This is a genomic window from Citrobacter sp. ABFQG (assembly GCF_004322975.1).
In the GTDB taxonomy this organism is placed as follows: Bacteria; Pseudomonadota; Gammaproteobacteria; order Enterobacterales; family Enterobacteriaceae; genus Citrobacter; species Citrobacter freundii.
The window spans coordinates 1,552,944-1,668,286 of the sequence record NZ_CP036435.1 but is presented as its reverse complement, the minus strand read 5'-3'; the positions used below and the strand labels follow the sequence as shown (position 1 = coordinate 1,668,286).

Below are 115,343 nucleotides of genomic sequence, written 5' to 3'. Positions count from 1 at the left end.
ACCGCGATAGAACACAAAATCGAGAGGGCGACCAAACGCACGGCGGCGCTGATCGTCAGTAAAGCGAACCTGGCGCAGCGACATTTCACGCGCAAAGCGGTACAGCGCATTCATCCGTCGACGGCTCCAGGCATTAAAATCGCCGGCCATGATCACCGGACCGCTGTGATGAGCAATCTGATCGCCAATGGGAAGTAACTGCTTACTATAGACATCAACGCCAAGGCTAAAGTTAACCGCGTGGATATTCACCACCATTAACAGCCGAGTGTCAGGCAACGGGTACACCGTCACCAGCGCCGATTTCGCCAGCCGTAAAATAGGCTCACGCTCGCGCAATGGACAGCAGTAAACAGGATGAGCAGCAGAGAGCGTCATGACGCCAGAGGGATGCTGAGGCAGCACAAAGGCCGGAACCTGATCGGCAGCAAGATAGTTAGCGGTCGCAAACTGCACCAGTTCTGGCGTGGTTTGTGCTTCCTGCAATAACACCAGATGCGCATCTTTGCCAAAATTCTTCAGCACCGACTGCCATTCTGCGCGCTGCTGTTTAAAAATATTCCATACCAGCACACGAATGCGATCTTCACTGCTTAACGGAACGCCTGCGGGTAATGCCTGGCCAATATGCGCAAACGACCCCGGCGGTAAAATCCGCTCGGCGGGTTGTCCGGCAACATAACGCATGGCATAGGTGTTTTTTCGCACTTTAGACTTTCAAACCTCTGTAACGTCAACCAGTCCGCAGCCGGACTGGTTCTTCTGTTATAGGGATTTTAGCACTCACTTTCAACGAACAATTGCAGTTTGTTTTGTAAGTGGGCGCTTACATCAATGATTTACCCCAAAGCAACGCGCGCGGGCTTATCAAGACGACCGCTGAGTCCCATCAGCAGGAACGCAACCAGGACAATAAGTGCGCCAATCCACGGCGTCTGCGCCAGACCATAATGCTCGACCGTTTGTCCACCAATCACTGAACCCAGTGCAATGCCAATGTTAAACGCCGCAATATTCAACCCTGACGCCACATCTACAGCATTAGGCGTAAATTGTTCCGCTTTCTGTACCACGTAGACCTGCAACCCCGGTACGTTACCAAAGGCAAAGATCCCCATTACCAGGATGGTAGCCAGCGCGGCATACTGCGTAGAAGCCGTCAGTTGGAAAACCATCAACAGAACAAACAACGCGGCGAAAATGAATTTCAGCGCAGGAACAGCACCATGCTTATCCGCCAGCTTACCACCCCAGATATTACCGATAGCCACTGAAACACCGTAACCCAGTAAGATCCAGCTTACTGCTGCCGGAGAGAATCCCGCCAGATCCTGCATCATCGGTGCCAGGAAGGTGAATGCCGTGAATACACCGCCGTAGCCCAGTGCCGTAACGGCATAAATCAGCAACAGACGGGGATGAGTCAGCACCTTCACCTGGTCGCGAATGCTGGCGGCTGCACGACCGGGAATGTTGGCGGGGATCAACAACTGGCTACTGATCAGTGCAATCACGCCTAACATTGATACCGCAAGGAAAGTCTCGCGCCAGCCAAAGTGTTGACCAATAAACGTTCCCAGCGGCACGCCGGTTACCAGCGCCACCGTTAAGCCACCAAACATAATGGCGATGGCGGAGGCCGCTTTCTCTTTCGGCACCAGACTTGTCGCGATGGTAGAACCAATCGAGAAGAATACACCGTGTGCCAGCCCAGTCAGCAGACGAGCGACAATGAGTGTCATATACCCGGGAGCCTGCCATGCCAGCAAATTCCCCGCCGTAAACAGAACCATCAGCGCAACCAGTAACTGCTTACGTGGCAGGCGTCCGGTCAAAGCGGTCAGTACCGGTGCGCCAATCGCCACACCCAGCGCATAGATGGAAACCAGCATCCCGGCGGAAGGTAACGAGATCGCCAGTTGTTGAGCGATAGTCGGCACCAGACCAACAATCACAAACTCAGTAGTGCCTATAGCGAAGGCACTAATTGTTAGTGCAAATAAAGCGAGAGGCATAAATAACTCCGTAACATCAGTAATCAGATGACACGCAGTATGCCTGGATGTTTTAATGACAAAAATATTCAAAATCTCAATATAATTTTGCGTCAGGTGCAAAAATGAAAGCAACCTCTGAAGAACTTGCGATTTTTGTAGCGGTAGTGGAAAGCGGCAGCTTTAGCCGGGCGGCAGAACAGCTTGGACAAGCCAATTCCGCGGTCAGTCGGGCAGTAAAAAAGCTGGAGATGAAACTGGGCGTCAGTTTGCTTAATCGAACGACCCGACAGCTAAGTCTCACTGAGGAAGGAGAGCGCTATTTCAGGCGGGTGCAGCAGATACTGCAAGAGATGGCTGCAGCAGAAACGGAAATCATGGAGTCGCGTAATACTCCGCGCGGCCTGCTGCGCATCGACGCAGCAACACCGGTGATGTTGCATTTCCTGATGCCGCTAATCAAACCGTTCCGGGAGCGGTATCCCGAGATGACGTTGTCTCTCGTCTCCTCGGAAACATTCATCAATCTTATTGAACGAAAAGTGGATGTTGCTATACGAGCGGGCACACTGACTGACTCGAGTCTACGTGCGCGTCCGTTATTTACCAGCTATCGCAAGATTATTGCCTCACCGGAGTACATTGCCCGTTTTGGTAGACCAGAGACCGTCAAGGAGTTAAAACAGCATCTGTGTCTGGGGTTTTCCGAACCGGTTTCGCTCAATACCTGGCCGATTGCCTGTAGCGACGGACAGCTGCATGAGGTCGAGTGTGGCATTTCTTCCAACAGTGGGGAAACGCTAAAACAGCTTTGCCTGAACGGCAACGGCATCGCCTGTCTTTCAGATTATATGATAGATAAAGAGATCGCGCGGGGAGAGCTAGTGGAACTGCTGGCCGATAAACGTCTGCCGGTAAAAATGCCTTTCAGCGCCGTTTACTACAGCGATCGTGCGGTCAGTACACGTATTCGTGCATTTATAGACTTTTTAAGTGAATATATAAGAACAGCTCCCGAAGGAGCTGTAAAAGAGGGGTAAGGGATACACAGGATCGGGCAATTAATCCCAGGCAGGAGCCAGACCTTCCGGGCTGACCAGACGATCGTTGCAGTCCAGTGCCGCGATCATTTTTTTATCTTCGGCATCCAGATGCAGTTCCAGCGCCAGCAGGTTGCTTGCCAGGTTTTCACGTTTGGTAGAAGAAGGAATTACGGAGTAACCTTCCCCCATTGCCCATGCCAGAATAACCTGCGCCGGGGTCGCGTTATGTTTAGCGGCAATGTGCGCAATCACTTCATCTTTCAGCGCGTTACCGTAAGCCAGCGTCATGTAAGAGGTGATGTGGATACCGTGTGCTTTCGCCCAGTCAACCACCTTACGGCTCTGAAGATACGGAGAAAGCTCAATCTGGTTGGTCGCAATATTGTCTGCGCCTACTGCGGCAATGGCTTTTTCCATCAGCGCAATAGTGAAGTTTGAGATACCAATTTCACGAGTCAGTCCCTGCTGTTTTGCTTCGAGCAGCGCCAGCATGAATTCCTCAACAGATACAGCATCTCCTGGAGATGGCCAGTGGATCAGCGCCAAATCAACATAATCTGTACGCAGTTTCTTCAGGCTTTCTTTCAGACTTGGGAGCAGTTTTTCTTTGCTGAGATTTTCAATCCAGATCTTGGTGGTGATGTACAGTTCGTTACGCGGTACGCCGCTTTCGACAATCGCCTGACCAACAGCCGCTTCATTATCATAGATTTGCGCAGTGTCGACAGCACGGTAGCCCAGCTCAAGCGCCGTTTTAACAGAAGCGATAACCACGTCGTCTTTCAGGCGGAAAGTACCCAAACCGAATGCAGGGATAGCCATAGAATTCCTCTTTTTAATCACTATGTTCGTTAACTAAGAGGATTATGACTTCCAGCTCTTTATAGAAAAAGAGTGATAAATGCAGAGGATTTTTGCGGATGTAGCAATAATTAAATTGCAGGCAAAGAAAAAGCCCTGAGCTAATGCTCAGGGCTCTTAATAAGTGGCGGAACGGACGGGACTCGAACCCGCGACCCCCTGCGTGACAGGCAGGTATTCTAACCAACTGAACTACCGCTCCACCGAATTTCTTTGTCACTACCCGGATTCTTCATCCCGGTTTACTGCAATTTAATGCCTGGCAGTTCCCTACTCTCGCATGGGGAGACCCCACACTACCATCGGCGCTACGGCGTTTCACTTCTGAGTTCGGCATGGGGTCAGGTGGGACCACCGCGCTACAGCCGCCAGGCAAATTCTGTTTATCAACACGCTTTGGCATGTCGATGTAATCTGTATCAAGCTGAATGTCGTCTCTTCGCCAAAACATCTTCGGCGTTGTAAGGTTAAGCCTCACGGTTCATTAGTATCGGTTAGCTCAATGTATCGCTACACTTACACACCCGACCTATCAACGTCATCGTCTTTAACGTTCCTTCAGGAGACTTATAGTCTCAGGGAGAACTCATCTCGGGGCAAGTTTCGTGCTTAGATGCTTTCAGCACTTATCTCTTCCGCATTTAGCTACCGGGCAATGCCATTGGCATGACAACCCGAACACCAGTGATGCGTCCACTCCGGTCCTCTCGTACTAGGAGCAGCCCCCCTCAATTCTCCAGCGCCCACGGCAGATAGGGACCGAACTGTCTCACGACGTTCTAAACCCAGCTCGCGTACCACTTTAAATGGCGAACAGCCATACCCTTGGGACCTACTTCAGCCCCAGGATGTGATGAGCCGACATCGAGGTGCCAAACACCGCCGTCGATATGAACTCTTGGGCGGTATCAGCCTGTTATCCCCGGAGTACCTTTTATCCGTTGAGCGATGGCCCTTCCATTCAGAACCACCGGATCACTAAGACCTGCTTTCGCACCTGCTCGAGCCGTCACTCTCGCAGTCAAGCTAGCTTATGCCTTTGCACTAACCTCCTGATGTCCGACCAGGATTAGCTAACCTTCGTGCTCCTCCGTTACTCTTTAGGAGGAGACCGCCCCAGTCAAACTACCCACCAGACACTGTCCGCAACCCGGATTACGGGTCCACGTTAGAACACCAGCCATTAAAGGGTGGTATTTCAAGGATGGCTCCATGCAGACTGGCGTCCACACTTCAAAGCCTCCCACCTATCCTACACATCAAGGACCAGTGTTCAGTGTCAAGCTATAGTAAAGGTTCACGGGGTCTTTCCGTCTTGCCGCGGGTACACTGCATCTTCACAGCGAGTTCAATTTCACTGAGTCTCGGGTGGAGACAGCCTGGCCATCATTACGCCATTCGTGCAGGTCGGAACTTACCCGACAAGGAATTTCGCTACCTTAGGACCGTTATAGTTACGGCCGCCGTTTACCGGGGCTTCGATCAAGAGCTTCTCCTTACGGATAACCCCATCAATTAACCTTCCGGCACCGGGCAGGCGTCACACCGTATACGTCCACTTTCGTGTTTGCACAGTGCTGTGTTTTTAATAAACAGTTGCAGCCAGCTGGTATCTTCGACTGATTTCAGCTCCATGAGTAAATCACTTCACCTACATATCAGCGTGCCTTCTCCCGAAGTTACGGCACCATTTTGCCTAGTTCCTTCACCCGAGTTCTCTCAAGCGCCTTGGTATTCTCTACCTGACCACCTGTGTCGGTTTGGGGTACGATTTCGTGTTACCTGATGCTTAGAGGCTTTTCCTGGAAGCAGGGCATTTGTTACTTCAGCACCGTAGTGCCTCGTCATCACACCTCAGCGTTAAAAAGGTACCGGATTTACCTGGAACCTCCGCCTACATGCTTAAACCGGGACAACCGTCGCCCGGCTAACATAGCCTTCTCCGTCCCCCCTTCGCAGTAACACCAAGTACAGGAATATTAACCTGTTTCCCATCGACTACGCCTTTCGGCCTCGCCTTAGGGGTCGACTCACCCTGCCCCGATTAACGTTGGACAGGAACCCTTGGTCTTCCGGCGTGCGGGTTTTTCACCCGCATTATCGTTACTTATGTCAGCATTCGCACTTCTGATACCTCCAGCATGCCTCACAGCACACCTTCAACGGCTTACAGAACGCTCCCCTACCCAACAACACATAGTGTCGCTGCCGCAGCTTCGGTGCATGGTTTAGCCCCGTTACATCTTCCGCGCAGGCCGACTCGACCAGTGAGCTATTACGCTTTCTTTAAATGATGGCTGCTTCTAAGCCAACATCCTGGCTGTCTGTGCCTTCCCACATCGTTTCCCACTTAACCATGACTTTGGGACCTTAGCTGGCGGTCTGGGTTGTTTCCCTCTTCACGACGGACGTTAGCACCCGCCGTGTGTCTCCCGTGATAACATTCTTCGGTATTCGCAGTTTGCATCGGGTTGGTAAGTCGGGATGACCCCCTAGCCGAAACAGTGCTCTACCCCCGAAGATGAATTCACGAGGCGCTACCTAAATAGCTTTCGGGGAGAACCAGCTATCTCCCGGTTTGATTGGCCTTTCACCCCCAGCCACAAGTCATCCGCTAATTTTTCAACATTAGTCGGTTCGGTCCTCCAGTTAGTGTTACCCAACCTTCAACCTGCCCATGGCTAGATCACCGGGTTTCGGGTCTATACCCTGCAACTTAACGCCCAGTTAAGACTCGGTTTCCCTTCGGCTCCCCTATACGGTTAACCTTGCTACAGAATATAAGTCGCTGACCCATTATACAAAAGGTACGCAGTCACACCCAAAAGGATGCTCCCACTGCTTGTACGTACACGGTTTCAGGTTCTTTTTCACTCCCCTCGCCGGGGTTCTTTTCGCCTTTCCCTCACGGTACTGGTTCACTATCGGTCAGTCAGGAGTATTTAGCCTTGGAGGATGGTCCCCCCATATTCAGACAGGATACCACGTGTCCCGCCCTACTCTTCGAGTTCACAACCTGTGCATTTTGGTGTACGGGACTATCACCCTGTACCGTCGGACTTTCCAGACCGTTCCACTAACACACAAGCTGATTCAGACTCTGGGCTGCTCCCCGTTCGCTCGCCGCTACTGGGGGAATCTCGGTTGATTTCTTTTCCTCGGGGTACTTAGATGTTTCAGTTCCCCCGGTTCGCTTCATTACGCTATGTATTCACGTAATGATAGTGTGACGAATCACACTGGGTTTCCCCATTCGGAAATCGCCGGTTATAACGGTTCATATCACCTTACCGACGCTTATCGCAGATTAGCACGTCCTTCATCGCCTCTGACTGCCAGGGCATCCACCGTGTACGCTTAGTCGCTTAACCTCACAACCCGAAGATGTTTCTTTCGATTCATCATCGTGTTGCGAAAATTTGAGAGACTCGAACACACCATTTTTCATTTCTTATTACGGAGAAATGAAACAGTGTGTCGTTTCAATTTTCAGCTTGATCCAGATTTTTAAAGAGCAAATATCTCAAACGTCACCCGAAGGTAAGTTTTGAGATATTGAGGTCGGCGACTTTCACTCACACATACCAGCAAGTGGCGTCCCCTAGGGGATTCGAACCCCTGTTACCGCCGTGAAAGGGCGGTGTCCTGGGCCTCTAGACGAAGGGGACACTGAAGTCTCAATCGCAAGACGCCTTGCTATTTACTTTTCATCAGACAATCTGTGTGAGCACTACAAAGGCAGGTTCTTTAAGGTAAGGAGGTGATCCAACCGCAGGTTCCCCTACGGTTACCTTGTTACGACTTCACCCCAGTCATGAATCACAAAGTGGTAAGCGCCCTCCCGAAGGTTAAGCTACCTACTTCTTTTGCAACCCACTCCCATGGTGTGACGGGCGGTGTGTACAAGGCCCGGGAACGTATTCACCGTGGCATTCTGATCCACGATTACTAGCGATTCCGACTTCATGGAGTCGAGTTGCAGACTCCAATCCGGACTACGACATACTTTATGAGGTCCGCTTGCTCTCGCGAGGTCGCTTCTCTTTGTATATGCCATTGTAGCACGTGTGTAGCCCTACTCGTAAGGGCCATGATGACTTGACGTCATCCCCACCTTCCTCCAGTTTATCACTGGCAGTCTCCTTTGAGTTCCCGGCCGGACCGCTGGCAACAAAGGATAAGGGTTGCGCTCGTTGCGGGACTTAACCCAACATTTCACAACACGAGCTGACGACAGCCATGCAGCACCTGTCTCAGAGTTCCCGAAGGCACCAAAGCATCTCTGCTAAGTTCTCTGGATGTCAAGAGTAGGTAAGGTTCTTCGCGTTGCATCGAATTAAACCACATGCTCCACCGCTTGTGCGGGCCCCCGTCAATTCATTTGAGTTTTAACCTTGCGGCCGTACTCCCCAGGCGGTCGACTTAACGCGTTAGCTCCGGAAGCCACGCCTCAAGGGCACAACCTCCAAGTCGACATCGTTTACGGCGTGGACTACCAGGGTATCTAATCCTGTTTGCTCCCCACGCTTTCGCACCTGAGCGTCAGTCTTTGTCCAGGGGGCCGCCTTCGCCACCGGTATTCCTCCAGATCTCTACGCATTTCACCGCTACACCTGGAATTCTACCCCCCTCTACAAGACTCTAGCCTGCCAGTTTCGGATGCAGTTCCCAGGTTGAGCCCGGGGATTTCACATCCGACTTGACAGACCGCCTGCGTGCGCTTTACGCCCAGTAATTCCGATTAACGCTTGCACCCTCCGTATTACCGCGGCTGCTGGCACGGAGTTAGCCGGTGCTTCTTCTGCGAGTAACGTCAATCGCTGCGGTTATTAACCACAACGCCTTCCTCCTCGCTGAAAGTACTTTACAACCCGAAGGCCTTCTTCATACACGCGGCATGGCTGCATCAGGCTTGCGCCCATTGTGCAATATTCCCCACTGCTGCCTCCCGTAGGAGTCTGGACCGTGTCTCAGTTCCAGTGTGGCTGGTCATCCTCTCAGACCAGCTAGGGATCGTCGCCTAGGTGAGCCGTTACCCCACCTACTAGCTAATCCCATCTGGGCACATCCGATGGCAAGAGGCCCGAAGGTCCCCCTCTTTGGTCTTGCGACGTTATGCGGTATTAGCTACCGTTTCCAGTAGTTATCCCCCTCCATCGGGCAGTTTCCCAGACATTACTCACCCGTCCGCCACTCGTCACCCAAGGAGCAAGCTCCTCTGTGCTACCGTTCGACTTGCATGTGTTAGGCCTGCCGCCAGCGTTCAATCTGAGCCATGATCAAACTCTTCAATTTAAGTTTGATGCTCGTGAATTAAACTTCGTAATGAATTACGTATGTTCACTCAGAGACTTGGTATTCATTTTTCGTCTTGCGACGTTAAGAATCCGTATCTTCGAGTGCCCACACAGATTGTCTGATAAATTGTTAAAGAGCAGTTGCGACGCGCTTTAGCGCTCTGTCGCGAGGTGGCGTATATTACGCTTTCCTCTTTCAGAGTCAACCCTCACTTTCAGGTTTTTCTCTTCAACCAAACCGGCTGTTTGCGTGAAGTGATTCACATCCGCCGTGTCGATGGAGGCGCATTATAGGGGGTCGACTCAGGAAGACAAGCGGAAAAATGCATTTTTGTTTCAACCGCTCACCTTTTACCCATAACGCTTACTTTTGCTGCTTTTTTATCGCCATTGGCAGGTCTGCCAGACTATTTATGACCAAATCTGCCGCATTTTCTGCTTCCGGTGTGACGGGTTTGCCTGTGCGCACCAATACCTTCGTGCCAACATTCGCAGCTGCCGCCGCCTGCATATCTTCAATTTTGTCGCCTACCATATAAGAAGCGGCCATATCGATGTGCAAGAAGTCTCGGGCGGAGATAAACATGCCAGGATGCGGTTTACGACAGTCGCAGACCTGACGATACTCTTCCACGGTACCCTGTGGGTGATGCGGGCAGTAGTAGATGCCATCCAGCTCAACATCGCGATCGGCCAGCGACCAGTCCATCCATTCGGTCAACGTTTCAAACTGCGCCTCAGTAAATTTACCACGCGCGATACCAGACTGGTTCGTCACAATAATGAGCGCGTAACCCATCTTTTTAAGTTCACGCATGGCATCAATAACGCCGTCGATAAACTCAAACTCGTCGATCTCATGTACATAACCGTGGTCCACATTAATGGTACCGTCACGGTCGAGAAAAATTGCGGGTACAGACTTTGCCACCTTTTATAGCTCCTGAATAAAGGCATGTGGCTCTAGTATCGCATGTTTCAGCGGGCAAGAAAGTGCTCATCGCGCAAAGCCTGATTGATTTAGACGTCTGGATGCCTTAACATCCATCTTGTTGACGGCTTCGACCGTACCTGACAGACGAAAATGCCACGGCTAACTTAATTACGATAATAAATAACCAATGATTAAACTTTCGAATATCACCAAAGTGTTCCAGCAGGGGACTCGCACCATTCAGGCGTTAAATAACGTCAGCCTGCATGTTCCTGCCGGGCAGATTTATGGCGTTATTGGCGCCTCCGGTGCCGGTAAAAGTACGCTCATCCGCTGCGTTAACTTACTTGAACGCCCAACCGAAGGCAGCGTTCAGGTCGGCGGTCAGGAACTCACGACGCTTTCTGAGTCAGAGCTGACCAAAGCTCGCCGTCAAATCGGCATGATTTTCCAACACTTTAACCTGCTCTCTTCCCGCACCGTGTTTGGCAACGTCGCGCTGCCGCTGGAACTGGATAACACGCCAAAAGAAGAGATCAAACGCCGTGTAACAGAACTGTTGGATTTGGTTGGTCTTGGTGACAAGCACGATAGCTACCCGGCCAATCTTTCCGGTGGACAAAAACAGCGCGTGGCGATCGCCCGTGCGCTGGCAAGCAATCCCAAAGTGCTGCTGTGTGATGAAGCCACCAGCGCACTCGATCCGGCAACGACCCGCTCGATTCTGGAATTATTGAAAGACATTAACCGTCGTCTGGGACTTACCATTCTGCTGATTACCCATGAGATGGACGTTGTAAAACGTATTTGTGACTGCGTGGCAGTCATCAGTAATGGTGAACTGATTGAGCAAGACACCGTCAGCGAAGTGTTCTCACACCCGAAAACGCCGCTGGCACAGAAATTTATTCAGTCCACGCTGCACCTGGATATCCCGGAAGATTATCTGGAACGGTTAAAAGCCGAGCCAGAAGCAGACAGTGTGCCAATGCTGCGCATGGAATTCACCGGTCATTCCGTTGATGCGCCATTGCTCTCTGAGACGGCCCGTCGCTTTAACGTGAATAACAACATTATTAGCGCGCAGATGGATTACGCCGGCGGTGTGAAATTCGGCATCATGCTGACTGAAATGCACGGCACACAGGAAGATACACAAGCAGCCATCAACTGGTTGCAGGAACACCATGTAAAAGTAGAGGTACTGGGTTATGTCTGAGCCGATGATGTGGCTGCTGGTTCGCGGCGTATGGGAAACGCTGGCAATGACCTTTGTGTCCGGTTTTTTTGGTTTTGTGATCGGTCTGCCGGTTGGCGTGTTGCTGTACGTAACGCGTCCGGGGCAAATCATTGAGAACGCGAAGCTCTACCGTACGCTCTCTGCGCTGGTGAACATTTTCCGTTCCATCCCGTTCATCATCTTATTAGTTTGGATGATTCCGTTCACCCGCATGATCGTAGGCACCTCTATCGGACTGCAGGCCGCTATCGTCCCGCTGACCGTCGGCGCCGCACCGTTTATCGCCCGCATGGTGGAAAACGCGCTGCTCGAAATCCCGACCGGGCTAATAGAAGCCTCTCGTGCGATGGGCGCCACGCCGCTGCAAATTGTACGTAAGGTATTACTACCAGAAGCGCTGCCAGGACTGGTCAATGCGGCCACCATCACCCTTATCACGCTGGTTGGTTACTCCGCGATGGGCGGTGCCGTCGGTGCCGGTGGTCTTGGACAGATTGGTTATCAGTACGGCTATATTGGTTACAACGCTACAGTAATGAATACAGTACTGGTATTGCTCGTCGTTCTGGTTTATTTAATTCAGTTATCCGGCGATCGCATCGTCCGGGCTGTCACACACAAATAACGTTGCACACAACACTAAAAACTCATTAAGAAAAGGAAATAAGCATGGCGTTCAAATTCAAAACCTTTGCGGCAGTTGGAGCCCTGATCGGTTCTCTGGCACTTGTGGGTTGCGGTCAGGATGAAAAAGATCCTAATCACATCAAAGTGGGCGTTATTGTTGGCGCAGAGCAGCAGGTTGCAGAAGTCGCGCAGAAAGTAGCTAAAGAAAAATACGGTCTGGACGTTGAGCTGGTCACGTTTAACGATTACGTTCTGCCTAACGAAGCGCTGAGCAAAGGCGATATCGATGCTAACGCCTTCCAGCACAAACCGTACCTGGATCAGCAGATCAAAGATCGCGGTTACAAGCTGGTTGCTGTAGGCAATACTTTTGTTTACCCGATTGCGGGCTATTCCAAAAAAATCAAATCACTGGATGAGCTGCAGGACGGTTCACAGGTCGCGATTCCAAACGACCCGACTAACCTTGGCCGTTCCTTGCTGCTGCTGCAAAAAGTGGGCTTAATCAAGCTGAAAGACGGTGTTGGCCTGCTGCCGACCGCGCTGGACGTGATTGAAAACCCGAAAAACCTGAAGCTGGTTGAACTGGAAGCGCCGCAGCTGCCGCGTTCTCTGGACGATGCTCAAATCGCACTGGCGGTCATCAACACCACCTACGCCAGCCAGATCGGCCTGACGCCGGCAAAAGACGGTATCTTTGTTGAAGATAAAGATTCTCCGTACGTAAACCTGATCGTGACGCGTGAAGACAACAAAGATGCTGAGAACGTGAAGAAATTCGTTCAGGCATATCAGTCTGATGAAGTGTACGAAGCAGCAAACAAAGTCTTCAACGGCGGTGCTGTTAAGGGCTGGTAATTTTAGGCTGTTTACAGAATATGTAATATCATCAGGACGGGCGCTTGCCCGTCTTGTCATTTATGCAAGCACCTGATTCAATATCTGACGTTTAGATCATTCATTGAGGAAATATTATGCGTGCTTTACCGATCTGTTTAGTAGCACTCTTGCTGAGCGGCTGTTCTATGTTAAGCAGATCCCCTGTTGAACCCGTTCAAAGCACCGCAACCCCGCCGAAAACGGAGCCGGAAAAACCGAAAGCACCGCGCGCGACGCCGGTAAGAATCATTACTAACGCTGAAGATTTAGTAGGCAAGCCGTTCCGCGATCTTGGCGAAGTTAGCGGTGAATCCTGCCAGGCATCCAACCAGGATTCCCCTCCGAGCATTCCAACCGCGCGCAAACGCATGCAGATTAACGCATCAAAAATGAAAGCTAATGCGGTATTGCTGCACAGTTGCGAAGTGACCAGCGGAACACCGGGTTGCTATCGTCAGGCGGTTTGCATCGGTTCTGCACTGAACATTTCGGCGAAATGAGCCATTTTCAGTTCGAGCAAATAGGCGTTATCCGCTCACCATATAAAGAAAAGTTCGCCGTTCCACGCCAGCCAGGTCTGGTGAAAAGCGCCTGCGGCGAACTGCATTTGCTCGCACCTTATAACCAGGCCGATGCCGTTCGCGGCCTGGAAGCCTTCAGTCATTTGTGGGTGATTTTTGTTTTTCACCAGACAATGGAAGGTGGATGGCGTCCGACCGTGCGCCCTCCCCGTCTTGGTGGCAACGCCAGAATGGGTGTCTTTGCCACACGTTCAACGTTTCGTCCTAACCCTGTTGGCATGTCGTTGGTAGAGCTGCGGGGCATCCACTGCCATAAAGAGCACGTAATCCTCGAACTCGGTGGACTGGACCTTGTTGACGGAACGCCAGTAGTGGATATTAAGCCGTATCTGCCGTTTGCCGAATCGCTGCCTGATGCTCGCGCCAGCTATGCCCAGGACGCACCTCAGGCCAGCGTCGAGGTGACGTTCAGTGAAGATCTCGCGGAGCAGCTATCAAAGCTCGAACAACGTTACCCGCGTCTTCGTCAGTTTATTACCGAAGTGCTGGCGCAGGATCCGCGTCCTGCCTACCGTAAAAATGAGGAAGAAGGCAAAACCTACGCCGTCTGGCTGCTGGACTTTAACGTCCGCTGGCGCGTCACACCGTCAGGATTTGAGGTCTTTGCTCTGGAAGCCCGCTAATTTGCGTCGCGTACTCTTTTGACATCCCTTTCTCGCTGGTAAACTAAACCACTTTTGTTTTGTGCCAGGCTCGTTTTGAGCCTGTTCGATCGTTCAACTGGAACCGTAACAACATGCGTACTAGCCAATATCTGCTCTCCACTCTGAAGGAGACACCTGCCGACGCCGAAGTCATCAGCCACCAGCTGATGCTGCGCGCCGGGATGATCCGCAAGCTGGCCTCCGGGTTATATACCTGGCTGCCGACCGGCGTGCGCGTCCTGAAAAAAGTCGAAAATATCGTGCGTGAAGAGATGAACAACGCCGGTGCGATAGAGGTGTTGATGCCGGTCGTTCAGCCTTCTGAACTGTGGGAAGAGAGCGGCCGTTGGGAACAATACGGCCCGGAACTGCTGCGTATTGCTGACCGTGGCGATCGTTCGTTCGTCCTCGGCCCAACGCATGAAGAAGTGATCACCGACTTGATCCGTAACGAGCTGAGCTCTTACAAACAGCTGCCGCTGAACTTCTATCAGATCCAGACCAAATTCCGTGACGAAGTCCGTCCGCGTTTCGGCGTGATGCGTTCCCGCGAATTCCTGATGAAAGATGCCTACTCTTTCCACACCTCTCAGGAATCCCTGCAGGAAACCTACGATGCGATGTACGCTGCGTACAGCAAAATCTTCAGCCGTATGGGGCTGGATTTCCGTGCAGTACAAGCGGATACCGGTTCTATTGGCGGCAGCGCCTCTCACGAATTCCAGGTCCTGGCACAGAGCGGCGAAGACGATGTGATCTTCTCCGACTCCTCCGATTATGCGGCGAACATCGAATTCGCCGAAGCCGTTGCGCCGAAAGAGCCGCGCGCAGCAGCAACTCAGGAAATGACGCTGGTTGATACTCCGAACGCCAAAACCATCGCCGAACTGGTTGAGCAGTTCAACCTGCCTATCGAAAAAACCGTGAAAACCCTGCTGGTGAAAGCGGTTGAAGGCAGCAGCTACCCGCTGGTCGCCCTGCTGGTTCGTGGCGATCACGAGCTGAACGAAGTCAAAGCGGAAAAACTGCCGCAGGTTGCCAGCCCGTTGACCTTTGCCACCGAAGAAGAAATTCGTGCGTTGGTAAAAGCAGGTCCAGGCTCACTCGGTCCGGTGAATATGCCGATTCCGGTGGTTATCGACCGTACCGTTGCAGTAATGAGCGATTTCGCTGCCGGTGCCAACATCGACGGTAAACACTATTTCGGTATCAACTGGGATCGCGACGTAGTTACCCCGGAAGTTGCAGACATCCGTAACGTGGTCGCCGGCGACCCGAGCCCGGACGGCAAAGGTACGCTGATGATCAAACGCGGTATCGAAGTCGGCCACATCTTCCAGTTGGGTACCAAGTACTCTGAAGCGATGAAAGCCGCCGTACAGGGCGAAGATGGTCGTAACCAGATCCTGACCATGGGTTGCTACGGTATCGGGGTCACTCGCGTGGTTGCTGCTGCTATCGAACAGAACTATGACGATCGCGGCATCGTATGGCCAGACGCCATTGCTCCGTTCCAGGTCGCGATTCTGCCGATGAACATGCACAAGTCCTACCGCGTGCAGGAACTGGCTGAAAAACTGTACGCTGAGCTGCGCGCTCAGGGCATTGAAGTGCTGATGGACGACCGTAAAGAGCGTCCGGGCGTGATGTTTGCCGATATGGAACTGATCGGTATTCCGCACACTATCGTGCTGGGCGACCGTAACCTCGACAACGACGATATCGAATACAAATACCGTCGTAACGGCGAGAAAGAGCTGATTAAAACCGGCGACATCGTCGACTTCCTGGTCAAAGCCATTAAAGGCTAATACCAACAAAAAGGCCCTGATTATCAGGGCCTTTTTTCTATCGATTAATTACACGCTTTACCGGGGATAAATTTCGCGTCTTTATCCGCCATCAACGTTTTCACTTTCTCACCCGTATCCGGGTTTGACTCCAGCGTGAAATGCGCCTCAAGCGTCAGCAATACGGACTGTCCGTTTTCTGCACGCGCAGCTAAATAGTCACGTTCAAGCTGAGCATTATTCGCCACCGGCATCCGTTTACCCGTTGCGCAGTCGGTAAAGATTGCCGCGTCAGCCATATAGAAATACATGCCTCGCATCGGCATTGGCGTCACCGGTAAGCTGGCGGAAACTGGCTGGAGCGTGTAGTTAAACTGTGACTCAATCGGGTTACCTTCACGATCGAGCATTTCCAGCGCCTCGCCTTTAGCCCGGTAGTACGACTTTTCACCTTTGCTGTCGGTCAGCACCAGCTTGTCGGCAGTGCGCGCCCATGTGCCATAAGAGGCAAACGAAGACGGTTCATCCCGCACGCCCTGATAACGTTCGTTCATCACCCATGTACCGTCTTTTTCCAGAAACAGAGAGGTTTCAATCCCTTCACAGTCCGCGCAAGGTAAGATGCCACGCCAGCTTTGCTGCATCGGTTTTAATTCTGCCGCCCGCGTCGGCTGTAGTACTTCAACTTCAGTATGGTTATTACAGCCGATCAAGGAAAAAAGCGTGCATGCAGCGACTACGGACAATATTGCTGTTTTCACTATCAATTCCTTATAAATTTTTATTCCCGCTCGTCAGTCTTGCGTTCGACGAACTCTCCCACGCAGTGCTTTCACTGTGGATTTTTGCGCCTTCGATGACAACCTGCGCTCTTTCGAGGCGCGTGTAGGGCGAGTTGCCTGTCGGCTTTTTTGCACTGCGGTTAATTCTTTTATCACCGCTACCAGCCGGGAGATTGCCGCTTCCCGATTAAGTTCCTGGCTACGGTATTCCTGCGCCTTAATGATAATAACGCCATCACCGCTAATCAGATGATGGCTGGCGGCAAGCAAACGTTCCTTGTAATACTCTGGCAGGCCAGAGGCCCGAATGTCAAAGCGCAAATGGATAGCCGTCGAGGTCTTGTTAACGTGCTGACCGCCCGCGCCCTGCGCCCGAATCGCCGTGATTTCCAGCTCATTATCAGGGATAGAGACGTTTCGGGAGATAACAATCATGAACGCGGCTGCCACGCGGTCAGATGAATTTCCAGATTGTTCTGAGAGTCAGACAGCCAGATAGCACCGTCCTGGATAGTTGCCTGCAGCGCCATTGTACGACCTGCAAAATCACTCAGTTGCGCCAGTTGTTCATCATCCAGATACCACACGGTCAGATTTTTAAATTGCGCGCACTTGTTCTGATTTTGCTGCCACCAGATCTGAGCCGCACGGCTGTTGTAAGCAAACAGGGCAACCTCTCCAGACTGGGTACAGGCTTTTTTAATACGGCGCTCATCCGGCAGACCCAGCTCAATCCAGAGATCGATACCCAGATGGTCGTTACGCAGCCATGCTTCAGGCTCGTCTTCCGCACTCAGACCACGCGTGAATTGCAGCCGTTCATCGGCATATTTGATCCAGGCCAGCAGGCGCAACATCATGCGCTCCTGGGTTTCAGAGGGGTGACGCGCCAGCGTCAAGGCCGCGTCAAGGAACTGGTTGCGGTCAAGATCCGCTACGTTGACGACGGCTTTATAAATTGTCGCTTTAAGCGCCATGAGAGAACTCCTTTCGAATCAGGCGCACATTGTAGCGAAAACTGCGACAAAAGGCTGCTAACTGCTCCTCTATCAAGGCGCTGATATTGCTTGAATGAGTATGGTATAGTCACCTTGCTAAACAGAGTTTATCTTCGTAGGCTTAGACTTGCATCCACGGTTAAGTCAGAGTGCTGACAGGAGGGCATGTGGAAAAATATTGTGAGTTAATACGCAAGCGGTACGCGGAAATCGCCAGCGGAGACTTAGGGTATATCCCGGATGCGCTGGGTTGCGTATTGAAGGTGCTTAATGAAGTGGCGGCAGACAGCGCCCTTCCAGAGTCGGTCAGGGAAAAAGCGGCGTATGCTGCCGCGAACTTACTGGTGAGCGATTATGTCAATGAATGAAACGTATCAACCCATCAACTGCGATGATTACGACAATCTTGAACTCGCCTGCCAGCACCATTTGTTACTGACGCTGGCGCTAAAAGATGGCGAAGTTTTGCAGGCGAAAGCGAACGACCTGGTTTCACGCAAAAACGTGGAGTATCTGGTCGCAGATGTCGCAGGTGAAACCCGGGAGCTTCGTCTCGACAAAATTGCCAGCTTCAGCCACCCGCAGATCGGTACCGTGGTGGTCAGCGAATCTTAACTTTTTTTCGCCTTATCCGGCCTACTTTCCATGTGAAACGTAGGCCTGATAAGCGCAGCACCATCAGGCATGCCATACCAGCCTCACGCCTTCTTCACCTTCCGCCGTCCCCTCACGCGTCACGAAAACACCCGCAGCAGCAATCAACGTTTCGCCGTAAAACAGCAGCGGTGTGGTATCTCGTCGCCAGGGCGGGATCCCCTGCTCCTGCCAGATTTTTTTTAATTTCCGTCCGCCGTTACGCCCGACAATATGCAATAACCCTGGCGCTTTAAAACGGATACTGACGACTTCATCCGCTTGCGGCAAGCGCAAATCACCCGCAGAGATTAACTGAACCGAACCCAATCCGGCAGGCAGCGTCAACGGTGTTTTCCACTCTAACCACGAGATAACAGTTTCGCTTTGCCCATCGACTGACTTCACCCACCACAGCTGTGACTGATAACGACGGACCTCGTACTCCCCGAGGCGAAAACTTGGTGACGCATCTTCCCGCGCCAGCGCCACTTCCTGCCAGATACGTTCCAGCCCATCACGGGAAGGCATCGGCGCATTTAACCCCGCCAGCCAGCGACGAAGCAGAGCGGCACGACGCACGCCACTCATCATCATTAATGGCGTCAGTAACAGTGTTCCGCGGGATGTGATGCAATCGGCTAAATCGCTGGCCAGCAGTTCATCCAGTAAACTCTCCTGCTCAGCGCACAGCGCAGCGCTGCGGGCAACGGCTTGCGCGAAGTGCGGCCAGCGCTGTTGGAGCAATGGGGTAACGCGCAATCTGAGGAAATTGCGATCGTAGGTATCATCCTGATTGCTTTCATCTTCAATCCAGCATAATTCATGCTGCCGTGCCCATGCTTCAAGCGCCTCTCGCGTTTGCGCCAGCAGCGGTCGAATCAGCTGGGTTCCGGCAAACGGAGAGCTTTCCCCCATAGCGGAAAGTCCGGCAGGACCACTGCCGCGTTTAAGCGCCAGCAGAAAGGTTTCACACTGGTCATCGAGATGCTGTGCGGTCATCAGCACCTCGCCCGGTAGTAAGGTCTGCGCAAACGCCTGATAGCGCGCGCGTCGCGCCTGGGCTTCGATGCCCAGACCATCATCCTCAAGGTGTACCCGCTCAACCACCAGCGACACCTGCCACTGCGCACATACCGACTCACAGTGCTGTACCCAACTGTCTGCGTGTGGGCTTAATCCGTGATGAATGTGGATTGCGCGTAAAGCAACATCAGGATGCAGCGCTCGCCACTGCACCAACTGATGCAGCAATACGGTGGAATCCAGCCCGCCGCTAAAGGCGACCAGAATCGATTGAGAATTCAGCAGCGAAGTGTTCAGCGTGAGTGTCGTCATGATGGTTACTTACAATGGCATTGCCCGGCACGTTACCGGGCTAACGCCACAATGACAAGCCTTACAGCTCGTACAGTTCGAGGGGTAATCCGTCCGGATCGTTAAAAAACGTAAAACGTTTGCCGGTAAACGGATCGATTCGTACCGGCTCGCATTTCACATCATGGCTTTCCAGATGAATTATCGCCTTTTCCACGTCATCTACGCTGAACGCCAGATGACGCAAACCACAGGCTTCCGGTCGGCTCGGACGGCAAGGTGGAAACGGGAAAGAAAAAAGCTCAATCACATACTGGCCGTTCAATGCCAGATCGCCTTTCCACGAGTCTCTCTCTTCCCGATAGGCTTCGCTCATCAGTGTAAAGCCAAGCACATCGCAGTAAAATGCCTTACTCGCCGCGTAGTCTGTCGCAATAATGGCAATATGGTGAACCTGTTTTAATCCCAGCATAGCGTCATCGCCTCTTTCATTTTTCTGTCAGAACGTTACTCGAACGTCTTGGGGTCAGGCAAGTCGTTATGCCATTTTTAAGACTCTCACGCGATACAGGCCATCCTCGCCCAGTTTAGCGCCATGGATATCGGTTTCAAATCCAGGGTAGCGCTGCCCTACCGAGCACAGCATCAGAAGAAAATCGAGGACAGCCCGGCTTTTGGCAGTGATCATTTCCCCGGGCATCAAAAGCGGCACACCGGGAGGATAAGGCAGGATCATATTGGCAGAAACGCGCCCCACCAGTTGATCAAGTGCTACCGTTTCGACCTCACCTTTGATCTGCCGCTGCCAGGCCTGGTGCGGCGTCATTTTCATTTCCGGCAAGGTATCAAATGCCCGCAGCATCAACCCGGAGAGATCATGCTGGCGGATCAACTGATGGATCCCCTGCGCCAGATCCTGAATACGCATATTGCGATAGAAATCGGGATCTTCAGCATATAGATCCGGCAGCATATTTTTCACACGTAAATTCAGATCGTACGAGCGCTTAAATTCCGTCAGGCCACGTAGCAGCCCCATCGCCCGGGTTTTATCAATACCAATGCTGAACAGGAACAACAGGTTATACGGTCCCGTCTTCTCGACTACGACACCGCGTTCATCAAGGAATTTCGCCACCAGCGCCGCGGGGATCCCCTCTTCGCTCATATTTCCCTGTTCATCCATTCCCGGCGTCAAAATCGTGACCTTCACCGGGTCAAGGAACATGTGGTCGGCATCAGCATCAACAAATCCGTGCCAGTCTTCACCTGGCGCTACCGGCCAGCACTCTGCTTCATCTACCTTTTCCGGCTGCCAGATATCAAAGAACCAGCCATCCGACTCTTCACGCAGACGCTGCACTTCTTTACGGAAATGCAGCGCCCGTTCCACCGAACGATTGATTAACCGCTTGCCTGAATTGCCACGCAGCATTGCCGCCGCCGTTTCTATCGACGCCACTATCGGATAGCTCGGAGACGTAGAGGTGTGCATCATAAAGGCTTCGTTGAACGTGTCTTCATCATAGTCGCCCTTAATGTGGATCAGCGAAGCCTGTGACAACGCCGCCAGCATCTTGTGGGTGGACTGGGTTTCAAAAATCACCTTTCCCGGTACCCGTTCGCCGCTCATCCCGCTTTTCCCCTGATAGATCGGATGAAAATGGGTATACGGCACCCAGGCTGAATCAAAATGGATGGAGGGCACATCCAGCGTTTGTTTGATCCAGTTGGTGTTATACAACAGGCCATCATAGGTGGAGTTGGTGATCACCGCGTGGACCGGCCATTGCGCCTGATTGGTTTCCTCAACTTTGCGTTCAATGCTTGCGTGGGTAAATTCCCGACGGGGTATACCGCCGAGGATCCCCAGCGCGTTACGCGTAGGCTTCAGCCAGATTGGCACCACATCACTCATCATCAGCAAATGCGCCAGTGACTTATGGCAGTTGCGGTCAATCAGGAGCGTACTGCCTGCAGGTGCAGCATACATACCGACAATCTTGTTCGATGTCGAGGTGCCGTTGGTCACCATATAGCTCTGCTCGGCACCAAAAGTACGCGCGATATACTCCTCCGCTTCCAGGTGCGGACCGGTATGATCAAGCAATGAGCCCAGTTCGGTTACGGAAATGGACACGTCGGCTTTCAGCGTATTGCCGCCAAAGAAATCATAGAACAGGCAGCCGACCGGACTTTTCTGGTACGCCGTTCCCGCCATGTGCCCAGGCGTGCAGAAGGTATACTTCCCTTCCTTCACATAGGTAAACAGCGCTTTGGTGAAAGGAGGCGTGATGTTATCGAGGTATTCGCTGGTGTACTGGCGGATGCGGGTGGCAATGTCTTCAGACTGACCCAGCGCATACTCAAAAAACCACAGCGCCATGCGCAGGTCGTGCGCACTGACATCCATCGTCGAATGGGTATTAATAAAGGCGTAGAGCGGGAGATACTCGTTGAGCTGGTTGATGTCGCTGCACAGTTCCAGACTGTATTCATCCCAGTCAAAAATGACGCCGCAAATTCGCGGGTTATGTTCGATAAACTTCAGCAGGTCGACGCTATTCTGCGGCCAGATAATCTGAAACCCCTGCTGCTGCAGCGCACGTTCAAGTTCCTTGATGGGCTCATCTTTATAAAAGACGCCATGTGGTCCCATGATGGCAATGATATTCATGCGTTCCTCCTGGAAAAACCTTAGTTAATCATAGCCTGGCCAAACCACAGGTAAAAAAAAGGGCCACAGCATTGTGGCCCTTTTCAGAATTAATGCAGTTTACGCGTAACCGTAGCTCATCAGACGCTGGTAACGACGGTTTTTCAGATCATCTTTGCTTAACACGTCGAGATCGGCGAGATCGGCCAGCAGCTGTGCCTTCAGGGACGCAGCCATCACTTCCGGGTTGCGGTGCGCGCCGCCCAGCGGTTCCGGGATGATAGAGTCAATCAGCTTCAGCTCTTTCAGACGCGGCGCGATAATTCCCATTGCTTCTGCGGCCAGCGGCGCTTTGTCGGCGCTTTTCCACAGAATGGAAGCACAACCTTCCGGGGAGATAACGGAATAGGTGCTGTACTGCAGCATATTAACTTTATCGCCCACGCCGATCGCCAGCGCGCCGCCGGAACCACCTTCACCGATAACGGTGCAGATTACCGGTACGCTCAGACGCGACATTTCACGCAGGTTGCGCGCAATCGCTTCTGACTGACCACGTTCTTCTGCGCCCACGCCCGGGTAAGCCCCTGGGGTGTCGATGAAGGTAATGATCGGCATGTTGAAGCGCTCGGCCATTTCCATCAGGCGCAGCGCTTTGCGATAGCCTTCCGGCGCTGGCATGCCGAAATTACGGCGAATCTTTTCTTTGGTCTCACGGCCTTTCTGATGACCAATGATCATCACCGGACGGCCATCCAGACGCGCGATACCGCCGACAATAGCTTTATCATCCGCATAGGCTCGATCGCCCGCCAGCTCATCAAATTCATCAAACGCCAGGCGGACATAATCCAGGGTGTACGGACGCTGTGGATGGCGCGCCAGTTGGGCTACCTGCCATGCGCCAAGATCGGCGAAGATTTTACGCGTCAGTTCTACGCTTTTTTCACGCAGACGATGCACTTCTTCATCGATGTTAATATCCAGTTTCTCATCCTGACGGCTAACCGCAGTCAAAGAATCGATTTTTGCTTCCAGCTCTGCAATCGGCTGTTCAAAATCAAGGAAATTCAGACTCATAGTATTCCTGTATTAGTCAAACTCCAGTTCCACCTGCTCCGAACCAATAAGGCCACGGAGATCGTTTAGCAAACGATCGCTCGGAGAGACACGCCACGTCGCGCCAAAACGCAACCGCGCACGTGCATCCGCCCTCTGATAGTAGAGATGTACTGGAATTGTCCCCGAGCGGTGGGGTTCCAGAGACTGACGGAGTCGGTTTAAAAGCTGGTCATCAATTTGCCTGTCCGTCAGCGAGATAGCAAGCCCGCGAGCATATTTTTCCCGGGCTTCGTCAATATCCATGACTTCACGGGCCATCATTTTAAGCCCGCCACTGAAGTCATCAAAGCTGACCTGTCCGCTGACGATAAGTATGCGGTCTTTTTCCAGCAATTGCTGGTATTTATCCAGAGCATCGGTAAACAACATAACCTCCAGACGTCCGGAACGGTCATCCAGTGTACAGATGCCGATACGATTGCCGCGCTTGGTGACCATTACCCGCGCAGCAATGACGAGCCCCGCAGCCGTGGTGACTTTACCACGTTCTGTCGGATGCATGTCTTTCAGCCTGTAGCCTCCGACATAGCGCTCAATTTCTTTTAAATACTGGTTGATGGGGTGTCCCGTCAGATAAAGCCCCAACGTTTCACGCTCACCGTCTAATACCACCTGCTCCGGCCACGGTTGGCAGCTGGCATAGGATTGTTCAATTTGCTCCGGTTCTTCCGCCAGCACGCCAAACATATCGGCCTGACCAATAGCTTCGGCTTTTGCATGCTGATCGGCGGCTTTTAGTGCGTCGTTGAGCGAATTCATCAACGCCGCACGATGCGGGCCAAGGCGATCAAACGCCCCGGACATGATTAGCTTTTCCAGCACCCGGCGGTTAAGTTTTTTGATATCCGTGCGCGCGCAGAGATCAAACAGCTCACGGAAGTAGCCGCCTTCGTTACGCGCCTCAATAATAGCTTCAATTGGCCCTTCACCTACGCCTTTTATCGCGCCGATGCCATAAACAATCTCGCCATCATCATTCACGTGAAAATGGTAAAGCCCGGAGTTGATATCCGGCGGCAGGATTTTGAGCCCCATGCGCCAGCATTCATCCACCAGTCCGACGACTTTCTCGGTGTTATCCATATCGGCGGTCATTACCGCCGCCATAAACTCGGCAGGATAATGCGCCTTCAGCCACAGAGTCTGGTAAGAAACCAGCGCATAGGCAGCGGAGTGCGATTTGTTAAATCCGTAACCGGCGAATTTCTCCACCAGGTCAAAGATTTTCATCGCCAGTTCGCCGTCTACGCCGCGCTTTTTCGCCCCTTCTTCAAAGGTGCCGCGCTGCTTGGCCATCTCTTCCGGCTTTTTCTTACCCATCGCACGACGCAGCATATCCGCGCCGCCAAGGGTATACCCGGACAACTCCTGGGCAATCTGCATAACCTGTTCCTGATACAGGATAATGCCGTAGGTCGGCTCCAGTACCGGTTTCAGACACTCATGCTGCCATTGTACATCCGGATAGGAAATCTCTTCGCGACCATGCTTACGGTCGATAAAGTTATCTACCATCCCCGACTGTAGCGGGCCAGGGCGGAACAGAGCCACCAGTGCGATCATATCTTCGAAGCAGTCAGGCTGCAGACGTTTGATCAGGTCTTTCATGCCGCGGGATTCAAGCTGGAAGACCGCCGTGGTCTCCGAGCGTTGCAGCATATCGAAGCTTTTCTTGTCATCCAGCGGGATAGCCGCAATATCCAGCGGTGGCTCACCGTTCTTTTCACGGCGCGCGTTGATCATTTCCAGCGCCCAGTTGATGATGGTGAGCGTACGCAGGCCGAGGAAGTCGAACTTCACAAGACCGGCATATTCCACATCGTTCTTATCAAACTGAGTAACCGGGTGCAGCCCCTGTTCATCGCAGTACAGCGGAGCAAAATCAGTAATTTTGGTCGGTGCGATAACCACACCACCGGCGTGCTTACCGGCGTTACGCGTGACGCCTTCCAGCTTACGCGCCATATCGATCAGCGCTTTAACCTCTTCATCTGCCTCATAGATTTCCGGCAGTTGGGGTTCGGCTTCAAAGGCTTTTGCCAGCGTCATGCCCGGATCGGGCGGCACCAGCTTCGAAATACGGTCAACGAAGCCGTACGGATGCCCCAGTACGCGGCCCACGTCGCGGATAACCGCTTTTGCTGCCATCGTACCGAAGGTAATAATCTGCGAAACCGCATCACGACCGTACATTTCCGCCACGTGCTCGATGACCTGGTCGCGTTTCTCCATACAGAAGTCAACGTCGAAGTCGGGCATTGAGACACGTTCCGGGTTAAGGAAACGTTCGAACAGCAGGTCAAATTCCAGCGGGTCGAGATCGGTAATTTTCAGCGCATAGGCAACAAGTGAGCCAGCGCCGGAACCACGTCCCGGGCCTACCGGTACGCCGTTATCCTTCGACCACTGGATAAATTCCATAACGATCAGGAAGTAGCCCGGGAATCCCATCTGGTTGATAACTTTAAGTTCAACTTCCAGACGTTCATCGTAAGGTGGGCGCTTCTGCGCACGAACTTCAGGGTCAGGGAACAAAAATTCGAGACGTTCTTCCAGCCCTTCGCGTGATTTCGCCACAAGGAAATCTTCGGTGGTCATATCGCCGGTCGGGAACTGCGGCAGGAAATATTCGCCCAGACGCACCGTCACGTTGCAGCGTTTAGCTATCTCGACGGTGTTTTGCAGTGCTTCCGGAATATCGGAGAACAGCTCGCACATCTCATCTTCGCTGCGCATGTACTGCTGCGGCGAATAGTTACGCGGGCGTTTCGGGTCATCAAGGGTAAAGCCGTCGTGGATCGCTACGCGGATTTCATGCGCATCGAAATCTCCGGTTTCAAGGAAGCGGACATCGTTAGTCGCCACCACCGGTAGACCACGCGTTTCGGCCAGTGCTACGGCTGCGTGCAGATAATTTTCTTCATCTTGCCTGCCGGTGCGAATCAGTTCGAGGAAATAGCAATTGGGAAAATGTTCTTCGTAAAACGCCACGCACTCGTCAACCAGTGCGTTATTGCCGCGCAGCAGACTTCGTCCGACATCGCCCATGCGACCGCCGGAGAGCAAAATCAAACCTTCTTTTAACTCGACCAACCAGTCCCGGTCGATAACCGGTCCTTCTGCGCCATAGCCGCGCTGATAGGCTTTCGAAATCAACAACGTCAGGTTCTGATAGCCGGTATTATTTGCGGCCAGCACGGTAAGCTGCGTGAGTTCATCGCCCAACAGCTCACTGCGGACATGAAAATCTGCGCCAACTATCGGCTTGATACCCGCGCCATGGCCCGCTCCGTAAAACTTCACCAGACCACACAGGTTGGTAAAATCGGTGATCGCCAGCGCAGGCATGCCTAACGCGGCCGCCTTTTTTACCAGCGGTCCGGTTTTCGCCAGCCCATCGATCATGGAGTAGTCGCTGTGCACCCGTAGGTGGACGAAACGTGGTTCAGACATCTTCAGATTCCTTCGACACAAGAATCAGGACGAGAGTCCCAGTGCGCGTTTGACGGGGCCAAAGCTGCGGCGATGGTGCTCAGTCGCACCATGCAGTGCCAATTTTTCCAGATGAAATGCGGTTGGATAACCTTTGTGCTGTGCAAAACCATACTGTGGAAAAACCGTATCCAGCGCCGTCATTTCAGCGTCACGGGTCACTTTTGCCAGAATCGATGCAGCGCTGATCTCCGCCACGCGGCTATCACCTTTGACCACCGCCATCGACGGTACCGGTAATGCCGGGCAACGATTGCCGTCAATTAGCACGTATTCAGGCGCAATATGCAGACCCGCAACCGCACGCTGCATGGCCAGCATGGTAGCATGTAAAATGTTCAGTTCGTCGATTTCATGCGGTTCCGCCCGACCCAAGCTCCAGCTTAACGCCTTTTCTTTAATTTCATCAAACAGCGCCAGGCGACGTTTTTCTGACAGTTTTTTTGAGTCGTTAAGACCGATAATAGGGCGAGCCGGATCCAGAATGACGGCAGCAGTGACGACCGCGCCGACCAAAGGGCCGCGTCCGACTTCATCCACACCCGCCACTAAATGCGTATGCGGATACACAAATTCAATCATTGCGCTAACTCCAGGACCGCATCCGCTGCCTGCTCATCAGCATTGCAACGGATCTGCTGGTGCAGTTCACGGAATGTGTCGTGCATCGCATGGCTGGTTTTACCCTTTGCCAGCAACGGCAACAGCGCTTGCGACAGCGCCTGCGGTTCACACTCTTCCTGCAACAGCTCTTTAACCAGTTCTCTTCCCGCCAACAGGTTAGGTAGCGAAACGTAATCAGTCTTCACCAGACGCTTCGCCAGCCAGAAGGTGAAGGGTTTCATACGGTAGCCAACCACCATCGGGCATTTTGCCAGCATACATTCCAGCGCGGCGGTACCTGAAGCCAGCAGTGCGGCGTCGCTGGCCACCATTGCTTCACGTCCCATACCATTGAGCAGATGTACGGAAAGCTCCGGTGCAACTTCCGCTTTAATGCGTTCAAACTGCTCGCGACGTTTGGCATTCACCAACGGCACCACCACTTCGAGATCCGGATAATGCTGGCGTAATAGCTGCGCCGTTTTCAGAAAATCGGCGCTGAGCATCTCCACTTCTGCACCACGGCTTCCTGGCAGTAGCGCCAGGCAGTGGGCGTCATGAGGAATGCCCAGAATATCACGTGCCGCGTTTTTATCCGGGTCCAACGGCATGGCATCCGCCATGGTATGACCGATAAAGCGGCACGGGACGTTAAATTTGTCATAAAACGCTTTTTCGAAAGGCAGAAAGGCCAGAACCATGTTGGTGGATCTGCCTATTTTGAAAACGCGTTTCTGTCGCCACGCCCAGACGGACGGACTGACATAATGAATGGTTTTAATGCCCTGTTTTTTCAAGTTCCCTTCGAGGGTAATGTTGAAATCAGGTGCATCAATGCCAACGAAAACATCCGGCTTTAAGTCGGTGAATCGGCGAGTGAGGTCGGCACGAATATGCAGTAAACGGCGCAGACGTCCGAGCACTTCAACAATGCCCATGACCGCCAGCTCTTCCATTTCGTACCAGGCTTCACAGCCTTCGGCCTGCATCAGCGGACCCGCCACACCAACAAAACGCGCATTGGGAACGCGAGCCTTGAGTGCACGGATTAACCCTGCACCAAGAATATCGCCGGAGGTTTCTCCGGCGACGAGGGCAATCGTTAAAGGACGCTGTTCAGTCATTAACGAATCAGGCCACGCGTTGAGCGCTCAAAGAAGTCGCTGAAAGCCTGAACTTCGGGGTACTGTTTCGCCAGTTCCGCGATTTCTGGTTTCACTTCTTCCAGCGTTTTACCACTACGGTACAACGCTTTGTAGGCGTTACGAATCGCGGTAATCGCTTCGCGGGTGAATCCACGACGCTTCAGACCTTCGATATTGACGCCAAACGGCGTCGCGTGGTTGCCCTGGGCGATAACGTACGGAGGCACGTCCTGGGCTACACCAGAACAGCCACCAACCATCACATGAGCACCGATGATGCAGAACTGATGCACCGCAGTCATGCCGCCGATGATAACAAAATCATCCAGCGAAACATGTCCGGCAAGCGTGGCGTTATTCGCCAGAATACAGCGGTTTCCTACCGTACAATCATGCGCGACGTGCGCATTAATCATCAGTAAGTTATCGCTGCCCACCTTCGTCACTCCACCGCCCTGCACTGTGCCACGATGAATGGTGACGCTTTCGCGGATGCGGTTGCGATCGCCAATTTCCACACGGGTCGGTTCGCCAGCATATTTAAGATCCTGGTTAACTTCACCGATGGAGGCAAACTGATAGATCTCGTTATCGCGACCAATTTTTGTATGGCCATTCACGACAACGTGAGACTTCAGTACGGTACCCTCACCAATTTCAACATGGGGTCCAACAATACAAAATGGGCCAATGTGAGCATTGGCACCAATGCTGGCGCCCTCTTCTACAATGGCGGTCGGGTGAATAAAGGCGGATTTATCAATCACGTATCAGGCCTCCCGGCTACGGGCACACATCATCGTTGCTTCGCACACAACTTTACCGTCGACCAGCGCAACCCCTTTAAAACGGGTCAGGCCACGGCGCGTTTTCTCGAAAGTCACTTCCATGATCATCTGATCGCCAGGCACGACAGGACGCTTAAAGCGTGCTTCGTCAATACCCGCGAAATAATACAGTTCGCCTGGTTCCAGTTTTCCTACGCTTTTAAACGCAAGGATACCGGTAGCCTGTGCCATCGCTTCCAGAATCAATACGCCAGGGAAAATAGGTTTACCCGGGAAGTGGCCCTGAAAGAAAGGCTCGTTAACGGATACATTTTTCACTGCGCGCAGAAAACGACCTTCTTCAAAATCCAGCACGCGATCAACCAGCAGAAACGGAAAACGGTGCGGCAGAAGTTCTAAAATCTCTTCAATATGCAGAGTATGAGTGTTAGTAGTCAAAATACTCTTCCTGTCAAAATATACTAAAAGGCAATAATAACACGGCCTGTCGCAATCGTATGAATGGGACAGGCCGAAAAGTCAGACATGCAAAAACGGTGCTTTAGTCTTGTTGATTAACCTTGCGCTCAATCGCTTTGAGGCGCTTGCTCATATCATCAATATTCATCACCAGTGCAGCTGTTTTACGCCATACCTTATTGGGTTGTAGCGGAATGCCTGAGGAATAGACGCCAGGTTCGGTGATAGGACGCATCACCATACCCATGCCAGTCACCGTGACTTTGTCGCATATTTCCATATGCCCATTGATCACGCTGGCGCCGCCAATCATGCAGTAACGGCCAATCTTCAGGCTTCCCGCCATAATGACGCCACCGGCTACTGCCGTATTGTCGCCAATCACAACGTTATGCGCAATCTGGCACTGGTTATCAATGATAACACCATTACCGATCACAGTATCGTCCAGAGCACCACGGTCAATGGTGGTACAAGCGCCGATCTCGACGCGATCGCCGATAATCACGCGACCAAGCTGCGGGATCTTTACCCAGTTACCGCGATCGTTCGCGTAACCAAATCCATCAGATCCAACGACAGTGCTTGACTGGATCAGGCAATTCTCACCGATCTGAATGTCGTGGTAAATCGTCACATTCGCCCACAAGCGTGAACCTGCACCGATTTTAGTATTTTTTCCGACGAAGCAGCCTGCGCCGATAACGACGTTATCACCCAGTTCTACGCCAGACTCAATGACCGCATTTGCGCCCACAGAGACATTATTACCCAGCTTCGCCGTTGCATCGATCACTGCACTCGGTGCAATGTTCTGTGCAGGCTGAGGCGTGGTATCTAAAATTTGCGCCATACGTGCATAGGTCAGGTAGGGATTCTTCACTACCAACGCGGCACTTTTAGCAAAAGGAAGATCGTCCTGCGTCATTACTACGGCAGAAGCCTGGCATACGCCTAAGTGTTCACGGTACTTAGGATTCACCATGAACGTGATATTGCCAGTTTGCGCAGATTGCATGGACGCTACGCCGGTGATGACGATATCGCCATCACCGTGTAATTCTGCATCCAACTGCTCTGCTAAATCAGCCAGTCGAATTGAAGGCATTACTTATTTAACCTGTTTCAGTACGTCAGCGGTGATGTCTTTTACATCGCTGCTGTTGTATGCAACGGTGTTTGCGTCAACGACCAGATCGATGCTCTGGCTGCTGGCAACAGATTTCACAGCAGTCTGGATACGAGTAACCAGTTTGCCACGTTCTTCGTTGGAGCGACGCGCACGATCCTGCTCAAAAGCCTGAGCTTTCTGAGAGAAAGTCTGGCGCTGAGCCATAACGTCTTTTTCCAGCTTGGTACGATCGCTACCTGCTTTCATTGATTGCAGACGCTGCATCTTAGATTGCAGATCGGATTCCATACGCTGCAGTTCGCTGGCACGGCCTTTGAACTCGTTTTCCAGCGTAGCAGAAACGCCTGTCTTCTGTGCAACCTGTTGGAACAGGCTACCCATGTTGACGATTGCAATTTTGTCAGCCGCTTGTGCGGACGTTGCCATCGCTAAACCGAGACCTGCAGCTAATAACCACTTTTTCACAATTAACTCCTTACCATCCCATTTGCACCCGAAGGTGCAGTTCTTTGCGTGGCCAGGCGATCCCATGCAAGATCGCCTAAAGTCATCGCTACACTACCACTACATTCCTTTGCGAAGAACAATTACCAGGTTTTACCAATGTTAAACTGGAACTGTTCCGCTTTGTCTCCATCGTACTTCTTGAACGGCTGGGCGTAGGAGAAAACCAACGGCCCCAATGGGGACATCCATTGTAAAGCGATACCCGCTGACATACGGATATTACTTGGATCACTGTAGTCCGGCACACCTATAGCACGTGTTTGAGCGCTATCCTGCCAGTTAGTATCCCAAACGGTACCCATATCCCAGAAGAACGAGGTACGAACCGAGTTGGCATACTTGTCGCTAATGAACGGCGTTGGGGTAATAAACTCCAGGCTGGCGACAGCCATGGCGTTACCGCCCACTGCGTCATCCGATTTACAGTCCTTACCGTCTGCGTTGGAACACTCTTCGTAGTCACTATTATCAGAACCACTGGCGTAAGCACCGTTTTTGTAGACTGCTTTTGGACCGATAGTATTCGACTGGAAGCCACGCACGGTGCTGGAACCACCTGCATAGAAGTTCTCATAGAACGGCATTTCTTTGCTGCCAATGCCGTCGCCATAGCCTACCTTCGTACGTCCTAAAACCACCCACTTGTGATCGTCATCGATCGGCACATAGGTCGCGGTATCCATCGACACTTTGTAGTATTCGTTATCAGAACCCGGAATGGTCACTTTACCGTTCAGGTTGACGCGTGTACCGTCCGTTGGGAAATATCCACGGTCCAGTTTGTTGTACGTCCAACCGTAGTTGAAGGTGAAGTCATCAGCGGCAAAGCTGTTGGTATTGGTCTCGCCCATTGACTCAAGATAACGATCCATCGCAACCTGCGGCTGCATGTTGGACAGTTTGTTATGTACATAACCCAGGCCGGCACGCAACGTGTTGTATTCGTTTACCGGGAAGCCAAGCGTTACGTCTGTACCATAACTTTTGTTGGTATAGTCGGACAGATCCGCATCATTCGCTTCAAAGTCGTTATAGAAGACACGGCCACCCAGGCTCACACCATCAACGGTGAAGTACGGGTTAGTCACAGACAACTCAGTATAGGTCTGGTAGTCGTTTTTGGTGCCGTTGATGCCAACAGAATAACCGGTACCTAACCAGTTATCTTGCTGAACGCCAGCCTGGAAGCTCACGCCGCTCTCGGTACCGTAACCGACGCCGAAGTTAAAGCTACCGGTGTTACGCTCTTTGACCTTGTAGACTACATCAACCTGATCCGGTCTGCCCGGAACACGCTGAGTATCGGTATCAACTGTTTCAAAGTAACCCAGACGGTTCAAACGCTCTTTACCCTGGTCGACCAGATCGCTGCCCAACCATGCACCTTCCATCTGACGCATTTCGCGACGCAGAACGGAATCTTTAGAGGTGTCGTTACCTTCAAAACGAATCTTACGCACATAGAAACGGTTACCCGCATCCACGTTTACGCGTAATTTAACGGTTTTGTCAGCGTCGTTGATTTCAGGCTGCGACTGTACGCGCGGATAGGCATAGCCATAGCGACCCAGGAGTTTCTTGATATCATCTTCCATTTTGGTCACTTTGGTGCCGTTATAGAGTTCACCTGGCTCGATCTTCGTCAGGGTCTCAATTTCGGCAGAGTGCCCGGCCAGGTTACCGCTCACCTGAACACCAGAAAGCTTGTACTGCTCGCCTTCTGTGATGTTAACGGTGATGTAGATACCTTTTTTATCCGGCGTCAGGCTGACCTGAGTGGAATCGATATTGAAGCGGGCATAACCGCGATCCAGATAGTAACTGCGCAGGGTTTCAAGGTCGCCCGCCAGTTTCTGTTTCTGGTATTTGCGATCGCCCACCACGTTCCACCACGGCACTTCGTCACGCAACTGGAAGTGAGAGATAAGTTCGTCAGTCGTGAAGGCATGGTTGCCGACGATATTGATCTGTTGGATCTTCGCCGAAACACCTTCCTGGAAGACCAGCTTGAGGTCAACGCGGTTACGCGGCAACGGCGTCACCACCGCTTTCACACTGGCGCTGTACTTACCGACGCTATAGTAGAAATCTTCCAGGCCTTTTTCGATATCGGCAAGCGTGGTGCGATCCAGAGACTCGCCAACACGCACGCCAGACGCCTCGAGGTTTTGCTTGAGCATGTCATCTTTCACCGATTTATTACCGGAGAAAGTGATGCTGGCAATCGTCGGACGCTCTTTTACCTGAACCAGAAGGGTATCACCATCGCGCAGGACGCGGACATCCTCAAAGTTACCGGTGGCGAACAGAGCACGAATGGTATTACTGATGTCTTCATCATTAACCGTGTCGCCTGTGCGCACCGGCATACTGAGGAGAGCCGCACCAACGGCGACTCGCTGTAGGCCTTCGAAATGAATGTCCTTCACTACGAACCCTTCAGCACCGTATACGGTGGCGCTGCTAAACAGCAGCGACGCTATGAGCAACTTTTTCATCGCCATCGTTATTATGCGTTCTTCCTAACACTCTCTTACAACCGAGAGAAATCATTGAAAAGTGCAAGCCCCATTAACAACACCAGCAAGATAGAGCCAATGCGATAACTAAAGTCTTGAACCCGCTCGGATACCGGACCGCCCTTCAGCTTTTCAATCGCCAGGAACAGCAGATGCCCCCCGTCTAGAACGGGCAACGGAAACAGGTTGATTATCCCTAAGTTCACGCTGATAAGCGCAAGGAACATCAGGTAATAAATAACCCCGAATTCCGCTGACATCCCAGCCCCTTGGGCGATAGAAATCGGCCCACTGAGGTTGTTCAGTTTTACATCACCGGTAATCAATTTTCCCAGCATACTGACCGTCAGCTTCATCAACTGCCACGTTTTATCCGAGGCTTCGAGGATGGCGCTGAATGGCCCATACTGGCGTACAGTCTTATACTCATCAGGCAGAGGAATAACTTTAGGCACCACGCCCGCAAAACCTTCTGCCTTCCCGTTAACCTGTTTTGAATCTGGGGTTAACGTTAAAGACAAGGAACTTCCTTGTCTTTCAATATCTAGCGCTAACGGCTTATCCGGATTATCGCGCACCAGCGTCACAAACGTCATCCATTGCGTCAGCGGCTGACTATTGACTTTAACGATCCTGTCGCCTGCTTGCAAACCTGCCTTACTTGCAGCGGAGTTAACCTGCACTTCTGACAGCACCGGTTCAATCTGCGGACCGCGCGGACGAATCCCTAAACTGGAGACGGGATCCTCTTTGTCTGGCTCAAATGCCCACTGACGTAAATCCAGCGTTTTGTCCTGACGCTGGTTACTGCCAAACTGCGCTACGCTGAGAGTCGTATGCTCATCGCCAATTTTGGCTACCAGTTGCAATCTCACGGCATCCCAATCAGGGGTTTCGATACCATCAACCGCTTTTAGTTCCGTACCCGGCTGAATTTGCGCCTGCGCGGCAATCGAGTTGGGTGTTATTTCACCAACAACCGGACGAACGCCAGGGACACCGATGATAAACACCAGCCAGTAAGCGAAAATAGCAAAAAGGAAGTTTGCAATCGGACCTGCGGCGATGATGGCTGCGCGTTGTCCAACCGTTTTATTGTTGAAAGCGTAATGGCGCAGCTCCGGTGCGACTGGTTCAGCGCGCTCATCCAGCATTTTGACGTAACCGCCGAGGGGAATCAGGGCGATAACGTATTCCGTACCTAATTTATCGGTACGCCGCCAAAGCGCTTTTCCAAAACCAATGGAAAAGCGTTCGACGCGGACTCCGCAGCGCCGCGCAACCCAGAAATGACCAAATTCATGCACGGTGATAAGCACACCAAGTGCGACAATGAATGCAGCCAGATTCCAGAGAATACTCAGCATAAGACCATCCGTTAGAGCGTCCTGAATACCAGTAACAACAGGCAGGCAAAGACCGGTACCGCAGCCGTCAGGCTATCAATACGGTCCAGAATACCGCCGTGTCCTGGAATTAAGTGACCACTGTCCTTAATACCTGCTTCACGCTTAAACATACTCTCGGTCAGGTCACCCAGCACGGAGGCCAGGGCTGCAACGATGGAGCAAATGAGCAAGGTGACAGGCGCAACTTCAAGATTCGCCCACATGCCATAACCCCATGAGATTACGGCCGCAGTGGCGAGTCCGCCAATAAAACCCTGCCAGGTTTTACCAGGAGAAACCTTCGGTGCCAGCTTATGTTTGCCAAACAGCTTACCAAACATATACGCACCCGAGTCCGCTCCCCAAACGAGGATCATGACATACAGCAGCCATAGCGCGCCACTATAATGATTCTCATCATAGTGCCATGCACGTAGCGCCAGCATTCCCCAAAAGAACGGAACAATGGTTAACACGCCGAAAATTATGCGTAATGTTTTGGAATTACGCCAGACCGACGCAGAGCCGGGATAAAACAATACCAGCAACAGCGCCACGACCCACCAGCCCAGCGACGCCCACAGCGATACTTCAACCAGCGGCTGATGAATATTGCGATGGTATTCCGGCAGTAAGAACAGCATTAGCGCCAGCAATAGCCCGCACAAAACCGCCAGCCAGACTCGCTGTGTACGCGTGGTAAAACCGCTTAACTGTCCCCATTCCCAGGCGGCCAGCATACAAACGACCAGCGTGACAATGGCGAACCCCACCGGCGGCAGCAAAAACAGCGCCGCGATGACAACGGGTATTAAAACAAAAGCAGAAATCAGGCGATACTTCAGCAAAAGCGACCCCCATCAGGCTTTTTCATCACCGGGCTCGGTGCCGCCGAAACGACGCTCACGATTAGCAAAGGCATGCAGCGCACCTTCAAAGTCTTGTTCATCGAAATCGGGCCAGAGAACATCCGTAAAGTAAAGTTCGGCATAGGCAATTTGCCACAACAGAAAATTACTAATTCGATGCTCTCCCCCAGTCCTTATCACTAAATCCACAGGAGCCAGTTCATGCATACAAATTTGCTGCCCAAGCATCTCTTCATCGATTTGCTCTGGACGCAGCAGACCATCCTGCACCTGTTGTGTCAGTTGCCTGACTCCCTGGACTATATCCCACCGTCCACCGTAATTCGCTGCAATATTCAGCGTCAACCCGGTATTCTGGGCAGTAATCGCTTCTGATTTGCGAATCCGTTCTTGCAAACGAGAGTTAAATCGACTGATATCCCCGATAATACGCAGACGTACGTTATGGCGGTGCAGGTTTTTCACTTCACTATCAAGTGCCCACACAAACAGTTCCATTAACGCGCTCACTTCCTGCGCAGGTCGGTTCCAGTTCTCACTGCTAAAGGCATACAGCGTTAACGCATCAATACCGTTATTGGCAGCAAAAGAGACAGCCCGGCGGACGGATTTTGCTCCGGCCTTATGCCCAAAGGCGCGAATCTTCCCTTGCTTTTTCGCCCAGCGGCCATTGCCATCCATGATAATTGCAACATGGCGACAACCATGTGCTGGCAAATTTTCGCTTAATGGTTTAGTTGCAGACAACATAACGCGTTATTAGTCCCTGAAAGGATTTACGGTACTCAGGAATACTGAAGCCCATCCACAAAAAAGCCGTGTCAAACCACGGCTTACCCGACCGAAAAAAAGCAAATACCCGCGATCGGGTGGCGCAGACTATATCACTGAAGCCCAACGCTAACAAATAGCACGATTCTCCGTAGAGGGATTATCATCAGCTTGAGAGTCGCATCACTTCTTTTCTGGCGGCGTCCCGCGCGATGGCATCAACCTTCAGCACGTCATCAACGCTCTGCGGCTCCTGCAAATCCATCTTATCCAGCACGGATAAATTCAGGTCAGCAATATCGGTAAATCGGATCTGCTGCGCCAGAAACGCGGCAACCGTAATTTCATTCGCGGCATTAAGTGCAGTCGTCGCCGCCTGCCCTTGCTCAAACGCGTCCATCGCCAGCTTCAGGCACGGATAACGCTGGTAATCAGGTGCTGAAAACGTCAGCGCACTGAGTTTGCAAAAATCGACAGGCTTAACACCGGACGTCACTCGTTCTGGCCATGCCATGGTATGGGCAATAGGTGTACGCATGTCCGGTTCACCCAACTGCGCCAGAACACTACCATCCTGATAACGGACCATCGAATGAATAACCGACTGCGGGTGAATCAGCACTTCCATCTGGCTTGCACTGGCATTAAATAACCAACGCGCTTCAATGTATTCCAGACCTTTGTTCATCATGGTGGCGGAATCGACAGAGATTTTTCGTCCCATCGACCAATTCGGATGACGACATGCCTGATCGGGGGTCATAGAGACCAGATCGCGCAATGGCGTTTCACGGAATGGGCCACCAGACCCGGTAAGCAGAACTGACATAACGCCGTTTTGCTCAAGGTCAGCGTATCCCAGATTGTGTTGGATAGGTTGCGGTAAACTCTGAAAAATCGCGTTATGCTCGCTATCTACCGGCAAAAGCTGCGCTTTGTGGCGTTTCACGTCGTCCATAAACAGACGACCGCAGGTCACCAGAGACTCTTTGTTCGCCAGTAAAATACTTTTGCTCGCACGAATTGCCGCCAGCGTTGGCAATAAGCCCGCTGCGCCGACAATTGCCGCCATGACCTGATCAACATCATCCAGCGCAGCCATATCACAGGCAGCCTGCTGACCGCTCATGACCTCAGTGCGACTGCCCTGCTCCAGCAGAGCTGCTTTTACCAACGCAGCGCTTTTTTCATCGTCCATTACCGCATAGCGAGGAGAAAACTCCAGGCATTGCTCTACCATGCGGGCGACATTTTTACCCGCCACCAACGCAGCAACACGAAATTTTTCCGGGTTATGGCGTACTACATCCAGCGTACTGCAACCAATGGAACCGGTTGATCCCAGGATGGTTAATTGCTTCATGAGACATCCAGAAGAATTTTACCCTTTAAGGTATATAGACAGAAAAAAGCAAAACGCCGCCATCCAGCCTTCTCAGGCCTTCTAAGCGGCGTTTTTAGCGTACAGGCGAATCAGAACTGCATCAGTTCCGCTTCTTTCTCTGCCAGCGCCGCATCAACTTTCTTGATTGCAGCGTCAGTCAGTTTCTGTACGTCGTCCTGAGAACGGCGATCGTCATCTTCGCTGATCTCTTTTTCTTTCAACAACGCTTTCACTTTGTCGTTTGCATCGCGGCGTACATTACGTACCGCAACACGCGCGCCTTCAGCTTCGCCACGCACGATCTTGGTCAGATCTTTACGACGTTCTTCGGTCAGCGGCGGCAGCGGAACGCGGATGTCGGAACCCGCAGAGCTTGGATTCAGACCGAGGTCGGAAGCCATGATGGCTTTCTCAACGGCTGGCCCCATAGAACGGTCGAACACGTTGATTTTCAGGGTACGGGAATCTTCAACCGTTACGCTTGCCAGCTGGCGCAGCGGAGTCGGTGTGCCGTAATATTCCACGACAATACCATCCAGCAGGCTAGGAGAAGCACGACCCGTGCGAATTTTGCTGATTTGGTTTTTGAACGCTTCGACGCATTTGTCCATACGTACTTCAGCATCTTTTCTGATATCGTTGATCACGTTACGAATCCTTGAAAGCTTGTTTCAGTCAGACCATACCCGCCGCGCAAGATGTGACAAGTATAGTCTTGATTAATTTTGAGGGACGTATCCCGCGACATTAAAGCGGAATATTACCTGCATTTAGCCGCAACGGGAATTATTCCGTGATTAACGTGCCTTCTTTTTCACCCATAACAACACGGCGCAGTGCACCTGGTTTGTTCATGTTAAAGACACGAATCGGTAATTTGTGGTCACGAGCCAGCGTGAACGCAGCCAGATCCATGACTTTCAGCTCTTTATCCAGTACTTCAGTGTAGGTCAACTGTTCGTACATGGTCGCCGTTGGATCTTTAGCCGGGTCGGCAGTAAATACGCCATCGACTTTAGTGGCTTTCAGTACCACATCCGCTTCAATTTCAATACCACGCAGGCAGGCTGCTGAATCGGTGGTGAAGAACGGATTACCGGTACCCGCAGACAAAATAACAACGCGGTTGTTACGCAGCAGGCTAATAGCTTCAGCCCAACTGTAGTTATCACACACGCCGTTCAGAGGAATTGCGGACATCAAGCGAGCGTTCACATAGGCGCGGTGAAGCGCATCGCGCATCGCCAGACCGTTCATTACGGTGGCTAACATGCCCATGTGGTCGCCCACAACGCGGTTCATCCCTGCTTTCGCCAGACCAGCGCCACGGAACAGGTTACCACCACCAATCACTACGCCAACCTGAATACCCAGCTCAACCAGCTCTTTGATTTCCTGAGCCATACGGTCAAGGATGCTTGCATCAATACCGAAGCCTTCTGAACCTTGCAGAGCTTCGCCACTTAACTTAAGCAGAATACGTTTGTAGACGGGTTTTGCATTGGTAGCCATGTTTCTTTCCTGAGACTGTCAACGAATGAGATGAGTTAATTCCAGCGACATTGTATGTCGCTTTTCAGCAGGACCACTATAGCGGTTCGCTGAATTTACAAGCCAGACACAAAAAGAAGCCGCCCTCAGGCGGCTCCTTTCAAAATTAAGACTGCTTGGACATCGCAGCAACTTCTGCTGCAAAGTCAGTCTCAACTTTCTCGATGCCTTCACCCACTTCAAAGCGGATGAAGCCTGTTACGTCAGCGTTATGCTCTTTCAGCAGCTGACCAACAGATTTGCTCGGTTCCATGACGAAAGGCTGACCGGTCAGAGAAACTTCGCCGGTGAATTTCTTCATGCGGCCTTCAACCATTTTCTCTGCGATTTCTTTCGGCTTGCCAGACTGCATAGCGATGTCCAGCTGAACCTGGTATTCTTTTTCTACCACTTCAGCGGAAACGTCTTCCGGCTTAACGAATTCTGGTTTGCTTGCAGCAACGTGCATTGCCAGCTGTTTAACCAGTTCTTCGTCAGCGCCAGTTGCAGCAACCAGAACACCGATACGAGCACCATGCTGGTAGTTACCCAGAACTTCGCCTTCCAGGGAAGCAACGCGACGGATGTTGATGTTCTCACCGATTTTAGCAACCAGAGCAACACGTTCTTCTTCGAACTGTGCTTTCAGAACTTCAACGTCAGTGATTTTGCCAGCAACGGCAGCGTCCAGTACTTTGTCAGCAAATGCCTGGAAACCAGCATCTTTAGCAACGAAGTCAGTCTGGCAGTTAACTTCCAGAATGAAAGCGATGTTGCCGTCGATTTTGGTTTTGATTACGCCGTCAGCAGCAACGTTGCCTGCTTTTTTCGCCGCTTTGATTGCACCGGACTTACGCATGTTTTCGATTGCCAGCTCGATGTCGCCATTAGCTTCAGTCAGTGCTTTTTTGCAATCCATCATGCCTGCGCCAGTACGCTCACGCAGCTCTTTTACCAGGGATGCGGTAATTTCAGCCATTCTAAAATCCTCGGAAGATTTGATCTGCCCGGCATGAAACCGCACAGATTTAAAAGTGAAAAAGGGGGCCATATACAGGCCCCCTAACCAAACGTGATACTACCTGGTCTATAAGGGCTCTAACGAGCGTGCCTTATTATTCAGCTTCTACGAAGCTTTCTTCCGCCTGGGAAGCCAGATCCTGAGAACGGCCTTCACGAACGGTAGTAGCTACAGCGCCCAGGTACAGGGTCACAGCACGGATTGCGTCGTCGTTACCCGGGATAACGAAGTCAACACCGTCCGGATCAGAGTTGGTATCAACGATTGCAAATACTGGGATACCCAGGTTGTTTGCTTCTTTGATAGCAATGTGCTCGTGGTCAGCATCGATTACGAACAGAGCGTCCGGCAGACCGCCCATGTCTTTGATACCGCCCAGGCTGTTTTCCAGTTTCTCAAGCTCACGAGTACGCATCAGCGCTTCTTTCTTGGTCAGCTTTTCGAAAGTACCGTCCTGAGACTGAGTTTCCAGATCTTTCAGACGTTTGATGGACTGACGAACGGTTTTCCAGTTAGTCAGCATACCGCCCAGCCAGCGATGGTTCACGAAGAACTGGTCGCAGCTGTTAGCAGCTTCTTTCACCGCTTCGCTTGCAGCGCGTTTAGTACCAACGAAAAGGATTTTACCTTTACGAGCAGAGATCTTGTTCAGTTCAGCCAGAGCTTCGTTGAACATCGGTACAGTTTTCTCAAGGTTGATGATGTGAACTTTGTTACGCGCACCGAAGATGAACGGCTTCATTTTCGGGTTCCAGTAACGGGTCTGGTGACCGAAGTGAACACCAGCCTTGAGCATGTCGCGCATGGAAACAGTTGCCATGATTAAAACCTCTATATATAAAAGTTGGGGTTAAGCCTCCACGCATCCCATATTACCGACCCCAAAGGGCACCCCGGAATATGTGCCGATACGTGTGTGTTGTTACACAAAGTGAGATTTGTCGCTCCCGTCCATCGTGTGTAGTCTTCGAATGGATCGGAAGTCCGGCGCGCTTTATACCACAAATACGCCATAGACACCAATAATTGTTGGCACTGTGTGCTGTTAATGATTCTCAATTTGGCAGCACGTATGCGGGACTGATACCATTGGCAGCACTTAAACAATTATTGCCGATATCATCGGCACTGATGGACAGAATTCATGGCTATCTCAATCAAGACCCCTGAAGAAATCGAAAAAATGCGCGTCGCTGGCCGCCTGGCCGCTGATGTACTGGAAATGATCGAACCGTTTGTTAAACCGGGCGTCAGCACCGGCGAGCTGGATCGTATCTGTAATGACTATATCGTGAATGAGCAGCAGGCCATTTCCGCCTGCCTGGGTTACCACGGCTATCCGAAGTCCGTGTGTATCTCTATTAATGAAGTGGTGTGCCACGGGATCCCGGACGACGCCAAACTTCTGAAAGACGGCGATATCGTCAACATCGATGTGACTGTGATTAAAGACGAGTACCACGGCGACACCTCGAAAATGTTTATCGTCGGCAAACCTACTATTCTGGGCGAGCGTCTGTGCCGCGTCACGCAGGAAAGCCTGTATCTGGCGCTGCGGATGGTGAAACCGGGCATTCGCCTGCGCACGCTGGGCGCTGCAATTCAGAAATATGCGGAAGGTGAAGGTTTCTCTGTCGTTCGTGAATACTGCGGTCACGGTATCGGTCGCGGCTTCCATGAAGAGCCGCAGGTTCTGCACTACGATGCAGACGACGGCGGTGTGGTACTGCAGCCGGGCATGACGTTCACCGTAGAACCGATGCTGAATGCCGGTGATTACCGCATCCGCACCATGAAAGACGGCTGGACGGTGAAAACCAAAGACCGGAGCTTGTCTGCACAGTACGAGCATACTATTGTAGTGACGGAAAACGGCTGTGAGATTCTGACGTTACGCAAGGATGACACCATCCCGGCGATCATCACACACGGCGAATAATGTTTTGCCTGATGGCGATGCATTCGCATCTTATCAGGCCTACAAATTGTACTACTTAGTAGGCCGGGTAAGGCGTTCACGCCATCATCCGGCTTTTTAATGGGTGGCGCATAATGAATACTCTTCCTGAACAGCACGCAAATACTGCCCTCCCCACCCTGCCTGGCCAGCCACAAAACCCAGGGACATGGCCACAGCACGACCTCAACTGCACCGGTATTAAAGCGCATATCGACACCTTCCAGAGCTGGTTAGGCGAAGCGTTTGACAGTGGAATTTCCGCAGAACAGCTCATTGAGGCCCGCACCGAATTTATTGATCAGTTGCTTCAGCGCCTGTGGATTGAAGCCGGTTTCGGTCAAATTGCCGACCTGGCGCTGGTTGCCGTTGGCGGCTACGGGCGCGGCGAACTGCATCCGCTCTCCGATATTGATCTGCTGATCCTCAGTCGTAAAAAGCTACCTGATTCGCAGGCAGAAAAAGTCGGTGAGCTGTTAACGCTGCTATGGGACGTGAGGCTGGAGGTTGGGCACAGCGTGCGTACGCTGGAAGAGTGTCTGCTGGAAGGATTATCAGATTTAACCGTCGCCACTAACCTGATTGAAACACGCCTGCTTATCGGCGATGTGGCGTTATTTCTTGAGCTGCAAAAGCATATTTTTAGCGAAGGTTTCTGGCCGTCCGATAAATTTTACGCCGCCAAAGTGGAAGAGCAAAATCAGCGCCACCAGCGTTATCACGGCACCAGCTACAACCTGGAGCCGGATATCAAAAGCAGTCCCGGCGGCCTGCGCGATATCCATACTCTGCAATGGGTGGCCCGTCGCCATTTTGGCGCCACCTCGCTGGACGAAATGGTCGGCTTCGGCTTTTTGACGCTGGCAGAACGCGCCGAACTGAATGAATGTTTGCATATCCTGTGGCGGATTCGCTTCGCCCTGCATCTGGTCGTTAGTCGTTACGACAACCGCCTGCTGTTTGACCGCCAACTCAGCGTGGCGCAACGGCTAAACTACGGCGGCGAAGGCAATGAGCCTATCGAGCGGATGATGAAAGACTATTTCCGGGTCACGCGACGGGTCAGCGAACTGAACCATATGCTGTTGCAACTGTTCGACGAAGCGATCCTCGCCCTGCCAGCCGATGAAAAACCGCGCCCGATTGATGACGACTTTCAACTGCGCGGCACATTGATCGATCTGCGCAACGACGACCTGTTTATCCGTAAACCCGAAGCGATATTGCGGATGTTCTACATCATGGTACGTAACAGCGCGATCAGCGGGATTTACTCCACCACGCTGCGCCATTTGCGTCATGCCCGCCGTCATTTAACCCAGCCACTATGCTACATTCCGGAAGCGCGTTCGCTGTTTCTCAGTATGTTGCGCCATCCGGGCGCGGTGAGTCGCGGCCTGCTGCCGATGCATCGGCACAGCGTTTTGTGGGCCTATATGCCGCAATGGTCGCACATTGTCGGCCAAATGCAGTTTGACCTGTTTCATGCCTATACGGTGGATGAGCACACTATCCGTGTGATGCTCAAGCTGGAGAGTTTTGCTAACGAAGAGACCCGCCCGCGCCATCCGCTGTGCGTAGATCTGTGGCCGCGCTTGCGACAGCCGGAGCTAATTCTGATTGCCGCGCTGTTCCACGATATCGCCAAAGGTCGCGGCGGCGATCACTCGGTTCTCGGCGCCCAGGACGTGCTCAAATTCGCCGAACTGCACGGTCTGAACTCACGTGAAACGCAGCTGATCGTCTGGCTGGTGCGTCAGCATTTGCTGATGTCGGTGACCGCTCAGCGCCGTGATATTCAGGATCCGGAAGTGATCAAGCAATTCGCTGAAGAAGTACAAACGGAACATCGTCTGCGCTTTTTAGTGTGCCTGACCGTCGCGGATATTTGCGCTACTAACGAAACGCTGTGGAATAGCTGGAAGCAAAGTCTGCTGCGCGAGCTGTACTTTGCGACGGAAAAACAACTACGTCGTGGGATGCAAAACACGCCGGATATGCGCGAACGCGTTCGCCATCATCAGCTTCAGGCACTGGCGCTACTGCGTATGGACAACATTGATGAAGAAGCGCTGCACCACATCTGGTCGCGCTGTCGCGCCAACTATTTCGTGCGCCACAGCCCAAATCAACTGGCCTGGCATGCGCGTCATCTGCTGCAGCACGATCTCAGTAAGCCGCTAATCCTGCTCAGCCCGCAGGCCACGCGCGGCGGAACGGAAATTTTTATCTGGAGCCCCGATCGCCCTTACCTGTTTGCCGCCGTCTGCGCCGAACTGGACAGGCGCAATCTAAGCGTCCACGATGCGCAGATTTTCACTACCCGCGATGGGATGGCGATGGATACGTTCATCGTGCTGGAACCGGACGGCAGCCCGCTGTCTTCAGACCGACACGAAGCGATCCGTTTTGGACTGGAACAGGCGATCACGCAGCGCAGCTGGCAGCCACCGCAACCACGTCGTCAGCCGGCAAAATTACGCCACTTTACCGTCGATACCGAGGTTACTTTCCTGCCGACCCACACCGACCGAAAATCATTCCTTGAGCTTATCGCTCTCGACCAGCCTGGACTGCTGGCGCGGGTCGGGCAGATTTTTGCCGATCTGGGAATTTCGCTGCATGGCGCCCGAATTACAACCATTGGCGAGCGAGTAGAAGATTTATTCATAATCGCCACCGCCGACCGGCGCGCCCTTAATAATGAGCTGCAGCAGGAAGTGCATCAACGGTTGACAGAGGCCCTCAATCCAAACGATAAAGGGTGATGTTTTTATTTATTATGGAAAGAGTTTAACAATGCAGCAGTTACAGAACGTTATTGAGTCCGCTTTCGAGCGCCGTGCCGACATTACTCCGGCAAATGTAGATACCGTAACCCGCGAAGCGGTGAATCAGGTTATTGCTTTACTGGATTCCGGTGCACTGCGCGTCGCAGAAAAGATTGAGGGTCAGTGGGTCACGCATCAGTGGCTGAAAAAGGCGGTCCTGCTCTCTTTCCGTATTAACGATAATCAGGTTATCGAGGGTGCGGAAAGTCGTTACTTCGATAAAGTGCCGATGAAATTCGCCAACTACGACGAAGCACGCTTCCAGAAAGAAGGTTTCCGCGTGGTTCCGCCAGCGGCCGTACGCCAGGGTGCGTTTATCGCCCGTAACACCGTGCTGATGCCGTCTTACGTGAACATCGGCGCTTATGTGGATGAAGGTACGATGGTTGATACCTGGGCGACCGTGGGTTCCTGCGCGCAAATTGGTAAAAACGTTCACCTGTCCGGCGGCGTTGGCATCGGTGGCGTACTGGAGCCGTTACAGGCTAACCCGACCATCATCGAAGACAACTGCTTCATCGGCGCACGTTCTGAAGTGGTTGAAGGCGTGATCGTCGAAGAAGGCTCTGTTATCTCTATGGGCGTGTACATTGGTCAGAGCACCCGTATTTACGATCGTGAAACCGGCGAAGTGCATTATGGCCGCGTTCCAGCGGGCTCTGTGGTTGTCTCCGGCAACCTGCCGTCGAAAGATGGCAAATACAGCCTGTACTGCGCGGTGATTGTGAAGAAAGTCGATGCCAAAACGCGTGGCAAAGTAGGAATCAACGAACTGTTACGCACCATCGACTAACAGTGATTTGAAAAAGCGGGCTTAGCCCGCTTTTTTTACATCTGCGAGTGGCATAAACAAGGCTTTTCGTTAATTATTCAATGGTTATGGTGAGCTTAAGGGTACCGCTATGTATGACAATCTGAAAAGTCTGGGCATTACTAATCCTGAAGAAATCGATCGTTACAGCCTGCGGCAAGAAGCCAACAACGATATCCTGAAAATCTATTTCCAGAAGGATAAAGGCGAGTTTTTTGCCAAGAGCGTGAAGTTCAAATATCCCCGTCAGCGTAAAACGGTTGTCGCCGATGGCGTCGGCCAGGGTTACAAAGAAGTGCAGGAGATCAGTCCCAACCTGCGCTATGTGATCGACGAACTGGATCAGATCTGCCAGCGCGATCGCAGCGAAGTCGATCTTAAACGCAAGATCCTTGATGATTTACGTCATCTGGAAAGCGTCGTGACCAACAAGATCAGCGAAATTGAAGCCGATCTGGAAAAACTAACGCGTAAATAACCGCGAGTGAATGTGTTCGTAGGCCGGGTAAGGCGAAGCCGCCCCCGGCATTTTGCCTGATAAGCGTAGCGCCAACAGGCAAGGAATTAATGCTGCTCATCCAGTTGTAGCGCGACATACAGCAGCAGTCGGTCGTCAAAATTCCCTAAATCCAGCCCGGTCAGCTCTGAAATTCGGTTCAGGCGATATTCCAGCGTATTACGGTGGATAAATAACGCTTTTGAGGTCGCCAGCGGCTGAACGTTATGCCGAAACCACGCCGCTAATGTTCGACGCAGTAAGCCGTTGTTATCCATTGCTTTCAGCCGTACCAACGGACGCGCCAGCTCGTTGGCCTGCCAGCCGCCGCGCAGGCTGTCCAGCAGAACTGGCAGCATCAAATCCTGGTAGAAATAGCTACGGCTTTCCGGCATCCGTTGCTTGCCGACCATCATGGTCGTGCGCGCCGTACGATACGAACGGGCAATACTGCCTGGCCCGGTAAAATAGTTGCCCAGCGACACGCGAAAACGCAGCTGTCCGTTCTCTTTCATGCGAGCAATGAGCTGCTCAACACGCTTGCGGTGATCTTCCGCGTCCCAGCGACCAAACTGATTGAGCGCCGGTTTCAGCACCACCATCTCGGTCAGGGAAACAATCGCAATCAGATTATTACGTTCAGGCGTAGTCAACGCGTTCTGCAATTGCTGTAGCTCCGCCATCGCGCTGTCAACGCCAAGCTGGCCACTATCAACCTCTACCACTGCCACCACGCGCGGCTGGTTCAAATCAATGCCTAAACGTTGCGCCCACTCCATCAGCGCCGGGGTATTCTCTTCCGCCTGAATCAGATTCATCACCAGTTCTTCACGCAGGCGGCTATCCTGCGCTAACAGATGCATCAGGCGCGACTGCTCCAGCATCATTTCGGCTGTCATGCACACCAGCTCGCCGTATTTACGTAGATGTTCCGGTTCACCGGTAAGCCCGATAACGCCAACGATTTCGCCTTCCAGACGCAACGGCAGGTTTATCCCCTGACGCACACCGTGCAAATGCCTCGCAACTGCATCGTCAATGTCCACCACCCGGCCCTGCGAAAGTACCAACAGCGCACCTTCGTGCAATTCACCAATGCGTTCGCGATCGCCACTGCCAATGATCCGCCCACGGGCATCCATTACGTTGATATTGGTATCAATGATGCGCATGGTTCGCGCCACGATATCCTGCGCCATTTTGGTATCAAGATGCCAGCCAGCCATAAACCCCTCCTGTGAGCAGAGCTCAAGCATAGGGAAGATAATAAGCGGCGACATTGTGCAAATGCACAAAGCGGAAGGGAGAAATATGGAGTTGTGGGAGGTATCACAAAAAGAACCCCTTCCTGTACAGGAAGGGGTTGAGGGAGATTACTGCATCAACAGATAGATGGAGCTGTCGCCACGCTGAATGTTCAGCGCCAGTACAGCAGGTTTGCTGTCGAGGATTTTGCGCAATTCGGCGATGTTTTTCACCGGCTGCTGATTCGCACCGATAATCACATCCCCTTTCTTCAGGCCGATCTGTGCAGCCGGAGAATTCGGTTTCACGTCGCTTACCACGACACCTTTATCCTGGCCTTTGTTGCTCATATCGGCACCTTCAATGCCTTTGAAGATAGAGCTGGAATCAACCTGAGTCTGGCTGCTCTGCTGCAATTCCAGGTTCACGGTGACCGGCTTACCGTCACGCAGCAGACCCAGGGTGATTTTGCTGCCGACCGGCATCGTCCCCACCTGCGCACGCAGAGCGGCGAAGCTGCTGATTGGTTTGCCGTTCAGGGAGGTAATCACATCCCCGGCTTTAATACCGGCTTTCGCTGCGGAAGAGTTCGGCATTACCTGGCTGACGAATGCGCCACGCTGAGCGTCAACTTTCATCGCTTTCGCCAGCTCAGAGCTCAGTTCGGTCCCCATAATACCCAGCTCACCACGTTTAACCTGACCAAACTCAACCATCTGCGAAGTCAGGTTTTTCACCATGTTGCTTGGGATTGCAAAACCGATACCGATGTTACCGCCGTCCGGCGCGAGGATCGCGGTGTTAATGCCGATCAGCTCACCGTTCAGATTGACCAGCGCGCCACCGGAGTTACCCCGGTTGATCGCAGCATCCGTCTGAATAAAGTTTTCATAGTTCTCCGCATTCAGGCCGCTACGGCCCAGAGCAGAAACGATGCCGGAGGTCACGGTCTCACCGAGGCCAAACGGGTTACCGATTGCTACGGTGTAATCACCCACGCGCAGCGCGTCGGAGTCTGCCAGCTTAATCGCCGTCAGGTTTTTCGGATCCTGAATTTGGATCAGCGCGATATCGGAGCGTGGATCTTTGCCCACGATCTTCGCGTCAAATTTACGGCCATCGCTCAACTGAACCTTAATTACCGTAGCGTTATCCACCACGTGGTTGTTGGTCACGACATACCCTTTCGCAGCATCAATAATTACGCCGGAACCCAGCGCCATAAATTTCTGCTGCTGGCCGCCGCCGTTACCAGCGCCCGGTGCGCCACCCTGGCAGAACGGTGAACTCTGGAACGGAGATCCGTCCTGGCAGAACGGTGAATTATCACCAAAGAACTGCTGGAAATTACGCGGCATACGCGGCGTATTCACCGTCGTGCTCCCCTCGACGTTAATACTTACCACCGATGGCATCACTTTTTCGAGCATCGGGGCCAGGCTTGGCATCTGTTGGGCGGTCATTGCTGAAGACGACGTCTCAGCCGCAGTTGCAGACAGGGGGGACAACGCCAAACCTAAACTCAGAGCCAGTGCACTCATTGCTAATGTGGTTTTTTTCATGTGTTTCGTTCTCGATTAACAGGTAACGCAAAATTGCTGTATACGTCAGATTCGTTTTATAACGCTAAGTTCCAGAATTGAGTTTAAGGAAAAAGTAAAATTTTATTGGCCGTCTTTACAAATGAGTATTTATTGTTCTACGGCCATCAAGCGACGATATTCATCCCAGGCATACAAATCTGTCATCCCGCTGATATAATCCTGGATCAACCGGCAGCGATAATAATATTCCAGAACCGAATACTCAGCGCACTCAGTCGATATTTTACTAACCGCCTCAACATACGCAAGACGATGGCGGGTAGACAACTTCTGAAATAAACGGGACTCGATAGGAAAACGTTTTACTCTTTCATTGTCGACCAGTTCAGTAAAATCTGACTGAGACATTTTCAATAACGGTTGATAGATCTCCAGCAACCCGGTGATCACCCGATAGCCCTGTAATTCCAGTTGCTCAACATCCGGATGGCTAAACACATGTTTTACCGCCACATTCTTATAAACGCCCAGTAACTGGCTGAAGCTACTGGCATCTTCTAACAGCGCATGATTAAAGCTGCCTTCATAAATCTGCGGCAAATTATCAATAAATCGCTGGGCCGCATACGGAACCAGTTTATTCAGCGTATTGACGCGTAAATACATAAAGAACTGATCTTCGGTGCTGCGGCTTAATGTATTTGAACGTGATTTTTCCCAGGCGTTTTCAACAACCTGACTAAACAGAGAGCCTTTTTCGTGATGCCCCCACGCTTCATGCAGATGATGGTAAAGTTGCTCGACGCTAAAGATTCTTTTCTCAACGGCATCTTCCAGGTCGGCCACGCAATATGAGATATCATCGGCAGCTTCCATAATCCAGGTTAATGGAAAACGACTGTAAGGTGCTAATGATAATTCTTTACGTAACCGCTCAATATACGGTTCCTCGGAAAGGTAATAACCAGGCTTCTTCATTAAATAGTTGTGCGTCTCGGGTGCACTGCCGCGCCACCATGCCGGACGGGTATATTTTAAAATACCGCCAACCTGCGCCCAGGTAAGGTTCATACGCATCAAAGTATGTACCAGACGAATACCCTGCGCATTGCCTTCAAAATGACACAAGTCCTGGCGCACCTTGCGGCGAATATCATTCAGCGACTCTTCACCTTCACGCAAACGTAATGCCGTCACCTGGCAGCGGTCATCACTCAGGGGCTGACTCTCCGCGTCGGCGGGATACAACCGCTGGCGAAACCAGTCATTAATCGCCGCTTCCCCAAAATGGCCAAACGGAGGATTACCAATGTCATGCATCAGGCACGACATTTCGACAATACTCTCAAACGGTCCCGTCAGTTCATCCAGACCATACTGCTCCAGCAGCTTTAGCTCTTTCAGTCGGCTGAGGATCTCTTTCGCGATATAGCGCCCAACCTGCTGCACTTCCATCGAGTGCGTCAGACGCGTACGCACCGCTGCATTACGCTCCAGCGGAAAGACCTGGGTTTTTTGTTGCAGCCGGCGAATAGCCGGAGAATTGATAATACGTCCACGATCGCTTTCAAAAATTCGCAGGATCTCATGCTCCGTCTTCACGCCCTGCGGCGAACGGTAACGGCGATGCCAGTTTATTTTTTTTCGGAAATCGATCTGTACCATATCCTCTCCCGCCTGAGAAATGCGCTACCCCTTAAGCGCATGATAGACTATGCCCTCAAATCTGGCTTATCGCGAGTAAATCTATGAAAATCGGCATCATTGGTGCAATGGAAGAAGAAGTTACGCTGCTGCGTGACAAAATCGAAAACCGTCAGACCATCACGCTCGGCGGTTGTGAAATTTACACCGGCCAACTGAACGGTACTGAGGTTGCGCTTCTGAAATCAGGTATCGGTAAAGTAGCTGCGGCGCTCGGCGCTACGCTGCTGCTTGAACGCTGCAAGCCGGACGCCATCATTAATACCGGTTCCGCGGGCGGCCTGGCCTCTACGCTGAAAGTCGGCGATATCGTAGTTTCTGATGAAGCGCGCTATCACGACGCCGACGTCACTGCCTTTGGTTATGAATTTGGTCAGCTACCGGGTTGCCCGGCTGGTTTTAAAGCCGATCCTGCGTTGATTGCAGCCGCAGAATCTTGCATCGCCGAACTCAATCTGAACGCTGTTCGCGGACTTATCGTCAGCGGCGATGCATTCATTAATGGTTCCGTGGGGCTGGCTAAAATTAAGCATAACTTCCCGCAGGCGATTGCCGTTGAGATGGAAGCGACCGCAATTGCGCACGTTTGCCACAACTTTAAGGTGCCATTTGTCGTGGTTCGCGCTATCTCTGACGTTGCCGATCAGCAGTCCCATCTCAGCTTTGACGAATTCCTGGTGGTTGCCGCGAAGCAGTCAAGCCTGATGGTTGAAACGCTGGTGCAGAAACTGGCGCATGGCTAAATTATTCTCCAGGGCGCTGGTCGCCCTGCTTTTCACTCTCCCGGCGTTCCTTTACGCCGCACCGCGTGTTGTAACGCTTTCTCCTGCCAATACCGAACTCGCTTTTGCCGCAGGCATTACCCCAGTTGGCGTCAGCAGCTACTCAAACTACCCGCCAGAAGCCAAAAATATTGAAGAGGTCTCAACATGGCAAGGTATGAATCTTGAGCGTATTGTGGCGCTGAAGCCTGATTTGGTCATCGCCTGGCGCGGGGGAAATGCTGAGCGGCAGGTGAATCAACTGACCTCCCTGGGAATTAAGGTCATCTGGGTGGACGCCGTTACCATTGAGCAGGTTGCCGATGCGCTACGCCAGTTGGCTGCGTGGAGCCCCAAGCCTGAACAAGCTAAACAGGCGGCGCAAACCATGCTTGATGACTATGCTTTACTTAAATCTCAGTATGCCAACAAACCGAAAAAACGCGTGTTTCTCCAGTTTGGTGCCAATCCTCTGTTTACCAGTGGAAAAGGTTCTATTCAGCACGAAGTTCTTGAGGTATGCGGCGGAGAAAACATCTTTGCCGGTAGCCGGGTTCCCTGGCCGCAGGTTAGCCGTGAGCAGGTCCTGGCACGAGCCCCCCAGGCTATTGTTGCAACCGGCGGTCCGGGCGAAACTCTGAAAATTGAGCAATACTGGGGAAACCAGCTAAAAATACCCGTTATTACACTTAATAGTGACTGGTTCGAACGCGCGAGCCCGCGTATTATCCTCGCCGCAAAACAACTCTGTAATGCGCTTTCACAGATAAATTAGCGCCTGCCCCCACCAGGTCTGTTGTGAGGATTTAAAAATGCTCGTCTATTGGCTGGATATTGTCGGCACCGCGGTATTTGCAATCTCTGGTGTATTACTGGCCGGAAAATTACGTATGGATCCGTTTGGCGTCCTGGTCCTCGGCGTGGTTACCGCCGTTGGCGGTGGCACGATCCGCGATATGGCGCTGGATAATGGACCGGTTTTTTGGGTTAAAGATCCAACCGATCTGGTCGTGGCGATGATCACCAGCATGCTGACGATCCTGTTGGTACGGCAGCCAAGACGCCTGCCGAAATGGATCCTTCCGGTGCTGGATGCCGTTGGCCTGGCGGTGTTCGTGGGTATTGGCGTCAACAAGGCCTTTCTCGCAGGAACAGGCCCCTTGGTGGCGATTTGTATGGGGGTGATTACCGGCGTCGGCGGCGGGATCATTCGCGATGTATTAGCACGTGAAGTCCCGATGATTTTGCGTACCGAGATCTACGCCACAGCCTGTATTATCGGCGGGATCGTGCATGCGACGGCGTTTTATACCTTTGATGTTTCACTGGAAAACGCCAGTATGATGGGGATGATTGTCACCCTGCTGATTCGGCTTGCCGCCATTCGCTGGCATTTGAAATTACCGACGTTTGCGCTGGATGATAACGGACGTTGACATGATGATGCAGAATATGTAGGCCGGATAAGGCGTTTACGCCGCTATCCGGCACATTGCCCGGTGGTACTACGCTTACCGGGCCTACACCATCAGACCACTGGTATTACAGACAGCAATCAGATGCTGAAAGAAGAACCACACCCGCAGGTGCTTTTCGCATTCGGGTTAGTCACAACGAAGCGGGAACCTTCCAGACCTTCGGTATAGTCAACCGCGCCGCCCACCAGATATTGCAGACTCATCGGGTCAACCACCAGACCAACACCTTGTTTCTCAATGGTCATATCACCATCGTTCACCTGATCGTCAAAGGTGAAACCGTACTGGAAACCGCTGCAACCACCACCGGTGATATACACACGTAATTTCAGATTCGGGTTATCTTCGTCAGCGATCAGGCTTTTTACTTTATTGGCTGCTGCTTCAGTAAATTGCAGTGGCAGCGCTACGTCATCACTCATATTTTGCTCCAAACGACATTGGCAATTGGGCAAATTATAACCCAATGGTTAAGGCCATTATCTAATACCCTGGTATTTCGTTCAAGTATTCTCGCCAGCGGCTGTACCCTGGCTTTTAGCCGCCTGCTCCGCTTCCTGTTTTGCCAGCGTACGGGCAAGGATAGTCGAGTATAGCGGCTTTCCGCCCATAAATTGGGCTAATAGTGTTGCGCCAAGACAGGTAATAATCATTGGCAAAATGAGCTGATAGTTATCGGTCATCTCCAGCACCAGCACAATACCGGTGAGCGGCGCCCTTACCGACGCCGCCAACAATGCCCCCATTCCGGCGATGGCAAAGGTCCCGGCCTCCAGATGATAATGCGGAAAAGAGGCCGCTGCCGCCATACCGAACGCGGTGCCAAGCAACGTGCCTAATGCCAGCATCGGGGCAAATATCCCGCCGGGCGCGCCGGACGAGAAGCACAGCAGCGTGGTAATGACGCGGGCAATAAAGATAAACAGCAGTAAACCAACGCTGAAATTCCCTGCCGCAGCGATAGGTATCAGGTTAAACCCGCCTCCAGCCGCTTCAGGTGTAATTAAGCCAAGGATCCCGCACAGACCGCCGATCGCACCGCCCATCAGCACCCATTTTTTGAGATCGCCTCCGTGGAAACGCTGGAACATATCCTGAGTCCGCAACACCATGGTGTTGAACAACGGTCCGACACAGCCAAAAATAATCCCCAGGACCAGATACAACCACAGCGTGTTCACCGGCGCATTGGAGAGCTTCCCAACTTCAATAAGCGGTGCCTCGCCGTTGAAAACACGAAACACAATGCTCGACATGATGACGCCGGTAAACACGGCTTTGATCGAGACAAGGTTATAGCGAAACTGCGGGCGCATCTCTTCAATAATGAACAGGATCCCCGCCAGAGGGGCGTTAAACGCCGCCGAAAGGCCCGCTGCCGCACCGGTAGCCAATAAGGTATGTCGCGCTTCTGCGCTACGCATGCGGAAAATATCCAGCACCATGCGCCCGAGGTTACCACCGATCTGCACGGTCGGTCCTTCTCGCCCGAGCACCATACCGGCACCCAGCGTGCCCATACCGCCGAAAAATTTCACCGGCAGTACGCGCCACCAGCGCACAGGCCGCAGCTCTTCCAGCGCGCCTTCAATCTCTGGGATCCCCGAACCACCGGCTTCCGGCGCAAATTTACGCACCAGAAAGTAGCCAACCATCGCCAGCAACGCAGAGAGAATAAATGCCAGCGGCCACAGCAGAATGGCATGGTCCGCAACCTGAGCCAGCGCGCCAATGCGCTGATTCTGCACCCAGGTCACCGCTTTCTCAAATGCCACGCCAACAAGCCCTGTCACTGTACCCACTACGGCAGCCATCAACAGGATCGCCAACGGCGTTTTGTCTCGTTCCAGGAGTCGACGGATTTGATCCCTGCGGCGTAAACGCACAATTTGTTGTGCTTCAAAAGAGGGAGTGTCTGTCTTCATCAGATGATCATTAATTGGTAATACAAATACGGAATCGGCATTCTACTCGCACATTTCACGAAAATCCCCTGCAAATCGTATTGTTTCAAATGCGTAAAACTTTCATAACCTTCTCTGAATAACTAGAATAGCGGGCATTTACTTTTTCTACGAACCAGGACCCCATCCATGAGTAAGTCTGAAAATCTCTACAGCGCAGCACGCGAACTTATCCCTGGCGGCGTTAACTCCCCCGTTCGCGCCTTTACTGGCGTGGGTGGTACTCCGCTGTTTATCGAAAAAGCCGACGGCGCGTATCTGTACGATGTCGATGGTAAAGCCTATGTTGACTACGTCGGTTCCTGGGGACCGATGGTGCTGGGCCATAATCACCCGGCAATCCGTAATGCGGTGATTGAAGCTGCGGAGCGCGGTTTAAGCTTTGGCGCACCGACCGAAATGGAAGTGAAAATGGCGGAGCTGGTCACTGAACTCGTGCCGACCATGGACATGGTGCGCATGGTGAACTCCGGCACGGAAGCGACTATGAGCGCAATCCGTCTGGCGCGCGGTTTCACCGGTCGCGATAAGATCATCAAATTTGAAGGCTGCTACCACGGTCATGCTGACTGTCTGCTGGTCAAAGCGGGTTCCGGCGCGTTAACGCTGGGTCAGCCGAACTCCCCGGGCGTTCCGGCTGATTTCGCGAAACACACCCTGACCTGCACCTATAACGATCTCGCTTCAGTACGTGCGGCATTTGAACAATATCCGCAGGAGATCGCCTGCATCATTGTTGAGCCGGTCGCAGGCAACATGAACTGCATCCCACCGCTGCCGGAATTCCTGCCGGGCCTGCGTGCGCTATGCGATGAGTTTGGCGCGCTGTTGATCATCGATGAAGTGATGACTGGCTTCCGCGTGGCGCTGGCCGGCGCACAGGATTATTACGGCGTCGTGCCGGATCTGACTTGTCTTGGCAAAATCATCGGTGGCGGAATGCCCGTTGGCGCATTTGGTGGCCGTCGCGATGTGATGGACGCACTGGCGCCGACTGGACCGGTTTACCAGGCGGGGACGCTTTCCGGTAACCCAATCGCGATGGCGGCAGGTTATGCCTGTCTGACCGAAGTCGCCCAGCCGGGTATTCATGAAACGCTGAACGAACTGACGACGCGTCTGGCGGAAGGTCTGCTGGAAGCTGCTGAAGAAGCGAATATTCCGCTGGTAGTTAATCATGTAGGCGGTATGTTCGGGATATTCTTCACCGATGCAGAAACCGTAACCTGCTATCAGGATGTGATGGCATGCGACGTTGAACGCTTCAAGCGTTTCTTCCACATGATGCTGGATGAAGGAATTTATCTGGCGCCGTCCGCGTTCGAAGCAGGCTTTATGTCCGTGGCGCACAGTGAAGAAGATATCAATAACACCATCGACGCCGCGCGCCGGGTGTTTGCGAAACTGTAAAGGAGAACGTCCAGAAGCAACGTAGGCCGGGTAAGGCGAAGCCGCCACCCGGCTTTTTTATTGCCGGATGGCGACGCAAAGCGTCTTATCCGGCCTACATGAAAAGAATCAGCCTCAGCGGCTCTGCTTTCTCAACAAATAGATAAAGTACGGCGCGCCAATAAACGTCGACAGTAATCCCGCCGGGATCTGATACGGAAACAACACCATCCTGCCGCACCAGTCAGCAAAGACCAGCAACACGCCACCCGCCAGCGCCGAAATCAGCATATGCGGCATCGCCCGACGAAAACCCATCATCCGGGCAATATGCGGTGCCATCAGCCCGACAAAGCTCAACGGTCCAATAGTCATGGTGGCTGTCGCCGTCAGCCCTGCCGCCAGCAGCAGTAATCCCACGCGTGATGGCGTAATAGCCATACCGACAGCCCGTGCCGTATCGCCGCCGAGCGGTAAAATTGTCAGCCAACGGCGGCACAGCGGCGTCATCGCCAGCAGGATAACCATTACAATCCCGGTGCGCAGCACCTGTTCGCCACTCGCGTTATAGGTTGAGCCGGAGATCCAGGTTAGCACCCCCGCCATACGCGGATCGCCGCTGGCCTGCAGCATCATCAGCAGCATTGTAAACGCCGTGCTGAGCGCCATCCCTGCCAGCAACATGCGGTGCGGTGAAAAGCCCCCGCGCCCGGCGGCAATCATAATGATAAGCAAGGTGGCTGCCGCACCGAGGCTCCCGGCCGGCAGCAGCCAGCCAAAGGCATTGCCAGGGACCAGAAATAACATTAGCACCACGCCAAATGCCGCCCCGGAGCTAATTCCTAATACTTCCGGACTGGCCATTGGATTTCCGGTCAGACGCTGAATAATACAGCCAGCTACCGCTAACATTACCCCGGCAATCAGCGCTGCCAGAACACGTGGCCAGCGCCAGGGCATGAGCTCATCCAGCATCGCGCCGCTGGCCCATGTCCAGCCGTGCGCATCGCGGCCAAACGCGAGCGCCACAATAACGGTAAGCAGCAATATCGCCCCGCCCGCCAGGGCAAACATCAGTACATTCTGGCGCTCAGCAGCGATGCGGTTACTGGCATTCATATCCGGCGCGCTCATACTTCTAAGGCGCGGCAACAGCCACAGCAGCAATGGCGCGCCAATCAGCGCCGTCACCGAACCAGTGGAGACTTCCATCCATACGCGGGTCAGCCACAGAATGATTTGGTCGGAGAGCCAGAGGATCAACGCACCAATCAGAGGGGCCAGCATCAGACGCGCCAGCAGACGACGCGCGCCGAGCATTTTCGCCAGCAGCGGTGCAAACAGGCCAATAAAGCCGATAATCCCAACCGCGTTAACCAGTAAGGCGCTGATAACAATGGCCAGCGATAACGCCGCCAGACGTGCCAGCGACAGCGCCAGACCGAGGTTACGCGCCACGCCGTCATCCAGTCCCATCAGCGTCATTGGGCGTAATAACAACAGCGTCAGCATCACACCGCCCAGCAGTTGCGGCCACAGACGCTGTACGCCGCTCCAGTCGGTCTGCGTTAGCGTACCGCTGCTCCATAAAAACATGCTTTGCAGTTGATCGTGATGGAAGATAACCATCAACTGGTTAATTGCCCCGCAGTACAGGCTGACCACCAGCCCGGCAAGGATTAACGTCACCGGAGAAAGACGTTTGCCCCAGGCAACGCCAAACACCAGTGCCCCAACAACACATGCTCCCGCCAGCGCCGCAAATTGCGTGGTCAGCGCACCGGGAATAGCCCACAGCGTGGTAACCGTAATGCCCAACTGCGCCCCGGTTGCGACACCTAACGTAGTGGGTTCTGCCAGTGGGTTACGCAGCACCTGCTGAAACAAGACACCGACCAGCCCCAGCCCGGCACCGACCAACAGCGAAATCGCCAGCCTCGGCAGCAGACTGTAGTGGAAAACCATCTGCTCAATAGCATTGATATCCGGTGACCAGATAGCCTGTTGCCACTGACTGCGCGGTAGCGCAACAGAGAAGTTAACCCAGGTCAGCCAACAGGCAGCGACAAACAGAACCGCCAGAAGAAGCGTTGGGAACAGCGCAATTCGTTTACTCACGCTTTGCCTCCCAGCGCATTATCCAGAATGCGGGCAAAATGCATCGCCGAGAGCGTGGCACCATAGAACCAGACGGCAGGCACACGCTGAAAACGTCCGCTGCGGACAAACGGCATCGCCTGCCATAATGGCGTAGACATCAGCGCAGCCATCTCTTTATCGTTGCCGTGGTCAAAACACAGCACATCGACATCCTTATAAGCAGCCAGACGGTCAATACTCACGGCAGTGCTGCCCCAAAAGTTTGTCTCGCCCTGCCAGGCGTTGGGGATCCCATAATCATCCAGCACGTCCTGAAACAGGCTGTTTGGGCCAAACACCAACATATGTCGCGAATCAAGCAGGGAAGTGAGAAGTACAGGGCGCGCGCCGCGTTGAATGAAGCGCGGTTTCAGGCTGGCGATAAAACGATCGTACTCGGTCAGATGGCGTTCAGCAGAGGCTTGCAGATTGAACAATTGCGCCATTTCCTGCAGCGATTGTCGCGCAACGGCCAGCGGCTTTTTACCGTCACTGAAGTTAAATCCCCGGCCAGGTGCAATCCGCGCCAGCTTTTCAGGGGAAGGACCATAGCCTGCCGACCACAGCAAAAACGAGGGTTTCATTTCGGTCAACAGTTCGAGATTGGGCTCCGTACGTAGCCCGACATCAATCACAGAATCCGGCAACGGGGGCTCACTGACCCACAGCTTGTAGTTAGGGATATCGGCAATGCCATACGGCGTAATACCCAGCGCCAGCAATAGCTCTACCGGTAGCCATTCCAGCGCCACAATGCGCTGCGTATCAACCGCCGCAGCGTGCGCCGTATTCATCCGCCACAGCAGCGGCGACAGCGCCATCGCCGCAAGCAGCCGCCGACGGGTAATATGATGTAATTCAATCATTAATAGACAAAACTCACGGGTGCGGCACCGGCCGGATGCGGCAAAATGCCCATCGGGATACCGTAAATCTGTTCCAGAGTTTCACTGCGCATCAGTTCAGCAGGCGTCCCTTGTGCAATCATTTCACCACCGCGCAGCGCAACTAAGTAATCACAGTAGCGGGCCGCCATGTTGATATCATGCAGCACCGCAATCACCGTCAGCCCGCGCTGCTGACTTAAGCGATGCACCAGTGCCAGTACGTCAACCTGATGAGCGATATCCAGCGCGGAAGTCGGTTCATCAAGCAGCAGACAGCGGCTGTCCTGCGCTACCAGCATGGCAATCCACGCGCGCTGGCGTTCTCCGCCGGACAGACTATCAACCAAACGGTGCGCCAGCGGTTTTAAGCCAACCAGCGAAATCGCCTCTTCTACTTTCTCTCTGTCGGCAACGCCAAAACGTCCCAGCGCTCCGTGCCACGGATAGCGGCCAATCGCCACCAGTTCGCGCACAGTCATCCCTTCGGCCTGCGGCAACTGCTGCGGCAGATAGGCGACCTTGCGGGCAAACGCTTTACTGCTCCAGTTCTCCAGCGGCTGTTCGTCGAGCAGGATTTCACCTTCTGACGGCGGCTGATGACGTCCCAGCATTTTCAATAACGTCGATTTTCCGGAACCGTTGTGGCCGATAAGGCCTGTCACTTTACCCACAGGAAAAGTTAATGAGAGAGGATGCAAAAGCGTGCGGCCAGGCACACGAAAGGAGACATTACGCAACGCAAAAGTAGTGTCGGGATGGGATCTGTTTTCCTGCATAGCAGCCAACTTGTAAAACGGGCACGCAAAGCGTGCCCAATAGAAATTAGAAACGGAAGGTTGCGGTTGCAACGACCTGACGTTCTGCGCCCCAGAAGCAGCCATAGGTATTGAAGCAGCTGGCGACGTATTCACGGTCAAACAGGTTGTTCACATGCAGCGCCACGTTGGAGCCCGCCATGCCGACGCGCGCCAGATCGTAACGTACTAACGCATCCACCAGCGTATAGCCCCCCACTTTAAAGGAGTTTGCCGGATCGCCATAACTGGAACCAGTATAACGAACGCCAGTACCCAACGTCAGCCCAGAAAGCGCGCCGTCATAAAGGGTGTAATCGCCCCACAATGATGCCATGTGTTTTGGCACCTGCGCAGGCGTATTGCCCTTGTAGTTGGTGTCGGTGGTGTATTCCGCGTCGGTATAGGTATAAGAACCCACTACGTTGACGCTGGCAGACAGCGCCGCTTTCGCTTCAATTTCCACTCCGCGAGAACGAATTTCACCGCCTTCAACTGACCAGAACGATCCGTTCGGATCGGCCATCAGATTGTTGGTTTTAGTCAACTGATAGACAGCACCGGTGATCACGATTGGACGATCGTTCGGCACGTACTTCACGCCAGCTTCGTACTGCTTACCTTTGGACGGCGCAAAGATATTACCGCTTGCACCCGTCTGAGAAGCCGGTTCAAACGACTCGCTGTAGCTGAAATACGGGGTTACGCCGTTGTCGAACAGGTAGTTAACACCGCCACGCCAGGTGAATTGCTTATCATCGCGGGAATCCGTTACACCAGAAACACGGTTCAGAGAGTCCTGTTTAGCCCAGTCGTAACGACCGCCCAGAGTAACCAGCACCTTATCCCATTGCGCCTGATCCTGAACATACAAGCCAGTCTGCTTCTGTTTGTTCAGCACTTTGTAAGGACCTGAAGGGCCTGGGTGTGAGCCAAAATCGAAGTCGCTACGGTCGAGGTTATAGATATCGGACGGCGCAACAGAGCCCGCATAGCCAAACCAGGAGTTGATATCGTTCCGCATACGCATAAAGTCAACGCCGGTCAGCAGCGTGTGATCTACGTCGGCAGTAGCGAACTTGCTTTGCAGCTGAGTATCGACGGAGAAGTTCTGCAATTTCTCATTATCGATAACATACTGACGCGTCAGCGTATGATCCCAGTCGGCCTGAGGAACGCTGGCACAAGGGCTGTTAGCCGGATCCTTGGTATAGAGCGGATCGGAGCACATACCGTAGCCATACACGCTGTTCTGCGAGACTTTATTTTGCGCGTAACGCAGGTTCTGACGCACGGTAAAGGTGTCGTTAAATTCGTGATCGAAGCTGTAGCCCACCATCTTCTCGTTACGAGAATAGGTATTGTTGTTCGCCCCTTCGTTGAAATCGGTAGGCAGACGCTTGCCATTCGGCAACTCAGTCACCGTCCCTTCTTTCGGCAACCAGCCGTAATAACCGGTTTCCGGCTCGTTCTGGAAGTAGGAGAGGAAGGTGAAGTTTGTCTTATCGTCCGGACGCCATGAGAAAGATGGCGCAATGGCATAGCGTTGTTCTTCTGCGCCCTGCTGCTGCGCATTCGCGGAACGCGCCAGGCCAGTTAAGCGGTAAGAGTATACACCGTCATCATCCAGCGCATCGCTGAAATCAAAACCTGTCTGGAACAGGCTGTCAGTGCCCATCTTGAACTGAATTTCTTTTAACGGCTCTGTGGTCGGGCGTTTGCTGACCATATTCAACAACCCACCCGGGTTGCTCTTTCCGTACAGAACGGAAACCGGACCGCGCATCACTTCGGCACGCTCCAGCATATAAGGGTCTATGACCGCATCGTTGTAGAAGTTGCCCTGCATCTTCAGGCCATTCAGATAGTTATTCTGACTTTGGCCGTCGGCGGCAAATCCGCGAATAATCAAGTAGTCATAGGTATTGGACGCACCACGCGTACCCACGGCAACGCCCGGGGTGTAGCTAAGCGCCTCTTTGACCGATCTTGGCTGATGCAACGCCATCTCTTCGGCGGTGACCACAGAAATAGACTGAGGAACTTTTTGAATTGGAGTGTCGGTTTTGGTCGCCGTAGCAGACTGTCGTGCGGCGATGGTTGCCGCAGGCCCCCATGCGCTTTCCTGCGGAGCAGGAGCTGCAGTTACGGTGATGGTTTCTTCTTTCGGGTCAACCGCCGCCTGTGCATAGACAGACATGCCGCTAACCGCTGTGGCTACCACTACTGCGATTTTACGCAGTGATGAACTTGGCTGAGCAGTTTTAAGACGCGCCATTGGTATTTCTCTGATGAAAGTGAATGATAACGTAAACGAGAATTATTATTATAACGGCAGCATAATATTCGAAACTCTGGCGAGATAGCAAGCAATACGCGCCCCTACTAAAACTGAGGGGTTAAGAAATAACCAGATGAAAAGAAAGGGTTAATAAATTAGGCTGGAATGTTAGAGCGCTGACAACCCGCCGCAGCGGGTCGCAAGGCGTTAGCGGTAAAAGACCTCAAAAGTCGCGACGGCGTCCACTTTCCCGGCTTTGACATTGCCGGTTTTGGCATAGCGTGCCTTCAGCGGAATTTCTGCCACTTCGTTAGCGCTGGTGCTGCTCACAGCGGTATAGGTTTGATCAAAACTCAGCACATTATTGTTCGTGTCCAGAATCTGGATACCGACACCGCTGGCAGAGCTGTCTCCACTGGCGATAGCCAAAATATTGCCATCCGTAACACCTGTCGAACCAGCACTGTTGAACTTATAATCGATTTGGGTACCTGCCCGACAATCAGAAATCTCGATTTTGAAACTGTTATCGGTGAGTACTTCTGAAAATTGACTGTCAAAGTTATCGACATTAATCGTCTTCAGCGGCACGTAGATATTTTTATCCTCCAGGTTACAGGTATTAGTCTGGATATGAATGCTGGTGGGAGATACCAATATCTGAGCTATCACATCATTACCCCACTTCTCTTGCGCTGTCAGCCGGGAGGTATCAAGATAACCATCCTCGACGTCGCCCGTCACAACCAACTGCATTGACGCATGGTACTTTGTATGAATACTGTTCCATCCGCTTGCTCCATAGCTATAAAAATGCATGGGTGTGACGATATCCTCAGAGGTAAAGGTAGGTGTTCGTTCTTCCGCTTCAGCCATGCGGATACCTATACCTGGAACGCTAGTCTGATAAACGCCTTCCAGCACTCCATTGCGGGCATCGGCATCCGTTAACACTGCGTAACCTTTGTATTTGTTGCCAGTATCCTGGCAATCCATATCGATTTGGCCGCTCTCAATGCTTCCCTCATAAATAACCGTACCAACTGATACGTCAGGCTCCACAGTGATGCTTGCCGGTAGCTGAAAGGTCATTGCGCCATTTTCCGGGTAATTTCCGGTACATGTGGCGGCATAAACAGGTGCCGCAGATCCAGCTAAAATCAATATGATCAACATAGCCCTGAAAATGTTTATGTTCCTTTTACTCATATCTGACAATTTCCGTATTCATAAGCCATCTTCCATTATTGGCAATTAACCGTAGCTGAGAGAATTCCCGTACCCATGTTCTCAGGCACGCTTACGCTACCCGTACATTTCGTCTGTGCGGTATTTCCCCATTGCACCTCAATGCGCTGTGTTCCTTTTAGCCCAGTGACATACACTTCACCGTCGTCACCCACGATCGATGTCGTACCGTCCATACTTAACAGAGCACCAAAAGGAACCACGCTCTGATCATGTTTTAAGGTAAGTAATGCACGCTTACCTGAACGCGCCGTGAAGTCAGCCTTCAGGACGGCCCCTTTTGTCGGAACCACATCCAGAGAAGCATCCTGAATATCAATATCATCACGTCCCTGAGTATTCACAGTAATAGTATTACGGCGATAATTGGTTAAAGTTGGCACAATGGCATTGCCCCAATAATCGGTGTAAACCCCCCGGGAATTTTGTATTTTTACATTATCGCCATCGGTAATGTGCACAATGGCAAAAGCATCCTGAATGGATTGTCCAAGCGTTATTCCCTGCGAATGCGCAACAACGGAACCCTGGGCGCCATAGCCCCACTGTTTACTGTCTTTTTGATAACTGTAATTGGCGCTGAACTCGCCAACCGATGTCCGATACCGGGAAGAGAGATAGGCACCATAACCGACATCGTTATCGGTGTAGGTTTGCTGAAGGTTATAATTTAAATTGTTATCTTCCAGTAGCGTTCCACTGACGCCAACCTGATGTGCACTATTACCATTTTTTGAACTTGTCAGAGTATATGTTCCCCAGGCATTCGCCAGCCAACGCGAAAGAGGGACATTCATTGAGATAGAAAACTGCTGATCGTTAGTGGTTGATGGCGTTTTTGTCATGCTGTAATTCAGCGACCAGTTAACGCCCTGCCAACTGCTGCTGTAACCGAGACTCACGCTTCGTTCATGGCCTTCCATTCCCCAGTAATCTTGCTGATAAGCGTTGGCGTATACAGATCCCCAGCTCTGTAACGACTGAGAAAGATTAAGTTGCAGGCGGCTGCGACGGTTATAGCTATCGCGATAGCTATAGATGCTGTCATCGTCGTAGCTGTTATTACGCTGATCGAGAGCCTCCTGAAAGGTATAAAACCCGGAGGTGGAATAACGATAGCTGGCCAGCGTGACCGTGGTATTGGTTAACGGAAAATCTTTTGCGTACTGCGCGCGCCACGACTGGCCATTCGCATCCGCGCGTTCGTCGTCAAACGCGGTTCTCGCCGCCGTCAGATCCATCGACAGCGAACCAAAATCGCGTAAATCAGCTCCGATGCCGACCAGTCCGGCGCGATACATCGACGCGCCCTGCAGACCGCCGTAAGCGGTAATTCCGAAAGGTAAGCCATAAATTGCCGTAGCCTGGCTGAATTCCGGCTCCTCACCGTTATCAACATCGCGATATTTCCCGGCTGCCAGGCTGTACTTCAGCGCGCCTTCACGTTGCATAATCGGCACCGAGGAGCTGGCCTGAATAAAGCTGCGCTCTGTACCGTCGGCCTCCGTCACGGTGACTTCCAGATCCGCTCCTGCCGTCACCTGCGTTAAATCACGAATTTCAAACGGGCCAGGCGAGACGTTGGTCTGGTAGATGGTGTAACCGTTTTGCTTAATGGTGACTTTGGCATCGCTATTAGCAATCCCACGAACGACCGGGGCAAAGCCCTGTAATCCACTGGGCTGCATACTGGTATCTGTCTCCAGCTTAACGCCCGTCATCTGCACGCTATCGAACAGTTCGCCGTTAGTGTAGGTTTGCCCTATCTGAAGCTGGCTACGCAATGCTTTGACATCGCGTCCAAGCGTCGTATTAATAGATTGCCAACCATTATCACTCCCCCAATTGCTGGTGTTACGCAAACGCCAGGGGCCGATATTCATCCCTGAATTCAAACTTGCCCAGTTCGAAGCATTATTTTGACCTCCGGATTGTTGGTGCGATCCCGAAATATAGTAACTGGTCCACAGAGCCGGAATGCCGTCATCCCAGAAAGTGGGATTGCTTTCGCCCGAAATTTTGCGGTCGCGGTAGATCTGCGGAATACGTAATTGCAGCACCTGTGTTTCCGGATTGAAGTCATAGCGTCCATCCGCGATATATTCGCTAATATCACCCAGCAACGTATCTTCGTTAACATTATTTAATGCCGGAACCGTATCAACTTTAACGCCCAGTTCGCGCAGCTCCGCTTTGGTAAATTGCGGAATCAGTTTGCTGTTATCTTTTGAAAGGAGGTAATTTAAATTTCGTTTATCAATGCGATCCTGATCCCAAACAATCGACGTTAAATAACGTCCGGGGGATAAACCATTATGCTGTAAAAAAGCTTCAAGCGCCCCGGTATTCTCAAGTGGGGTTCCCGTTTCAAGTACACTGAGATTGAAATAATCATCAGCACAAACGGAACCACTCGCAGTCAATATAGCGAATGTCAGCGTATTGAGAGCAAAAAGCCGGGCAGTACGATGTGAAGGCATAAATGTCACCCCATAACTCATCGATAGCTGATTTACAGCGACTGTTTACGCTGTTCGGTTTCTGAGCCAAAATCATTAATTGCGGTCCAGACAACGTTGCCTTTTACTGCCGATGGCAGCGGAAAACGCTGCTCACCAAATGGAGCGACCATCATCGTTAATGCCGTCGGAGAGGACTGGTTTGTAGCCGGTTTAATCGCTTTTCCCGCCACAGAGATCTGTCCGAAGGTGACATAGAAGGGTGTGGGGTTTTTCACCACCAGTTGATTTTGATGGCGGCTAAATTGCAACGATTGCCAGGCCATTTTTGCCTCGTCTTCTGTCAATGAGGCCGGGCGATAAAACAGTTTTAATTTAGTTTTAATGGCAAATTGTAACGTGTTCTTGTCATGCAATTCTTCTGGGATCGCTGCAACAGATTTGATGTTCGCCATAAATAATGACTCACGATCCTGAGGCAGCGCCGATTTATTTCCGGTATAAACCACGTGTAGCAGCGTCTGGCGGTTTTCGTCCAATTTGTAAATTGGCGGTGTCATAATAAATGGCGCTTTGCTGTCATCAATATTACTGACCCAGCTCTGCACCAGATAACGTTTATCATTATCTTTATTTTTTAAAGCAATCTGTACTTCAGATTGGTTAGCCGGATATATAATTCGTGTGCCACCCACTACTACGCCAGCTTGAACCGAATTTAATCCCGAGGTTAATATAAGTATTAATGCTGTGATAAGTCGTTTCATCTTTCCATTCCATTGAAATACTGGCCCTGCCTGGGCCAGGTTTATGATGATTAACGATAAAGCAGAGTATAGGTCGCTTGTGCGGTATAATCACCGGTAGTTGGTAAAGTGCTACCAACCTGGATAACCTCAGCTTTATAATTAAAAACCACGCTCTCGCCGTTAGTCTTATTCAGTGCCGCTTCAGGATCTGAGCCATCAAATTTCACGTAGTTGCTGCTCCCTTCTGGAAGCATACGTACCCCGAGGTTCTGCGCAGTCCCTGTCGCCTGCAAGACTTCATCGTCGTATCCGGCAATACGCGTCCCATCAAATTTGATATTGAGGTTGGCAACCGCAGCATCACATTCTGTCAGCGTAATCGCAAAAGATTGCGTGTCGCCGACTTTTTTATCTTCGCCAAACGCAGTTTGTGAAAGGTTGTTAAACGTCACAGTACCGTTTGTCGCTGTACCGTTTACATCCACTTTGCAACTATCGGGAAGAATTTTCCCATTAAACGTTACCGTCCCGGTATCAACGGCAAAAGCAGATGTTGCTACAGTTGCCATTGCACCACTGACAAGCAACGAGATGATAATTTTTTTGCACATAACGTATTCCTTACATATGTTCACAAAAATCAATGAAGAGAAAAGTTAACACAGAGGGGAAATAGACAATGGCTGGAGATGTGCTGGAATATAAAATCAACAACATCATAGATATAATATATCTTTATCAACTCATTCAGTTTAAAACATTCCCTTGTGTCATCTATTCTACGTACCATAATGAATAAAAGCTAATCAACGCATTCACCAAAATTAAAGAAACAACACACAACATCTTGTTTTAGCAGAACAATTTATGAAAACAATATTTTCTTAATGGTGATTTAAGCCAGCATGAACATATTCATAAAAACAATATTACTCACATATAAATACGGGCAGACAATAAAAAAATGCAGAAAAAATAGAATAAAATCAACCAACCGATGATATATACAAAAAAATAATATATTGAATTTATGATTAAACAGAAAATATAGGCAGGAAACACCATCACTGTTCACCCTATCCTGAGCTTGCTATACAGACCGAAATGCGAATACCACAAGAGGGAGAATTCCCCCACATCAGCAGGCACCGATGCGGGGGAGGACAGCTAAAAAATCAGTTACCGCCAAACATATCTTTTATCCAACCAGCCACGCCATCGCTGTCTTTCTTCTCTTGCTGCGGCGGTTGCTGCTGTTGAGGCTGCTGCTGCGGCTGTTGAGAAGATTGATCGAACGGATTCCCCGACTGCTGCAGCATTTCACCCTGCTGACACAGCGAATCAGGATCGGTGGTCCATACCGGAAGCGTGCGCATCCCGCCGCTACAAACGAAGTTACCGTCGTAGTCTACGCCCATATCCACCACATCCTCCGGTGGCGTCAGCACCAGCGGTGTTGGCGTCTGGTTAGCCAGATAACGCTGATAAATAGACATCGCGCCGCTGGCACCGTACAGCTTGGTTGGCTGGTTGTTATCGCGGCCCACCCAGGTGATGGTCACCTGGCTGCCGTCGATCCCGGCAAACCAGGTATCCACGTTGTTGTTGGTGGTCCCGGTTTTCCCTGCCAGATGCAAGCCAGGATATTTCGCGCCAAGCTGACGACCCGTACCACGCTGAACCACCTGCTGCATGGTCCACAGCGTCATATACGCCGCCTGCGCCGGAACGGCACGCTCAGCCTGCGGGAAGCTCTGGTACAGCACGGTACCATCTTCGGCAATCACCGAACGCAGCGCCGACAACGGCGCACGGTTCCCGCCGCTGGCGATAGTCTGGAACGCCTGCGCTACTTCGATTGGCGTCAGGTTCAACGCCCCCAGCAGCATGGCCGGAACCGGGTTAAGCTGATCTTTCGGCGCGCCCAGTTTCAACCAGGTATCGGTCACGGCAGGCAAGCCCAGCGCCATCCCCAGATTTACCGTCGGTACGTTCATGGAGCGGGTTAACGCATCCACCAGCATCACTCTTCCGCTTTCGCTATAGCGACGGTCATCGTTCTGCGGTGACCACACCTGGCCGTTCGGCTGGCGCAGCGCAATCGGCGCATCAGCAATCCAGGTATTCAGGCGGTAAAGCTTCGGCTGGCTGAGCGCAGTCAGATAGGTCGCCGGCTTCGCCAGAGAACCAATCGAACGACGCGCCTGCATCGCACGGTTATAGCCCGCGAACTGCGGCTCTGCCCCGCCAACCATGGCGCGAACTTCGCCACTGAATCGGTCAACCACCACAATCGCGGTTTCCAGATCGCTCAGCTTACGCTGTTTCTTCAGCACCGGAATGCCTTCCACCGCCGCTTTTTCCGCAGCGTCCTGCGCCACGGAATCAAAGGTGGTGAAAATTTTCACGCCGGAGAGATCTTTAACTTTATCGCCCAGCTTCGCCTGAAGCTCCTGACGCACCATCTGCATAAAGGCTGGCTGTGGCGAGATCACTCCACCACGCGGCTGTACGCCTAACGGACGCGCGCTCAGCATGTCATACAGATCCTGATCGATGATCTGCTGCTGTTGCAGCAAACGCAGCACGAGGTTACGACGCTCCAGCGCCAGCTTCGGATTACGCCATGGGTTATAGATTGACGCCCCTTTAACCATCCCCACCAGCAACGCCTGCTGGTCGAGACTCAGTTCTTCCACCGGACGACCGAAATAATAGAGGCTCGCCAGCGGGAAGCCGCGAATTTCATTATCGCCGCTTTGACCGAGATAGACTTCGTTCATGTACAGTTCAAGAATGCGATCTTTGCTGTAACGCGCATCCATCAGCAGCGCCATGTAGGCTTCGTTGGCCTTACGCCAGTAAGAACGTTCGCTAGACAGGAACAAGTTCTTCACCAGTTGCTGAGTCAGCGTACTCGCCCCCTGCACCGTGCGACCGGCCGTCAGGTTGGCCAGCACCGCACGACCAATCGAGTAGATGCTGACGCCATCATGCTCATAGAAGTGACGGTCTTCGGTTGCCAGCAGCGTATCTACCAGCAGATCCGGGAATCCACTGCGCGGGACAAACAGGCGCTGCTCGCCGTTAGGTGAAGAGAGCATGGTAATCAGGCGTGGATCGAGACGGAAGAAACCGAACTGGCGGTTGTTATCCATATTCTCGATAGTGTCCAGATGATCGCCATCAAAGGTCAGACGTGCGCGCACCTGCCCTTCTTTACTGTCCGGGAAGTCAAACGGACGACGAATCATCTCAATGCTCTTCGCCTGTACGGTGAATTCGCCCGGACGCGTCATCTTCGAGACCTGACGATACTGCGTGGCCTCCAGCAGCTTCACCATCTCGTTCTTGCCGATGGGCATTTCTGGCTCGAGGTTAACCATGCGGCCATATACTGCCGCCGGAAGCTGCCAGACTTTACCGTCGATACGGCTACGGATTTTTTGGTCCAGATAGACGCCGTAAATAGCGATCAGCACCAAAAAAACAATCGACAGTTTTACCAGCAGCCAGAACCAGCCGCGTTTACCACGAGGCTTACGCCCTTTGCCTTTACCCTTACGCGGCATCGGTTCTTCATCCTCATAGTCATCATCATCATAATCGTCGTCATACTCTTCATCTCTGAGTTGACGACGGCTCACCTTTTGTTTCACTGGACGTGAGGGTTTCCCTTTACGTCCAATTGGCTCGCGGTCATTCCCCGCCATGCTTTTTCTCCGCAACATTCAGGCGCAAAGGCCCGATTCTCTGTTCTTCCGTCCTGCGACAGAAGAAGAAATCTCTCAATTTTCAGCTGTATTCATGCCGGATGGCGGCGTAAAACGCCTTATCCGGCCTACGTTCGCCCTGATAAGCGCAGCGCCATCAGGCAACCACGCATACAGCTATGAATACTTTTTGGTGCGCCGCGTTGGCGCGGTATTCGCCGGATCGTCCGGCCAGACATGTTTGGGATAACGCCCTTTCATCTCTTTTTGCACCTCGCGGTACGATCCCTGCCAGAACGCGCTTAGATCGCTCGTCACCTGTAGCGGTCTTTGGGCCGGAGACAACAGCTCCAGTACCAGCGGCACGCGTCCCTGGGCGATAGTCGGGGTGTTTGCTTCACCAAACATTTCCTGCATCCGAACGGCCAACACAGGAGGATTATCCTCATGATAGCGAATGGCAATCCGACTTCCCGTTGGCACAGTGTAATGCGCTGGCAGTTCACTATCCAGACGTTGCAGCATTGACCAGTCCAGCAAACCGCGCAATGCCTGACCCACATTGAGTGCTTTTAACGCGCGTAAAGAGTGCACACCGCTCATGTGCGGCAGCAGCCAGAGCTCCAGCGTATTCAGCAGAGAATCCTCATCTACCGCAGGCCAGTCGTACTCCGGTAACCAGTTTGCCGCACATTGCAAACGCAGCCGAAACTGCTCGGCCTCCGGCGTCCAGTTGAGCACACTTAGCCCTTTATCGCGAATACCATTCAGCATCGCCTGGTGTAGTTCCTCTTCCGAGGGCTTGGCCAGCGGCTGTACTTTTACCGTCAACTGGCCGATACGCGACCGACGCAGTGCCTTTAATGTTCCCTGGGCTTCATCCCATTCGATGGTGTCGGACTGTTGCAGCAGTTCAGGACACGTCTGCATCAACGCTTCAATATCCAGCGGCAACGCTAACAAAATACGCGCATCTGGCGATGCGCTACCCTGCAGTAACAGCGGCGCTATCAGCCACTCATGGCGCCCCAGGGCGTCATCGGCATCCAGCATCGCGCCCATGCCGTTGGCCAGTTGATAGCGCCCTTCTTGTCCACGTCGACGGGCGATCCGATCGGCAAACGCTTGCGCCAGCAACAAAGGGAGCAACGCGATGTCGGGCTGCCCGCTGCGTACGTTAAGCCGTTTCAATAATTGTTGACTGCGCTGCTGCCAGGCGGGCTGATTTCGTGAAAACGCCACAGCTAAATCGGTGCTGCCCCCGCGCGGCGGCTCTTCCAGAATTGCGGCCAGTTTTGCGGCCGATGCCGCTTCATCGTCATTTTTGGTGCTAACCAGCATAGCCGCTAAACGGGGATCATTACCCAAAGCCGCCATTTTCTGCCCACGGGCACTGAGCCTGTCGCCCTCAAGCGCGCCCAGCATCTGCAACAGCCGTTTTGCCGCCTGCAGGTTAATAGCGGGCGGCGTATCCAGCCAGTTCAGTTGCTCAGGATCGGTACATCCCCATTGCAGCAGCTCCATCAGTAGTCCGGACAGATCGCTCTGTAATATCTCAGGCTCTCCCTGCGCCGCCGCTCTTTCCGCCTGCTCTTTGGCAAGCAAATGTAGGCAGATACCTGGCTCCAGACGACCAGCTCGCCCGGCTCGCTGTGTCATCGATGCCTGGCTAATGCGCTGGGTAATCAACCGCGTTAAACCGGTACGCGCGTCATAGCGCGCCACGCGCTCCTGGGCGCAATCCACCACCAACCGGATGCCTTCAATCGTTAAGCTGGTTTCGGCAATATTGGTCGCCAGCACCACTTTGCGCTTACCTTGCGGCGCGGGCAAAATCGCCTGACGCTGCTCAGCCAGCGTCAACGCGCCGTACAATGGACATAACACAACATCGCCGCCCACACGCGTTGCCAGTTGTTCCTGCACGCGCAGGATTTCCCCAACGCCCGGTAAAAACAGCAGCAGCGACCCGCTTTCATGGCGCAGTAGCTCCGCCGTCGCTATCGCCACCGCTTCGTCAAAACGCAGATGTGCCGCCAGCGGCTGATACCGTCGCTCGACCGGGAATGTGCGGCCTTCAGAGATAATCATGGGCGCATCGGGCAATAACTGCTGCAAGCGCCCGTTATCGAGCGTTGCGGACATGATCAATAGTTTCAGATCGTCACGAAGACCTTGCTGTACATCCAGCAACAGCGCCAGCGCCAGGTCGGCCTGCAGGCTCCGTTCGTGAAATTCATCGAGGATCACTAACCCGACGCCAGTGAGTTCGGGATCGCGCTGGATCATGCGCGTCAGGACGCCTTCCGTCACAACTTCCAGCCGGGTCTGCGACCCCACGCAGCTTTGCGCGCGCATGCGATAACCCACGGTCTCACCGGGCTTTTCGTTCAGCAACTCCGCCAGCCGCTGCGCCACGTTGCGTGCTGCCAGACGGCGCGGCTCCAGCAAAATAATCCGCCCCTTGATGCCACCATGTTCAAGCAGTCGCAACGGCAGCCAGGTCGATTTCCCGGCACCGGTCGGCGCGGTCAGCAGCACCTGCGGCGAGGCATCAAGGGCGGTAAGCAGTTCAGGCACTACGGCGGCAACGGGCAACGACGTCACAAATAGCTCCAGAGGGTTAACATTCTTCGCGCTGCATTGTAGCATCGCGTTAATTCATAACCGAGTATCCATCATGTCTGAGCCAAAAAGGCTGTTCTTTGCGATTGAATTGCCTGGCGCAATCCGTGAGCCAATTGTTCACTGGCGTGCGGAGCAGTTCCCCGCAGAAGCCGGGCGTCCCGTTGCGGCAGAAAACCTGCATCTGACGCTGGCCTTTTTAGGTGATGTCAGCGCAGAGAAGCAACAGGCGTTGTCGCAACTAGCCGGACGCATTCGCCAGCCAGGTTTTACGCTCAAACTGGATGATGCCGGGCAATGGCTGCGCTCGCGGGTCGTGTGGCTGGGGATGCGTCAGCCGCCGCGCGGACTGTTACAACTGGCGAATATGCTGCGGGCGCAGGCCGCGCGCAGCGGGTGTTATCAAAGCCCGCAGCCGTTTCACCCACATATCACGCTGCTGCGCGATGCCGGACACGCGGTTCCCATCCCCCCACCGGGCTTTGGCTGGTCATTTCCGGTCACGGAGTTCGCACTTTACTCCTCTTCATTCGCACGAGGACGCACGCGTTATACGCAGCTGCAACGCTGGACGCTGACTGAATAATTAAAGGGACTATTTATGCAATTTTCTCCACCTTTACAACCTGCAACGCTCATCCAGCGCTACAAGCGTTTTTTAGCGGATGTGATCACACCGGATGGCTCAACGTTAACGTTACACTGCCCAAATACTGGCGCGATGACCGGATGTGCCACCCCGGGTGACACCGTCTGGTATTCGACATCAGAAAATACTAAACGGAAATATCCACATACCTGGGAATTAACGCAAACCCAATCCGGGGCATTTATTTGTGTTAACACGCTGTGGGCCAATAGATTAACGAAAGAGGCGATTCAGCAGTCGCTAATTTCAGAAGTTTCAGGCTACAGCGTCTTGAAAAGTGAAGTAAAATACGGCGCCGAAGGGAGCCGTATCGACTTTTTGTTACAGGCAGATTCCCGACCTGACTGCTATATTGAAGTGAAATCAGTCACGTTGGCGGAAAAAGAGCAGGGTTATTTTCCCGATGCCATCACTGAACGAGGTCAGAAGCATCTTCGGGAATTGATGAGCGTAGCGGCTGAAGGCAAGCGGGCAGTGATATTTTTCGCCGTGCTGCATTCAGCTATTACACGGTTTTCACCCGCGCACCATATCGATGCAAAATATGCGCAATTATTAGTTGAGGCACAGCTTAAGGGGGTAGAAATTCTGGTTTATAAAGCGGAACTTTCTGCCCATGGCATGACTCTTAAAGAGCCGTTGCCCATTACCTTGTAATGGTGTAAACATTTGGTTAATTAGTATTCTGGACGCGTGGGCAAATACGCTTTTCCTCACAGGGTTGTCAAGTGTTACGTTTAGATAATTGCTATCCGGAAAAGCATCTGCTATTTATAGCGACCTGATTTTTCCCCCGAACATGGGGATCGATAGTGCGTGTTAAGGAGAAGCAACATGCAAGAAGGGCAAAACCGTAAAACATCGTCCCTGAGTATTCTCGCCATCGCTGGGGTGGAGCCGTACCAGGAGAAACCGGGCGAAGAGTATATGAACGAAGCCCAGCTGTCGCACTTCAGGCGTATTCTTGAGGCATGGCGTAATCAACTTAGGGATGAAGTTGATCGCACCGTATCTCATATGCAAGACGAAGCGGCTAACTTCCCTGATCCGGTGGACCGCGCCGCGCAGGAAGAAGAATTCAGCCTTGAGCTGCGTAACCGTGACCGTGAGCGCAAACTGATCAAAAAGATCGAGAAGACGCTGAAGAAGGTAGAAGACGAAGATTTCGGCTACTGCGAATCGTGCGGCGTAGAAATTGGTATTCGCCGTCTGGAAGCGCGTCCGACAGCCGATCTGTGTATCGACTGCAAAACGCTGGCAGAAATCCGCGAAAAACAGATGGCAGGTTAATTCCGGTCATTTTTACCACGTTTACTACAGGCGGGAGTTTCTCCCGCCTTATTATTTGTCAGTCCGTAAAATGAGCGATTCACACTATATTGGCCGCTTCGCCCCTTCCCCCTCCGGCGAACTGCACTTCGGTTCACTGATTGCCGCCCTCGGCAGTTACCTGCAGGCTCGTGCCCGGCGCGGAATCTGGCGAGTACGCATTGAAGATATTGATCCCCCTCGTGAAGTTCCCGGTGCCGCAGATACGATCCTGCGTCAGCTGGAACATTACGGCCTGCACTGGGATGGCGATATTTTATGGCAATCCCAACGCCATGAAGCCTACCGCGAGGCGCTTACCTGGCTGCATCAGCAGGATCTGAGCTATTACTGCACCTGCACGCGAGCGCGTATTCAAAGCGTCGGCGGTATTTACGACGGTCACTGCCGTGAGTTACGCCTCGGGCCAGAACAGGCGGCCGTCCGTATTAAACAACGCCATCCCGTGATGCAGTTTACTGACCGGCTACGCGGTGTGATTCAGGCTGACCCGCAACTTGCTGGTGAAGATTTTATCATCCACCGCCGCGACGGGCTGTTTGCCTATAACCTCGCCGTGGTAGTTGATGACCACTTTCAGGGCGTAACGGAGATTGTTCGCGGCGCCGATCTCATCGAACCCACGGTGCGGCAAATCTCTTTGTATCAGCAGTTTGGCTGGCAAGCGCCTGACTATATTCATCTTCCGCTGGCGCTCAACGAACAAGGCGCTAAACTTTCAAAACAAAATCATGCACCTGCGCTACCACAAGGCGATCCGCGCCCGGTGATTATTGCCGCGCTACGCTTTCTCGGCCAGCGTGCCGATATCCCGTGGCAGGAGATGCGTGTGGACCAGATCCTGGCGTTTGCCGTTGAGAACTGGCGTCTGACAACAGTGCCTGAATCAGTGATCTTAAATCCGGCATTCTCAAATGCGCCACGCTGAGCTATGATTAGCCGCTATTTTTACACAGCAACACTTGTTCTGATTGAAGTTTGACACTACCGAGGTGCACTATTTTTACCCGAGTCGCTAATTTTTGCCGCAAGGTGCTAAGCCGCGAGGAGCGCGAGGCTGAGCTCGCCGTCGCCCGTCCACATATGACGGTAATTCCGCGTGAGCAGCACTCTATCTCCCGCAAAGATATCAGTGAAAATGCCCTGAAGGTAATGTACAGGCTCAATAAGGCCGGATACGAGGCATGGCTGGTTGGCGGTGGTGTACGCGATCTTTTGCTGGGCAAAAAGCCGAAAGATTTTGATGTCACTACTAACGCAACGCCGGATCAGGTGCGTAAACTGTTTCGTAACTGTCGCCTGGTCGGTCGCCGTTTCCGTCTGGCTCATGTCATGTTCGGCCCAGAAATTATCGAAGTGGCGACGTTCCGCGGCCATCATGAAGGCAGCGAAGCCGATCGTACCACGTCGCAACGCGGGCAAAACGGTATGTTGCTGCGCGACAACATCTTCGGCTCCATTGAAGAAGATGCCCAACGTCGCGATTTCACGATAAACAGCCTGTATTACAGCGTGGCCGATTTCACCGTGCGTGATTACGTCGGCGGTATGCAGGACCTCGAAGAGGGCATCATTCGCCTGATCGGTAATCCGGAAACGCGCTATCGCGAAGATCCCGTGCGTATGCTGCGCGCCGTGCGCTTTGCCGCCAAGCTCGACATGCGTATCAGCCCGGAAACCGCAGAGCCGATCCCGCGTCTGGCAACGCTGCTGAACGACATTCCTCCCGCACGCCTGTTTGAAGAAGCACTTAAGCTGTTACAGGCGGGCTATGGGTATGAAACCTATAAAAAACTGCGTGAGTACAGCCTGTTCCAGCCGCTGTTCCCAACCATTACACGCTACTTCACCGAAGACGGTGACAGCCCGATGGAACGCATTATCGCTCAGGTGCTGAAGAATACCGATAACCGCATTAACAATGATATGCGCGTTAACCCGGCGTTCTTGTTCGCCGCGATGTTCTGGTATCCGTTACTGGAAGCCGCGCAGAAAATTGCGCAAGAAAGCGGTTTGGCTTACTACGACGCTTTCGCGCTGGCAATGAACGACGTGCTGGACGAAGCCTGCCGCTCGCTGGCGATCCCGAAACGTCTGACCTCGCTAACCCGCGATATCTGGCAGTTGCAATTACGTATGTCCCGTCGTCAGGGTAAACGCGCCTGGAAGCTGATGGAACATCCAAAGTTCCGCGCAGCTTACGACCTGTTAGCACTGCGTGCCGAAGTAGAACACAACGCTGAACTGCAGCGACTGGCGAAATGGTGGGGTGAATTCCAGGTTTCCGCGCCGCCGGAACAAAAAGGCATGCTGAACGAACTGGATGAAGAGCCTGACGTACGCCGTCGCCATCGCCGCCCGCGTAAGCGTGCGCCGCGTCGCGAAGGTAGCGCGTGACCGTCGTTTATATCGCCATCGGCAGTAATTTAGCTTCTCCCCTGGAGCAGGTGAATGCTGCCGTGCAAGCGATCGGCGAAATCCCTGACAGCCGTATCGTTGCGGTTTCTTCGTTTTATCGCACCCCCCCGTTGGGTCCACAGGATCAGCCCGACTATCTGAACGCCGCCGTGGCGCTGGATACCGCTCTCGCCCCCGAAGCGTTGCTGGATCATACCCAGCGAATTGAACTGCAACAGGGCCGGGTGCGCAAAGCTGAACGTTGGGGACCGCGAACGCTGGACCTCGATATTATGCTGTTTGGCGATGAAGTGATTAACACCGAACGCCTGACCGTGCCGCACTACGACATGAAAAACCGTGGTTTTATGCTGTGGCCGTTATTTGAAATCGCACCTGAGCTTATTTTTCCGGATGGAATCAGACTGCATCAGCACCTCACCCATCTTGGTACTGCAAAACCTGCACACTGGTAAAGTATCTCCTCCCCTTTAGCGTTTACTGCTTTAGCGCCAAACGATTGCTTAAAACAATTGCCCCCCTGAATGTGACTGTTAGAATGCCGATAAATATGACTTTCATCATCAGGAAATGTTATGAAACCCACTACCATTTCACTGCTGCAGAAATGCAAGCAAGAGAAAAAACGCTTCGCGACAATTACCGCCTACGACTACAGCTTTGCCAAACTATTTGCTGACGAGGGCATTAACGTGATGCTGGTTGGCGACTCGCTGGGCATGACGATCCAGGGGCATGACTCCACTCTGCCTGTCACCGTTGACGATATCGCCTACCACACTCGCGCTGTGCGTCGCGGCGCCCCTAACTGTCTACTGCTTTCCGATCTCCCATTTATGACGTACGCCACCCCGGAACAGGCGTTTGAAAACGCCGCGGTGGTTATGCGTGCGGGCGCCAACATGGTCAAAATTGAAGGCGGCGCGTGGCTGGTTGATACGGTGAAAATGCTCACCGAACGCGCCGTACCGGTTTGCGGCCATCTGGGGTTAACCCCGCAGTCGGTGAACGTGTTTGGCGGCTATAAAATTCAGGGCCGCGGCGATGCCGGACAAGTGCTGCTGGATGACGCGCTGGCCTTAGAAGCCGCTGGCGCTCAGCTGTTGGTGCTGGAGTGCGTGCCGGTTGAGTTGGCGAAGCGCGTCACTGAAGCACTTTCTATTCCGGTTATCGGTATTGGCGCAGGTAACGTCACCGACGGGCAAATTCTCGTCATGCACGATGCGTTTGGCATTACCGGTGGTCATATCCCGAAATTTGCGAAGAATTTCCTCAATGAAGCAGGCGACATGCGCGCCGCAGTGCGGCAGTATATGACTGAAGTGGAGTCCGGCGTTTACCCGGGCGAAGAACACAGCTTCCATTAATTTATCCGCCAGCACGCCATTACGCCGGATGGTGACGCTACGCGCCTTATCCGGCCTACATCTTCACACGTAGGCCTGATAAGCGAAGCGCCATCAGGCATCGTATTTAAGGAGTCTTGTTGTGTTAATTATTGAAACCCTGCCGCTGCTGCGCCAGCATATTCGTCGTCTGCGTCAGGAAGGTAAACGCATCGCACTGGTTCCCACCATGGGAAATCTGCACGACGGCCATATGAAGCTGGTCGATGAGGCAAAAGCCCGGGCTGATGTGGTAATCGCCAGCATTTTCGTCAACCCGATGCAGTTTGACCGACCGGACGATCTGGTGCGTTATCCGCGCACACTGCAGGAAGATTGTGAAAAGCTGAACAAGCGCAAAGTCGATTATGTTTTTGCACCAGCCGTTGAGGAAATCTATCCACAGGGTCTGGAAGGCCAGACTTTTGTTGAGGTTCCCGGTCTCTCCACCATGCTGGAAGGCGCCAGCCGTCCGGGCCATTTCCGCGGCGTTTCCACTATCGTCAGCAAGCTGTTCAACCTTATCCAGCCTGACCTCGCCTGCTTCGGCGAGAAAGATTTCCAGCAGTTGGCGCTGATCCGCAAAATGGTGGCGGATATGGGTTATGACATTGAGATCGTTGGCGTGCCGATTATTCGCGCCAAAGACGGCCTGGCGCTTAGCTCACGTAACGGTTATCTGACCGCAGAACAGCGTAAAATTGCGCCGGGTCTGCACAAAGTGATGAATAGCATCGCAGAAAAACTGATTGCGGGTAATCGTGAGTTGCAGGAGATTATTGCTATTGCCGAGCAGGAGCTGAATGAAAAAGGCTTCCGCGCCGACGATATTCAGATTCGTGATGCCGACACGCTGCTGGAGCTGACGGAAACCAGCAAACGCGCGGTGATTCTGGCTGCCGCCTGGCTGGGTCAGGCGCGTCTGATCGATAATCAAAGCGTTACATTAGCCCAGTAGACAGGGGTTAAAAATCGGGCAATACTGCCTGAGAATTTCTCAAAGCAGGCCAGTTTCGTCTGCTTAGCCAAGGTAAACGACAGGGTATAGAAGTTATGATTCGCACCATGCTGCAAGGCAAGCTCCACCGCGTAAAAGTCACGCAGGCGGACCTGCATTACGAAGGCTCCTGCGCCATCGACCAGGATTTCCTCGATGCCTCAGGTATTCTGGAAAACGAAGCTATTGATATCTGGAACGTAACCAACGGTAAACGTTTCTCAACCTATGCAATTGCGGCTGAACGCGGCTCCAGAATCATCTCGGTGAACGGAGCAGCAGCGCATTGCGCTGATGTTGGCGATATTGTAATTATCGCCAGCTTCGTCACCATGTCTGACGAAGAAGCCCGCACCTGGCGTCCGAAAGTGGCCTATTTTGAAGGCGACAACGAGATGAAGCGCACCGCGAAAGCTATTCCGGTACAGGTTGCCTGACAGTACTTACCCCTGCGGCTGATTGACTATCAGCCGCGACATCGTCTCCAGCGAATCCGTCCTTAAAATATAAAGCCTTTTCAATAAGAACTGATTATCTCCCGGCTTAACCTTCCCTCTCACCGTGGTGACCGCCATGTGGAATCCCGCGTCGCCTGCTGCTTTTACCGCCGTGGCGTTATAACCCCCAAACGGATACGAAAGATACAGAACGTGAGGATTAAACTGGGACAATGCCCGGCGCGAACGGGCGAAATCGAACAGAATATTATGATAGCTGCGACTCAGTAGGATCGGCCGGCGATTCGCATCAACCCGATGCAAAAAATGGGTATGCGACTGGAAGTCGAACACGTCCCGGATCTCGTTCAGTTCAGAGAGACTCATAAACTGCAGCGATTTCGGATCCCACTTCTGCGGGTGGCGCTTGATGCGTGAGGAGATGATAAACGCCGTGGCCTTCATGCCGTGCTGCTTCAAAATGGGGTAAGCATAACGGCTCACTGACTTGAGACCATCATCAAAAGTCAGCACCACCGCCCGCGCCGGGAGATTCATTTTATTCTGCACGTAGCCTTCCAGTTGATACATCGTCAACGTGGTGTAGCCGCGATCCTGGAGCCAGGCCATCTGGTTGCTGAAAGCGCGTACGGAGGTTGTAGTGGAGGTATGGCGAAAGCGGGTATTCTCTTCATCGCGCAAAATATGATGATAGGTTAACACCGGGATGCCGTTGTCTTCCTGCGCATCCAGCGCGCTAACATAGGCCAGTCGGCCACCAATGCGAATCTGGTACCAGGTCTGGTTGAGTCGGTCTTTAAGCTTGCTGATAATCGGATAACGCAGATTATCCGCCAGCACGCCAAACGGGGCGCTACCGACATCCGGAGCGTTATAAACCGATGTATCTTTCCAGGTTATCAGACTTTGGTTACTGAGCGGTTTATTGAGATCGCCCAGACCATCATCGACTTTCTGCCGCCCCTGAACGGGCTCCAGGTGTCCCTTATCAATAAACCCGGTGCCAAAACCAAAGGAAAATTCGTAATAGTCTGCCGCAATAGGCTCAACAGCGAGGATCTGCCCGGCGCGAATATTCCCAACCGTCACCATCTTATTGCCAATCTGCGCCCATACGGCGGCGGCTTCGGTGGTTTGCATATAACGAGCAGGCAAAGCCGCAGCGACGCTGCCAGAAAACAGGAGCAATAAAACAAGCAGAACGCGCATAACCATATGAGATAACCGAGGCGAGTAACCTCGGCTATTGTAGCAAAAGCATCATCAATACCAATGATTAATACTCATACAAATCATGCTTCAATACGAAGGGGGGATTTTTTTGTTGTTGATGCCAGAGGCTGGAGACTTCGGGGCCTCCAAGTGCGACGATGCAATCCCGAAACGCAGAACTGCTCAGCGATTCCCGTGACGAAATCATTCGCTCAAGCAATGGATAGCTGATACCTGAAATCACTTCACACTGGGGGTGTTTATGACTCATTAACGACGCGACACGGTAAGGCGCAGCCCCAGCCATATCCGTCAGAAATACCACACCCTCACCTGAATCTGTAGCATGCAGAGCATGGCACATCATGCGGCTTAGCATATTCGAGCTGAGTCCACGCCAAAAACTTACCGCCTGACATTGGGCCAACGGGCCGTACTTTTTCTCCAGACGATGCAGCATATCCTGTGCCTTATCGTCATGACAGGTAATTACCCAACCTAACATTGCCTACCTCCTTAGCAGGCAAGTAGTTTATCAGTGTGATAAATCCATAATGGTGACAAGCATCAAAAGTCTTCCTCTCCCAGGCAAGGAGAGGAAGAAAGAATTAGCTGCGCAGGCCGCGTCCGCGCTGAATCAGGTACCAGCACAGCAAATAAAACGCAGCGATAAACACCACCAGCACACCAAACGTGGTGACCAGCGGAACATCATGAATCCCCAGGAAGCCGTAGCGGAAACCGCTAATCATGTAGACAATCGGGTTCAGATGCGACAGCCCCTGCCAGAACGGTGGCAGCAGCGTTAGCGAATAGAACACGCCACCCAGATAGGTCAGTGGTGTCAGTACGAAGGTTGGGATCAGGCTGATATCGTCAAAGGTTTTAGCAAAGACAGCGTTCAGCAAACCGGCCAGCGAGAACAGTACCGCCGTTAACATCAGCGTAAGCGCCACAAAGACCCAGGAATGCACCTGGAAAGGCACGAAGAACAGTGAAATAGCCGTTACCAGAACGCCTACGCACAAGCCACGTGCCACGCCGCCGCCAACGAAACCAGCGATGATCACGTGCGTTGGTACCGGGGCGACCAGCAGCTCTTCAATATTGCGTTGAAACTTAGCGCTGAAGAATGACGATGCCACGTTCGCGTACGAGTTGGTGATCACCGCCATCATAATCAGCCCTGGCACGATAAACTGCATGTAGCTAAAACCATGCATTTCGCCGATACGCGAGCCGATTAGGTTACCAAAGATAATAAAATAGAGCGTCATGGTGATGACGGGGGGAACCAGAGTCTGAACCCAGATACGCATAAAGCGGTGGATCTCTTTCGCCCAGATGCTTTTCAGCGCCACCCAATAAAGCTGCATCATGCGCGATCTCCTTGTTTTTCATGAACCAGAGAAACAAACAGTTCTTCCAGTCGGTTCGCTTTGTTACGCATACTCAATACCTGAATGCCCTGCGCGCTAAGCTGAGAGAAGACGCTGTTAACCCCCTGTTCACGCAGCACCTCCACTTCCAGCGTGGAAGTGTCTACCAGCCGGTACTGATAACCGTCCAGTTTCGGCAACGGGCTTTTCGGTGCCAGATCGAGAATAAAGGTCTCGGATTTCAACTTAGAGAGCAGGCTCTTCATCGAGGTGTTTTCCACCAGCTCGCCGTGCTGAATAATGCCGATATTGCGACACAGCATTTCTGCTTCTTCGAGGTAGTGAGTGGTCAGAATAATGGTGGTGCCTTTGTCGTTTAAATCCTTTAAAAAGCCCCACATTGAACGACGCAGTTCAATGTCGACACCCGCCGTTGGTTCATCCAGGATGAGTAATTTTGGTTCGTGCATCAGAGCACGAGCAATCATCAGACGGCGTTTCATCCCGCCGGAAAGCATGCGCGCACGCTCGTTACGTTTTTCCCATAAATCGAGCTGCTTTAAATATACTTCGCTGCGTTTGACCGCCTCTTTATGCTCAACGCCGTAGTAACCCGCCTGGTTGACCACGATCTGCTGCACGGTTTCAAACGGGTTAAAGTTAAACTCCTGCGGTACCAGACCAAGCTGGCGTTTCGCGTTAACCGTATCTTTTTCGAGATCGTATCCGAAGACGCTCACCCGCCCGGAGGTTTTGTTCACTAGCGAGCTGATTATTCCAATGGTGGTGGACTTTCCTGCACCATTCGGTCCCAAAAGCGCATAAAAATCACCCGCTTCGACTTGCAAATCTATCCCGCGTAACGCTTGAACGCCACCGGGATAGGTTTTTTTAAGTTGTTGAAGTTCCAGAGCAATGGTCATGGTTTTTTACTTACCTTACGTTCTGACATTTTATATATAGTTTAATTAATGCTGGAGTTACCCTATATTAGCCCATCGAATTTATCTGGCTTCGGGTCGTACAACTCCATGAAAGACATAGATACACTCATCAGCAACAATGCACTATGGTCAAAGATGCTGGTAGAAGAGGATCCCGGATTTTTTGAAACGCTGACGCATGCACAGAATCCGCGTTTTCTATGGATTGGATGTTCCGATAGCCGCGTTCCCGCTGAACGATTAACCGGTCTTGAACCGGGCGAATTATTTGTTCACCGCAATGTTGCCAATCTGGTTATTCACACCGACCTGAACTGTCTCTCAGTCGTTCAGTATGCGGTGGATGTGCTGGAAGTGGAACATATTATTATATGCGGCCACTACGGATGCGGCGGCGTCCAGGCGGCGATTGAAAATAAAGAACAAGGGCTGATTGATAACTGGTTACTGCACATCCGCGATATCTGGTTCAAACACAGCTCACTGCTGGGCGAAATGCCGCAGGAACGTCGCATGGACACCCTATGCGAACTGAATGTCATGGAGCAGGTCTACAACCTCGGCCACTCAACCATTATGCGTTCAGCCTGGAAGCGCGGTCAGAAAGTTACCATTCACGGCTGGGCTTACGGTATTCATGACGGTCTATTGCGCGATCTCGACGTCACCGCCACCAGCCGCGAAACGCTGGAGCAGCGCTATCGCCAGGGGTTGTCTAACCTGAGTCAGAAACACAGCAACCATAAATAATGTGACATTGCCGGGAGGCGGAGACGCCTTACCCGGCCTACAAACCTACGCCGCAGGTCTGATAAGCGAAGCGCCATCAGGCGCTCCCGCTAATTACTCGTCCAGCAGCACCACTTTGCCAACATACGGCAGATGGCGATAACGCTGGGCATAGTCAATGCCGTAACCGACCACAAACTCATCTGGAATAGAGAATCCGATAAACTCGACCGGAACATTCACTTCACGACGAGAAGGTTTGTCCAGCAGCGTGCAGATAGCCAGGGATTTCGGCTCGCGCAGGCTCAGAATTTCACGCACTTTGGACAGCGTATTGCCGGAGTCGATGATGTCTTCGACAATCAGCACGTCTTTGCCACGAATGTCTTCATCCAGGTCTTTCAGGATTTTAACATCACGCGTAGTAGACATTCCGCTGCCATAGCTGGATGCCGTCATGAAATCGACTTCGTGGGAGACATGCACTTCACGGCACAGATCCGCCATAAACATAAATGAGCCACGTAACAGACCAACCAGCACCATATCGCTGCCGCTGTCTTTGTAACGTTCGTTAATCTGGCGCCCCAGTTCAGCAATACGCGCTTTGATCTCCGCTTCCGGGATCATCACTTCAACAGTATGTTTCATAAACCCTATAACTCACTGATTTTTATCAGTTGACACATCATGCAGATCGAAAGAAAGCGCTTACGTTGATACACCGACTGACAGACGGCGACCCGCTCTAACCACAAAACTTGCGACAGCATACAAACAATTCAGTTGATGAAGTATACCAGTAAAGAGAGCGGGTTCCTCTGATAGTTCACAGGAGAACCCGTTTGCGTCGTTTTTTGTATGCTTATTAATCAAAACCAGGTTCGCACGACAGCATGCGGCTAAAACGTTTCCCAATGCGGGTCTTGTGTCGTACTCCCTGCAGAGGTTGCTTGCGGAGCATCCTTAGGCGGTTTCCGATGCTCACTGTTGGAGGTATCGCGAGTGATGCGAAATGCTGCCACGGCCAGGCGTAACTGTTCAGCTTGTTGTTCCAACGAAGCGGCGGCGGCGGCAGACTCTTCTACCAGCGCGGCGTTTTGTTGTGTGACACTGTCCATCTGCGAGACCGCGAGACTCACCTGCTCAATCCCCCGACTCTGTTCCTCTGAGGCTGAGGCGATTTCCCCCATGATGTCCGTCACGCGGGTGACCGCAGCGACAATCTCTTTCATCGTTTTACCCGCGTCCGACACCTGCTGAGATCCCATCCCCACGCTGTGAGTTGAGTTATCAATCAACGCTTTGATCTCTTTGGCTGCCTGAGCGCTACGGCTTGCCAGAGTACGGACTTCACCCGCTACAACAGCAAATCCTCGTCCCTGCTCTCCTGCTCTGGCTGCCTCAACCGCCGCGTTGAGCGCCAGGATATTGGTCTGGAAAGCAATACTGTCGATGACGCTGGTGATCTGCGCAATTTGCTGTGAACTACCGGCAATTTCACTCATCGTGTGCACGACAGTATCAACAACCCGTCCACCACGCGCGGCAGTATCAGACGCATTCTTAGCCAATTGAGTCGCCTGTTTCGCATTGTCCGTATTTTGCTTCACGGTTGCAGTAAGCTGTTCCATGCTGGCGGCAGTCTCTTCAAGTGAAGCAGCCTGCTGTTCGGTACGCGAAGACAGATCGTTGTTACCTGACGAGATTTCCGCTGCACCGCTATGAATCGTTTCTGAGCTGTTACGCACCGACGTGACTGTCGAAATCAGCGACTGTCGCATTTCATCTAACCCCGTCGCCAAACGCCCCATTTCATTACGTCCCTGGACGTCGAGTTGATGGGTCAAATCACCACGGGTAATAATGCGAATATGCTCCATAATCTGCGCCAGGGGTTTAAGCAGCATATGCTGCAACCCACTCCAGATCATGCCCAGAACGATGAGCACAGCGACGACAATTGCCCCTAATGTCCATTGCATGCGGGTAAAGCTGTGCTGATTCTCCGCCGCCGCGTGCTGAAGCAACGCGTTATTTTCGTTACGCCACTGGTCATAACTGGCTTCCATTTCATCTTGCGCCTTCTGAGCATCAAGATCGCCATAGGCCTGATAGTTATTCGCGCGCAGATACTCTATCGATAACGCCATCACGTCGTGCATCTGCCGATACTGTTTTTCCATTTCAGATGCAATTTGCGGATTCTGCCCCGACACCTGCGGCAATGACTGATAATGCGCGAAGTATCCCTCAGCCTTCTTCATCGACTCACTCGCCGTTTTTAGCAAAGTATCAATTGCCGCCAGTGAGGCCGGATCGCGTTGGTTCTTTAAGAAACGAATTGCTACGCGGGTTACCGTTACCCGGGTTTTAATCAGCGTATTGACGCTATCACTCAGATTTTCCTGTTGGGCATTCAGGGTGCCTGAGTTCTGGAAATTATGGCGATCATTGTTTACTGCAGAATAAAAAAAACTTCCTGTCACGGCCTGTAGCAAACAGAAAATGGCGAGAACCAGAAGAATGCCGGTAATAACGCGCACATTTTTAATCATAGTATTTCATCCATTGAACTCACATTGGGTACCCAATGATTATCGGCTCTAAAGGCGATTACTTTATGTGCAATAGCAGAATTAGCAGGAGGAGGGAGTCGTGCGATGAAACGCTGTAAAGAGACTGTGTCTCATCCGGCTTACGAGAGATTTCTGTAGGCCGGATAAGCACAGCGCGATTTTTTTAGACGGTGAAGCCGAGCATCATCCCGGTATCTTCATGCTCTAACAGATGGCAGTGCGCCATATAGGCATGCTCTTTTGGCGCGTCATGGTCAAACTTAACCAATACCTCGCTCACGCCGCCTTCTACCCGCACCGTGTCCTTCCATCCCGCACGGTGTGCGGCAGGCGCTTTGCCATTCTCAGACAGAATGCGGAACTGCGTGCCGTGAATGTGGAACGGATGCAGCATCATGTCGCCCTGACCAGAAATCACCCAGCGTTCATGCTGCCCTTTTGCCGCGGCAAACATCGGTTTATTCATATCAAACGCCTGACCATTAATCCGGTTGGCATTATGGAAATCAAACGATCCGCCATGCTTCATGTTGCCCATGTTGCCATGCTGCATATTCCCCATCTCACCGTGGTTCATATTGCCATGATTCATATTGCCGTGGTCCATATTGTCATTATTCATATGGCCCATCATCTTTCCATGATCCATACCAGCCATGGCCTGACCGCCGAATTTCTTCATTAGCATTTGCATGCCCATCATATCGAGCATCGGATCCATCGACAGCTGCAGCTTGCGCACCGTCAGACCTTCCAGTGACGGCAGCGATGGCATGGATGTCAGCGTATCCGGCAGCGTGCCGGAAGCGGTAATCAGCAGCGGCTGAACGCGCATCACCGGGTGCGGCTTATCAAATGGCGCAATTGCCATCCCCATCTGGCTGACTGGCAGAGTTACCAGATCAAAAGCTTTGCCGTCACTGACATCCACCAGCACTTCAAAGCGCTCGCCCATCAGCATAGGAAGCTCGGTCACTTTTACCGGTTCCGCCAACAGCCCACCGTCGCTGGCAATGACGTACAAAGGACGATTGTCGCTGGCCGCAATGTTCAGCGAGCGCGCGTTACAACCATTCAACAGACGCAGGCGCAGCCAGCCGCGCGGTGCGGCATGCTGAGGATAAATCGCCCCATTGGTCAGCAGCGTATCGCCAAACCAGCCGACTGCGGCGGTCATGATGTCCAGTTGATAATCAACCTGCCCATCAGCAGAGAACTGTTTGTCCTGAATAATTACCGGCACATCATCAATTCCCCACTGCTTAGGCAGCATCAGCTTGCGAATCTCTTCGTCTTCAATCAGCACCAGTCCGGCCAGCCCCATCGCTACCTGATGACCGGTCTTTCCATGCTGATGAGGGTGGAACCAGCAGGTTGCCGCGCGCTGATCCGGCGTGAAGGTCACTGAACGTTTCCCGCCCGCCGGGATTATGCCTTGCGGCCCACCGTCGACTTCACCGGGGATTTCCAGCCCGTGCCAGTGCAACGTCGTCTCTTCGGCAAGCTGGTTATGGATATCCACGTTCACCGATTGCCCTTTGTTCAGCTTGACCGCCGGTCCGAGCAGATTGCCGTTATATCCCCAGGTCGTGGCCGTCTTACCGGCAAAGTTTGACTGCCCGGCTTGCACGATCAGCTGGATGCGATTCGAAGCATCGGCGGTTAACAGTTCAGGAATGGGTAAGGCGGGACGGTCGGCGGCAAATACGCTCCGGCTCCACAGAGGTAACGCTGACGCGACACCCAGTGCCACGGAGTACTTTAAAAAGTCACGACGTTGCATTCTCACTTCCTTATATTCAGCAGCTTAAGCAGGCTATCTTTTAAGCATAAGCCTTCCCCTTACGGGAAGGTCAAGTGAACGGCTAATAATAAAGGTCGTCGCTTCGCTCGCAGTATGCTAACGTTTAAATTCCGTGATGCAGTGGTAGAAGCAATGAAGACGTTTTTCAGAACAGTTTTGTTCGGTAGCCTGATGGCCGTATGCGCAAACAGCTACGCGCTTAGCGAGTCCGAAGCCGAAGATATGGCCGATTTAACGGCAGTTTTTGTTTTTCTGAAAAATGACTGTGGATACCAGAATTTGCCTAATGGGCAGATTCGTCGCGCACTGGTCTTTTTTGCCCAGCAAAACCAGTGGGATCTGAGTAATTACGACACCTTCAATATGAAAGCGCTGGGTGAAGACAGCTACCGCGATCTCAGCGGTATCGGCATCCCCACGGCAAAGAAATGCAAAGCACTGGCGCGTGATTCTTTAAGCCTGCTGGCGTACGTGAAGTAACAGACATAGCGGAGCCCGCTGGCTCCGCATGAATTAACGCTGTTGCACAAATTCGCGGTATGCCGCCACAACCTGAAGAAAGTCCTCTACACCACAAAGCGAAAAACTTTCTTCGTCGTAATAGCTCATCCCCTCTTCCATCTCATCTCCAGAGAACTCCAACTGATTAGCGCGAACCATCACTTCTTCGCCATCCAGCCAGAGCGTGTATTCATGCCCTGCTCGCTGCCAGGAGCGCTCACTGCCCTTAACCGCACGCGCCGCCTGCTCCACTTCATCAAGTAAGGCCAGGTTTTCTTTCACTTCTTCATTAAACCAGTGCCCCACCACCTCGTGGCCCATGGACATACGCACTTTTACCACCCCGGTAATATCGCGCAGAAATTCGTAATCCATAATGTCTTCCTCTACTCCCGGCAATGCGCCAATACCGCATCGCGCCTTGCTGTAATTATCGCAGCAGCGCGGCAGAAAAAAAGCGTAGTGGGTATAAGGAATAGAAATAAAAATGCCCGGAGAAGCAGACTTCTCCGGGCATTGATGTGTTTTTACACAAAACGCGTTAGCGCATTACACCGCGGTCTGGAAAATCACACCATCGGCTTTCTCCGTATACTGAGACAGCTGGTCGAAGTTCAGATAACGGTAAGTATCCACGGCAGTTTTATCCACCTGCGCCACATAGGTCTGGTACTCTTCCGCCGTCGGCAGTTTGCCGATCAGCGCCGCAACCGCCGCCAGCTCCGCAGAAGCCAGGTAGACGTTTGCCCCGGTACCTAAACGGTTCGGGAAGTTACGAGTAGAGGTCGAGACCACCGTTGCGCCGTCGGCGACACGCGCCTGGTTACCCATGCACAGAGAGCAGCCTGGAATTTCGATACGCGCACCGCTCTTACCGAACACGCTGTAATAACCTTCTTCGGTCAGCTGTGCCGCATCCATACGGGTTGGCGGAGCCACCCACAGACGCGTCGGCAGTTGGCCTTTGTGCGCATCCAGCAGCTTACCTGCGGCACGGAAATGGCCGATGTTAGTCATACAGGAGCCGATGAACACTTCGTCAATCTTCTCACCCTGTACGTCAGACAGCAGACGCGCGTCGTCCGGATCGTTCGGTGCACACAGGATTGGTTCTTTGATGTCAGCCAGGTCAATGTCGATCACCGCCGCGTATTCTGCGTCAGCGTCGGCTTCCAGCAACTGCGGATCCGCCAGCCATTTTTCCATGCCCTGCACACGACGTTCCAGCGTACGACGGTCGCCGTAGCCTTCCGCGATCATCCACTTCAGCAGAACGATGTTAGAGTTCAGATACTCAACGATCGGCTCTTTGTTCAGCTTGATGGTACAGCCCGCAGCAGAACGCTCTGCGGAAGCATCGGTCAGTTCGAACGCCTGCTCCACTTTGAGATCCGGCAGACCTTCGATTTCAAGGATGCGGCCAGAGAAGATGTTCTTCTTACCTTTCTTCTCAACGGTCAGCAGACCCTGTTTGATCGCGTACAGCGGAATGGCGTGAACCAGGTCACGCAGAGTGATACCCGGCTGCATTTTACCTTTGAAGCGCACCAGTACCGATTCCGGCATATCCAGCGGCATCACGCCGGTCGCTGCAGCAAACGCCACCAGACCAGAACCTGCCGGGAAGGAGATCCCGATAGGGAAACGGGTATGGGAGTCACCACCAGTACCTACGGTATCCGGCAGCAGCATACGGTTCAGCCAGGAGTGGATAACACCATCGCCCGGACGCAGGGAGACACCGCCACGGTTCATGATGAAGTCTGGCAGCGTATGGTGCGTATTGACATCCACCGGCTTCGGATAGGCAGCGGTGTGACAGAAGGACTGCATCACCAGGTCAGCTGAGAAGCCCAGGCACGCCAGGTCTTTCAGTTCGTCACGGGTCATTGGACCGGTGGTATCCTGAGATCCCACGGAGGTCATCTTCGGTTCGCAGTACGCGCCCGGACGGATACCTTTCACGCCGCAGGCACGGCCAACCATTTTCTGTGCCAGGGAGAAGCCACGGCTGCTTTCCGCCACGTCTTTCGCCTGACGGAAGACGTCTGAGTGCGGCAGACCCAGCGCTTCGCGCGCTTTGGTGGTCAGGCCACGACCGATGATCAGCGGAATACGACCACCGGCACGTACTTCGTCGATCAGGACTTCGGTTTTCAGCTCAAAGCTGGCCAGCAGTTCGCCTGTTTCGTGGTTGCGTACTTCGCCTTTGAACGGGTAAACGTCAATCACGTCACCCATGTTCATGTTCGACACGTCCACTTCAATCGGCAGTGCGCCCGCATCTTCCATGGTGTTGAAGAAGATAGGTGCAATTTTGCCGCCGAGGCACAGGCCGCCGCCGCGCTTGTTCGGCACATGAGGAATGTCGTCACCCATGAACCACAGCACGGAGTTGGTCGCGGATTTACGCGAAGAACCGGTACCGACAACATCACCCACATAAGCAAGCGGGTAACCTTTTTTCTGCAATTCTTCGATCTGTTTGATCGGGCCAACTACGCCCGGCTGATCCGGTTCGATGCCTTCACGGGCGTTTTTCAGCATCGCCAGCGCGTGCAGCGGGATATCTGGGCGGGACCATGCGTCCGGTGCCGGAGAGAGGTCATCGGTGTTGGTTTCACCGGTCACTTTAAAGACGGTAACGGTGATTTTTTCAGCCAGAGCCGGACGGTTCAGGAACCATTCGGCATCGGCCCAGGATTGCATTACCTGCTTCGCATATTCGTTGCCCGCTTTGGCTTTTTCTTCCACATCGTAGAAGTTATCGAACATCAGCAGCGTTGAAGAGAGCGCTTTGGCGGCAATCGGTGCCAGTTTGGCGTCATCCAGCGCGTCGATCAGCGGATGAATGTTGTAACCACCCTGCATGGTGCCCAGCAGTTCAATGGCTTTTTCTGGGGTAACCAGCGGGGAGGTGGTGTCGCCTTTCGCGACGGCAGCGAGAAAACCAGCTTTAACATAAGCGGCTTCATCTACGCCAGGAGGAACACGGTTGATCAACAGGTCTAACAGGAATTCTTCTTCGCCCACAGGCGGGGTCTTCAGCAGCTCGACAAGTGCGGCCATTTGGGTTGCGTCTAAAGGTTTTGGCACAATCCCCTGGGCAGCACGCTCAGCTACGTGCTTACGGTATTCTTCTAGCACGACGATATCTCCTCGCTCTCATTGTCATAATGCGGCGCTTTTGTAGATGGGCGATTCTCTTCACGCTCCTGTGAGACAGTAGTTAGTAGGGTAAATGCCCGGTACCGCATAAGGCACAATAACAGGATTTTCATTAAGTGTTAATCCGTTTACAAAAAAGCAACATAAAAAATTGGCTGAATCGTTAAGAATGGTGTAGCGGCAAGGCGGAACGCAATTCAGGCTACCTAAAACCACCCTGAAACGGTTGATTTTCAAGCGCGAGATGCTGAATTTTCCAGCGACTTTTCAGCCATCAGATATAATTGTGTAATAAATCCTCACACTCTTTTTCCGGACCTACCGGGTGAATCCCCAATAAAAGTCAAAACTGTCTAACACGGGTGAATAATACTCGCGGCAACAGGAACGCCTCACGGCACAGCGCTTGTCTCGTTGGAGTCATTTTATGAAGTTGCCCCTTAATCCACATCTGCTTGTCCTTTTGTGCAGTGTCGGGCTGTTTGCCGCCTCAGGCGTGATGTTCGTTAAAAGTCGTGCTACGGAGCCTGCGGCTCCGGCCCCCGTTGCACAGCAACCGTCAGCACCGGCTCCAGCGCCAATAGCGGCCCCTGCCCCGGCCGACCAAACAGCGCCCGTCGTGGCACCAACCTACTCGGCAGCACAAATCGATCAGTGGGTTGCACCTATCGCACTCTATCCAGACTCGCTGCTGTCGCAAATTTTGATGGCCTCAACCTATCCGGCTAACGTCATCCAGGCCGCACAGTGGTCAAAAGACAATCCCAAAATGCAGGGCGATGCCGCCATTCAGGCCGTTGCCAGCCAGCCCTGGGATCCCAGCGTGAAATCGCTGGTCGCCTTTCCTCAGTTGATGTCGCTGATGGGTGAAAATCCGCCGTGGGTACAAAGTCTGGGCGATGCTTTCCTTGCGCAGCCAAAAGATGTTATGGATTCCGTTCAACGCCTGCGTGCACTGGCGCAACAGACCGGCGCGTTGCAATCGACACCGCAGCAGACAGTCACCACGAGTGTGAAAAATGTGCCTCCTCCTCGTACCCAAACTCAAGAAGGAGTAACAGTTCAATCGACGGCCCCACCGGCTCCAACGGTAATCAAAATTGAATCCGCCGATCCGCAGGTGGTGTACGTTCCTACCTATAACCCGAATACGGTTTACGGTACCTGGCCGAACACCGCCTATCCGCCAACCTATCTGCCGCCAACGCCCGGTGAGCAGTTTGGTAACAGCTTCGTTAATGGTTTAGGCTTCAGCCTCGGTGTTGCCACAACCTATGCCATCTTCAGCAACATCGACTGGGATGACGACGACGATCACCATCATAATGATGACTGGGATAACCATGGCGGCTATAACCGTAATGGTGATAACAACATCAATATTAACGTTGATAACTTTAATAAAATCAGTGGGCAACGACTGACAGACGCCAACCGTACCTGGCAGCACAACCCGGCCTATCGTGAGGGTGTGCCATACCCAAATAACCAGCTCAATAACCGCTTCCACTCCACTAACACGGCTACAGGTTTAAGTTCAACCCAGCAAAGACCGGTCAACCGTGATAGCCAACGCCAGGCTGCGATGAGCCAAATGGAAAAATCAACGGGAAAAACATTCCCGCAGACGGCGCGTACGGGCACGAAAGACGCCCAGCGTCAGGCATCCAGCCAACAGCTGAAGCAAATTTCCCAACGTAATAACTACCGTGGTTACGATACCAAACCGCAAACCGCGAAACGGACAAGCACACAGCAACGTGAGAATCGTCAGGCAGTCGCCCAGCGACAGGAGAAACGGGTCACGCAACCGGCGCAGCAGCGCAATCTTCAACAACGGACCAGCCAGCCACGCGCCAATGCGCTGAGCGGGAACGACAGTCGCTCCGCCAACTGGCAGGCGCAGCAACAGCGAGGGGCACAGAGCCGGCAGGTCGCCCGTAATCAGCCATCGCGCCAGCCTTCTGGCGGGCGTGCTGAACACCGTGAATTCCGTCATCGTTAAGGGAACCGACATGAAAAATAAACTACTCAGTGGAATGGTGTTGTTCATGGTTTCGGCTGCCGCGATGGCACAACAATCTTTCAGCACACCAGACCAGGCGACCGATGCGCTGGCAAACGCGATTAGTGAGCAAAATGAAAGTGCAATGAGCAACCTGCTCGGGGAAAACTGGCGTGATTTTCTACCGCCAGAAGGCGTCGATCCTGATGCGGTTGATCGTTTCCTGCGCGACTGGAAGGTTCGCCATAATACCGTTGTCGACGGCAATACCGCGCATCTGGTGGTCGGGGATAGCGACTGGCAATTGCCAATCCCGGTCGTCAAAAACGCTTCAGGCTGGCAATTTGATATCAAGGAAGCGGCCGAAGAGATCCTGACCCGTGAGATTGGACGAAACGAACTCGCGGCTATCGAGGCGTTACACGCTTATGTAGATGCCCAGCAGAGCTATTTTGCGATGAACCAGAAATACGCGCAAAAGATTGTCAGTTCTGAAGGGAAAAAAGATGGTCTGTACTGGCCTGTTTCACCCGGCGAAGCGCCAAGCCCGCTCGGCCCGGCCTTTAGTCCACAGGAACCTGGCACGGGCTATCACGGCTATCATTTTCGTATCCTTCCCGACAAAACCAGCGGTTTTGCCATGGTGGCCTGGCCTGTTAGCTATGATCACACCGGCGTGATGAGTTTTATGATTAACGGTGATGATAAAGTCTATCAGGCCGATCTCGGCGTTGATTCTCAGCAAAAAGCACAGGCGTTAACCACATTCCATCCGGATAAAACCTGGCAGCCCGTAGCGCCCTGATACCAATTCGAAAGATTAGTTGGCCGGGTAAGGCGTAGCCGCCCCCCGGCAACCCACAGCAAATTACAGGATGTTAGCGACAGATTTCGCCAACTGAGCTTCCAGAACCGGCTTCGCTTCTTCGAACTTCAGATTCACTTTGTTAGCATTAGACACGACGCGAGTCTGATATTTTGCACGATCGCCTTGCGCGCTGCTGGTTTGCAACTTGATACCGGATGTCCCTTGACGCAACGCCGCAACGTTATCCGTTGTCACTTTCGCTTTGCTGCGTTCAGAGATCTGCAGGTCAGTGACCATGGTGTAGTTTACGTCTTCCACCATCGCATCCGCAGCCATGCCGATCAGCCCCGCCGCGATACCAACACCCAGCGCCGCACCAGAAGAGTTGCTATTATAGGCGGTAATCCCCGCACCCAACGCTGCGCCCATCGCGGCACCTTCATAACCCGTTTTCAGGAAGCCCTGAGCTTCACGCAGATCCATTTTGTCCGCTTTCAATACGTTCGCCTGTACCCAGTAATAAGCGCTGTCTGGTGAGCTGGTCACTTTATAACCTTTAGCGGACAGGTCATTTGCCAGCAGGGTTTGCAGGTTACTCATGTCTTTGTCAGAGGTATTTTTTACCTGAATGTAGACGGTCTTCTCGCTGGAAGGCTCCAGCCAGATGGTTTCACTCATCTGCGTTTTCACTTCAAGGTTACGTTTTTTAACGGCGGTGGTCATCGCGCCACAACCGGTCAGTGTCATTGTCGCGACAATCATGCCAACAACCGCGATTTTTTTTAAAGACATGTATTTTCCTTTTTTCGTGTAATAGAGAGTCCAGAGCCTCTTAACCGCGCGGCCAGTAGCCACACAATGGCGAAAAAAGTATCGGCAGTTGCGCAATTTTTTTTAGTGGAGATATCAATAAGATGACTACCAGAACTGGTAGCTTTCGGGAAAAAAAACGCCTCCGAAGAGGCGTTTTCACAAAAGCGGGAAGATTACTTTTTCTTCGCTTTCGGGTTCGGCAGGTCGGTGATGCTACCTTCGAACACTTCAGCTGCCAGACCAACGGACTCGTGCAGAGTCGGGTGAGCGTGGATGGTCAGCGCGATGTCTTCAGCGTCACAGCCCATTTCGATCGCCAGACCGATTTCACCCAGCAGCTCGCCGCCGTTGGTACCGACAATCGCACCACCGATCACACGGTGAGATTCTTTGTCGAAAATCAGTTTGGTCATACCGTCTGCGCAGTCAGAAGCGATAGCTCGGCCAGAAGCAGCCCACGGGAAGGTGGCGGTTTCGTAGCTGATGCCTTTTTCTTTCGCTTCTTTCTCAGTCAGGCCAACCCATGCAACTTCTGGTTCAGTGTACGCGATGGATGGAATAACTTTCGGATCGAAGTAGTGTTTCTTACCGGCGATAACTTCAGCGGCAACGTGACCTTCGTGAACACCTTTGTGCGCCAGCATCGGCTGACCGACGATATCGCCGATAGCAAAGATGTGCGGCACGTTGGTGCGCAACTGTTTGTCAACGCGGATGAAGCCACGGTCATCAACTTCAACGCCAGCTTTGCCCGCGTCGAGGTTTTTACCGTTCGGTACACGACCGATAGCTACCAGCACAGCATCGTAACGCTGAGCTTCGGCAGGGGCTTTTTTGCCTTCCATGGAAACGTAGATACCGTCTTCTTTCGCTTCAACGGCGGTCACTTTGGTTTCCAGCATCAGGTTGAATTTCTTGCTGATGCGCTTGGTGAAGACTTTAACCACGTCTTTGTCGGCAGCTGGGATAACCTGGTCGAACATTTCAACCACGTCGATCTCTGAACCCAGTGCATGGTACACGGTACCCATTTCCAGACCGATAATACCGCCGCCCATAACCAGCAGGCGCTTAGGAACAGTTTTCAGTTCCAGCGCGTCAGTGGAGTCCCACACGCGCGGATCTTCGTGCGGAATGAACGGCAGTTCGATCGGACGGGAACCCGCCGCGATGATCGCGTTGTCGAAGTTGATTACGGTTTTGCCGTTTTCGCCTTCAACTTCCAGGGTGTTCGCCCCGGTAAATTTACCCAGACCGTTAACCACTTTCACTTTACGGCCTTTGGCCATACCAGCCAGACCGCCAGTCAGTTGAGTGATAACTTTTTCTTTCCAGGTACGAATCTTGTCGATATCGGTTTTCGGCTCGCCAAAAACGATACCGTGTTCAGCCAGCGCTTTGGCTTCTTCGATAACTTTTGCTACGTGCAGCAGCGCTTTAGAAGGGATACAGCCGACGTTCAGACAAACACCACCGAGGGTGCTGTAACGTTCTACGATGACGGTCTCCAGACCTAAATCTGCGCAACGGAAGGCAGCAGAGTAACCTGCAGGGCCTGCCCCAAGTACCACGACCTGAGTTTTGATTTCAGTGCTCATCATGACCTCTTAATTTATACCCGTCGTCCACCGGGTCGTTCTATCCGCCCGTATTTTACAAAATTGTTAACAATTTTGAAACAACAAACGGCAACCGATTTGTCTTTCGCACAATAACCTCACTGACTTCATGAGATTACCAGAAAAAAGCCGGCCGTCGGGCCGGCTTTTTCGCTTACATCACCAGGCGGCGAATGTCAGACAGCATGTTGTTGATGATGGTGATAAAGCGCGCACCATCCGCACCGTCAATTACACGGTGGTCGAAGGAGAGCGAAATCGGCATCATCAGACGCGGCATAAACTCTTTACCGTTCCACACTGGCTCCATAGAGGACTTGGAGACACCGAGGATAGCCACTTCCGGCGCGTTCACAATCGGCGCGAAGTGGGTAGTACCCAGGCCACCGATGCTGGAGATGGTGAAGCAACCGCCCTGCATTTCGCCAGCAGTCAGCTTGCCATCACGCGCTTTCTTGGAGATCACGGTCAGTTCACGAGACAGCTCGGTAATGCTCTTCTTGTTCACGTCTTTGAAGACCGGAACAACCAGACCATTCGGAGTATCAACCGCTACACCGATGTTGATGTATTTCTTCAGGGTCAGGCGCTGACCGTCTTCAGACAGGGAGCTGTTGAAGCGCGGCATCTGTTCCAGAGCTGCGGCAACGGCTTTCATGATGAAGACTACTGGGGTGAATTTCACGTCCAGTTTACGTTTTTCAGCTTCGGCGTTCTGCTGTTTACGGAACGCTTCCAGATCGGTGATATCGGTCTTATCGAAGTGAGTAACGTGCGGGATCATCACCCAGTTACGGCTCAGGTTAGCACCAGAGATTTTCTGGATACGGCCCAGTTCCACTTCTTCGATTTCACCAAACTTGCTGAAGTCCACTTTCGGCCAAGGCAGCATGCCCGGGATACCGCCGCCTGCTGCTGCAGCCGGAGCCGCTTCAGCACGCTTGATAGCGTCTTTCACGTAAGCCTGAACGTCTTCACGCAGGATACGACCTTTACGGCCAGAACCTTTCACTTTCGCCAGGTTCACACCGAATTCGCGCGCCAGGCGACGAATCAGCGGTGTTGCATGAACGTAAGCGTCGTTTTCAGCAAACTCAGATTTGCCTTCCGCTTTCGCGGCCGGAGCTGCGGCTTGCGCAGGCGCTGGTGCTGCGGCCGGAGCCGGAGCAGCTGCTTGTGCTGGAGCGGCTGCAGGTGCTGCGCCTTCGACTTCGAAGACCATAATCAGAGAACCGGTTTTAACTTTGTCGCCGGTGCTGATTTTGATTTCTTTCACGGTGCCCGCGAACGGTGCCGGAACTTCCATTGACGCTTTATCGCCTTCAACGGTGATCAGTGATTGCTCAGCGGCAATTTTATCGCCCACTTTAACCATCACTTCAGTGACTTCGACTTCGTCACCGCCGATATCCGGTACGTTAACTTCTTTCGAGCCGGAAGCAGCCGGAGCCGCCGCTGCTGCTGGAGCAGCCGCCTGAGCCGGTGCAGCAGCAGGCGCTGCGCCCGCTACTTCGAAGACCATAATCAGGGAACCGGTAGACACTTTGTCGCCGGTGTTGATTTTGATCTCTTTAACGGTACCCGCGAACGGTGCCGGAACTTCCATTGACGCTTTGTCACCTTCAACGGTGATCAGAGACTGTTCAGCCGCAACGGTGTCGCCCACTTTAACCATGATCTCGGTAACTTCAACTTCGTCGCCGCCGATGTCCGGTACGTGTACGTCTTTCGCCGCCGCAGCAGCAGGTGCTGCTGCCGGAGCCGCTTCTTTCTTCTCTTCTGCCGGAGCAGGTGCAGCTGCTGCTGCACCGTCGGCGGAATCGAAAATCATGATCAGTTTGCCGGTCTCAGTTTTATCGCCAACAGAGACTTTGATCTCTTTAACGATACCAGCCTGAGGAGACGGAACTTCCATAGAGGCTTTGTCGCCTTCTACGGTGATCAGCGACTGTTCAGCTTCAACTTTGTCGCCCACTTTGACCAGGATCTCGGTGATTTCAACTTCATCAGCCCCGATGTCCGGTACATTGATTTCGATAGCCATTATTCTTTTACCTCTTACGCCAGACGCGGGTTAACTTTATCTGCATCGATGTTGAATTTGGTGATTGCGTCTGCAACCACTTTCTTATCGATTTCGCCACGTTTAGCCAGTTCGCCCAGGGCCGCTACAACCACGTAGGAAGCATCAACTTCGAAGTGGTGACGCAGGTTTTCACGGCTGTCAGAGCGACCGAAACCGTCGGTACCCAGTACGCGATAATCATCAGCCGGTACATAAGTACGAACCTGTTCGGCAAACAGTTTCATATAGTCAGTAGATGCTACTGCCGGAGCGTCGTTCATCACCTGAGCGATGTACGGAACGCGCGGAGTTTCCATCGGGTGCAGCATGTTCCAGCGCTCACAATCCTGGCCATCACGCGCCAGTTCAGTGAAGGAGGTTACGCTGTAAACGTCAGAACCTACACCGTAGTCGTTCGCCAGGATCTGTGCTGCTTCACGGACGTGACGCAGGATAGAACCGGAGCCCAGCAGCTGAACTTTACCTTTCTTACCTTCGAGGGTTTCGAGTTTGTAGATACCTTTACGGATACCTTCCTCGGCACCTGCTGGCATTGCCGGCATGTGGTAGTTTTCGTTCAGCGTGGTGATGTAGTAGTAAACGTTCTCTTGTTTCTCACCGTACATACGCTCCAGACCATCGTGCATGATGACCGCAACTTCGTACGCGTAAGACGGATCGTAAGAGATACAGTTCGGGATAGTCAGAGACTGAATATGGCTGTGACCATCTTCGTGCTGCAGACCTTCACCGTTCAGCGTCGTACGACCGGAAGTACCACCAATCAGGAAGCCACGAGCCTGTTGGTCGCCTGCCTGCCAGCACAGGTCACCGATACGCTGGAACCCGAACATGGAGTAGTAGATGTAGAACGGAATCATCGGCAGATCGTTGGTGCTGTAAGAGGTCGCAGCAGCCAGCCAGGATGCGCCAGCACCCAGTTCGTTGATACCTTCCTGCAGGATCTGACCTTTCTCGTCTTCTTTATAGTAAGCAACCTGCTCACGGTCCTGCGGGGTGTACTGCTGACCGTTCGGGCTGTAGATACCGATCTGACGGAACAGACCTTCCATACCGAAAGTACGTGCTTCATCAGCGATGATCGGAACCAGACGATCTTTGATCGACTTGTTCTTCAGCATCACGTTCAGGGCACGAACGAAAGCGATAGTGGTGGAGATTTCTTTGTTCTGCTCTTCCAGCAGCGCACCGAAGTCTTCCAGAGCCGGCAGTTCCAGCTTCTCAGTGAAGTTCGGCTGACGAGCTGGCAGGTAGCCATGCAGTTTCTGACGCTGAGCGTGCAGATAAGTGTGCTCTTCAGAACCTTCCGGGAAGGTGATGTAAGACAGGTTTTCAACCTGCTCATCGGTCACAGGAACGTTGAAACGGTCGCGGATATAACGCACGCCGTCCATGTTCATTTTCTTAACCTGGTGAGCGATGTTTTTACCTTCAGCGGTGTCACCCATGCCGTAACCTTTAATGGTATGGGCCAGGATTACAGTTGCTCTGCCTTTGGTTTCCTGCGCTTTTTTCAGTGCAGCGTAAACTTTCTTCGGATCGTGACCACCGCGGTTCAGAGACCAAATCTGCTCATCAGTCCAGTCAGCAACCAGTGCTGCGGTTTCCGGGTATTTACCGAAGAAGTGCTCACGTACGTATGCGCCATCTTTGGATTTGAAGGTCTGGTAGTCGCCGTCAACGGTTTCGTTCATCAGCTGGATCAGTTTACCGCTGGTGTCTTTACGCAGCAGCTCATCCCAACGACCGCCCCACATGACTTTGATAACGTTCCAGCCAGCGCCTGCGAAGATGCCTTCCAGTTCGTTAACAATCTTGCCGTTACCGGTTACCGGGCCGTCAAGACGCTGCAGGTTACAGTTGATCACAAAGACCAGGTTGTCCAGTTTTTCACGGGTCGCGATGGTGATCGCACCTTTTGATTCTGGCTCATCCATCTCGCCGTCGCCCAGGAAGGCGTAAACGGTTTGTTTAGAGGTATCTTTCAGACCACGGTGTTCCAGATATTTCAGGAATTTAGCCTGGTAGATAGCACCGATTGGGCCCAGACCCATAGATACGGTCGGGAACTGCCAGAATTCTGGCATCAGTTTCGGGTGCGGGTAGGAAGACAGGCCTTTGCCATGTACTTCCTGACGGAAGTTGTTCATCTGCTCTTCAGTCAGACGACCTTCCAGGAATGCGCGTGCGTAGATGCCCGGAGAGATGTGGCCCTGGAAGTACACCAGATCGCCGCCATCTTGCTCGTTGCGTGCACGGAAGAAGTGGTTGAAGCAAACATCATATACCGTTGCGGAGGACTGGAAGGATGCCATGTGGCCACCCAGCTCAAGGTCCTTTTTAGACGCGCGCAGTACGGTCATGATGGCGTTCCAACGGATAGCAGAACGAATACGACGTTCCAGCTCCAGATTGCCCGGGTATTCCGGTTCATCTTCAACGGCAATAGTGTTTACATAATTGCTGGCCCCTGCACCTGCCGCTACTTTCACGCCGCCTTTGCGGGCTTCTGAAAGCAGTTGGTCGATCAGATACTGAGCACGCTCAACACCTTCTTCACGGATGACCGATTCGATCGCCTGTAGCCAGTCGCGAGTTTCGATCGGATCCACGTCATTTGGGAAACGTTCTGACATGGGGGTATTCCTTATCTATCTAATACGTTGAGTTATCTGGAACCTGTCCCATTACGTTCTCGTCAGAGAGCGTAATAAGACAGGTTCTGCGTTTAGTTGCCGCGCACTTTATATGGCGCTTGATTTACAACATCTTCTGGTTAACGTTCTGCCAGAAAAATCACTAATTCTTTCGTTGCTCCAGGCGGCGTAAGGCGCGTTCACGACGGCTTTCCTCACGGCTTCTGTCCAGCAGAATCTCTTCGATAAACGCCAGGTGACGGTGGGACGCTTCACGCGCCTCTTCCGGCTTCCCGGCAATAATTGCTTCAAAAATACGGGTACGGTGACTGCTAACCAGTGGCAGCATTTCACGACGCGCATACAGCAATTCGAAGTTTTGCCGAACGTTCTGGGCCAGCATCGGCTCCATACACCTTAGCAAATGGAGCAGCACCACATTATGTGCCGCTTCGGTGACAGCAATTTGATACTGGAGTACTGCATCAGATTCACCGTCAAGATCGCCGGACTGTTGAGCAAGCTCGATCGCATGGTGGAGTTCACGGATACGCGTTTTGTCTTCATCCGTGCTGCGCAGTGCAGCGTAATAAGCTGCAATACCTTCCAGCGCATGGCGCGTCTCAAGCAGGTCAAACTGGGATTCAGGATGGTCGGAGAGCAGCTCTACCAGTGGGTCGCTAAAGCTCTGCCACAGGCTGCTCTGAACAAAAGTGCCACCGCCCTGACGACGAAGCAGTAACCCCTTCGCTTCAAGGCGTTGGATCGCCTCGCGTAAGGAGGGGCGGGAGACGTCGAACTGTTTTGCCAGCTCGCGTTCCGGTGGGAGTTTTTCTCCGGGGCGAAGTGTCCCCTCAAGAATTAAAAACTCCAGCTGCTGCTCAATCACATCGGAGAGTTTTGGTTGGCGGATTTTGCTGTAGGCCATGATTTCCTGTCTTAAGCCATTTGCCCGGAGTCAATTGGTCTTACCAATTTCATGTTCTTGACGCTAAAGTAACAAAGTATTCACCTTCTGTCCATACAGGTTTTGATTGAAATCAGTAAAGGAGGCATATTTTAACAACATTACAGAAATAACGTTTCAAACATGTAACTATGCACAAATGTTAAATTTACCCACCTCGAGGTAGTTTTAACGGAATTGAAACGAAAAATTATCTCATCTGAACCGATTCACCTGCTTATTTATCGATACTTAAATCACTATTAATGAATAGAAATTCAAAATGGAAATTTTGTGGTAGATAAACTCGCACTTACAAATGGTTTCTTTTTATTCAACTCTTCATCTTCCCCGCATAAAGCAGGTGCATTCGCGCTCGCATATCATTATTCTGATCAAGACAAAAGTATTAAGGCAACATTTTATCAAAAGCATCTGTAAACAAATTAATACAACAAACGGAATTGCAAACTTACACACGCATTGCTGCGTAGTTCAAAAAATAAGTACTCGAAATATGAAGAGTAAAACCACACACGAGGTTTCATGATGGAAAGTCAACAGCATGGCGATCAGCTCAAGCGCGGTCTTAAGAACCGCCATATACAGCTAATCGCGCTGGGTGGCGCGATTGGTACCGGGTTATTCCTCGGTAGCGCATCCGTTATCCAGTCTGCAGGACCGGGTATTATTCTGGGTTACGCTATTGCCGGCTTTATCGCCTTTTTGATTATGCGTCAGTTAGGTGAAATGGTGGTTGAAGAGCCGGTAGCAGGCTCCTTTAGCCACTTTGCTTATAAATACTGGGGCAGTTTCGCAGGTTTCGCCTCTGGCTGGAACTACTGGGTACTGTACGTGCTGGTTGCCATGGCTGAGCTGACTGCAGTCGGTAAATATATCCAGTTCTGGTACCCGGAGATCCCAACCTGGGCCTCTGCTGCAGCCTTCTTCGTGATTATCAACGCCATTAACCTGACCAACGTGAAAGTGTTTGGTGAGATGGAGTTCTGGTTCGCCATTATTAAAGTCATTGCTGTCGTCGCGATGATCATCTTCGGCGGCTGGCTGCTGTTCAGCGGCAACGGCGGGCCGCAGGCCAGCGTCAGCAACTTGTGGAACCAGGGGGGCTTCCTGCCGCATGGCTTCACCGGTCTGGTGATGATGATGGCGATTATCATGTTCTCTTTCGGCGGACTGGAGCTGGTTGGGATCACCGCAGCAGAAGCGGATAACCCGGAACAAAGCATTCCCAAAGCAACCAACCAGGTTATCTACCGTATCCTGATTTTCTATGTGGGTTCGCTGGCGGTTCTGCTTTCCCTGATGCCGTGGACGCGCGTTACGGCTGATACCAGCCCGTTTGTCCTTATTTTCCACGAGCTGGGCGACACGTTTGTTGCTAATGCCCTGAACATCGTGGTGCTGACTGCTGCCCTTTCTGTCTATAACAGCTGTGTGTACTGCAACAGCCGTATGCTGTTCGGTCTGGCACAGCAGGGCAATGCGCCGAAAGCGCTGATGAACGTCGACAAACGCGGCGTGCCGGTGAACACCATTCTGGTTTCCGCACTGGTGACGGCTCTGTGCGTGCTGATCAACTACCTGGCGCCAGAATCTGCCTTTGGCCTGTTGATGGCGCTGGTAGTTTCCGCACTGGTGATCAACTGGGCAATGATTAGCCTTGCACACATGAAGTTCCGCAAAGCCAAACAGCAGCAGGGTGTTACCACCCGCTTCCCGGCGCTGCTCTATCCGCTGGGTAACTGGGTGTGCCTGATTTTCATGGCTGCAGTACTGGTGATTATGCTGATGACGCCGGGCATGGCGATCTCGGTGTACTTAATCCCGGTATGGATTGCTATTCTTGGCATTGGTTACCTGTTCAAACAGAAAACGGCCGGCACGGTTAAAGCACATTAATTTTTCCTCCCCCACCTGCGCCAGGTGGGGGTTGTTACCTGCCTCACACTTTCCCACTCACGACTGTTTAGTCCATATCAGCGGCGTTATCCTGCAACGCAAAAACACCGGTACCAGACAATAATTCTCTCCATATCTCATTCATGGAGTGCAGTTGATGGAAACCAGTAAGCTCACGGTGAAAGAAAAGATTGGCTATGGAATGGGCGACGCCGGATGCAACATCATCTTTGGCGCCATCATGTTGTTTGTTAACTATTTTTACACAGACATTTTTGGACTCGCGCCTGCACTGGTCGGCGTATTACTGCTCTCAGTACGCGTTATCGATGCCGTTACCGACCCTATAATGGGCGCAATGGCCGACCGCACCCGCAGCAAATATGGTCGATTTCGTCCATGGCTTTTGTGGATGGCTTTCCCGTACGCATTATTCAGCGTACTGATGTTTACCACCCCTGAGTGGACATATAACAGCAAAGTTATCTATGCCTTTGTTACCTATTTCCTGCTCTCAATTACCTATACGGCGATCAATATCCCCTATTGCTCTCTCGGCAGCGTCATCACCAACGATCCGCAAGAACGCGTCGCCTGCCAGTCATATCGCTTTGTATTGGTAGGAATTGCAACTCTGCTGCTCTCCCTTACCCTGCTCCCCATGGCCGACTGGTTCGGCGGGGAAGACAAAGCCAAAGGGTATCAAATGGCGATGGCGGTACTGGCCTTCATCGGCATGTGTATGTTCCTGTTTTGCTTTGCAACCGTCCGTGAACGTGTACGCCCTGCTGTCCAGACCAATGACGATTTAAAAGCCGATCTGAAAGACGTATGGAAGAACGATCAATGGGTAAAAATCCTGCTATTAACCTTGTGCAACGTCTGTCCGGGTTTTATTCGCATGGCTGCCACCATGTACTACGTGACCTGGGTTATGCAGCAGAGTACACAATTTGCGACGTTGTTTATCAGCCTTGGCGTTGTAGGCATGATGATCGGCAGCATGTTGGCGAAGGTGTTAACCGATCGCTGGTGCAAACTTAAAGTGTTCTTCTGGACCAATATCATCCTGGCGATTTTCTCCGCCGCGTTTTACTTCTTCGATCCGAAAGCCACCATGATGATTATGGTGCTCTACTTCCTGCTCAACATCCTGCATCAGATCCCATCTCCGCTGCACTGGTCGCTGATGGCGGATGTCGATGACTACGGCGAGTGGAAAACCGGTAAACGCATCACCGGGATCAGCTTCTCCGGCAACCTGTTCTTCCTGAAACTGGGCCTGGCGATTGCCGGAGCGATGGTTGGCTTCCTGCTCTCCTGGTACGGCTACGACGCTGGGGCGAAAACGCAAAGCGACTCCGCCATTAACGGTATTATGCTGCTGTTTACCATCATACCTGGCGCAGGCTACCTGATTACTGCAGGCGTGGTTCGTCTGCTGAAAGTTGACCGCGAGTTTATGCAGCAAATCCAGACAGATTTAGAAAAGCGCCGCGCCAACTACCGTGAACTGAATGAATACCACGATATAAAAACGACTGAAACCGTAAGGAAAGCCTAATGAATCAGTGGCCAAATCCCTTTATTGAACAGCGTGCCGATCCGTTTATCTTACGTGACGGTAGCCACTACTATTTCATTGCTTCAGTACCTGAATATGACCGGCTGGAGATACGCCGGGCCGACTCGCTGGAAGGGTTGCGCACTGCCGCCCCGGTTATCATCTGGCGCAAGCCAGAAAGCGGCCCCATGAGCCAACTCATCTGGGCGCCCGAAATCCATCATCTGGCAGGCAAGTGGTACATCTATTTTGCCGCCACCCACACACAGTCGCTCGACAAGCTGGGGATGTTCCAGCATCGCATGTTTGCGCTCGAATGTGCCGACGCCGATCCGCTGACCGGAAAGTGGACGGAGAAAGGTCAGATTAAAACGCAGTTTGATACCTTTGCGCTCGATGCCACCACCTTTAACCATCAGGGAAAACAGTGGTATCTATGGGCGCAGAAATCGCCCGATATCGACGGAAACTCCAATATCTATCTCGCAGAACTGGAAAATCCATGGACGATTAAAGGCGAGCCGGTCATGCTAAGCCATCCTGAATATGACTGGGAATGCCGGGGTTTTTGGGTCAACGAAGGTCCTGCCGTCATGGTTCACGGCGACAAGTTGTTTATCAGCTATTCCGCCAGCGCTACCGATGAGAACTACTGTATGGGATTATTGTGGATTGACTTAGACGCAGATCCGCTCAACCAGCAGAACTGGCACAAATCACCGCGCCCGGTCTTTACCACCAGCTATGAAAACCGCCAGTTTGGGCCGGGACACAACAGCTTTACGCAAACGCCAGAAGGTGAAGATGTGCTGGTGTATCACGCGAGAAATTACACCGAAATCGAGGGCGATCCGCTGTACGACCCAAACCGCCACACTCGTCTGAAGCTCGTGCGTTGGGACGAAAACGGCATGCCAGATTTTGGCATCCCGCCTGCTGATACGAACTAAACCGTTGCACTGCCCGGTGGCGCTAACGCTTACCGGGCCTACACGTTTTTCCATTGTAGGCCGGATAAGCGTTAGCGCCATCCGGCACAACGCTATACTAATGCCCCATAAATGGTCAGCAACGCAATAATCACCACCACCACAAATGAGGTCTTCTTCGCCATCGAAACAGCCGCTTTTGGCGTTTCGACTTTATCGGTATGAGGTTCGCGCGCCAGCGAGAACTGCGCCAGACGCGTAAGCACCTGATATTGCGAAGTATGCAGATCAGCAAGCGACGCAAACCAGGCTGGCAACGCCTTCTCGCCGTGTCCCAGCAGCGCATAGACCACGCCCGCCAGACGCACCGGGATCCAGTCCAGCACATGCAGGATCGCATCAATACCCGATTGCAGACGCTGGTGCGGTGTCTGATAGCGCGCCAGCCAGGACTGCCAGGCACGTAAAAAGGCATAACCAACCAGCGTCACAGGTCCCCACGGGCCACCGACAATCAGCCAGAATAACGGCGCCAGGTAAAAGCGAAAGTTGTTCCATAACAGCGCGTTCTGCAGTTCACGCAGGAACTCACGCTCGTCACAGTCCGGCGGAACACCATGGATAAGCGTCAGCTCGCTGGCCATCGCCTCACGAGCGTGAGCGTCATCGCGAGCGGCCGCGTTCAGGTAAGCGTGATAGTGAAGGCGCGCCTTGCCTGCGCCGATGCACAGCAAGCCAATTAAGATCCACGCCACCAGCAACGGAACGTTAAACAGCAGCCCATGAAGTGCGCGCAGTAGCAGAAACGTCACTCCCATCGCAATAAGAGTCATGCCTACCGTACGCATCATCGAGAAATGCTTAATCCGGCGGAAAAAAGCTTCAACCCGGTGATCAAGCTGCCAGTGCTCACCCAGCTTAAACAGGCGTTCAACAATCAACACCAGTAATGTTGTAAACAGCGTCATGTCATCTCCTTGTGCGACGAGGGGGTGACCAGGGCGCGAAACCTTGCCCAGTCAAATGAGGGCCCGGGATCGGTCTTACGCTCGGGCGCAATATTGCAATGTCCTGTCATATTGTTAGCAATAGCCGGATAACGCGTAATCAGGGCATTGGTCACGGCTGCCAGTTGCTGGTACTGCGCGTCGGTATAGGCCAGCGTATCCGTCCCTTCCAGCTCAATACCAATTGAGAAATCATTACAGCGTTCACGGCCCTGATAGCTCGAGACGCCGGCATGCCAGGCGCGTTTATCAAAGGGGACATACTGCACGATTTCACCATCACGGCGAATTAAACAATGGGCCGAAACGCGCAAATGGGCGATTCCGGCAAAATAAGGATGGGCGTTGGGATCAATCGTGCCAGTGAACAGCGCGTCTATCCACGGGCCGCCAAACTCGCCGGGCGGCAGGCTGATATTATGCACCACCAGCAGAGAAGGGTTTTCGTCATCCGGGCGGCAATCGTAATGCGGAGAGGGAACGCGTCGCGCCTCTGCCAGCCAGCCCTCGTCTAACAACATGCAGAATCTCCTTATTGGTGGTGCTCATATCAGGTTCAGGGTAGCATGTTTCCACCTTATGATTCGTTAGCAATTTGGAGTTTTATCATGCCGCCTCGCCGCTATAACCCTGACTACCGACGTGACGCGCTGTTGGAACGCATAAATCTCGATATCCCTGCCGCTGTCGCTCAGGCGCTGCGTGAAGATTTAGGCGGAGAAGTTGATGCCAATAACGATATCACCGCACAGCTTTTACCCGAAGACATGCGCTCCCACGCTACCGTAATTACCCGCGAAGATGGCGTTTTTTGTGGGAAACGTTGGGTGGAAGAGGTCTTTATTCAACTGGCTGGCGATGATGTAAACATCACCTGGCATGTCGAAGATGGCGACAGCATTAAGGCTAATAAGCCACTGTTTGAACTGGACGGCCCTTCCCGCGTGTTACTGACCGGTGAACGTACCGCGCTTAATTTTGTGCAGACGCTTTCAGGTGTAGCAAGCGAGGTGCGTAAATACGTCGACCTGTTAGCTGGGACCAAGACCCAACTGCTGGATACGCGTAAAACCCTGCCAGGACTGCGTACCGCGCTAAAATACGCCGTATTGTGCGGCGGCGGCGCGAATCATCGTTTGGGGCTGTCCGACGCTTTCCTGATTAAAGAAAACCACATTATTGCTTCCGGCTCGGTACGTCAGGCCGTAGAAAAAGCATTCTGGTTGCACCCGGATGTGCCGGTTGAAGTCGAAGTAGAAAGCCTGGATGAGCTGGACGACGCGCTGAAAGCCGGGGCCGACATCATCATGCTCGATAACTTCGAAACCGACCAAATGCGCGAAGCGGTAAAACGCACCAACGGCCAGGCGCGTCTGGAAGTCTCGGGCAATGTCACCCATGAAACGCTGCGCGAATTTGCCGAAACCGGCGTGGATTTCATCTCTGTTGGCGCGCTGACCAAACATGTTCGCGCTCTCGATCTCTCCATGCGTTTTCGCTAATTGCTGATTGTATTGCCCGATGATGCTTCGCTTATCGGGCCTCCTACACAGGTTTATTCTGTAAGCCGGATACGGCATTTACGCCGCCATCCGGCAGTTTCTTCGAGCCTCTTAGCAAATACATTGTCTGATTCTGTAATTTCGTAAAAGTCCTCGGAATCCGCCTTCCCATTCTGTTTTTTGTCTCTCGCCGTCCTCCCGTCGGTTTGCCAAAGTAGCGCCAGCAAACTCAAGGAGTAAACAATGAACAAGCAACGAGGCTTTACGCTTATCGAACTCATGGTGGTGATTGGCATTATTGCCATTCTTAGCGCCATCGGTATTCCGGCATATCAAAACTATCTGCGCAAGGCCGCGCTGACAGACATGCTGCAAACCTTTGTCCCCTATCGCACAGCGGTTGAGCTCTGTGCACTGGAGCATGGAGGAACAGATACCTGCGATGCCGGAACGAATGGTATTCCCACTCCAACAACTACCCGTTACGTCTCAGCCATGAGCATTGAAAAAGGCGTTGTCAGCCTTAGTGGGCAGGAAAGCCTGAACGGGTTAAGCATCACCATGACGCCGGCTTGGGACAATGCCAACGGCATTACCGGTTGGAACCGTAACTGCATCATCCAGAACGACAGCGCATTGCAGCAGGCCTGTGAAGATGTTTTCCGCTTCGATACCCACTAAGGAACAGAGATGAATACCACCCAGCTTACAGCGCTATGTCAACGTTATCAGGGAATATTACTGGATGCAGACAATGAAGTAGTGCATATCGCCGTCGTAGACGCCCCATCACACGAACTGCTGGATGCACTGCATTTTGCCACCACCCGGCGCATCGACATTGTCTGCTGGACACGTCAGCAAATGGAAGGCCACACGCATACACCGCAGAAAATGCTCCCGGCAGTAGTCACAAAAAGCAGCGCCAGCGCAGCAGACTTGCTGAATCAGACGTTTCATTCCGCTCTGGAGAAACGGGCTTCTGATATTCATTTTGAGCCAGCGGAAAATCACTATCGGATCAGATTACGTGTGGATGGAGTACTCCACGCTTTACCGGAAGTCACGACCGAGATGGGCATTGCCATCACCGCGAGGTTAAAAGTATTGGGCAGTCTGGATATTGCCGAGCATCGGCTTCCACAAGACGGACAATTTACCGTTGAGATTTCAGGAGAACCTATCTCGTTTCGCATCGCCACCCTGCCCTGTCGCTACGGCGAAAAAGTCGTGTTGCGGCTACTTCATCAGGTCGAGCAGTCACTGGAGATCGCCGCACTGGGAATGCAAGACGCGCAGCTGGCCGCATTTTCGCAAGCCTTGCAGCAGCCTCAGGGGCTGATTCTGGTTACCGGGCCTACCGGAAGCGGTAAAACGGTCACACTGTACAGTGCGCTGCAAACCCGAAACACGCCAGATGTTAATCTCTGTAGCGTGGAAGATCCGGTAGAGATCCCGATCACAGGCATCAACCAGACGCAAATTCACCCACGCGCCGGTTTGACTTTTCAGGGAGTCTTACGTGCTCTGTTGCGTCAGGATCCCGACATTATCATGGTGGGTGAAATCCGCGATGGAGAAACAGCAGAAATAGCCCTTAAAGCCGCACAAACCGGTCATCTGGTTCTTTCTACGCTGCATACCAATTCCACCAGTGAAACGCTGGTGCGTCTGCAACAAATGGGGGTCGCACGCTGGATGATCGCCTCCGCGCTGACGCTCGTCATTGCACAGCGATTGGTCAGAAAGTTGTGCCCCCATTGCCGACAACGTCAGAGTACGCCTATCACACTCCCGAAAGCTGTCTGGCCTACACCACTACCGAATTGGCAGGCCCCTGGCTGCAAACATTGTTATCACGGATTTTATGGCCGTACGGCATTGTTTGAAGTACTCCCTGTTACTCCGGCATTACGTCAGAGTATTGCCAGTGACGCCCCCGTAGACGGAGTGGAACCTGATGCTCAGCTATCAGGGAGAACGCTTTTCGAGAATGGCTGTCAGGCCGTCGAGCAAGGATTAACGACATTTGAAGAGCTGATTCGTGTACTGGGCATGCCTCATGTCCGCTAAACAGCTTTGGCGCTGGCAAGGCATTAACAACAAAGGTACATCGCTGGAAGGAATGCTATGGGCCGATACCCGACCGTCATTAATGCTGGCTCTTGAGAAACAACAGATTACGCCGCTACGCATTAAGCGTATGCGTGTCAAAACCTCGCACTGGAGCCGTACAAGAAGTGCCGAAACCATACACCAGTTGGCGACATTGCTAAAAGCAGGGTTAACGCTCTCAACAGGGCTAGCTCTGCTTGCTGAACAGCATCCCAGCAGTCAATGGCAGGCGCTACTGCGTACGCTGGCTTACGATATGGAACAGGGCATTACCCTCTCCACCTCGCTATCACAATGGCAACACGTTTTTCCGCCCCTTTACCAGGCAATGATCCGCACCGGAGAGCTTACGGGTAAGCTGGACGACTGCTGTTTTGAACTCGCCTACCAGCAAAAGAAACAACAGCAACTTGCTGATAAAGTTAAAAAAGCCCTGCGCTATCCGATTATCATCATCACAATGGCGGTGTTGGTCGTATTTGCGATGTTGCAGTTTGTACTCCCTGAGTTTGCCGCCATCTACCAGACATTCAACACCCCGCTACCGGCCCTCACTCAGTGGATTATTACCATCGCACACTATAGCAGCCAATGGGGATGGCTGGCGGTAGCACTTGGCCTGGTAGCGGTTGCGGCACATCATTTGATAAATCAGAAACCGTACTGGCTCGTTCTGCGCCAGAAATTGCTGCTCAGCCTCCCGGTCATAGGGCCGATGGTGAGAGGGCAAAAGCTCACGCAGATCTTCACCGTTCTGGCGTTAACGCAAAATGCGGGCATTCCCTTTTTGCAGGGTCTTGAGAGCGTTACCGAAACGCTGGCTAACCCTTTCTGGTCGCAACGTTTAGCGCTGGTTCAGCACGACATTAGCGCCGGAAAGCCGGTCTGGTTAGCGCTTAAAAATAGCGGTGAATTCAGCCCATTGTGCATACAGCTGGTCCGAACAGGTGAAGCTTCCGGCTCGCTGGATGCAATGCTGCGCAATCTCGCGCATCACCATGGCGAGAAAACCCTGGCTCAAGCTGAGAATTTGGCTGCATTACTTGAGCCTGCGTTGCTGGTCATTACGGGGCTTATCATCGGTACGCTGGTTGTCGCGATGTATTTACCGATTTTCCATTTGGGAGATGCGATGAGCGGAGTGGGATAAATTCAAATGCCGGATGGCGACGTAACGCCATCCGGCATTTCACAGAACGACCTGTTTTACAGGCTATTGAATACGCGGTTCTCTTGTTCCTGTACACGAATAAACGTTGTACGTTTGGTCAGCTCTTTCAGACGGGATGCGCCTACATAGGTGCAAGCAGAACGCAAACCGCCGAGAATATCGCGAGCGGTATTATCAACCGGGCCGCGCAGAGGCAGCTTAACGGTTTTACCTTCAGCGGCACGATACTGAGCAACACCACCAACATGGCGGGTCATAGCAGATTCTGAGCTCATACCGTAGAACAGCATGAATTTCTCACCGTTTTCTTCAACAATTTTGCCGCCGCTTTCTTCGTGACCGGCCAACATACCGCCGAGCATAACGAAGTCTGCGCCGCCGCCAAACGCTTTTGCAACGTCACCCGGCATTGTGCAGCCGCCGTCGCTGACAATCATGCCGCCCAGACCGTGGGCTGCATCCGCACATTCAATAACCGCAGAAAGCTGTGGATAGCCAACGCCGGTTTTTACACGTGTGGTGCATACAGAACCCGGGCCTATGCCTACTTTGACAATATCAGCACCGGAGAGCACCAGCTCTTCACACA

96 protein-coding genes, 2 tRNA genes, 3 rRNA genes and 1 pseudogene (2 of these 102 cut by a window edge) are annotated in these 115,343 nt (G+C 52.5%); 37 read left to right on the top strand and 65 right to left on the bottom strand.

Annotated features, from left to right (window positions below; all coding sequences use genetic code 11):
* Both WN16_RS08030 and WN16_RS08025 read right to left on the bottom strand, forming a co-directional pair.
* A protein-coding gene (locus WN16_RS08030; RefSeq protein WP_003031427.1) for an endonuclease/exonuclease/phosphatase family protein crosses the window boundary here: on the bottom strand, positions 1-708 show its 5' portion. It extends 93 nt beyond the left edge of the window; 708 of the gene's 801 nt are visible here — the first part of the coding sequence; it begins with the start codon at positions 706-708; the stop codon falls past the left edge of the window.
* Positions 709-839: 131 nt separating this feature from the next.
* Complete coding sequence (locus WN16_RS08025; protein WP_003838907.1) at positions 840-2,015, bottom strand: MFS transporter; 1,176 nt, start codon at positions 2,013-2,015, stop codon at positions 840-842.
* A gap of 104 nt (positions 2,016-2,119) precedes the next feature.
* Here WN16_RS08025 and yafC point away from each other — a divergent pair, with 104 nt between their 5' ends.
* Positions 2,120-3,034 (top strand): DNA-binding transcriptional regulator YafC, encoded by a 915-nt coding sequence (gene yafC / locus WN16_RS08020; protein WP_044702526.1) that lies wholly within the window; start codon positions 2,120-2,122, stop codon positions 3,032-3,034.
* 21 nt (positions 3,035-3,055) lie between these two features.
* Here yafC and dkgB read toward each other — a convergent pair whose 3' ends face one another.
* The 7 genes from dkgB to gmhB all read right to left on the bottom strand — a co-directional run bounded on the left by dkgB (position 3,056) and on the right by gmhB (position 10,126).
* The gene (gene dkgB, locus WN16_RS08015; RefSeq protein WP_044702527.1) at positions 3,056-3,859 is read right to left on the bottom strand and encodes a 2,5-didehydrogluconate reductase DkgB; all 804 of its coding nucleotides are present in this window, start codon (positions 3,857-3,859) and stop codon (positions 3,056-3,058) included.
* A 164-nt stretch (positions 3,860-4,023) separates the two neighbouring features.
* A tRNA-Asp gene (locus tag WN16_RS08010) sits at positions 4,024-4,100 on the bottom strand.
* Between the two features lie 55 nt (positions 4,101-4,155).
* Positions 4,156-4,271, bottom strand: a 5S ribosomal RNA gene (gene rrf / locus WN16_RS08005).
* A gap of 90 nt (positions 4,272-4,361) precedes the next feature.
* Positions 4,362-7,269, bottom strand: a 23S ribosomal RNA gene (locus WN16_RS08000).
* A 221-nt stretch (positions 7,270-7,490) separates the two neighbouring features.
* Positions 7,491-7,566 (bottom strand) — tRNA-Glu (locus tag WN16_RS07995).
* A gap of 85 nt (positions 7,567-7,651) precedes the next feature.
* A 16S ribosomal RNA gene (locus WN16_RS07990) occupies positions 7,652-9,193 on the bottom strand.
* The 16S, 23S and 5S rRNA genes sit together here with 2 tRNA genes alongside, the layout of an rRNA operon.
* A 366-nt stretch (positions 9,194-9,559) precedes the next feature.
* Positions 9,560-10,126: a D-glycero-beta-D-manno-heptose 1,7-bisphosphate 7-phosphatase gene (gmhB, locus tag WN16_RS07985; RefSeq protein WP_003829138.1), complete on the bottom strand. Its 567-nt coding sequence runs from the start codon at positions 10,124-10,126 to the stop codon at positions 9,560-9,562.
* A 190-nt stretch (positions 10,127-10,316) separates the two neighbouring features.
* Here gmhB and metN point away from each other — a divergent pair, with 190 nt between their 5' ends.
* The 6 genes from metN to proS all read left to right on the top strand — a co-directional run bounded on the left by metN (position 10,317) and on the right by proS (position 15,911).
* On the top strand, positions 10,317-11,348 hold the full coding sequence (gene metN / locus WN16_RS07980; RefSeq protein WP_003018468.1) for a methionine ABC transporter ATP-binding protein MetN: 1,032 nt from the start codon (positions 10,317-10,319) through the stop codon (positions 11,346-11,348).
* Complete coding sequence (locus tag WN16_RS07975; RefSeq protein ID WP_003018471.1) at positions 11,341-11,994, top strand: methionine ABC transporter permease MetI; 654 nt, start codon at positions 11,341-11,343, stop codon at positions 11,992-11,994. The genes metN and WN16_RS07975 overlap by 8 nt, the downstream gene beginning before the upstream one ends.
* A gap of 44 nt (positions 11,995-12,038) precedes the next feature.
* Positions 12,039-12,854, top strand: a complete 816-nt coding sequence (gene metQ, locus WN16_RS07970) for a methionine ABC transporter substrate-binding lipoprotein MetQ (RefSeq protein ID WP_003018474.1) — start codon at positions 12,039-12,041, stop codon at positions 12,852-12,854.
* Between the two features lie 116 nt (positions 12,855-12,970).
* Positions 12,971-13,375, top strand: a complete 405-nt coding sequence (gene rcsF, locus WN16_RS07965; protein WP_032937596.1) for an Rcs stress response system protein RcsF — start codon at positions 12,971-12,973, stop codon at positions 13,373-13,375.
* Positions 13,372-14,079: a tRNA (N6-threonylcarbamoyladenosine(37)-N6)-methyltransferase TrmO gene (gene tsaA, locus WN16_RS07960; RefSeq protein WP_032937595.1), complete on the top strand. Its 708-nt coding sequence runs from the start codon at positions 13,372-13,374 to the stop codon at positions 14,077-14,079. The genes rcsF and tsaA overlap by 4 nt, the downstream gene beginning before the upstream one ends.
* Before the next feature lie 113 nt (positions 14,080-14,192).
* On the top strand, positions 14,193-15,911 hold the full coding sequence (gene proS / locus WN16_RS07955) for a proline--tRNA ligase (RefSeq protein ID WP_016149584.1): 1,719 nt from the start codon (positions 14,193-14,195) through the stop codon (positions 15,909-15,911).
* A 44-nt stretch (positions 15,912-15,955) separates the two neighbouring features.
* Here the strand turns inward: proS and nlpE are convergent, their stop codons facing one another.
* Genes nlpE through WN16_RS07940 form a run of 3 tightly spaced genes read right to left on the bottom strand, consistent with a single transcriptional unit; the run spans position 15,956 to position 17,649 of the window.
* Entirely contained in the window at positions 15,956-16,654 is a 699-nt protein-coding gene (nlpE, locus tag WN16_RS07950) for an envelope stress response activation lipoprotein NlpE (RefSeq protein ID WP_088169045.1), read from the bottom strand.
* 30 nt (positions 16,655-16,684) lie between these two features.
* Positions 16,685-17,107 (bottom strand): alternative ribosome rescue aminoacyl-tRNA hydrolase ArfB, encoded by a 423-nt coding sequence (gene arfB, locus WN16_RS07945; RefSeq protein WP_003018489.1) that lies wholly within the window; start codon positions 17,105-17,107, stop codon positions 16,685-16,687.
* Entirely contained in the window at positions 17,104-17,649 is a 546-nt protein-coding gene (locus WN16_RS07940) for a YaeQ family protein (RefSeq protein WP_003018497.1), read from the bottom strand. The genes arfB and WN16_RS07940 overlap by 4 nt, the downstream gene beginning before the upstream one ends.
* Positions 17,650-17,837: 188 nt before the next feature.
* Here WN16_RS07940 and WN16_RS07935 point away from each other — a divergent pair, with 188 nt between their 5' ends.
* Together WN16_RS07935 and rof are read left to right on the top strand one after the other, a co-directional pair.
* A complete protein-coding gene (locus WN16_RS07935) occupies positions 17,838-18,038 on the top strand; it encodes a YaeP family protein (protein WP_003018499.1) in 201 nt (66 codons plus the stop codon).
* Positions 18,025-18,285, top strand: a complete 261-nt coding sequence (gene rof / locus WN16_RS07930) for a Rho-binding antiterminator (RefSeq protein WP_003018503.1) — start codon at positions 18,025-18,027, stop codon at positions 18,283-18,285. The genes WN16_RS07935 and rof overlap by 14 nt, the downstream gene beginning before the upstream one ends.
* A 63-nt stretch (positions 18,286-18,348) precedes the next feature.
* On the opposite strand, the gene tilS is transcribed toward rof, so the two are convergent.
* The 20 genes from tilS to rpsB all read right to left on the bottom strand — a co-directional run bounded on the left by tilS (position 18,349) and on the right by rpsB (position 41,826).
* A complete protein-coding gene (gene tilS, locus WN16_RS07925; RefSeq protein WP_032937594.1) occupies positions 18,349-19,641 on the bottom strand; it encodes a tRNA lysidine(34) synthetase TilS in 1,293 nt (430 codons plus the stop codon).
* 61 nt (positions 19,642-19,702) lie between these two features.
* Positions 19,703-20,092 carry a VOC family protein gene (locus WN16_RS07920; protein WP_003018507.1) on the bottom strand — a complete coding sequence of 130 codons (390 nt, stop codon included), beginning with the start codon at positions 20,090-20,092 and terminating at the stop codon, positions 19,703-19,705.
* 66 nt (positions 20,093-20,158) lie between these two features.
* Positions 20,159-22,297: a lysine decarboxylase LdcC gene (gene ldcC, locus WN16_RS07915; protein ID WP_003018509.1), complete on the bottom strand. Its 2,139-nt coding sequence runs from the start codon at positions 22,295-22,297 to the stop codon at positions 20,159-20,161.
* 99 nt (positions 22,298-22,396) lie between these two features.
* Positions 22,397-23,356 carry an acetyl-CoA carboxylase carboxyl transferase subunit alpha gene (gene accA / locus WN16_RS07910; protein WP_003018513.1) on the bottom strand — a complete coding sequence of 320 codons (960 nt, stop codon included), beginning with the start codon at positions 23,354-23,356 and terminating at the stop codon, positions 22,397-22,399.
* A 12-nt stretch (positions 23,357-23,368) separates the two neighbouring features.
* A complete protein-coding gene (gene dnaE / locus WN16_RS07905) occupies positions 23,369-26,851 on the bottom strand; it encodes a DNA polymerase III subunit alpha (protein WP_003018516.1) in 3,483 nt (1,160 codons plus the stop codon).
* A 24-nt stretch (positions 26,852-26,875) separates the two neighbouring features.
* Positions 26,876-27,472 carry a ribonuclease HII gene (rnhB, locus tag WN16_RS07900; protein ID WP_044698940.1) on the bottom strand — a complete coding sequence of 199 codons (597 nt, stop codon included), beginning with the start codon at positions 27,470-27,472 and terminating at the stop codon, positions 26,876-26,878.
* On the bottom strand, positions 27,469-28,617 hold the full coding sequence (lpxB, locus tag WN16_RS07895; RefSeq protein ID WP_003018522.1) for a lipid-A-disaccharide synthase: 1,149 nt from the start codon (positions 28,615-28,617) through the stop codon (positions 27,469-27,471). Before lpxB ends, rnhB begins: the two co-directional genes overlap by 4 nt.
* Complete coding sequence (lpxA, locus tag WN16_RS07890; RefSeq protein ID WP_003018525.1) at positions 28,617-29,405, bottom strand: acyl-ACP--UDP-N-acetylglucosamine O-acyltransferase; 789 nt, start codon at positions 29,403-29,405, stop codon at positions 28,617-28,619. Before lpxA ends, lpxB begins: the two co-directional genes overlap by 1 nt.
* Positions 29,406-29,408: 3 nt before the next feature.
* Entirely contained in the window at positions 29,409-29,864 is a 456-nt protein-coding gene (gene fabZ / locus WN16_RS07885; protein ID WP_003018528.1) for a 3-hydroxyacyl-ACP dehydratase FabZ, read from the bottom strand.
* Positions 29,865-29,967: 103 nt separating this feature from the next.
* Positions 29,968-30,993 carry a UDP-3-O-(3-hydroxymyristoyl)glucosamine N-acyltransferase gene (gene lpxD, locus WN16_RS07880; RefSeq protein WP_003018531.1) on the bottom strand — a complete coding sequence of 342 codons (1,026 nt, stop codon included), beginning with the start codon at positions 30,991-30,993 and terminating at the stop codon, positions 29,968-29,970.
* 3 nt (positions 30,994-30,996) lie between these two features.
* Complete coding sequence (skp, locus tag WN16_RS07875) at positions 30,997-31,482, bottom strand: molecular chaperone Skp (RefSeq protein ID WP_003018533.1); 486 nt, start codon at positions 31,480-31,482, stop codon at positions 30,997-30,999.
* Positions 31,483-31,604: 122 nt separating this feature from the next.
* Positions 31,605-34,028, bottom strand: a complete 2,424-nt coding sequence (gene bamA, locus WN16_RS07870) for an outer membrane protein assembly factor BamA (protein WP_003018536.1) — start codon at positions 34,026-34,028, stop codon at positions 31,605-31,607.
* A 29-nt stretch (positions 34,029-34,057) separates the two neighbouring features.
* On the bottom strand, positions 34,058-35,410 hold the full coding sequence (rseP, locus tag WN16_RS07865; protein WP_032937592.1) for a sigma E protease regulator RseP: 1,353 nt from the start codon (positions 35,408-35,410) through the stop codon (positions 34,058-34,060).
* Between the two features lie 11 nt (positions 35,411-35,421).
* Complete coding sequence (gene cdsA, locus WN16_RS07860) at positions 35,422-36,279, bottom strand: phosphatidate cytidylyltransferase (protein WP_003018541.1); 858 nt, start codon at positions 36,277-36,279, stop codon at positions 35,422-35,424.
* A gap of 12 nt (positions 36,280-36,291) precedes the next feature.
* Positions 36,292-37,050, bottom strand: a complete 759-nt coding sequence (gene ispU / locus WN16_RS07855; protein ID WP_103790808.1) for a (2E,6E)-farnesyl-diphosphate-specific ditrans,polycis-undecaprenyl-diphosphate synthase — start codon at positions 37,048-37,050, stop codon at positions 36,292-36,294.
* A 187-nt stretch (positions 37,051-37,237) separates the two neighbouring features.
* A complete protein-coding gene (gene ispC / locus WN16_RS07850) occupies positions 37,238-38,434 on the bottom strand; it encodes a 1-deoxy-D-xylulose-5-phosphate reductoisomerase (protein WP_044698944.1) in 1,197 nt (398 codons plus the stop codon).
* Between the two features lie 110 nt (positions 38,435-38,544).
* Complete coding sequence (frr, locus tag WN16_RS07845; protein WP_003018547.1) at positions 38,545-39,102, bottom strand: ribosome recycling factor; 558 nt, start codon at positions 39,100-39,102, stop codon at positions 38,545-38,547.
* Between the two features lie 139 nt (positions 39,103-39,241).
* Positions 39,242-39,967 (bottom strand): UMP kinase, encoded by a 726-nt coding sequence (gene pyrH / locus WN16_RS07840; RefSeq protein WP_003018549.1) that lies wholly within the window; start codon positions 39,965-39,967, stop codon positions 39,242-39,244.
* Between the two features lie 145 nt (positions 39,968-40,112).
* Positions 40,113-40,964: a translation elongation factor Ts gene (gene tsf / locus WN16_RS07835; protein ID WP_003018551.1), complete on the bottom strand. Its 852-nt coding sequence runs from the start codon at positions 40,962-40,964 to the stop codon at positions 40,113-40,115.
* 136 nt (positions 40,965-41,100) lie between these two features.
* Positions 41,101-41,826 carry a 30S ribosomal protein S2 gene (gene rpsB, locus WN16_RS07830; RefSeq protein ID WP_003018553.1) on the bottom strand — a complete coding sequence of 242 codons (726 nt, stop codon included), beginning with the start codon at positions 41,824-41,826 and terminating at the stop codon, positions 41,101-41,103.
* A 324-nt stretch (positions 41,827-42,150) separates the two neighbouring features.
* Here rpsB and map point away from each other — a divergent pair, with 324 nt between their 5' ends.
* The 4 genes from map to WN16_RS07810 all read left to right on the top strand — a co-directional run bounded on the left by map (position 42,151) and on the right by WN16_RS07810 (position 47,083).
* Entirely contained in the window at positions 42,151-42,945 is a 795-nt protein-coding gene (map, locus tag WN16_RS07825; RefSeq protein WP_003018555.1) for a type I methionyl aminopeptidase, read from the top strand.
* Between the two features lie 113 nt (positions 42,946-43,058).
* The gene (gene glnD, locus WN16_RS07820) at positions 43,059-45,731 is read left to right on the top strand and encodes a bifunctional uridylyltransferase/uridylyl-removing protein GlnD (protein ID WP_003837534.1); all 2,673 of its coding nucleotides are present in this window, start codon (positions 43,059-43,061) and stop codon (positions 45,729-45,731) included.
* 31 nt (positions 45,732-45,762) lie between these two features.
* Complete coding sequence (gene dapD, locus WN16_RS07815; RefSeq protein WP_003837532.1) at positions 45,763-46,587, top strand: 2,3,4,5-tetrahydropyridine-2,6-dicarboxylate N-succinyltransferase; 825 nt, start codon at positions 45,763-45,765, stop codon at positions 46,585-46,587.
* 109 nt (positions 46,588-46,696) lie between these two features.
* Positions 46,697-47,083, top strand: coding sequence for a DUF3461 family protein (locus tag WN16_RS07810; protein ID WP_003018562.1), 387 nt, complete (start codon positions 46,697-46,699; stop codon positions 47,081-47,083).
* Between the two features lie 86 nt (positions 47,084-47,169).
* On the opposite strand, the gene cdaR is transcribed toward WN16_RS07810, so the two are convergent.
* From cdaR to dgt, 3 genes are all read right to left on the bottom strand, one after another.
* Positions 47,170-48,327 carry a DNA-binding transcriptional regulator CdaR gene (gene cdaR, locus WN16_RS07805; RefSeq protein ID WP_003018564.1) on the bottom strand — a complete coding sequence of 386 codons (1,158 nt, stop codon included), beginning with the start codon at positions 48,325-48,327 and terminating at the stop codon, positions 47,170-47,172.
* 147 nt (positions 48,328-48,474) lie between these two features.
* Positions 48,475-49,908 carry a serine endoprotease DegP gene (gene degP, locus WN16_RS07800; protein ID WP_003018567.1) on the bottom strand — a complete coding sequence of 478 codons (1,434 nt, stop codon included), beginning with the start codon at positions 49,906-49,908 and terminating at the stop codon, positions 48,475-48,477.
* 129 nt (positions 49,909-50,037) lie between these two features.
* A complete protein-coding gene (gene dgt, locus WN16_RS07795) occupies positions 50,038-51,555 on the bottom strand; it encodes a dGTPase (protein WP_044698949.1) in 1,518 nt (505 codons plus the stop codon).
* A gap of 83 nt (positions 51,556-51,638) precedes the next feature.
* Between dgt and mtnN the strand changes: the two genes are divergently transcribed.
* From mtnN to WN16_RS07780, 3 genes are read left to right on the top strand one after another with little or no spacing between them, the layout of a single operon-like run.
* Complete coding sequence (gene mtnN, locus WN16_RS07790) at positions 51,639-52,337, top strand: 5'-methylthioadenosine/S-adenosylhomocysteine nucleosidase (protein ID WP_003018572.1); 699 nt, start codon at positions 51,639-51,641, stop codon at positions 52,335-52,337.
* Positions 52,330-53,130: a vitamin B12 ABC transporter substrate-binding protein BtuF gene (gene btuF / locus WN16_RS07785; RefSeq protein ID WP_003845800.1), complete on the top strand. Its 801-nt coding sequence runs from the start codon at positions 52,330-52,332 to the stop codon at positions 53,128-53,130. Before mtnN ends, btuF begins: the two co-directional genes overlap by 8 nt.
* Positions 53,131-53,167: 37 nt before the next feature.
* The gene (locus tag WN16_RS07780; RefSeq protein ID WP_003018578.1) at positions 53,168-53,791 is read left to right on the top strand and encodes a TRIC cation channel family protein; all 624 of its coding nucleotides are present in this window, start codon (positions 53,168-53,170) and stop codon (positions 53,789-53,791) included.
* Positions 53,792-53,910: 119 nt separating this feature from the next.
* Here WN16_RS07780 and erpA read toward each other — a convergent pair whose 3' ends face one another.
* From erpA to clcA, 3 genes and pseudogenes are all read right to left on the bottom strand, one after another.
* The gene (erpA, locus tag WN16_RS07775; protein ID WP_003018581.1) at positions 53,911-54,255 is read right to left on the bottom strand and encodes an iron-sulfur cluster insertion protein ErpA; all 345 of its coding nucleotides are present in this window, start codon (positions 54,253-54,255) and stop codon (positions 53,911-53,913) included.
* Positions 54,248-54,313, bottom strand: a pseudogene (yadW, locus tag WN16_RS24420) (small protein YadW). Before yadW ends, erpA begins: the two are co-directional and overlap by 8 nt.
* A 23-nt stretch (positions 54,314-54,336) precedes the next feature.
* Complete coding sequence (clcA, locus tag WN16_RS07770; protein ID WP_003018583.1) at positions 54,337-55,758, bottom strand: H(+)/Cl(-) exchange transporter ClcA; 1,422 nt, start codon at positions 55,756-55,758, stop codon at positions 54,337-54,339.
* 168 nt (positions 55,759-55,926) lie between these two features.
* Here clcA and hemL point away from each other — a divergent pair, with 168 nt between their 5' ends.
* The gene (gene hemL, locus WN16_RS07765; RefSeq protein WP_003837523.1) at positions 55,927-57,207 is read left to right on the top strand and encodes a glutamate-1-semialdehyde 2,1-aminomutase; all 1,281 of its coding nucleotides are present in this window, start codon (positions 55,927-55,929) and stop codon (positions 57,205-57,207) included.
* Positions 57,208-57,321: 114 nt separating this feature from the next.
* Here the strand turns inward: hemL and fhuB are convergent, their stop codons facing one another.
* From fhuB to hrpB, 10 genes are all read right to left on the bottom strand, one after another.
* Complete coding sequence (gene fhuB / locus WN16_RS07760) at positions 57,322-59,304, bottom strand: Fe(3+)-hydroxamate ABC transporter permease FhuB (RefSeq protein ID WP_003018589.1); 1,983 nt, start codon at positions 59,302-59,304, stop codon at positions 57,322-57,324.
* Entirely contained in the window at positions 59,301-60,191 is an 891-nt protein-coding gene (fhuD, locus tag WN16_RS07755) for a Fe(3+)-hydroxamate ABC transporter substrate-binding protein FhuD (protein WP_003837517.1), read from the bottom strand. Before fhuD ends, fhuB begins: the two co-directional genes overlap by 4 nt.
* Positions 60,191-60,988 (bottom strand): Fe3+-hydroxamate ABC transporter ATP-binding protein FhuC, encoded by a 798-nt coding sequence (gene fhuC, locus WN16_RS07750; protein ID WP_003845793.1) that lies wholly within the window; start codon positions 60,986-60,988, stop codon positions 60,191-60,193. The genes fhuD and fhuC overlap by 1 nt, the downstream gene beginning before the upstream one ends.
* Before the next feature lie 46 nt (positions 60,989-61,034).
* On the bottom strand, positions 61,035-63,284 hold the full coding sequence (gene fhuA, locus WN16_RS07745) for a ferrichrome porin FhuA (protein ID WP_103790809.1): 2,250 nt from the start codon (positions 63,282-63,284) through the stop codon (positions 61,035-61,037).
* A 210-nt stretch (positions 63,285-63,494) separates the two neighbouring features.
* Complete coding sequence (locus WN16_RS07740) at positions 63,495-64,496, bottom strand: fimbrial protein (protein WP_224769938.1); 1,002 nt, start codon at positions 64,494-64,496, stop codon at positions 63,495-63,497.
* Between the two features lie 35 nt (positions 64,497-64,531).
* The gene (locus tag WN16_RS07735; protein WP_044698962.1) at positions 64,532-67,015 is read right to left on the bottom strand and encodes a fimbria/pilus outer membrane usher protein; all 2,484 of its coding nucleotides are present in this window, start codon (positions 67,013-67,015) and stop codon (positions 64,532-64,534) included.
* A 32-nt stretch (positions 67,016-67,047) separates the two neighbouring features.
* Complete coding sequence (locus WN16_RS07730) at positions 67,048-67,761, bottom strand: molecular chaperone (protein WP_165488874.1); 714 nt, start codon at positions 67,759-67,761, stop codon at positions 67,048-67,050.
* 50 nt (positions 67,762-67,811) lie between these two features.
* A complete protein-coding gene (locus WN16_RS07725; RefSeq protein ID WP_003845782.1) occupies positions 67,812-68,354 on the bottom strand; it encodes a fimbrial protein in 543 nt (180 codons plus the stop codon).
* A gap of 564 nt (positions 68,355-68,918) precedes the next feature.
* Positions 68,919-71,456 carry a bifunctional glycosyl transferase/transpeptidase gene (gene mrcB / locus WN16_RS07715; RefSeq protein ID WP_103790810.1) on the bottom strand — a complete coding sequence of 846 codons (2,538 nt, stop codon included), beginning with the start codon at positions 71,454-71,456 and terminating at the stop codon, positions 68,919-68,921.
* 177 nt (positions 71,457-71,633) lie between these two features.
* A complete protein-coding gene (hrpB, locus tag WN16_RS07710; protein WP_044698965.1) occupies positions 71,634-74,063 on the bottom strand; it encodes an ATP-dependent helicase HrpB in 2,430 nt (809 codons plus the stop codon).
* A gap of 73 nt (positions 74,064-74,136) precedes the next feature.
* Here hrpB and thpR point away from each other — a divergent pair, with 73 nt between their 5' ends.
* The 9 genes from thpR (at position 74,137) to panD (ending at position 81,296) form a co-directional block, all read left to right on the top strand.
* On the top strand, positions 74,137-74,667 hold the full coding sequence (thpR, locus tag WN16_RS07705; protein ID WP_003018620.1) for an RNA 2',3'-cyclic phosphodiesterase: 531 nt from the start codon (positions 74,137-74,139) through the stop codon (positions 74,665-74,667).
* Positions 74,668-74,682: 15 nt separating this feature from the next.
* Entirely contained in the window at positions 74,683-75,387 is a 705-nt protein-coding gene (gene sfsA / locus WN16_RS07700) for a DNA/RNA nuclease SfsA (RefSeq protein ID WP_003837495.1), read from the top strand.
* Positions 75,388-75,564: 177 nt separating this feature from the next.
* A complete protein-coding gene (dksA, locus tag WN16_RS07695) occupies positions 75,565-76,020 on the top strand; it encodes an RNA polymerase-binding protein DksA (RefSeq protein WP_003018625.1) in 456 nt (151 codons plus the stop codon).
* Positions 76,021-76,090: 70 nt separating this feature from the next.
* Positions 76,091-76,987, top strand: a complete 897-nt coding sequence (gluQRS, locus tag WN16_RS07690) for a tRNA glutamyl-Q(34) synthetase GluQRS (RefSeq protein ID WP_016149569.1) — start codon at positions 76,091-76,093, stop codon at positions 76,985-76,987.
* Positions 76,988-77,058: 71 nt separating this feature from the next.
* Positions 77,059-78,456, top strand: coding sequence for a polynucleotide adenylyltransferase PcnB (pcnB, locus tag WN16_RS07685; protein WP_203237415.1), 1,398 nt, complete (start codon positions 77,059-77,061; stop codon positions 78,454-78,456).
* Entirely contained in the window at positions 78,453-78,932 is a 480-nt protein-coding gene (folK, locus tag WN16_RS07680) for a 2-amino-4-hydroxy-6-hydroxymethyldihydropteridine diphosphokinase (RefSeq protein ID WP_003837487.1), read from the top strand. Before pcnB ends, folK begins: the two co-directional genes overlap by 4 nt.
* Before the next feature lie 120 nt (positions 78,933-79,052).
* A complete protein-coding gene (gene panB, locus WN16_RS07675) occupies positions 79,053-79,844 on the top strand; it encodes a 3-methyl-2-oxobutanoate hydroxymethyltransferase (protein WP_003018636.1) in 792 nt (263 codons plus the stop codon).
* Positions 79,845-79,965: 121 nt separating this feature from the next.
* The gene (gene panC / locus WN16_RS07670; protein ID WP_003018638.1) at positions 79,966-80,820 is read left to right on the top strand and encodes a pantoate--beta-alanine ligase; all 855 of its coding nucleotides are present in this window, start codon (positions 79,966-79,968) and stop codon (positions 80,818-80,820) included.
* A 95-nt stretch (positions 80,821-80,915) separates the two neighbouring features.
* Positions 80,916-81,296 (top strand): aspartate 1-decarboxylase, encoded by a 381-nt coding sequence (gene panD, locus WN16_RS07665; protein WP_003018640.1) that lies wholly within the window; start codon positions 80,916-80,918, stop codon positions 81,294-81,296.
* Positions 81,297-81,302: 6 nt separating this feature from the next.
* Here panD and WN16_RS07660 read toward each other — a convergent pair whose 3' ends face one another.
* From WN16_RS07660 to WN16_RS07645, 4 genes are all read right to left on the bottom strand, one after another.
* Positions 81,303-82,532, bottom strand: a complete 1,230-nt coding sequence (locus WN16_RS07660) for a polysaccharide deacetylase family protein (RefSeq protein WP_003837485.1) — start codon at positions 82,530-82,532, stop codon at positions 81,303-81,305.
* 61 nt (positions 82,533-82,593) lie between these two features.
* Positions 82,594-83,034, bottom strand: coding sequence for a PTS sugar transporter subunit IIA (locus WN16_RS07655; protein ID WP_003837482.1), 441 nt, complete (start codon positions 83,032-83,034; stop codon positions 82,594-82,596).
* 103 nt (positions 83,035-83,137) lie between these two features.
* The gene (locus WN16_RS07650; RefSeq protein WP_044698968.1) at positions 83,138-83,908 is read right to left on the bottom strand and encodes an ABC transporter permease; all 771 of its coding nucleotides are present in this window, start codon (positions 83,906-83,908) and stop codon (positions 83,138-83,140) included.
* Positions 83,905-84,831: an ABC transporter ATP-binding protein gene (locus WN16_RS07645; RefSeq protein ID WP_044698970.1), complete on the bottom strand. Its 927-nt coding sequence runs from the start codon at positions 84,829-84,831 to the stop codon at positions 83,905-83,907. Before WN16_RS07645 ends, WN16_RS07650 begins: the two co-directional genes overlap by 4 nt.
* Before the next feature lie 108 nt (positions 84,832-84,939).
* Here WN16_RS07645 and can point away from each other — a divergent pair, with 108 nt between their 5' ends.
* Positions 84,940-85,602, top strand: a complete 663-nt coding sequence (gene can / locus WN16_RS07640) for a carbonate dehydratase (RefSeq protein WP_003018654.1) — start codon at positions 84,940-84,942, stop codon at positions 85,600-85,602.
* Between the two features lie 93 nt (positions 85,603-85,695).
* Here the strand turns inward: can and hpt are convergent, their stop codons facing one another.
* The 3 genes from hpt to cueO all read right to left on the bottom strand — a co-directional run bounded on the left by hpt (position 85,696) and on the right by cueO (position 89,943).
* Positions 85,696-86,232, bottom strand: a complete 537-nt coding sequence (gene hpt / locus WN16_RS07635; RefSeq protein WP_003018658.1) for a hypoxanthine phosphoribosyltransferase — start codon at positions 86,230-86,232, stop codon at positions 85,696-85,698.
* Between the two features lie 251 nt (positions 86,233-86,483).
* Positions 86,484-88,139: a methyl-accepting chemotaxis protein gene (locus WN16_RS07630; RefSeq protein WP_003837476.1), complete on the bottom strand. Its 1,656-nt coding sequence runs from the start codon at positions 88,137-88,139 to the stop codon at positions 86,484-86,486.
* A gap of 184 nt (positions 88,140-88,323) precedes the next feature.
* A complete protein-coding gene (gene cueO / locus WN16_RS07625; protein ID WP_003845765.1) occupies positions 88,324-89,943 on the bottom strand; it encodes a multicopper oxidase CueO in 1,620 nt (539 codons plus the stop codon).
* A gap of 153 nt (positions 89,944-90,096) precedes the next feature.
* Between cueO and WN16_RS07620 the strand changes: the two genes are divergently transcribed.
* Positions 90,097-90,444: a YacC family pilotin-like protein gene (locus tag WN16_RS07620; RefSeq protein ID WP_003018667.1), complete on the top strand. Its 348-nt coding sequence runs from the start codon at positions 90,097-90,099 to the stop codon at positions 90,442-90,444.
* 33 nt (positions 90,445-90,477) lie between these two features.
* Here WN16_RS07620 and yacL read toward each other — a convergent pair whose 3' ends face one another.
* Positions 90,478-90,840 (bottom strand): protein YacL, encoded by a 363-nt coding sequence (gene yacL, locus WN16_RS07615; RefSeq protein ID WP_003018670.1) that lies wholly within the window; start codon positions 90,838-90,840, stop codon positions 90,478-90,480.
* A 174-nt stretch (positions 90,841-91,014) separates the two neighbouring features.
* On the bottom strand, positions 91,015-93,612 hold the full coding sequence (gene acnB, locus WN16_RS07610) for a bifunctional aconitate hydratase 2/2-methylisocitrate dehydratase (protein WP_003829483.1): 2,598 nt from the start codon (positions 93,610-93,612) through the stop codon (positions 91,015-91,017).
* A gap of 448 nt (positions 93,613-94,060) precedes the next feature.
* Between acnB and WN16_RS07605 the strand changes: the two genes are divergently transcribed.
* A complete protein-coding gene (locus WN16_RS07605) occupies positions 94,061-95,638 on the top strand; it encodes a DUF3300 domain-containing protein (RefSeq protein ID WP_088169044.1) in 1,578 nt (525 codons plus the stop codon).
* A gap of 10 nt (positions 95,639-95,648) precedes the next feature.
* The gene (locus tag WN16_RS07600; protein WP_016149562.1) at positions 95,649-96,443 is read left to right on the top strand and encodes a DUF2950 family protein; all 795 of its coding nucleotides are present in this window, start codon (positions 95,649-95,651) and stop codon (positions 96,441-96,443) included.
* 63 nt (positions 96,444-96,506) lie between these two features.
* On the opposite strand, the gene traT is transcribed toward WN16_RS07600, so the two are convergent.
* The 5 genes from traT to pdhR all read right to left on the bottom strand — a co-directional run bounded on the left by traT (position 96,507) and on the right by pdhR (position 104,528).
* Entirely contained in the window at positions 96,507-97,238 is a 732-nt protein-coding gene (gene traT, locus WN16_RS07595) for a complement resistance protein TraT (RefSeq protein WP_003837465.1), read from the bottom strand.
* 194 nt (positions 97,239-97,432) lie between these two features.
* Positions 97,433-98,857 (bottom strand): dihydrolipoyl dehydrogenase, encoded by a 1,425-nt coding sequence (lpdA, locus tag WN16_RS07590; protein ID WP_003018686.1) that lies wholly within the window; start codon positions 98,855-98,857, stop codon positions 97,433-97,435.
* A 175-nt stretch (positions 98,858-99,032) separates the two neighbouring features.
* Entirely contained in the window at positions 99,033-100,922 is a 1,890-nt protein-coding gene (gene aceF, locus WN16_RS07585) for a pyruvate dehydrogenase complex dihydrolipoyllysine-residue acetyltransferase (protein ID WP_003018689.1), read from the bottom strand.
* A gap of 14 nt (positions 100,923-100,936) precedes the next feature.
* The gene (gene aceE, locus WN16_RS07580; protein WP_003845758.1) at positions 100,937-103,600 is read right to left on the bottom strand and encodes a pyruvate dehydrogenase (acetyl-transferring), homodimeric type; all 2,664 of its coding nucleotides are present in this window, start codon (positions 103,598-103,600) and stop codon (positions 100,937-100,939) included.
* Positions 103,601-103,763: 163 nt separating this feature from the next.
* Positions 103,764-104,528, bottom strand: a complete 765-nt coding sequence (pdhR, locus tag WN16_RS07575) for a pyruvate dehydrogenase complex transcriptional repressor PdhR (RefSeq protein ID WP_003018699.1) — start codon at positions 104,526-104,528, stop codon at positions 103,764-103,766.
* A 564-nt stretch (positions 104,529-105,092) separates the two neighbouring features.
* On the opposite strand from pdhR, the gene aroP reads away from it, so the two are divergent.
* The 3 genes from aroP to WN16_RS07560 all read left to right on the top strand — a co-directional run bounded on the left by aroP (position 105,093) and on the right by WN16_RS07560 (position 108,980).
* Positions 105,093-106,466 carry an aromatic amino acid transporter AroP gene (aroP, locus tag WN16_RS07570; protein ID WP_085951556.1) on the top strand — a complete coding sequence of 458 codons (1,374 nt, stop codon included), beginning with the start codon at positions 105,093-105,095 and terminating at the stop codon, positions 106,464-106,466.
* A 157-nt stretch (positions 106,467-106,623) separates the two neighbouring features.
* Complete coding sequence (locus WN16_RS07565) at positions 106,624-108,030, top strand: MFS transporter (RefSeq protein WP_003845756.1); 1,407 nt, start codon at positions 106,624-106,626, stop codon at positions 108,028-108,030.
* On the top strand, positions 108,030-108,980 hold the full coding sequence (locus WN16_RS07560; RefSeq protein ID WP_044698973.1) for a family 43 glycosylhydrolase: 951 nt from the start codon (positions 108,030-108,032) through the stop codon (positions 108,978-108,980). The genes WN16_RS07565 and WN16_RS07560 overlap by 1 nt, the downstream gene beginning before the upstream one ends.
* Before the next feature lie 92 nt (positions 108,981-109,072).
* Here WN16_RS07560 and ampE read toward each other — a convergent pair whose 3' ends face one another.
* On the bottom strand, positions 109,073-109,927 hold the full coding sequence (ampE, locus tag WN16_RS07555; RefSeq protein WP_003018711.1) for a beta-lactamase regulator AmpE: 855 nt from the start codon (positions 109,925-109,927) through the stop codon (positions 109,073-109,075).
* Positions 109,924-110,487: a 1,6-anhydro-N-acetylmuramyl-L-alanine amidase AmpD gene (gene ampD / locus WN16_RS07550; RefSeq protein ID WP_003018719.1), complete on the bottom strand. Its 564-nt coding sequence runs from the start codon at positions 110,485-110,487 to the stop codon at positions 109,924-109,926. Before ampD ends, ampE begins: the two co-directional genes overlap by 4 nt.
* A gap of 87 nt (positions 110,488-110,574) precedes the next feature.
* On the opposite strand from ampD, the gene nadC reads away from it, so the two are divergent.
* The 4 genes from nadC (at position 110,575) to hofC (ending at position 114,733) form a co-directional block, all read left to right on the top strand.
* Positions 110,575-111,468 (top strand): carboxylating nicotinate-nucleotide diphosphorylase, encoded by an 894-nt coding sequence (gene nadC, locus WN16_RS07545; RefSeq protein ID WP_044698975.1) that lies wholly within the window; start codon positions 110,575-110,577, stop codon positions 111,466-111,468.
* Between the two features lie 243 nt (positions 111,469-111,711).
* Positions 111,712-112,149, top strand: coding sequence for a prepilin peptidase-dependent pilin (ppdD, locus tag WN16_RS07540; RefSeq protein WP_003018724.1), 438 nt, complete (start codon positions 111,712-111,714; stop codon positions 112,147-112,149).
* A 9-nt stretch (positions 112,150-112,158) separates the two neighbouring features.
* Positions 112,159-113,541 (top strand): type II secretion system protein GspE, encoded by a 1,383-nt coding sequence (gene gspE, locus WN16_RS07535; protein ID WP_003845750.1) that lies wholly within the window; start codon positions 112,159-112,161, stop codon positions 113,539-113,541.
* Complete coding sequence (hofC, locus tag WN16_RS07530; protein ID WP_044698976.1) at positions 113,531-114,733, top strand: protein transport protein HofC; 1,203 nt, start codon at positions 113,531-113,533, stop codon at positions 114,731-114,733. Before gspE ends, hofC begins: the two co-directional genes overlap by 11 nt.
* A 56-nt stretch (positions 114,734-114,789) precedes the next feature.
* Here hofC and WN16_RS07525 read toward each other — a convergent pair whose 3' ends face one another.
* Positions 114,790-115,343: the 3' portion of a GMP reductase gene (locus WN16_RS07525; protein WP_044698978.1), read on the bottom strand. The gene runs 490 nt beyond the window's last position; only the last 554 of its 1,044 coding nucleotides appear in the window; its start codon lies beyond the right edge, outside the window; it ends in the stop codon at positions 114,790-114,792.

Bases quoted from the DNA above. Each gene is read 5' to 3' on its own strand.
- WN16_RS08025 (WP_003838907.1), bottom strand. From the start codon at position 2,015: ATGCCTCTCGCTTTATTTGCACTAACAATTAGTGCCTTCGCTATAGGC.
- yafC (WP_044702526.1), top strand. From the start codon at position 2,120: ATGAAAGCAACCTCTGAAGAACTTGCGATTTTTGTAGCGGTAGTGGAA.
- dkgB (WP_044702527.1), bottom strand. From the start codon at position 3,859: ATGGCTATCCCTGCATTCGGTTTGGGTACTTTCCGCCTGAAAGACGAC.
- metN (WP_003018468.1), top strand. From the start codon at position 10,317: ATGATTAAACTTTCGAATATCACCAAAGTGTTCCAGCAGGGGACTCGC.
- WN16_RS07975 (WP_003018471.1), top strand. From the start codon at position 11,341: ATGTCTGAGCCGATGATGTGGCTGCTGGTTCGCGGCGTATGGGAAACG.
- metQ (WP_003018474.1), top strand. From the start codon at position 12,039: ATGGCGTTCAAATTCAAAACCTTTGCGGCAGTTGGAGCCCTGATCGGT.
- rcsF (WP_032937596.1), top strand. From the start codon at position 12,971: ATGCGTGCTTTACCGATCTGTTTAGTAGCACTCTTGCTGAGCGGCTGT.
- tsaA (WP_032937595.1), top strand. From the start codon at position 13,372: ATGAGCCATTTTCAGTTCGAGCAAATAGGCGTTATCCGCTCACCATAT.
- proS (WP_016149584.1), top strand. From the start codon at position 14,193: ATGCGTACTAGCCAATATCTGCTCTCCACTCTGAAGGAGACACCTGCC.
- arfB (WP_003018489.1), bottom strand. From the start codon at position 17,107: ATGATTGTTATCTCCCGAAACGTCTCTATCCCTGATAATGAGCTGGAA.
- WN16_RS07940 (WP_003018497.1), bottom strand. From the start codon at position 17,649: ATGGCGCTTAAAGCGACAATTTATAAAGCCGTCGTCAACGTAGCGGAT.
- rof (WP_003018503.1), top strand. From the start codon at position 18,025: ATGTCAATGAATGAAACGTATCAACCCATCAACTGCGATGATTACGAC.
- tilS (WP_032937594.1), bottom strand. From the start codon at position 19,641: ATGACGACACTCACGCTGAACACTTCGCTGCTGAATTCTCAATCGATT.
- WN16_RS07920 (WP_003018507.1), bottom strand. From the start codon at position 20,092: ATGCTGGGATTAAAACAGGTTCACCATATTGCCATTATTGCGACAGAC.
- ldcC (WP_003018509.1), bottom strand. From the start codon at position 22,297: ATGAATATCATTGCCATCATGGGACCACATGGCGTCTTTTATAAAGAT.
- accA (WP_003018513.1), bottom strand. From the start codon at position 23,356: ATGAGTCTGAATTTCCTTGATTTTGAACAGCCGATTGCAGAGCTGGAA.
- dnaE (WP_003018516.1), bottom strand. From the start codon at position 26,851: ATGTCTGAACCACGTTTCGTCCACCTACGGGTGCACAGCGACTACTCC.
- rnhB (WP_044698940.1), bottom strand. From the start codon at position 27,472: ATGATTGAATTTGTGTATCCGCATACGCATTTAGTGGCGGGTGTGGAT.
- lpxB (WP_003018522.1), bottom strand. From the start codon at position 28,617: ATGACTGAACAGCGTCCTTTAACGATTGCCCTCGTCGCCGGAGAAACC.
- lpxD (WP_003018531.1), bottom strand. From the start codon at position 30,993: ATGCCTTCAATTCGACTGGCTGATTTAGCAGAGCAGTTGGATGCAGAA.
- bamA (WP_003018536.1), bottom strand. From the start codon at position 34,028: ATGGCGATGAAAAAGTTGCTCATAGCGTCGCTGCTGTTTAGCAGCGCC.
- rseP (WP_032937592.1), bottom strand. From the start codon at position 35,410: ATGCTGAGTATTCTCTGGAATCTGGCTGCATTCATTGTCGCACTTGGT.
- ispU (WP_103790808.1), bottom strand. From the start codon at position 37,050: ATGTTGTCTGCAACTAAACCATTAAGCGAAAATTTGCCAGCACATGGT.
- ispC (WP_044698944.1), bottom strand. From the start codon at position 38,434: ATGAAGCAATTAACCATCCTGGGATCAACCGGTTCCATTGGTTGCAGT.
- pyrH (WP_003018549.1), bottom strand. From the start codon at position 39,967: ATGGCTACCAATGCAAAACCCGTCTACAAACGTATTCTGCTTAAGTTA.
- tsf (WP_003018551.1), bottom strand. From the start codon at position 40,964: ATGGCTGAAATTACCGCATCCCTGGTAAAAGAGCTGCGTGAGCGTACT.
- rpsB (WP_003018553.1), bottom strand. From the start codon at position 41,826: ATGGCAACTGTTTCCATGCGCGACATGCTCAAGGCTGGTGTTCACTTC.
- map (WP_003018555.1), top strand. From the start codon at position 42,151: ATGGCTATCTCAATCAAGACCCCTGAAGAAATCGAAAAAATGCGCGTC.
- glnD (WP_003837534.1), top strand. From the start codon at position 43,059: ATGAATACTCTTCCTGAACAGCACGCAAATACTGCCCTCCCCACCCTG.
- dapD (WP_003837532.1), top strand. From the start codon at position 45,763: ATGCAGCAGTTACAGAACGTTATTGAGTCCGCTTTCGAGCGCCGTGCC.
- WN16_RS07810 (WP_003018562.1), top strand. From the start codon at position 46,697: ATGTATGACAATCTGAAAAGTCTGGGCATTACTAATCCTGAAGAAATC.
- cdaR (WP_003018564.1), bottom strand. From the start codon at position 48,327: ATGGCTGGCTGGCATCTTGATACCAAAATGGCGCAGGATATCGTGGCG.
- degP (WP_003018567.1), bottom strand. From the start codon at position 49,908: ATGAAAAAAACCACATTAGCAATGAGTGCACTGGCTCTGAGTTTAGGT.
- dgt (WP_044698949.1), bottom strand. From the start codon at position 51,555: ATGGTACAGATCGATTTCCGAAAAAAAATAAACTGGCATCGCCGTTAC.
- mtnN (WP_003018572.1), top strand. From the start codon at position 51,639: ATGAAAATCGGCATCATTGGTGCAATGGAAGAAGAAGTTACGCTGCTG.
- btuF (WP_003845800.1), top strand. From the start codon at position 52,330: ATGGCTAAATTATTCTCCAGGGCGCTGGTCGCCCTGCTTTTCACTCTC.
- WN16_RS07780 (WP_003018578.1), top strand. From the start codon at position 53,168: ATGCTCGTCTATTGGCTGGATATTGTCGGCACCGCGGTATTTGCAATC.
- erpA (WP_003018581.1), bottom strand. From the start codon at position 54,255: ATGAGTGATGACGTAGCGCTGCCACTGCAATTTACTGAAGCAGCAGCC.
- clcA (WP_003018583.1), bottom strand. From the start codon at position 55,758: ATGAAGACAGACACTCCCTCTTTTGAAGCACAACAAATTGTGCGTTTA.
- hemL (WP_003837523.1), top strand. From the start codon at position 55,927: ATGAGTAAGTCTGAAAATCTCTACAGCGCAGCACGCGAACTTATCCCT.
- fhuD (WP_003837517.1), bottom strand. From the start codon at position 60,191: ATGATTGAATTACATCATATTACCCGTCGGCGGCTGCTTGCGGCGATG.
- fhuC (WP_003845793.1), bottom strand. From the start codon at position 60,988: ATGCAGGAAAACAGATCCCATCCCGACACTACTTTTGCGTTGCGTAAT.
- fhuA (WP_103790809.1), bottom strand. From the start codon at position 63,284: ATGGCGCGTCTTAAAACTGCTCAGCCAAGTTCATCACTGCGTAAAATC.
- WN16_RS07740 (WP_224769938.1), bottom strand. From the start codon at position 64,496: ATGAGTAAAAGGAACATAAACATTTTCAGGGCTATGTTGATCATATTG.
- WN16_RS07735 (WP_044698962.1), bottom strand. From the start codon at position 67,015: ATGCCTTCACATCGTACTGCCCGGCTTTTTGCTCTCAATACGCTGACA.
- WN16_RS07730 (WP_165488874.1), bottom strand. From the start codon at position 67,761: ATGAAACGACTTATCACAGCATTAATACTTATATTAACCTCGGGATTA.
- WN16_RS07725 (WP_003845782.1), bottom strand. From the start codon at position 68,354: ATGTGCAAAAAAATTATCATCTCGTTGCTTGTCAGTGGTGCAATGGCA.
- mrcB (WP_103790810.1), bottom strand. From the start codon at position 71,456: ATGGCGGGGAATGACCGCGAGCCAATTGGACGTAAAGGGAAACCCTCA.
- thpR (WP_003018620.1), top strand. From the start codon at position 74,137: ATGTCTGAGCCAAAAAGGCTGTTCTTTGCGATTGAATTGCCTGGCGCA.
- sfsA (WP_003837495.1), top strand. From the start codon at position 74,683: ATGCAATTTTCTCCACCTTTACAACCTGCAACGCTCATCCAGCGCTAC.
- dksA (WP_003018625.1), top strand. From the start codon at position 75,565: ATGCAAGAAGGGCAAAACCGTAAAACATCGTCCCTGAGTATTCTCGCC.
- gluQRS (WP_016149569.1), top strand. From the start codon at position 76,091: ATGAGCGATTCACACTATATTGGCCGCTTCGCCCCTTCCCCCTCCGGC.
- panB (WP_003018636.1), top strand. From the start codon at position 79,053: ATGAAACCCACTACCATTTCACTGCTGCAGAAATGCAAGCAAGAGAAA.
- panD (WP_003018640.1), top strand. From the start codon at position 80,916: ATGATTCGCACCATGCTGCAAGGCAAGCTCCACCGCGTAAAAGTCACG.
- WN16_RS07660 (WP_003837485.1), bottom strand. From the start codon at position 82,532: ATGGTTATGCGCGTTCTGCTTGTTTTATTGCTCCTGTTTTCTGGCAGC.
- WN16_RS07655 (WP_003837482.1), bottom strand. From the start codon at position 83,034: ATGTTAGGTTGGGTAATTACCTGTCATGACGATAAGGCACAGGATATG.
- WN16_RS07650 (WP_044698968.1), bottom strand. From the start codon at position 83,908: ATGATGCAGCTTTATTGGGTGGCGCTGAAAAGCATCTGGGCGAAAGAG.
- WN16_RS07645 (WP_044698970.1), bottom strand. From the start codon at position 84,831: ATGACCATTGCTCTGGAACTTCAACAACTTAAAAAAACCTATCCCGGT.
- can (WP_003018654.1), top strand. From the start codon at position 84,940: ATGAAAGACATAGATACACTCATCAGCAACAATGCACTATGGTCAAAG.
- hpt (WP_003018658.1), bottom strand. From the start codon at position 86,232: ATGAAACATACTGTTGAAGTGATGATCCCGGAAGCGGAGATCAAAGCG.
- WN16_RS07630 (WP_003837476.1), bottom strand. From the start codon at position 88,139: ATGATTAAAAATGTGCGCGTTATTACCGGCATTCTTCTGGTTCTCGCC.
- cueO (WP_003845765.1), bottom strand. From the start codon at position 89,943: ATGCAACGTCGTGACTTTTTAAAGTACTCCGTGGCACTGGGTGTCGCG.
- WN16_RS07620 (WP_003018667.1), top strand. From the start codon at position 90,097: ATGAAGACGTTTTTCAGAACAGTTTTGTTCGGTAGCCTGATGGCCGTA.
- yacL (WP_003018670.1), bottom strand. From the start codon at position 90,840: ATGGATTACGAATTTCTGCGCGATATTACCGGGGTGGTAAAAGTGCGT.
- WN16_RS07605 (WP_088169044.1), top strand. From the start codon at position 94,061: ATGAAGTTGCCCCTTAATCCACATCTGCTTGTCCTTTTGTGCAGTGTC.
- WN16_RS07600 (WP_016149562.1), top strand. From the start codon at position 95,649: ATGAAAAATAAACTACTCAGTGGAATGGTGTTGTTCATGGTTTCGGCT.
- traT (WP_003837465.1), bottom strand. From the start codon at position 97,238: ATGTCTTTAAAAAAAATCGCGGTTGTTGGCATGATTGTCGCGACAATG.
- lpdA (WP_003018686.1), bottom strand. From the start codon at position 98,857: ATGAGCACTGAAATCAAAACTCAGGTCGTGGTACTTGGGGCAGGCCCT.
- aceF (WP_003018689.1), bottom strand. From the start codon at position 100,922: ATGGCTATCGAAATCAATGTACCGGACATCGGGGCTGATGAAGTTGAA.
- aceE (WP_003845758.1), bottom strand. From the start codon at position 103,600: ATGTCAGAACGTTTCCCAAATGACGTGGATCCGATCGAAACTCGCGAC.
- pdhR (WP_003018699.1), bottom strand. From the start codon at position 104,528: ATGGCCTACAGCAAAATCCGCCAACCAAAACTCTCCGATGTGATTGAG.
- aroP (WP_085951556.1), top strand. From the start codon at position 105,093: ATGATGGAAAGTCAACAGCATGGCGATCAGCTCAAGCGCGGTCTTAAG.
- WN16_RS07565 (WP_003845756.1), top strand. From the start codon at position 106,624: ATGGAAACCAGTAAGCTCACGGTGAAAGAAAAGATTGGCTATGGAATG.
- WN16_RS07560 (WP_044698973.1), top strand. From the start codon at position 108,030: ATGAATCAGTGGCCAAATCCCTTTATTGAACAGCGTGCCGATCCGTTT.
- ampE (WP_003018711.1), bottom strand. From the start codon at position 109,927: ATGACGCTGTTTACAACATTACTGGTGTTGATTGTTGAACGCCTGTTT.
- ampD (WP_003018719.1), bottom strand. From the start codon at position 110,487: ATGTTGTTAGACGAGGGCTGGCTGGCAGAGGCGCGACGCGTTCCCTCT.
- nadC (WP_044698975.1), top strand. From the start codon at position 110,575: ATGCCGCCTCGCCGCTATAACCCTGACTACCGACGTGACGCGCTGTTG.
- ppdD (WP_003018724.1), top strand. From the start codon at position 111,712: ATGAACAAGCAACGAGGCTTTACGCTTATCGAACTCATGGTGGTGATT.
- gspE (WP_003845750.1), top strand. From the start codon at position 112,159: ATGAATACCACCCAGCTTACAGCGCTATGTCAACGTTATCAGGGAATA.
- hofC (WP_044698976.1), top strand. From the start codon at position 113,531: ATGTCCGCTAAACAGCTTTGGCGCTGGCAAGGCATTAACAACAAAGGT.